At 60.6% G+C, this 111,612-nt stretch carries 122 protein-coding genes and 1 tRNA gene (2 of these 123 running past the window's edge); 42 read left to right on the top strand and 81 right to left on the bottom strand.

Annotated elements, in window-relative coordinates; all coding sequences use genetic code 11:
- On the bottom strand, positions 1-925 hold the 5' portion of the coding sequence (locus AAFM31_RS03800) for an ATP-binding protein (protein WP_341706577.1). Its footprint begins 512 nt before the window's first position; the window shows 925 of its 1,437 coding nt (coding positions 1-925); its start codon is at positions 923-925; its stop codon lies off the left edge, out of view.
- Between the two features lie 177 nt (positions 926-1,102).
- On the opposite strand from AAFM31_RS03800, the gene AAFM31_RS03795 reads away from it, so the two are divergent.
- The 6 genes from AAFM31_RS03795 (at position 1,103) to AAFM31_RS03770 (ending at position 7,849) form a co-directional block, all read left to right on the top strand.
- A complete protein-coding gene (locus AAFM31_RS03795) occupies positions 1,103-2,722 on the top strand; it encodes an acyl-CoA synthetase (protein WP_341706576.1) in 1,620 nt (539 codons plus the stop codon).
- A gap of 157 nt (positions 2,723-2,879) precedes the next feature.
- Positions 2,880-4,256 (top strand): xanthine/uracil/vitamin C permease, encoded by a 1,377-nt coding sequence (locus AAFM31_RS03790; protein WP_341706575.1) that lies wholly within the window; start codon positions 2,880-2,882, stop codon positions 4,254-4,256.
- Between the two features lie 25 nt (positions 4,257-4,281).
- Entirely contained in the window at positions 4,282-5,520 is a 1,239-nt protein-coding gene (locus AAFM31_RS03785; RefSeq protein ID WP_341706574.1) for an OprD family porin, read from the top strand.
- Between the two features lie 63 nt (positions 5,521-5,583).
- Entirely contained in the window at positions 5,584-6,453 is an 870-nt protein-coding gene (locus AAFM31_RS03780; protein ID WP_341706573.1) for an MBL fold metallo-hydrolase, read from the top strand.
- Between the two features lie 77 nt (positions 6,454-6,530).
- A tRNA-Met gene (locus tag AAFM31_RS03775) sits at positions 6,531-6,607 on the top strand.
- A 183-nt stretch (positions 6,608-6,790) separates the two neighbouring features.
- The gene (locus AAFM31_RS03770; protein WP_341706572.1) at positions 6,791-7,849 is read left to right on the top strand and encodes an enoyl-CoA hydratase/isomerase family protein; all 1,059 of its coding nucleotides are present in this window, start codon (positions 6,791-6,793) and stop codon (positions 7,847-7,849) included.
- Here AAFM31_RS03770 and AAFM31_RS03765 read toward each other — a convergent pair.
- From AAFM31_RS03765 to rpsB, 26 genes are all read right to left on the bottom strand, one after another.
- Positions 7,840-10,944 (bottom strand): error-prone DNA polymerase, encoded by a 3,105-nt coding sequence (locus tag AAFM31_RS03765; protein WP_341706656.1) that lies wholly within the window; start codon positions 10,942-10,944, stop codon positions 7,840-7,842. The two genes, AAFM31_RS03770 and AAFM31_RS03765, sit on opposite strands and share 10 nt — an antisense overlap.
- Positions 10,920-12,329 (bottom strand): DNA polymerase Y family protein, encoded by a 1,410-nt coding sequence (locus tag AAFM31_RS03760; RefSeq protein WP_341706571.1) that lies wholly within the window; start codon positions 12,327-12,329, stop codon positions 10,920-10,922. Before AAFM31_RS03760 ends, AAFM31_RS03765 begins: the two co-directional genes overlap by 25 nt.
- 7 nt (positions 12,330-12,336) lie before the next feature.
- Complete coding sequence (imuA, locus tag AAFM31_RS03755; RefSeq protein WP_341706570.1) at positions 12,337-12,948, bottom strand: translesion DNA synthesis-associated protein ImuA; 612 nt, start codon at positions 12,946-12,948, stop codon at positions 12,337-12,339.
- Positions 12,949-13,349: 401 nt separating this feature from the next.
- The gene (ispD, locus tag AAFM31_RS03750; protein ID WP_341706569.1) at positions 13,350-14,048 is read right to left on the bottom strand and encodes a 2-C-methyl-D-erythritol 4-phosphate cytidylyltransferase; all 699 of its coding nucleotides are present in this window, start codon (positions 14,046-14,048) and stop codon (positions 13,350-13,352) included.
- Positions 14,045-14,275: a septum formation initiator family protein gene (locus AAFM31_RS03745; protein WP_088273905.1), complete on the bottom strand. Its 231-nt coding sequence runs from the start codon at positions 14,273-14,275 to the stop codon at positions 14,045-14,047. Before AAFM31_RS03745 ends, ispD begins: the two co-directional genes overlap by 4 nt.
- A 98-nt stretch (positions 14,276-14,373) precedes the next feature.
- A complete protein-coding gene (gene eno / locus AAFM31_RS03740) occupies positions 14,374-15,663 on the bottom strand; it encodes a phosphopyruvate hydratase (protein WP_341706568.1) in 1,290 nt (429 codons plus the stop codon).
- A gap of 52 nt (positions 15,664-15,715) precedes the next feature.
- Positions 15,716-16,561 carry a 3-deoxy-8-phosphooctulonate synthase gene (gene kdsA / locus AAFM31_RS03735; RefSeq protein ID WP_341706567.1) on the bottom strand — a complete coding sequence of 282 codons (846 nt, stop codon included), beginning with the start codon at positions 16,559-16,561 and terminating at the stop codon, positions 15,716-15,718.
- 21 nt (positions 16,562-16,582) lie between these two features.
- The gene (locus tag AAFM31_RS03730) at positions 16,583-18,211 is read right to left on the bottom strand and encodes a CTP synthase (protein WP_341706566.1); all 1,629 of its coding nucleotides are present in this window, start codon (positions 18,209-18,211) and stop codon (positions 16,583-16,585) included.
- Positions 18,212-18,342: 131 nt separating this feature from the next.
- On the bottom strand, positions 18,343-19,674 hold the full coding sequence (gene tilS, locus AAFM31_RS03725; RefSeq protein ID WP_341706565.1) for a tRNA lysidine(34) synthetase TilS: 1,332 nt from the start codon (positions 19,672-19,674) through the stop codon (positions 18,343-18,345).
- Positions 19,675-20,631, bottom strand: coding sequence for an acetyl-CoA carboxylase carboxyl transferase subunit alpha (gene accA / locus AAFM31_RS03720; protein WP_341706564.1), 957 nt, complete (start codon positions 20,629-20,631; stop codon positions 19,675-19,677). It abuts the gene before it with no gap.
- A gap of 98 nt (positions 20,632-20,729) precedes the next feature.
- Entirely contained in the window at positions 20,730-24,263 is a 3,534-nt protein-coding gene (gene dnaE / locus AAFM31_RS03715; RefSeq protein ID WP_341706563.1) for a DNA polymerase III subunit alpha, read from the bottom strand.
- A gap of 104 nt (positions 24,264-24,367) precedes the next feature.
- Positions 24,368-24,958 (bottom strand): ribonuclease HII, encoded by a 591-nt coding sequence (rnhB, locus tag AAFM31_RS03710; RefSeq protein ID WP_341706562.1) that lies wholly within the window; start codon positions 24,956-24,958, stop codon positions 24,368-24,370.
- A gap of 11 nt (positions 24,959-24,969) precedes the next feature.
- Entirely contained in the window at positions 24,970-26,151 is a 1,182-nt protein-coding gene (lpxB, locus tag AAFM31_RS03705; RefSeq protein ID WP_341706561.1) for a lipid-A-disaccharide synthase, read from the bottom strand.
- Between the two features lies 1 nt (position 26,152).
- Positions 26,153-26,929 (bottom strand): acyl-ACP--UDP-N-acetylglucosamine O-acyltransferase, encoded by a 777-nt coding sequence (gene lpxA / locus AAFM31_RS03700; protein WP_341706560.1) that lies wholly within the window; start codon positions 26,927-26,929, stop codon positions 26,153-26,155.
- Positions 26,926-27,363: a 3-hydroxyacyl-ACP dehydratase FabZ gene (gene fabZ, locus AAFM31_RS03695; RefSeq protein ID WP_088273402.1), complete on the bottom strand. Its 438-nt coding sequence runs from the start codon at positions 27,361-27,363 to the stop codon at positions 26,926-26,928. The genes lpxA and fabZ overlap by 4 nt, the downstream gene beginning before the upstream one ends.
- 48 nt (positions 27,364-27,411) lie before the next feature.
- Positions 27,412-28,473 (bottom strand): UDP-3-O-(3-hydroxymyristoyl)glucosamine N-acyltransferase, encoded by a 1,062-nt coding sequence (lpxD, locus tag AAFM31_RS03690; RefSeq protein ID WP_341706559.1) that lies wholly within the window; start codon positions 28,471-28,473, stop codon positions 27,412-27,414.
- Positions 28,473-28,979: an OmpH family outer membrane protein gene (locus AAFM31_RS03685; RefSeq protein WP_341706558.1), complete on the bottom strand. Its 507-nt coding sequence runs from the start codon at positions 28,977-28,979 to the stop codon at positions 28,473-28,475. The genes lpxD and AAFM31_RS03685 overlap by 1 nt, the downstream gene beginning before the upstream one ends.
- A 44-nt stretch (positions 28,980-29,023) precedes the next feature.
- The gene (bamA, locus tag AAFM31_RS03680; protein WP_341706557.1) at positions 29,024-31,375 is read right to left on the bottom strand and encodes an outer membrane protein assembly factor BamA; all 2,352 of its coding nucleotides are present in this window, start codon (positions 31,373-31,375) and stop codon (positions 29,024-29,026) included.
- 75 nt (positions 31,376-31,450) lie between these two features.
- Positions 31,451-32,812 carry an RIP metalloprotease RseP gene (gene rseP, locus AAFM31_RS03675; RefSeq protein ID WP_341706556.1) on the bottom strand — a complete coding sequence of 454 codons (1,362 nt, stop codon included), beginning with the start codon at positions 32,810-32,812 and terminating at the stop codon, positions 31,451-31,453.
- A gap of 36 nt (positions 32,813-32,848) precedes the next feature.
- Positions 32,849-34,036 (bottom strand): 1-deoxy-D-xylulose-5-phosphate reductoisomerase, encoded by a 1,188-nt coding sequence (gene ispC, locus AAFM31_RS03670; protein ID WP_341706555.1) that lies wholly within the window; start codon positions 34,034-34,036, stop codon positions 32,849-32,851.
- Positions 34,033-34,848, bottom strand: coding sequence for a phosphatidate cytidylyltransferase (locus tag AAFM31_RS03665; RefSeq protein WP_341706554.1), 816 nt, complete (start codon positions 34,846-34,848; stop codon positions 34,033-34,035). Before AAFM31_RS03665 ends, ispC begins: the two co-directional genes overlap by 4 nt.
- Positions 34,848-35,600, bottom strand: a complete 753-nt coding sequence (gene uppS, locus AAFM31_RS03660; protein WP_341706553.1) for a polyprenyl diphosphate synthase — start codon at positions 35,598-35,600, stop codon at positions 34,848-34,850. The genes AAFM31_RS03665 and uppS overlap by 1 nt, the downstream gene beginning before the upstream one ends.
- Positions 35,601-35,623: 23 nt before the next feature.
- Positions 35,624-36,181 carry a ribosome recycling factor gene (gene frr, locus AAFM31_RS03655; protein ID WP_104736967.1) on the bottom strand — a complete coding sequence of 186 codons (558 nt, stop codon included), beginning with the start codon at positions 36,179-36,181 and terminating at the stop codon, positions 35,624-35,626.
- 3 nt (positions 36,182-36,184) lie between these two features.
- The gene (gene pyrH / locus AAFM31_RS03650) at positions 36,185-36,919 is read right to left on the bottom strand and encodes a UMP kinase (protein ID WP_341706552.1); all 735 of its coding nucleotides are present in this window, start codon (positions 36,917-36,919) and stop codon (positions 36,185-36,187) included.
- Positions 36,920-37,105: 186 nt separating this feature from the next.
- On the bottom strand, positions 37,106-37,975 hold the full coding sequence (gene tsf, locus AAFM31_RS03645; protein WP_341706551.1) for a translation elongation factor Ts: 870 nt from the start codon (positions 37,973-37,975) through the stop codon (positions 37,106-37,108).
- Between the two features lie 138 nt (positions 37,976-38,113).
- The gene (rpsB, locus tag AAFM31_RS03640; protein ID WP_341706550.1) at positions 38,114-38,851 is read right to left on the bottom strand and encodes a 30S ribosomal protein S2; all 738 of its coding nucleotides are present in this window, start codon (positions 38,849-38,851) and stop codon (positions 38,114-38,116) included.
- A 282-nt stretch (positions 38,852-39,133) separates the two neighbouring features.
- Here rpsB and map point away from each other — a divergent pair, with 282 nt between their 5' ends.
- From map to dapC, 3 genes are read left to right on the top strand one after another with little or no spacing between them, the layout of a single operon-like run.
- Positions 39,134-39,922, top strand: a complete 789-nt coding sequence (gene map / locus AAFM31_RS03635; protein ID WP_341706549.1) for a type I methionyl aminopeptidase — start codon at positions 39,134-39,136, stop codon at positions 39,920-39,922.
- A gap of 52 nt (positions 39,923-39,974) precedes the next feature.
- Positions 39,975-42,674: a [protein-PII] uridylyltransferase gene (locus AAFM31_RS03630; RefSeq protein WP_341706548.1), complete on the top strand. Its 2,700-nt coding sequence runs from the start codon at positions 39,975-39,977 to the stop codon at positions 42,672-42,674.
- Between the two features lie 9 nt (positions 42,675-42,683).
- On the top strand, positions 42,684-43,880 hold the full coding sequence (gene dapC, locus AAFM31_RS03625) for a succinyldiaminopimelate transaminase (RefSeq protein WP_341706547.1): 1,197 nt from the start codon (positions 42,684-42,686) through the stop codon (positions 43,878-43,880).
- Positions 43,881-44,407: 527 nt separating this feature from the next.
- Here the strand turns inward: dapC and AAFM31_RS03620 are convergent.
- A complete protein-coding gene (locus AAFM31_RS03620; protein WP_341706546.1) occupies positions 44,408-44,713 on the bottom strand; it encodes a hypothetical protein in 306 nt (101 codons plus the stop codon).
- On the bottom strand, positions 44,703-45,239 hold the full coding sequence (locus AAFM31_RS03615) for an N-acetylmuramoyl-L-alanine amidase (RefSeq protein WP_341706545.1): 537 nt from the start codon (positions 45,237-45,239) through the stop codon (positions 44,703-44,705). Before AAFM31_RS03615 ends, AAFM31_RS03620 begins: the two co-directional genes overlap by 11 nt.
- Positions 45,240-45,463: 224 nt before the next feature.
- Between AAFM31_RS03615 and AAFM31_RS03610 the strand changes: the two genes are divergently transcribed.
- Positions 45,464-46,405, top strand: coding sequence for an acyltransferase (locus AAFM31_RS03610; protein WP_341706544.1), 942 nt, complete (start codon positions 45,464-45,466; stop codon positions 46,403-46,405).
- Here the strand turns inward: AAFM31_RS03610 and AAFM31_RS03605 are convergent.
- The 37 genes from AAFM31_RS03605 to AAFM31_RS03425 all read right to left on the bottom strand — a co-directional run bounded on the left by AAFM31_RS03605 (position 46,395) and on the right by AAFM31_RS03425 (position 74,632).
- Entirely contained in the window at positions 46,395-47,237 is an 843-nt protein-coding gene (locus tag AAFM31_RS03605; RefSeq protein WP_341706543.1) for a hypothetical protein, read from the bottom strand. The genes AAFM31_RS03610 and AAFM31_RS03605 overlap by 11 nt on opposite strands.
- Position 47,238: 1 nt before the next feature.
- Entirely contained in the window at positions 47,239-47,904 is a 666-nt protein-coding gene (locus AAFM31_RS03600; RefSeq protein WP_341706542.1) for a DUF2793 domain-containing protein, read from the bottom strand.
- Complete coding sequence (locus AAFM31_RS03595; RefSeq protein WP_341706541.1) at positions 47,901-51,044, bottom strand: phage tail protein; 3,144 nt, start codon at positions 51,042-51,044, stop codon at positions 47,901-47,903. The genes AAFM31_RS03600 and AAFM31_RS03595 overlap by 4 nt, the downstream gene beginning before the upstream one ends.
- Positions 51,041-51,466 (bottom strand): NlpC/P60 family protein, encoded by a 426-nt coding sequence (locus AAFM31_RS03590; RefSeq protein ID WP_341706540.1) that lies wholly within the window; start codon positions 51,464-51,466, stop codon positions 51,041-51,043. Before AAFM31_RS03590 ends, AAFM31_RS03595 begins: the two co-directional genes overlap by 4 nt.
- Positions 51,463-52,350 carry a DUF2163 domain-containing protein gene (locus AAFM31_RS03585; RefSeq protein WP_341706539.1) on the bottom strand — a complete coding sequence of 296 codons (888 nt, stop codon included), beginning with the start codon at positions 52,348-52,350 and terminating at the stop codon, positions 51,463-51,465. Before AAFM31_RS03585 ends, AAFM31_RS03590 begins: the two co-directional genes overlap by 4 nt.
- A gap of 12 nt (positions 52,351-52,362) precedes the next feature.
- Positions 52,363-53,241: a DUF2460 domain-containing protein gene (locus AAFM31_RS03580; protein WP_341706538.1), complete on the bottom strand. Its 879-nt coding sequence runs from the start codon at positions 53,239-53,241 to the stop codon at positions 52,363-52,365.
- Positions 53,241-55,310, bottom strand: coding sequence for a hypothetical protein (locus AAFM31_RS03575; protein ID WP_341706537.1), 2,070 nt, complete (start codon positions 55,308-55,310; stop codon positions 53,241-53,243). The genes AAFM31_RS03580 and AAFM31_RS03575 overlap by 1 nt, the downstream gene beginning before the upstream one ends.
- A gap of 318 nt (positions 55,311-55,628) precedes the next feature.
- On the bottom strand, positions 55,629-56,216 hold the full coding sequence (locus tag AAFM31_RS03570) for a hypothetical protein (protein WP_341706536.1): 588 nt from the start codon (positions 56,214-56,216) through the stop codon (positions 55,629-55,631).
- A 359-nt stretch (positions 56,217-56,575) separates the two neighbouring features.
- Positions 56,576-56,926, bottom strand: coding sequence for a phage tail assembly chaperone family protein, TAC (locus AAFM31_RS03565; RefSeq protein WP_341706535.1), 351 nt, complete (start codon positions 56,924-56,926; stop codon positions 56,576-56,578).
- Positions 56,923-57,393 (bottom strand): phage tail tube protein, encoded by a 471-nt coding sequence (locus tag AAFM31_RS03560; protein ID WP_341706534.1) that lies wholly within the window; start codon positions 57,391-57,393, stop codon positions 56,923-56,925. Before AAFM31_RS03560 ends, AAFM31_RS03565 begins: the two co-directional genes overlap by 4 nt.
- Positions 57,394-57,466: 73 nt before the next feature.
- The gene (locus AAFM31_RS03555; RefSeq protein ID WP_341706533.1) at positions 57,467-57,832 is read right to left on the bottom strand and encodes a DUF3168 domain-containing protein; all 366 of its coding nucleotides are present in this window, start codon (positions 57,830-57,832) and stop codon (positions 57,467-57,469) included.
- A gap of 2 nt (positions 57,833-57,834) precedes the next feature.
- On the bottom strand, positions 57,835-58,329 hold the full coding sequence (locus AAFM31_RS03550; protein WP_341706532.1) for an HK97-gp10 family putative phage morphogenesis protein: 495 nt from the start codon (positions 58,327-58,329) through the stop codon (positions 57,835-57,837).
- The gene (locus tag AAFM31_RS03545; protein WP_341706531.1) at positions 58,322-59,116 is read right to left on the bottom strand and encodes a hypothetical protein; all 795 of its coding nucleotides are present in this window, start codon (positions 59,114-59,116) and stop codon (positions 58,322-58,324) included. Before AAFM31_RS03545 ends, AAFM31_RS03550 begins: the two co-directional genes overlap by 8 nt.
- The gene (locus AAFM31_RS03540; protein WP_341706530.1) at positions 59,101-59,679 is read right to left on the bottom strand and encodes a hypothetical protein; all 579 of its coding nucleotides are present in this window, start codon (positions 59,677-59,679) and stop codon (positions 59,101-59,103) included. Before AAFM31_RS03540 ends, AAFM31_RS03545 begins: the two co-directional genes overlap by 16 nt.
- Positions 59,673-60,212, bottom strand: a complete 540-nt coding sequence (locus AAFM31_RS03535) for a hypothetical protein (RefSeq protein ID WP_341706529.1) — start codon at positions 60,210-60,212, stop codon at positions 59,673-59,675. Before AAFM31_RS03535 ends, AAFM31_RS03540 begins: the two co-directional genes overlap by 7 nt.
- Positions 60,212-60,553, bottom strand: coding sequence for a phage head closure protein (locus tag AAFM31_RS03530; protein ID WP_341706528.1), 342 nt, complete (start codon positions 60,551-60,553; stop codon positions 60,212-60,214). The genes AAFM31_RS03535 and AAFM31_RS03530 overlap by 1 nt, the downstream gene beginning before the upstream one ends.
- An 8-nt stretch (positions 60,554-60,561) precedes the next feature.
- Positions 60,562-60,936 carry a head-tail connector protein gene (locus AAFM31_RS03525; RefSeq protein WP_341706527.1) on the bottom strand — a complete coding sequence of 125 codons (375 nt, stop codon included), beginning with the start codon at positions 60,934-60,936 and terminating at the stop codon, positions 60,562-60,564.
- Positions 60,933-61,799 carry a phage portal protein gene (locus AAFM31_RS03520; RefSeq protein ID WP_341706526.1) on the bottom strand — a complete coding sequence of 289 codons (867 nt, stop codon included), beginning with the start codon at positions 61,797-61,799 and terminating at the stop codon, positions 60,933-60,935. Before AAFM31_RS03520 ends, AAFM31_RS03525 begins: the two co-directional genes overlap by 4 nt.
- A complete protein-coding gene (locus AAFM31_RS03515) occupies positions 61,796-63,190 on the bottom strand; it encodes a phage portal protein (protein ID WP_341706525.1) in 1,395 nt (464 codons plus the stop codon). The genes AAFM31_RS03520 and AAFM31_RS03515 overlap by 4 nt, the downstream gene beginning before the upstream one ends.
- Positions 63,183-63,416 carry a hypothetical protein gene (locus AAFM31_RS03510; RefSeq protein WP_341706524.1) on the bottom strand — a complete coding sequence of 78 codons (234 nt, stop codon included), beginning with the start codon at positions 63,414-63,416 and terminating at the stop codon, positions 63,183-63,185. Before AAFM31_RS03510 ends, AAFM31_RS03515 begins: the two co-directional genes overlap by 8 nt.
- Before the next feature lie 2 nt (positions 63,417-63,418).
- On the bottom strand, positions 63,419-63,721 hold the full coding sequence (locus AAFM31_RS03505) for an E3 binding domain-containing protein (RefSeq protein WP_341706523.1): 303 nt from the start codon (positions 63,719-63,721) through the stop codon (positions 63,419-63,421).
- Between the two features lie 58 nt (positions 63,722-63,779).
- Positions 63,780-65,756: a phage major capsid protein gene (locus AAFM31_RS03500; protein ID WP_341706522.1), complete on the bottom strand. Its 1,977-nt coding sequence runs from the start codon at positions 65,754-65,756 to the stop codon at positions 63,780-63,782.
- A gap of 59 nt (positions 65,757-65,815) precedes the next feature.
- A complete protein-coding gene (locus tag AAFM31_RS03495) occupies positions 65,816-67,474 on the bottom strand; it encodes a terminase TerL endonuclease subunit (protein ID WP_341706521.1) in 1,659 nt (552 codons plus the stop codon).
- Positions 67,475-67,912 carry a terminase small subunit gene (locus AAFM31_RS03490; protein ID WP_341706520.1) on the bottom strand — a complete coding sequence of 146 codons (438 nt, stop codon included), beginning with the start codon at positions 67,910-67,912 and terminating at the stop codon, positions 67,475-67,477. It lies immediately after the preceding gene.
- A 99-nt stretch (positions 67,913-68,011) separates the two neighbouring features.
- The gene (locus AAFM31_RS03485; RefSeq protein WP_341706519.1) at positions 68,012-68,272 is read right to left on the bottom strand and encodes an HNH endonuclease; all 261 of its coding nucleotides are present in this window, start codon (positions 68,270-68,272) and stop codon (positions 68,012-68,014) included.
- Positions 68,273-68,327: 55 nt separating this feature from the next.
- On the bottom strand, positions 68,328-68,513 hold the full coding sequence (locus AAFM31_RS03480) for a hypothetical protein (RefSeq protein ID WP_341706518.1): 186 nt from the start codon (positions 68,511-68,513) through the stop codon (positions 68,328-68,330).
- A 72-nt stretch (positions 68,514-68,585) separates the two neighbouring features.
- Positions 68,586-68,969, bottom strand: a complete 384-nt coding sequence (locus AAFM31_RS03475; protein WP_341706517.1) for a hypothetical protein — start codon at positions 68,967-68,969, stop codon at positions 68,586-68,588.
- A gap of 188 nt (positions 68,970-69,157) precedes the next feature.
- Positions 69,158-69,520: an antiterminator Q family protein gene (locus AAFM31_RS03470; protein ID WP_341706516.1), complete on the bottom strand. Its 363-nt coding sequence runs from the start codon at positions 69,518-69,520 to the stop codon at positions 69,158-69,160.
- 2 nt (positions 69,521-69,522) lie between these two features.
- Positions 69,523-69,807, bottom strand: a complete 285-nt coding sequence (locus AAFM31_RS03465) for a hypothetical protein (protein WP_341706515.1) — start codon at positions 69,805-69,807, stop codon at positions 69,523-69,525.
- A complete protein-coding gene (locus AAFM31_RS03460) occupies positions 69,804-70,007 on the bottom strand; it encodes a hypothetical protein (protein ID WP_341706514.1) in 204 nt (67 codons plus the stop codon). The genes AAFM31_RS03465 and AAFM31_RS03460 overlap by 4 nt, the downstream gene beginning before the upstream one ends.
- Positions 70,004-70,369 carry an endodeoxyribonuclease RusA gene (locus AAFM31_RS03455; RefSeq protein WP_341706513.1) on the bottom strand — a complete coding sequence of 122 codons (366 nt, stop codon included), beginning with the start codon at positions 70,367-70,369 and terminating at the stop codon, positions 70,004-70,006. The genes AAFM31_RS03460 and AAFM31_RS03455 overlap by 4 nt, the downstream gene beginning before the upstream one ends.
- 200 nt (positions 70,370-70,569) lie before the next feature.
- Positions 70,570-71,583, bottom strand: a complete 1,014-nt coding sequence (locus AAFM31_RS03450) for a tyrosine-type recombinase/integrase (RefSeq protein WP_371833008.1) — start codon at positions 71,581-71,583, stop codon at positions 70,570-70,572.
- Complete coding sequence (locus AAFM31_RS03445; RefSeq protein ID WP_341706511.1) at positions 71,580-71,834, bottom strand: hypothetical protein; 255 nt, start codon at positions 71,832-71,834, stop codon at positions 71,580-71,582. Before AAFM31_RS03445 ends, AAFM31_RS03450 begins: the two co-directional genes overlap by 4 nt.
- 305 nt (positions 71,835-72,139) lie before the next feature.
- Positions 72,140-72,826, bottom strand: a complete 687-nt coding sequence (locus tag AAFM31_RS03440) for a replication protein P (protein ID WP_341706510.1) — start codon at positions 72,824-72,826, stop codon at positions 72,140-72,142.
- A gap of 1 nt (position 72,827) precedes the next feature.
- A complete protein-coding gene (locus AAFM31_RS03435) occupies positions 72,828-73,598 on the bottom strand; it encodes a DnaT-like ssDNA-binding domain-containing protein (protein ID WP_341706509.1) in 771 nt (256 codons plus the stop codon).
- The gene (locus AAFM31_RS03430; RefSeq protein WP_341706508.1) at positions 73,598-74,302 is read right to left on the bottom strand and encodes a phage antirepressor KilAC domain-containing protein; all 705 of its coding nucleotides are present in this window, start codon (positions 74,300-74,302) and stop codon (positions 73,598-73,600) included. Before AAFM31_RS03430 ends, AAFM31_RS03435 begins: the two co-directional genes overlap by 1 nt.
- Positions 74,303-74,434: 132 nt before the next feature.
- Entirely contained in the window at positions 74,435-74,632 is a 198-nt protein-coding gene (locus AAFM31_RS03425) for a Cro/CI family transcriptional regulator (protein WP_341706507.1), read from the bottom strand.
- A gap of 105 nt (positions 74,633-74,737) precedes the next feature.
- Between AAFM31_RS03425 and AAFM31_RS03420 the strand changes: the two genes are divergently transcribed.
- The 24 genes from AAFM31_RS03420 to dapD all read left to right on the top strand — a co-directional run bounded on the left by AAFM31_RS03420 (position 74,738) and on the right by dapD (position 87,417).
- Positions 74,738-75,298 carry a hypothetical protein gene (locus tag AAFM31_RS03420; protein ID WP_341706506.1) on the top strand — a complete coding sequence of 187 codons (561 nt, stop codon included), beginning with the start codon at positions 74,738-74,740 and terminating at the stop codon, positions 75,296-75,298.
- 13 nt (positions 75,299-75,311) lie between these two features.
- Positions 75,312-76,073 carry a HipA family kinase gene (locus tag AAFM31_RS03415; protein WP_341706505.1) on the top strand — a complete coding sequence of 254 codons (762 nt, stop codon included), beginning with the start codon at positions 75,312-75,314 and terminating at the stop codon, positions 76,071-76,073.
- The gene (locus tag AAFM31_RS03410; protein WP_341706504.1) at positions 76,070-76,909 is read left to right on the top strand and encodes a hypothetical protein; all 840 of its coding nucleotides are present in this window, start codon (positions 76,070-76,072) and stop codon (positions 76,907-76,909) included. The genes AAFM31_RS03415 and AAFM31_RS03410 overlap by 4 nt, the downstream gene beginning before the upstream one ends.
- 462 nt (positions 76,910-77,371) lie before the next feature.
- Positions 77,372-77,767, top strand: coding sequence for a Gp49 family protein (locus tag AAFM31_RS03405; protein WP_341706503.1), 396 nt, complete (start codon positions 77,372-77,374; stop codon positions 77,765-77,767).
- Between the two features lie 58 nt (positions 77,768-77,825).
- A complete protein-coding gene (locus tag AAFM31_RS03400) occupies positions 77,826-78,059 on the top strand; it encodes a hypothetical protein (protein ID WP_341706502.1) in 234 nt (77 codons plus the stop codon).
- Between the two features lie 13 nt (positions 78,060-78,072).
- The gene (locus AAFM31_RS03395; RefSeq protein ID WP_341706501.1) at positions 78,073-78,345 is read left to right on the top strand and encodes a hypothetical protein; all 273 of its coding nucleotides are present in this window, start codon (positions 78,073-78,075) and stop codon (positions 78,343-78,345) included.
- Positions 78,346-78,794: 449 nt separating this feature from the next.
- Entirely contained in the window at positions 78,795-79,181 is a 387-nt protein-coding gene (locus AAFM31_RS03390; protein ID WP_341706500.1) for a helix-turn-helix transcriptional regulator, read from the top strand.
- A gap of 14 nt (positions 79,182-79,195) precedes the next feature.
- On the top strand, positions 79,196-79,360 hold the full coding sequence (locus AAFM31_RS03385; protein WP_341706499.1) for a hypothetical protein: 165 nt from the start codon (positions 79,196-79,198) through the stop codon (positions 79,358-79,360).
- Between the two features lie 11 nt (positions 79,361-79,371).
- Positions 79,372-79,749: a DUF4406 domain-containing protein gene (locus AAFM31_RS03380; protein ID WP_341706498.1), complete on the top strand. Its 378-nt coding sequence runs from the start codon at positions 79,372-79,374 to the stop codon at positions 79,747-79,749.
- Between the two features lie 279 nt (positions 79,750-80,028).
- Complete coding sequence (locus AAFM31_RS03375; protein WP_341706497.1) at positions 80,029-80,532, top strand: hypothetical protein; 504 nt, start codon at positions 80,029-80,031, stop codon at positions 80,530-80,532.
- Positions 80,532-80,792 (top strand): hypothetical protein, encoded by a 261-nt coding sequence (locus AAFM31_RS03370; RefSeq protein WP_341706496.1) that lies wholly within the window; start codon positions 80,532-80,534, stop codon positions 80,790-80,792. The genes AAFM31_RS03375 and AAFM31_RS03370 overlap by 1 nt, the downstream gene beginning before the upstream one ends.
- A gap of 23 nt (positions 80,793-80,815) precedes the next feature.
- Positions 80,816-81,649 carry an N-6 DNA methylase gene (locus AAFM31_RS03365; RefSeq protein ID WP_341706495.1) on the top strand — a complete coding sequence of 278 codons (834 nt, stop codon included), beginning with the start codon at positions 80,816-80,818 and terminating at the stop codon, positions 81,647-81,649.
- A 14-nt stretch (positions 81,650-81,663) separates the two neighbouring features.
- The gene (locus AAFM31_RS03360) at positions 81,664-82,317 is read left to right on the top strand and encodes an HNH endonuclease signature motif containing protein (protein ID WP_341706494.1); all 654 of its coding nucleotides are present in this window, start codon (positions 81,664-81,666) and stop codon (positions 82,315-82,317) included.
- On the top strand, positions 82,298-82,531 hold the full coding sequence (locus AAFM31_RS03355; protein WP_341706493.1) for a hypothetical protein: 234 nt from the start codon (positions 82,298-82,300) through the stop codon (positions 82,529-82,531). Before AAFM31_RS03360 ends, AAFM31_RS03355 begins: the two co-directional genes overlap by 20 nt.
- Positions 82,531-82,743 carry a hypothetical protein gene (locus AAFM31_RS03350; protein ID WP_341706492.1) on the top strand — a complete coding sequence of 71 codons (213 nt, stop codon included), beginning with the start codon at positions 82,531-82,533 and terminating at the stop codon, positions 82,741-82,743. The genes AAFM31_RS03355 and AAFM31_RS03350 overlap by 1 nt, the downstream gene beginning before the upstream one ends.
- Entirely contained in the window at positions 82,733-82,957 is a 225-nt protein-coding gene (locus AAFM31_RS03345) for a hypothetical protein (RefSeq protein WP_341706491.1), read from the top strand. Before AAFM31_RS03350 ends, AAFM31_RS03345 begins: the two co-directional genes overlap by 11 nt.
- Entirely contained in the window at positions 82,954-83,733 is a 780-nt protein-coding gene (locus tag AAFM31_RS03340; RefSeq protein ID WP_341706490.1) for a hypothetical protein, read from the top strand. The genes AAFM31_RS03345 and AAFM31_RS03340 overlap by 4 nt, the downstream gene beginning before the upstream one ends.
- Entirely contained in the window at positions 83,730-84,158 is a 429-nt protein-coding gene (locus AAFM31_RS03335) for a hypothetical protein (protein ID WP_341706489.1), read from the top strand. The genes AAFM31_RS03340 and AAFM31_RS03335 overlap by 4 nt, the downstream gene beginning before the upstream one ends.
- Entirely contained in the window at positions 84,155-84,385 is a 231-nt protein-coding gene (locus AAFM31_RS03330) for a hypothetical protein (RefSeq protein WP_341706488.1), read from the top strand. Before AAFM31_RS03335 ends, AAFM31_RS03330 begins: the two co-directional genes overlap by 4 nt.
- Positions 84,382-84,588: a hypothetical protein gene (locus AAFM31_RS03325; protein ID WP_341706487.1), complete on the top strand. Its 207-nt coding sequence runs from the start codon at positions 84,382-84,384 to the stop codon at positions 84,586-84,588. The genes AAFM31_RS03330 and AAFM31_RS03325 overlap by 4 nt, the downstream gene beginning before the upstream one ends.
- Before the next feature lie 46 nt (positions 84,589-84,634).
- Positions 84,635-84,898, top strand: a complete 264-nt coding sequence (locus tag AAFM31_RS03320; protein WP_083728347.1) for an excisionase — start codon at positions 84,635-84,637, stop codon at positions 84,896-84,898.
- Positions 84,852-85,934 carry a phage integrase Arm DNA-binding domain-containing protein gene (locus AAFM31_RS03315; RefSeq protein ID WP_341706486.1) on the top strand — a complete coding sequence of 361 codons (1,083 nt, stop codon included), beginning with the start codon at positions 84,852-84,854 and terminating at the stop codon, positions 85,932-85,934. Before AAFM31_RS03320 ends, AAFM31_RS03315 begins: the two co-directional genes overlap by 47 nt.
- Before the next feature lie 67 nt (positions 85,935-86,001).
- Positions 86,002-86,358, top strand: coding sequence for an ArsC family reductase (locus AAFM31_RS03310; RefSeq protein ID WP_341706485.1), 357 nt, complete (start codon positions 86,002-86,004; stop codon positions 86,356-86,358).
- A 24-nt stretch (positions 86,359-86,382) separates the two neighbouring features.
- Positions 86,383-87,417, top strand: a complete 1,035-nt coding sequence (gene dapD / locus AAFM31_RS03305) for a 2,3,4,5-tetrahydropyridine-2,6-dicarboxylate N-succinyltransferase (protein WP_341706484.1) — start codon at positions 86,383-86,385, stop codon at positions 87,415-87,417.
- 80 nt (positions 87,418-87,497) lie between these two features.
- Here the strand turns inward: dapD and tcdA are convergent, their stop codons facing one another.
- Positions 87,498-88,280, bottom strand: coding sequence for a tRNA cyclic N6-threonylcarbamoyladenosine(37) synthase TcdA (gene tcdA, locus AAFM31_RS03300; RefSeq protein WP_341706483.1), 783 nt, complete (start codon positions 88,278-88,280; stop codon positions 87,498-87,500).
- A gap of 200 nt (positions 88,281-88,480) precedes the next feature.
- Between tcdA and rlmF the strand changes: the two genes are divergently transcribed.
- The 6 genes from rlmF (at position 88,481) to trxC (ending at position 92,803) form a co-directional block, all read left to right on the top strand.
- Complete coding sequence (rlmF, locus tag AAFM31_RS03295; protein WP_341706482.1) at positions 88,481-89,437, top strand: 23S rRNA (adenine(1618)-N(6))-methyltransferase RlmF; 957 nt, start codon at positions 88,481-88,483, stop codon at positions 89,435-89,437.
- Positions 89,438-89,496: 59 nt separating this feature from the next.
- Complete coding sequence (gene dapE, locus AAFM31_RS03290) at positions 89,497-90,633, top strand: succinyl-diaminopimelate desuccinylase (protein ID WP_341706481.1); 1,137 nt, start codon at positions 89,497-89,499, stop codon at positions 90,631-90,633.
- Positions 90,633-91,436: a putative RNA methyltransferase gene (locus tag AAFM31_RS03285; RefSeq protein ID WP_341706480.1), complete on the top strand. Its 804-nt coding sequence runs from the start codon at positions 90,633-90,635 to the stop codon at positions 91,434-91,436. The genes dapE and AAFM31_RS03285 overlap by 1 nt, the downstream gene beginning before the upstream one ends.
- A 26-nt stretch (positions 91,437-91,462) precedes the next feature.
- Complete coding sequence (locus AAFM31_RS03280; RefSeq protein WP_341706479.1) at positions 91,463-91,840, top strand: hypothetical protein; 378 nt, start codon at positions 91,463-91,465, stop codon at positions 91,838-91,840.
- Complete coding sequence (locus AAFM31_RS03275; RefSeq protein WP_341706478.1) at positions 91,841-92,302, top strand: ion channel; 462 nt, start codon at positions 91,841-91,843, stop codon at positions 92,300-92,302.
- Between the two features lie 69 nt (positions 92,303-92,371).
- The gene (trxC, locus tag AAFM31_RS03270) at positions 92,372-92,803 is read left to right on the top strand and encodes a thioredoxin TrxC (RefSeq protein ID WP_341706477.1); all 432 of its coding nucleotides are present in this window, start codon (positions 92,372-92,374) and stop codon (positions 92,801-92,803) included.
- Positions 92,804-92,895: 92 nt separating this feature from the next.
- Here trxC and AAFM31_RS03265 read toward each other — a convergent pair whose 3' ends face one another.
- The 5 genes from AAFM31_RS03265 to AAFM31_RS03245 form a co-directional block, all read right to left on the bottom strand.
- Positions 92,896-93,105: a cold-shock protein gene (locus AAFM31_RS03265; RefSeq protein ID WP_341706476.1), complete on the bottom strand. Its 210-nt coding sequence runs from the start codon at positions 93,103-93,105 to the stop codon at positions 92,896-92,898.
- A 175-nt stretch (positions 93,106-93,280) separates the two neighbouring features.
- Positions 93,281-94,273, bottom strand: a complete 993-nt coding sequence (locus AAFM31_RS03260) for a DUF4340 domain-containing protein (protein WP_341706475.1) — start codon at positions 94,271-94,273, stop codon at positions 93,281-93,283.
- Positions 94,274-94,282: 9 nt separating this feature from the next.
- On the bottom strand, positions 94,283-96,124 hold the full coding sequence (locus AAFM31_RS03255) for a Gldg family protein (RefSeq protein WP_341706474.1): 1,842 nt from the start codon (positions 96,122-96,124) through the stop codon (positions 94,283-94,285).
- 12 nt (positions 96,125-96,136) lie between these two features.
- The gene (locus AAFM31_RS03250; protein ID WP_341706473.1) at positions 96,137-96,871 is read right to left on the bottom strand and encodes an ABC transporter permease; all 735 of its coding nucleotides are present in this window, start codon (positions 96,869-96,871) and stop codon (positions 96,137-96,139) included.
- Positions 96,868-97,797 (bottom strand): ABC transporter ATP-binding protein, encoded by a 930-nt coding sequence (locus AAFM31_RS03245; RefSeq protein ID WP_341706472.1) that lies wholly within the window; start codon positions 97,795-97,797, stop codon positions 96,868-96,870. Before AAFM31_RS03245 ends, AAFM31_RS03250 begins: the two co-directional genes overlap by 4 nt.
- Positions 97,798-98,128: 331 nt before the next feature.
- Here AAFM31_RS03245 and plsB point away from each other — a divergent pair, with 331 nt between their 5' ends.
- On the top strand, positions 98,129-100,606 hold the full coding sequence (gene plsB, locus AAFM31_RS03240; RefSeq protein WP_341706471.1) for a glycerol-3-phosphate 1-O-acyltransferase PlsB: 2,478 nt from the start codon (positions 98,129-98,131) through the stop codon (positions 100,604-100,606).
- 6 nt (positions 100,607-100,612) lie between these two features.
- Here plsB and AAFM31_RS03235 read toward each other — a convergent pair whose 3' ends face one another.
- From AAFM31_RS03235 to ppc, 6 genes are all read right to left on the bottom strand, one after another.
- Positions 100,613-101,401 (bottom strand): class I SAM-dependent methyltransferase, encoded by a 789-nt coding sequence (locus AAFM31_RS03235; protein WP_341706470.1) that lies wholly within the window; start codon positions 101,399-101,401, stop codon positions 100,613-100,615.
- Positions 101,402-101,418: 17 nt separating this feature from the next.
- On the bottom strand, positions 101,419-102,291 hold the full coding sequence (locus AAFM31_RS03230; RefSeq protein WP_341706469.1) for a DUF72 domain-containing protein: 873 nt from the start codon (positions 102,289-102,291) through the stop codon (positions 101,419-101,421).
- A 19-nt stretch (positions 102,292-102,310) separates the two neighbouring features.
- The gene (locus tag AAFM31_RS03225) at positions 102,311-102,625 is read right to left on the bottom strand and encodes a hypothetical protein (RefSeq protein ID WP_341706468.1); all 315 of its coding nucleotides are present in this window, start codon (positions 102,623-102,625) and stop codon (positions 102,311-102,313) included.
- A 30-nt stretch (positions 102,626-102,655) separates the two neighbouring features.
- Positions 102,656-103,330 carry a tRNA (adenosine(37)-N6)-threonylcarbamoyltransferase complex dimerization subunit type 1 TsaB gene (gene tsaB / locus AAFM31_RS03220; RefSeq protein ID WP_341706467.1) on the bottom strand — a complete coding sequence of 225 codons (675 nt, stop codon included), beginning with the start codon at positions 103,328-103,330 and terminating at the stop codon, positions 102,656-102,658.
- A gap of 96 nt (positions 103,331-103,426) precedes the next feature.
- Complete coding sequence (adk, locus tag AAFM31_RS03215) at positions 103,427-104,074, bottom strand: adenylate kinase (RefSeq protein ID WP_341706466.1); 648 nt, start codon at positions 104,072-104,074, stop codon at positions 103,427-103,429.
- 240 nt (positions 104,075-104,314) lie between these two features.
- Positions 104,315-106,954, bottom strand: coding sequence for a phosphoenolpyruvate carboxylase (gene ppc / locus AAFM31_RS03210; RefSeq protein ID WP_341706465.1), 2,640 nt, complete (start codon positions 106,952-106,954; stop codon positions 104,315-104,317).
- Positions 106,955-107,098: 144 nt separating this feature from the next.
- On the opposite strand from ppc, the gene AAFM31_RS03205 reads away from it, so the two are divergent.
- The gene (locus AAFM31_RS03205) at positions 107,099-107,443 is read left to right on the top strand and encodes a pilin assembly protein (protein ID WP_341706464.1); all 345 of its coding nucleotides are present in this window, start codon (positions 107,099-107,101) and stop codon (positions 107,441-107,443) included.
- 46 nt (positions 107,444-107,489) lie between these two features.
- Here AAFM31_RS03205 and mazG read toward each other — a convergent pair whose 3' ends face one another.
- The 3 genes in view from mazG to rlmD are tightly spaced (at most 26 nt apart) and all read right to left on the bottom strand, a layout consistent with a single transcriptional unit that may run on beyond the window.
- Positions 107,490-108,308: a nucleoside triphosphate pyrophosphohydrolase gene (gene mazG / locus AAFM31_RS03200; protein ID WP_341706463.1), complete on the bottom strand. Its 819-nt coding sequence runs from the start codon at positions 108,306-108,308 to the stop codon at positions 107,490-107,492.
- Positions 108,305-110,557, bottom strand: coding sequence for a GTP diphosphokinase (relA, locus tag AAFM31_RS03195; protein ID WP_341706462.1), 2,253 nt, complete (start codon positions 110,555-110,557; stop codon positions 108,305-108,307). Before relA ends, mazG begins: the two co-directional genes overlap by 4 nt.
- A gap of 26 nt (positions 110,558-110,583) precedes the next feature.
- Positions 110,584-111,612, bottom strand: partial view of a 23S rRNA (uracil(1939)-C(5))-methyltransferase RlmD gene (rlmD, locus tag AAFM31_RS03190; protein ID WP_341706461.1) — the 3' portion only. It continues 315 nt past the right edge of the window; the window shows 1,029 of its 1,344 coding nt (coding positions 316-1,344); its start codon lies off the right edge, out of view; the stop codon is at positions 110,584-110,586.

Here is a 111,612-nt window from a genome sequence, read left to right as displayed (position 1 = left end):
CCGCGTGCTCGGCCTGTTCGCTGATCCGCGCTAACCCGTGTTCAACCCGCTCGGCTTCCGGCTCACTGCTGTTCAGCTGCGCAAGGTAGCGCTGACTGGCCCCGGCGTAATTGAGAATCGCCGCCAGCGGCTGATTCAACTCGTGGGCGATACCCGAGGCCAGCTCGCCCAGAGTGGCCAGGCGCGCGGCGTGGGCCAGCTCATCCTGCAGGCGGCGGTTATGCTCTTCGCTCTGTAATCGCTCGGTAATGTCACGCGAGACACTGATAACCTCTACCACCTCGCCGGTGTAGGTCTCGCGAATCGCCCGACTGGCCGTTTCAAACCAGCGGTACTCGCCGCTGGCATGGCGAATCCGATAGCTGTACGTCAGGTAGCCGTCCTGCTCGAGCGCGCTGCGAAAACGCATCAGCAACGCCTCACGCTCCTGAGGATGAAACAGACTATCGAGCCGCTCACCGCGCAGTTGCTCAGGCCACACACCCAGTAGCGTCCAGGACGCAGGCGACGCATCAATAAAACGGCCGTCAGGGCGGTGACGGGAAATCAGGTCGGTGGTGTTTTCGATGATCAGGTGATACAGCCGGCGGGCAACCGTGGCTTCCTGCTGATGCTGCAACCAGCGGGTGGCATCGCGACCGCGCACCCAGACCTGCGCCGTCTCCACCAGCGGAATGTAGCTCCACAGCAGATGGCGACTACCACAACGAGTGTGCACATCTTCGATCGCACGCTGCTGCTGAGCAGCAGCCACCACCAGTTCCGCGTGATTGTGCGGCAGCCAGGCGCTCAGATCAGCATTGTCGGCCTGCAGTTGCAGCAGAGCGGTGTTGCGGAACATGGGCTCGCCCGCAGCGCTGACCAGCATCATCGGCAACGGATCAGCCAGCAGCAGACCGTGCAACGTCGGCAGTGAATCACTCATCGCTCACCATATAGTAAAACACCCATAATACCTTGGTACACATTCCATAATTTTGAAAACATCTATATAAATCACCCTGATGAGAATACGCCGGTCCCACCCAGACCGGCCAGATGATTATTCCGAGACGTCTGCACTGCTCGCTGACGCCATCGATAACTACAAGAAGGTTCCGTCATGACGATCTATCAGGAAGGTCTGGCTCCCGCTGCCGTCAACCACATGGCCCTCTCGCCGCTGTCATTCATCGAACGCACCGCTGCGGTCTACCCCAACTACCCCGCTGTTATCCACGGCAGCCTGCGCCGCAACTGGCAGGAAACCTACCAGCGCTGCCGTCGTCTGGCCTCTGCGCTGCATGGTCGGGGTATTCGTCAGGGCGATACCGTTGCCGCCATGTTGCCGAATATCCCGGCCATGCTGGAATGCCACTTTGGTGTACCCATGATCGGCGCGGTGCTCAACACCCTGAACGTACGCCTCGACGCCGAAGCCATTGCCTTCATGCTCGACCACGGCGAAGCCCGTGTGCTGATCACCGACCGCGAGTTCCATGGGGTCATCCGTCAGGCCCTGGAGCTGATCAAACGACCCATTCTGGTGGTCGATGTCGACGATCCGGAGTACGGCGAAGGCGAAGCCCTGAGCGATCTCGATTACGAAGCCTTCCTTGCCGAAGGCGATCCCGAATTCGAATGGCACTGGCCCGACGATGAGTGGCAGGCCATTACCCTGAACTACACCTCCGGCACCACCGGCAACCCGAAGGGTGTGGTCTACCACCACCGCGGCGCCTACCTGAACTCGATCGGCAACCAGATGACCTGGGGCATGGGTATGCACCCGGTCTACCTGTGGACCCTGCCGATGTTCCACTGCAACGGCTGGTGCTATCCCTGGACCATCACCGCGATGGCCGGTGTGCATGTGTTCCTGCGCCGGGTCGATCCGCAGAAGATCCTGCACCTGATTCACGAACATCAGGTCACCCACCTGTGCGGCGCGCCGATCGTGCTTAACGCCCTGGCGAGCATGCCGGAATCGGCCAAGGCGGCTATTGATCATCCGGTCAAGGCGATGGTTGCCGGCGCTGCGCCGCCGGCCAAGGTCATCGGTGCGGTCGAAAACATGGGCATCCAGATCACCCATACCTACGGCCTGACCGAAGTCTATGGCCCGGTAACCGTGTGTGCCTGGCACAGCGAGTGGGATGAACTGACGCTGGACGAGCGCGCCGAACTCAAATCCCATCAGGGCGTGCGCTACACCACGCTGGAAGGGGTGATGGTCGCCAACCCCGATACCCTCAAACCGGTACCGAAAGACGGCAAAACCATCGGTGAGATCTTTATGCGCGGCAACACCGTGATGAAGGGCTACCTGAAGAATCCGGAAGCGACCGCCGAGGCGTTTGCCGGCGGCTGGTTCCACACGGGCGACCTCGCCGTCTGCCACCCCAACGGCTACGTGCAGATCAAGGATCGCCTGAAGGACATCATCATTTCCGGTGGCGAGAACATTTCGACCATCGAAGTCGAGGACACCCTCTACAAACACCCTGCGGTCATGGAAGCCGCGGTGGTCGCCCGTCCGGACGAGAAGTGGGGTGAAACGCCCTGCGCCTTTGTTACCCGGCGCCGCGACCACGATGTCAGCCACGAAGACATCATCGCCTTCTGCCGCCAGCACCTTGCCGGATTCAAGGTTCCCAAGACGGTAATCTTCACCGAATTGCCGAAAACCTCGACCGGCAAGATCCAGAAGTTCGTACTGCGTGACTGGGCTAAGGCGCTCTGAGCACCTGTACAAACCGGGGTTAACCGCTTGATCACTGCCACCTCCGCGCCTTACCCGCCCGGAGGTCGCTGGTGAACGCCCGGTCAAACCCGCTCGCCTGAAAACATTCGACAAAAACAACAAGCAGCCCGGTTCTACCCGGCTGGCGGAGCTACTCATGCAAATTTTCAAGCGCGCCGATGGCGCGGAGCAACCGTTCTGGGCCTGCGGCCCGTTCAAGATTCGTCTGCCGTTCGTCCACTATCGGTGGGAAACCGCCGAGATGCTGCAGGCGTTGATCATGTTCGTGGTCAGCCTCGGCATGATCCCCTTGCTGGAAAAATACCTCGGCCTGCCCTACGACGTAGCGCTGGCCTACGTGGTGGTCTGCGGCGTCGGTTTCATGCTGCCCGCGTTGCTCGGCGTGCCGATGGTGCCGGGCTGGATTACTCCGGCGATTCCTGTGGTACTGCTGTTTCTCGGCGACTTCGAACCGGGCCCGCAGGCGATTCAGGCGCTATTCGCGCTGCAGCTGCTGGTCTGCCTGATCTTCTTCGTGCTCGGCATCACCCGCCTCGGCAGCGCCATGGTGCGCATCGTGCCCAATTCGATGAAGGGCGGCATCATCATCGGCGCCGGTATTGCTGCGCTGATGGGTGAGATTTCCGCCGGCGGCCGCCTGGCCAACACCCCGATCTCGCTGACCCTCGGCACCCTGATCTGCCTGTATCTGATGTTCTCGGCCTCGTTCAAAGGCCTGACCGACCGGCTGCCGCTGATGCGCAAGATCGTCAACTACGGCATGGTGCCGGGCATGCTGATCGCCATTGTGGTCGGGATTGGCGTTGGCGAGTACAAAATGCCGGATGTGCGCTGGGGCATTACCGCACCGGCCTTCGGTGAGATGTGGAACTACCTGCCATTCACCGTCGGCATCCCCGATGCCAAGGTCTTCATGCTGGCCGTACCGACTGCCGTGATTGCCTACATCATCGCCTTTGGCGACATCATCGTCGGCCAGTCGCTGATGCAGCGCGCCGATGAACTGCGCCCGGACGAAGTGATCGAGAACAACGTCGACCGCGTGCATCTGGTCACCGCCATCCGCAACGCCCTGCACGCCTTCTTTGCTCCCTACCCCGGTCTGGCCGGCCCGATCTGGACTGCTGTCGCCGCGACCATGGCCGAGCGCTACAAGTACGGCCGCAAGGCGATGGACTCCATCTACAGCGGCGCAGGCACCTTCTGGATCACCGGTTTCATCGCGCTGTTCATGCTGCCGCTGGTGAGTTTCTTCCAGCCGGTGCTGCCGATTGCCCTGTCGCTGACCCTGGTACTGACCGGTTACATCTGCCTGATGGTCGGCTTTGAGCAGCTGGGTAACAACGCCGAGCGCGGCGTGGCCGGCACAATGGGCGTAGTACTGGCCGTCTACGGCGCGGGCTGGGGCCTGGCCACCGGCGCGGTGTTGTATCTGCTGATTGAGCGCACCCACCTCTTGAGCTTCCGCAGTGCCCATCCGGACCAGAAAACCGACGCCGAAACCGCTGACTGATCGATAAAAACAAGAGACACACGCAATGAAAAAGATCCCTGCTTTCCTGCTGACCGCCCTTTCCGCCGCACTTGCGACGCCGGCCAGCGCTGCCTTTATCGATGACGCCCAGAGCCGTGTCGAGCTGCGCAACTTTTACTTCAACCGCGACTTCCGCCAGAGCAACGCGGCCCAGAGCAAGGCCGACGAATGGGCGCAGGGCGTGCGCGCCTACTGGCAGTCCGGTTACACCGAAGGCCGCCTGGGCTTAGGCTTGGACGCCATCGGCCTGCTCGGCATCAAGCTGGACTCCAGTCCTGATCGCACCGGCACCGGCATCCTCAAGCGCGACACCAGTGAGAGCCGCGCGATGGACGAATACAGCGAACTCGGCCTGACCGCGAAACTCAAGCTGGATGAACACCTGCTGCGCGTCGGCACCCTGATCCCGACGCTGCCGGTGGCCATGCACAACGACAGCCGCCTGCTGCCGCAAAGCTTCCGCGGTGGCTGGCTGCAGGCACAGGGCAGCGACAGCCTGCAGCTGGAACTCGGCCGCTTTGATGCCATCAACCTGCGCGACTCATCCGACTATCAGGACATGCGCCCGGTACAGGGCGGCGCCCGCAACGTGGTGGTGACCGGCAGGCAGGACAGCGATGCCTTCGACTTTGCCGGCGCCAACTGGGCAGTCAGCGACGCGACCAAGCTCAGCTATCACTACGGCGAGCTGCAGTCAATCTACCGCCAGCACTATCTGGTGCTCAACCACAGTCAGCCGCTGGGCGCTGGCACACTGGCGCTGAACCTGCGTTATGCCGACAGCAACGACGCAGGCCGCAGCAACATCGACAACCGCATGAGCAGCGCCACCCTGTCGTGGCAAGCGGGCATGCACAAGTTCACCAGCAGCTATCAGCAGATGGAAGGCCACACCGGCTTTGCCTACCTGAGCGGCACCGACCCCTTCCTCACGCATTTGGTGCAGATCAACGACTTTGCCAACCGCGATGAGCGCAGCTGGCAACTGCGCCACGACTTCAGCTTTGCCGAGCTGGGCCTGCCCGGCCTCAAGCTGATGAATCGCTATACCCATGGCAGCAATATCGAGCTCGCGAATAGTCGTGGCCGCGAATGGGAACGCAACAGCGATCTGATGTATACCGTGCAGAGCGGCCCGCTGCAGAACCTCTCGCTGCACTGGCGCAACGCAACCTATCGCAGCACCTTCGCCAGCGACATCGACGAAAACCGCGTGATCATCGGCTACACCTTTAACCTTTGATGCCGGACGAGAGGCGACCCCAAAGTCGCCTCTTCCATACACCCAACACAGGATTGATCAGCCATGCGCACAATCACGACACTGGAAGGCAACAGTCAACGCCTGGATGGCGGCGCCATGTTCGGCAACGCGCCCAAGGCCCTCTGGTCCCGCTGGGTCGAAACCGATGATCAGAATCGGATCGCGCTAAGCTGCCGGGCCATGCTGGTGCAGGAAGACGACCGTAATATTCTGGTCGAAACAGGCATCGGCGCTTTCTTCCCACCAAACCTCAAGTCCCGCTACGGTGTTGTCGAAGACCGTCATGTACTGCTCGACAGCCTGGCCGAGATTGGCCTGACCGACGCCGACATCGACGTGGTGGTGCTCACCCACCTGCACTTCGACCATGCTGGCGGGTTGCTCAGCGCCTGGCAGGAAGGCCAGCCGGCGCAGCTGCTGTTCCCCAACGCCACCTTTGTCACCGGCCAGCGTCACTGGCAACGGGCGCGGCGGCCACACCCACGTGATCAGGCCTCGTTCATTCCTGAGCTGCTGACCCTGCTGGAAGACAGCGGTCGTCTGGAGCTGGTCGACGACGGCAAGAAATCGAAGACCCTCGGTCCAGACTGGCGCCTGCGTTTCAGTGACGGCCACACGCCGGGCCTGATGATCCCGATCATCGACATGCCCGACGGCCCGGTGGTGTTTCCGGGCGACCTGATCCCTGGCGCACCCTGGGTGCACCTGCCGATCACCATGGGCTACGACCGCTTCCCGGAAACCCTGATCGAGGAAAAGGAAGCCCTGCTCGACAGTCTGATTGCGGTTAACGGCAGGCTGGTTTTCACCCATGATCCGGACGTCGCCATGGCCTGTGTCAGCCGCGATGCGGACAACGGACGCTACACCGTCAGCAACCCGCAGCCGAGTGTGAAGGGCCTCGAAAACTGATTCCGCGAAAATAAAAAAATCTTTTTCGTTCAATTGCTTGACAGCCATCCGTGAATCCGTAGAATGGCGACCTCTGACGCGGGGTGGAGCAGTCTGGTAGCTCGTCGGGCTCATAACCCGAAGGTCGTAGGTTCAAATCCTGCCCCCGCAACCAGGTTCAAAACCGCTGATTGGTTAACCCCGATCAGCGGTTTTTTTATTGCCTGACATTCATGCTGTCAGGCCCTGCCTCTCGCGCATTTTTCTCCCCTACCCACTCCCCTATACTGCGGCTCGATATCTCGCTGCGCGGCCACGCCCTTCTGTCGCGCCACTGTTTCGCCTGATGGAGACTCGTATGTCGGAGACAACCGCCCCGCTGGTGCTGATTGAGCGCCGGGGCCGTATTGGCCAGCTCACCCTCAACCGTCCAGCCGGGCTGAACGCACTGAATCTGGAGATGGTGCGCCTGCTGCAGCGTCAGCTGGAAAGCTGGGCAAGCGACGCCCAGGTCGAGGCGGTGCTGCTGCGCGGCACCGGTGAACGCGCGTTCTGCGCCGGCGGCGACATCCGCTACATGTATGACAACTATCTGGCTGGCCGCCACCACGAGCCGGAAACCTTCTTCACCGAAGAATACGACCTCGATGCCTACATCCATGCCTACCCGAAACCAATCCTGGCGCTGATGGACGGCTTTGTACTGGGCGGCGGCATGGGGCTGGCGCAAGGCGCGAGCATCCGCCTGCTGACCGAGCGCTCACGGCTCGGCATGCCGGAAACCGCGATTGGCTATTTTCCCGACGTAGGCGGCAGCTACTTCCTGTCTCGCCTGCCGGGTCAGCTGGGTATGTATCTCGGTATTACCGGCAACCACGTTGGCAGCAGCGACGCCCTCTACGCGGGTCTTGGCGATCTGTGCATCAGCAGCGCCAGGCTGAGCGAACTGGAAGCCCTGATCGACAGCTTCAACCCGGCGGACGGCAGCCTGGGCGATCAGGTCGCTGCGCTGGCTGACTGCGCGCTGCCAGAGGCGGAACTGAAGGCGCTGCAACCAGCCATTGACCTGCACTTTGCGCAACCCGACATCGCTGCGATCCGCTCATCACTGGCCAGCGAACAGCGCGCCGAGTTCAGCACATGGGCCGAGCGCACCATCGAAATCATCGACAACCGCTCACCGCTGGCGATGGCCGTGACCCAGGCCATGCTGCTGCGCGGTCGCTCGCTGCCGCTGGCCGACTGCTTTGCCATGGAACTGCACATCGGCCGCCAATGGTTCGAGAAAGGCAACATTATGGAAGGCGTGCGCGCGCTGATCGTCGACAAGGACAAGCAGCCGCGCTGGCAACCGCCGCATATCGACCAGCTTGATACGGCAATGGTCGAGGCCTTCTTCGACGGCTTTCAGCGGTAATCCCGGCTGCGCACATCCAGCTTCTGCAACAGCCCGGTCAGGTCATGCAACTGCCGGGCGATCACATGACGCACACCATCACGCGCCTCGAACTGCCCGCGCACTTCCAGCAGTCGTGAGCCGCGCAGTACAGAGCGCTGCCGCTCGGCCAGGTCACTCCAGACGATCACATTGATCATGCCAAACTCGTCTTCCAAGGTGACAAAGGTCACCCCGGTGGCGGTCTGCGGACGCTGACGGCCAACCACTAATCCGGCCACCCGCACCGGCTGATCCGGCGCCAGCGCCAGCAGCTCACGCGAACTGCGGCAGTCCAGCTCGCGCAGCCGCTCACGCAGCAACCCCAATGGATGCGGGCCCATGCTGGTACCGAGGCTGGCGTAATCGGCTTCCATATCTTCCACTACCGATGGTTGCGGAATCACCGCCGGGCTTTCGGCCTGATCGTGTTGCGCCTGCAGCAACGGCAGCTGCGGTTCAACCCCAGCCACCGCCCAGCGCGCACGGAAACGATTGCCTGCCAGCCCACGCAGCGCACCGGCGTCGGCCAGCTGGGCCTGAGCACGGCTGCTCAATCCACCACGCTGGGCCAGATCAGCGACATCAGCAAAATCCTGCTGAGCCCGCGCTTGCAGCAATCGCTCAGCATCGCCTCGACTCAGGCCCTTTACCTGCCGCAGCCCGAGACGAATGGCCGGCTGCGCTGCCGCTGACTCAACCGCCTCCAGCGAGCAGTCCCAATCGCTGTAGCGCACATCCACCGGCCGAATCTCGATCTGGTGGCGACGAGCGTCCTGCAGCAACTGGTCTGGACTGTAGAAGCCCATCGGCCAGCTGTTGATCAGGGCACAGGTAAAGGCAGCCGGTTCATGACACTTCAACCAGCTGCTGGCATAGCTCAGCAGCGCGAAACTGGCCGCGTGGGACTCGGGGAAGCCGTAGCTGCCAAAGCCCTTGATCTGCTCGAAGATCCGCTCGGAAAATGCCTGACTGTAACCGCGCGCGAGCATGCCTGCGGTCAATCTTTGCCGATGATGCTCCAGCCCGCCGTGACGCTTCCAGGCAGCCATCGAGCGACGCAGCTCATCCGCCTCGCCCGGCGTATAGCCGGCAGCAACAATCGCCAGCGCCATCACCTGCTCCTGAAACAACGGCACTCCGAGGGTACGCTCGAATACCTTGCGCAACTCCGGCGACGGGTAGTCGACCGCCTCCTCGCCGTTTCGACGGCGCAAAAAGGGATGCACCATGTCGCCCTGAATCGGCCCGGGGCGCACGATGGAAACCTGAATGACCAGATCATAGAAACAACGCGGGCGCAGCCGCGGCAGCATCGCCATCTGCGCCCGCGACTCGATCTGGAACACGCCGACGGTATCGGCGCGGCTGATCATCTCGTAGGTCGGCGCGTCATCCGGCGGAATGCTCGCCAGCGTCAGATCGCGCCCACGGTGCTGGCGCAGCAGGTCAAAGCAGCGGCGCAGCGCACTGAGCATGCCCAGCGCCAGCACATCGACCTTGAGCATGCCGACCGCATCCAGATCATCCTTGTCCCACTGGATCACCGTACGCTCGGCCATGCTGGCGTTCTCGACCGGCACCAGGGTATCGAGCGGCGCATCTGACATGACAAAGCCGCCCGGATGCTGCGACAGGTGCCTCGGAAAGCCGATCAGCTCACCCGCCAACGTCAACACCCGATGCAGCCAGGGGTTGTTCACATCAAACCCGGCCTCGGCCAGCCGCTCGGCACTGGGCAGCTGTTTGCTCCAGCGACTGCAGCAACGCCCGAGCTGATCAATCTGCTCCTGCGGCAGCCCGAGCGCGCGCGCCACATCACGCACCGCACCCGCCGATAGATAGCGAGTGACTACCGCCGTCAGCGCCGCTCGCTCGCGGCCATAACGACGGAAGATGTACTGAATAACCTCCTCGCGCCGCTCGTGCTCAAAATCCACGTCGATATCCGGCGGCTCATCGCGCTCACGGGAGATAAAGCGCTCGAACAACAGGTTGCTGCGGTCCGGATCGATCTCGGTAATGCCGAGCGCAAAGCACACCGCCGAGTTGGCTGCCGAGCCACGCCCCTGACAAAGAATGCGTTGCCCACGGGCGAAGGCGACGATGTCCTGCACGGTGAGAAAGTAACTGTCGTACGCCTTCTCGGCGATCAGTGCCAGCTCATGCTCCAGCTGCGTTCGCACCTTGTCACTGACGCCGTTTGGCCAGCGCCAGGCGGCACCGCGCCAGGTCAGCTCGCGCAACCAGCTGGACGGGGTATGCCCTTGCGGCACCAGTTCTCGCGGATACTGATAGCGCAGCTCGCCCATGTCGAACTGGCAGCGGGCGGCAATGCGCCGGCTTTCCTCCAGCAGCGCAGGCGGGTAGATCGCCGCCAACGCCGACAGGCTGCGCAGATGGCGCTCGCCATTGGCAAACAGCCGACTGCCCGCCTCCATCACCGTGCAGTGGTGACGCAGCGCGGTCAGAGTGTCCTGCAGCGCCCGCCGCCCACGCACATGCATGTGCACGTCACCGCTGGCCACACAGGGCAGGCCAAGTCGCGCCGCCAGCCCCTGCAACTGGTCCAGCTTGCGCGCATCATCCGGCCCGCGGTGCAGCTCGACCGCCAGCCACAAACGGTTTGGCAACAGCGCCTGCAGTTGCCTGCCATGCTCTTCATCCTGGCCGTGGCGCGGCAACCAGAGCCCGAGCAAACCATCCAGTGCACCGCTCAGATCCTCAAGCCGCAGACAGTACTCACCCTTCCCAGCCCTCCGGCGAGCAACAGTCAGCAAACGGCAGAGGCGCTGATAGCCCGTCAGGCTCTCGACCAGCAAGACCAGTTTGGGGCCGTTCTCCAGCTGAATTTCGCTGCCAACAATCAGTTTCAGACCGCTGTCCTGCGCCGCCTGCCAGGCACGGACAATCCCGGCCAGGCTGGCTTCATCGGTGATCGCCAGAGCGTCATAGCCGTGTTGCCGCGCGCGGGCAAACAGCTCCTGCGCACTGGACGCCCCGCGCTGAAAGCTGAAGTTCGACAGGCAATGCAGTTCGGCGTAACCCAGGCTCATCCGAACCACCCATGCACCCAGAACGGACCCGGGCGCCCTGCGGTATGAAAGGCCCAGGCCCGACGCCCATCACGGGTTTCGATCAGGTAGTAGTCACGCCGCACGTCGTCGCCATCCCACCAGCCGGACTCGATCCGCTCAGGCCCAGCCAGTACCCGTGGGAACAGGTCATTGAGCAGTACCGGTTCGGGCAGCAGCCAGCCGGGGCGTGGCCCGGCTGGGCGCGCGGCGGCATCGCCCCGCTCCTGCGCCAGCCAGCTGCGCTCGGGGCGGTGTTCATCCACCGCCGCCAGCGGCTGTACCACCTTGTCACCCAGTCGAGCGCGCAGCCGCTCACAGACCTGCAGCCAGCTCTGCGACTGCTGCGGGCGGTTACTGAACAGTTCGGCTGCAGCAGGTACAAAGCGCGGCAGATCCTCAGCCAGCAGTGTCAGCGCCTGCACGGGCGCGGCGAGTTCCAGCGTCTCCAGTCGGCCGCGTGCCAATTCAAACAGCCGCTCGCCGTCGCGCTCAGCTCCCAACAAGCCAACCGGCAGCTCGGTGGCAGCCTGACGGCGGTGCTCCAGAATCAGCACAAAGCGCTGTACCCCACAGTCCCGCCCAGCCAGAAAGGTCGCAAGATCACCAATCAAACGCCGCAACGGAAACAACAGCGAGGAGTTCGACTCAACATCAAAGTTAAACTCAATGCGCTGACGAAACTGATCCGGCGGCTGATAGCAGCTCAGCGCCAGCGGGTGATGCCCCTGCAGTTGATCAAGATGCGCCAGCAACTGGGGCGGAAAGCGTTTGGCTAGGCCGTCACGGGGTAACTCCAGCACCTGCTGCAGACGACGCAAGCCCATGCGCTGCAGGCTCTCGATCAGCTCGCCCGGCAAACCGCTGCGCGCCACCGGCAGGCGCTGCAGCTCGGCGTGCAGTGCCTGCTCGTCCACCGCCAGGCCGTCCGCGACGTTGGCGAGCACCCTTGCTGCCAACGGGTTGGGCGCCAGCACCAGTCGATGCTGAAAGCCCAGCGCTTGCAGCTCGGCGCGCAGGCGTTGCTCCAGATCAGGCCAGGGACCGAACAGACGCAAGCTGGAGGCCACCTCCAGCAACAGGGTACGGGGGAAGTCGAGACTCACATGACCACTGAAACCATACGCCCAACTAGCCAGAAACTGCTGCCAGTGCTCGGTCTGCGCCGGGTCGTGTTCGACCGTATCAAAGCACTCCAGCAGCGTCCGAGCCTGGGTCAGGCTCTGACCCGAGCGCAACCCCTGTGCACGGGCCGACTCGTTAACCGCCTGCAGCACCCGCCGCTGCGGCGGCCCACTGAGCAGCGCCAACGGCACAGTCGGATCCTCACGGCTGCGTAGCACCGCATCCAGTGCCAGCTGGGGAAAAAGAATGCAAAGCCAGCGCATGACGGCCTCACTGCGAAATCGATACAGGCCGCGCAGGCGCCACCCCGCCACGGCACTTGAGCACCCGCCACCGCCGCGGCTCACGCTCCTGCAACAGCCGCAGCGCCGCCGGTGAGGGATTGTCCGCCGTACGCCGGTCGCGCAACACAAAGGCCAGCGTCTGGCCGCTGTCAGCCGCCACCTGCAGGCGGCGCAGGGCGCGGTCATCCGCGTGCTCGGGCCAGCACAGCACCGCGCCGCAGCTACCTGAACGCAGGCACTGCTCCGCCGCCCACAGCCGCTCGGCGCCACTGACCTGCAACAACGAGACCTGCGCCAGCACCACCCCTGCCGCCTGCCAGGCAGGCGCAAAGGGAATCGCCGGAGTACCGACCAGCACCACCCGTTCACCGGCTTGAGTCAACCGCGCCAGCAGCGGCCACAGCAGCTGCAACTCGCCACTACCGGGAGCGCCCAGCAGAATCTCGTTCAGCGCGGCCAGTTGCCAGCCACCACCGGGCAGCAGCGCATCCAGCACCGCATGCCCGGTCGGCTGCTCGGCAACCGGCTCACTTTGCTGACGCCCGCGCCAGACGCGACGCGTCTCCAGCAACCGATCAAGTGCAACGACCGCGCCCATGAAAACCTCTGAAAAATACTGTATATGCGTACAGCATATTTATTCGCATGGTATCGGTCAATTGCAAACAGACGGGCACGACAAACGGCGTTCAAGACTAGGGCGGACAGGAATCAAAACCATAGGAAACGGCATGCTGCTATCGCGGGATTCCGGGGTAGCACGAAAAGGCTTCACGCCAGGAAGGTTGACTAATACTTGTACGGTGGAGTGTGCACGACGGGTTCGTCCCGTTTACGCGGGCGAGTAGCGCAGGGCTGACGGGAAATAGGACGGCAGCATGTCTGAGGAGCGCAGCGACGAGTTCTGCCGGCCCCCGTCAGCCCGAGCAACGCAGCGAACCCGAAGGGCCACGTAGTCGGGTTCCCCGGGGGATTCAGGGATAAAACGGCAACGCGAGATCAATTACCCCGCTGACGCAACCACTCCAGATCCTCAGGACGAGTAATCTTCAAATTATCAGCACGCCCCTCAACCAACAGCGGCGCCTGCCCCACCCACTCCATGGCCGAGGCTTCATCAGTAATCAGCGCCCCGGCCGCCAGCGCATCACTGAGTGCCTGCTGCAGGGGCCCGAGGCGAAACATCTGTGGCGTGTAGGCCTGCCAGAACTGGCTGCGATCCGGCGTTGCAGTAACGCGGCCATCCGGGCCAATCTGCTTGAGGGTATCGCGTACCGGCACTGCCAGCAGTCCGCCAACCGGGTCACTCGCCAGCGTGCTCAGCAGCTTGTGCAGGTCGCCATCGGTGAGATTAGGACGAGCCGCGTCGTGCACCAGCACCCAGTCGTCATCAGCCGCGCCCAGCTCACGCAGCGCAATGAGCCCGTTGAGCACCGAGTCGGCCCGCTCGCGTCCGCCGACTGTGCGGGTAATCCGCGTGTCCCGGGCACAGGGCAGCGTCGGCCACCAGCCATCATCAGCAGACAGGGAAACCACCAGCCCACGCAGTCCCGGTTGATCCAGGAAGCAGGCCAGGGTGTGTTCGATCAGGGTACGTTCACCCCAGAGGAGATATTGCTTGGGACGATCTGCCTGCATGCGCGCGCCGACGCCGGCGGCGGGCAGAACAACCCAGAAATCAGGTGTAGCGACGCTCATTGGTCGCTCAGTTGGAACAGGGTTTCGCCCTGCTTGACCATGCCCAACTCACGGCGGGCACGCTCTTCGACGGTTTCCAGACCTTGCTTGAGTTCGATGACTTCAGCGGTCAGCACCCGATTGCGCTCCAGCAGCTGCTCGTTCTCGCGCTGCTGCTCGGCAATCTGCTGCTTGAGCTGGGAAACGTGGGCAAGACTACCCTCACCGACCCAGAGTCGGTACTGCATCGCCGCCAACAGCGACAGCGCAATGATCCAGAGCCATTTCAAGCCAGATGCTCCCGTCTAGGAACGGCGGGTACGCTCACACGTACCCGCCAGACCGATCAGCCGCGGAACTCGGCGCGACCCTTATAGGGCGCCTTGCCACCCAGTTGCTCTTCGATACGCAGCAGCTGGTTGTACTTGGAAACGCGGTCGGAGCGGCACAGCGAACCGGTCTTGATCTGACCGGCAGCAGTACCTACAGCCAGATCGGCGATGGTGCTGTCTTCGGTCTCGCCAGAGCGGTGCGAGATAACGGCGGTGAAGCCGGCAGCCTTGGCCATCTGGATCGCTTCCAGGGTCTCGGTCAGCGAACCGATCTGGTTGAACTTGATCAGGATGGAGTTGCCGATCTTCTCGTCGATGCCGCGCTTGAGGATCTTGGTGTTGGTGACGAACAGGTCGTCACCGACCAGCTGCACCTTCTCGCCAATCTTGTCGGTCAGGACTTTCCAGCCAGCCCAGTCGGACTCATCCATACCGTCTTCGATAGAGATGATCGGGTAGCGCTGGGTCAGGCCCGCCAAGTAGTCGGCAAAACCTTCCGCACTGAATACCTTGCCTTCGCCAGCCAGGTCGTAGTTGCCGTCCTTGTAGAACTCGCTGGAAGCGCAGTCCAGCGCCAGAGTAACGTCGTCACCCAGGGTGTAACCGGCGTTGGCAACAGCTTCGGCGATGGCCGCCAGAGCGTCTTCATTCGAAGCCAGGTTCGGCGCGAAACCGCCCTCGTCACCCACCGCAGTGTTCAGGCCGCGTGCCTTCAGAACCGCTTTCAGGTGGTGGAAAATTTCCGCACCCATGCGCAGCGCGTCAGCGAAGTTCTTGGCGCCAACCGGCTGAACCATGAACTCCTGAATGTCGACGTTGTTGTCGGCGTGCTCACCACCATTGATGATGTTCATCATCGGAACAGGCATGGAGTAGACGCCGGGAGTGCCATTCAGGTCGGCAATGTGCGCATACAGCGGCACGCCCTTGGCCTGAGCAGCCGCCTTGGCAGCGGCCAGGGAGACAGCCAGGATAGCGTTGGCGCCCAGAGTAGCCTTGTTTTCAGTACCGTCCAGCTCGATCATCGCGCGATCCAGCTCAGCCTGCGCGGTGGCATCACGGCCAACCAGCAGCTCGCGGATGGGGCCATTGATATTGGCGACGGCCTTGAGCACGCCCTTGCCGAGGTAACGGCTCTTGTCGCCATCACGCAGTTCCAGTGCTTCGCGCGAACCGGTAGACGCGCCGGAAGGAGCGCAGGCGCTGCCCATGATGCCGCCTTCCAGGATTACGTCAGCTTCAACGGTCGGGTTACCGCGCGAGTCCAGAACCTCACGGCCCTTGATATCAATGATTTTTGCCATCTTTACTTGCTAGCTCCGTATATCGGGTCAATCGGGTGAAAGCGGTCGCGGCTCAAGCCGTTTCCAGAACCGGGAAGCTCTTGACCAGCTCGTCAAGGGCCTTCAACTGGGCAAGGAACGGCTCCAGCTTGTCCAAACGCAGGGCGCAGGGGCCATCGCACTTGGCGTTATCAGGATCAGGGTGTGCTTCGAGGAACAGACCCGCCAGGCCCTGGCTCATGCCCGCCTTGGCCAGATCGGTAACCTGGGCACGACGACCGCCGGCCGAGTCACTGCGACCGCCTGGCATCTGCAGGGCGTGGGTCACGTCGAAGAACACCGGGTATTCGAACTGCTTCATGATGCCGAAGCCAAGCATGTCGACTACCAGGTTGTTATAACCGAAGGAAGAACCCCGCTCGCACAGCACCAGACGATCATTGCCCGCCTCTTCACACTTGGTGAGGATGTGCTTCATTTCCTGCGGCGCGAGGAACTGGGCCTTCTTGATGTTGATCACGGCATTGGTCTTGGCCATCGCCACAACCAGATCGGTCTGCCGGGACAGGAAGGCCGGCAGCTGAATGATGTCGCAGACCTCGGCAACCGGCGCAGCCTGGTAGGGCTCGTGCACGTCGGTGATGACCGGGACGTTGAAGGTGCGCTTGATCTCTTCGAAGATCTTCAGCCCCTCTTCCATGCCGGGGCCGCGGAACGAGTTGATCGACGAGCGGTTGGCCTTGTCGAAGCTGGCCTTGAACACATAGGGAATCCCCAGCTTGCTGGTGACTTCGACGTAACGCTCGCAGATCTGCATTGCCAGATCACGCGACTCCAGTACGTTCATGCCACCGAACAGAACGAAGGGTTTGTCGTTGGCCATCTCGATGTCACCAACGCGCACGATTTTCTGTGCCATAAGCCAGCTTCTTCCTTAATCTCAGCCGTTCTTGTGCTGACGCAGCGCGGCGCCAATGAAACCACTGAACAACGGGTGGCCGTAACGCGGTGTGGAGGTAAATTCCGGGTGGAACTGGCACGCTACGAACCACGGATGATCCTTGACCTCAACCACCTCAACCAGTGCGCCGTCACCGGAACGACCGGAGATGTTCAGGCCGCCAGCCTGCAGGTCGGGCAGCAGGTTGTTGTTGACCTCATAACGGTGGCGATGACGCTCGACGATCACGTCCTTGCCGTAGCAGTCGTAGGCCTTGGAGCCCTGCTCCAGCGTGCACTCCTGCGCGCCCAGGCGCATGGTGCCACCCAGATCGGAGGCTTCGGTACGCAGCTCGGTCTCACCGGAAGCGTCCTGCCACTCGGTGATCAGACCGACAACCGGATGACCGGAAGTCTTGTCGAATTCAGTGGAGTTGGCATCGCTCCAGCCCAACACGTTACGGGCGTACTCGATGACCGCGACCTGCATACCCAGGCAGATGCCCAGATACGGAATTTTGTTCTCGCGGGCGTAACGCACGGCAGTGATCTTGCCCTCGACACCACGGGAGCCAAAGCCACCCGGGACCAGAACGGCATCAACACCATCCAGCAGGCCGGTGCCTTGCTGCTCGATGTCTTCAGAGTCGATGTAACGCACGTTAACCTTGGTCCGTGCCTGAATGCCGGCGTGGCTGAGCGCTTCGATCAGCGACTTGTAGGCATCCAGCAGTTCCATGTACTTGCCGACCATGGCGATGGTGACTTCGTGCTCGGGGTTGAGCTTGGCGTCAACCACACGGTCCCACTCGGAAAGGTCTGCCTGACCGCACTCCAGACCGAAACGCTCGACGACGAAGTCGTCCAGGCCCTGGGCATGGAGTACGGACGGGATTTTGTAGATGGTGTCGACGTCTTCCAGACCGATGACCGCGCGCTCTTCCACGTTGGTGAACAGCGCAATCTTACGGCGCGAAGACAGATCGATCGGATGATCGGAGCGGCAGATCAGCACATCGGGCTGCAGGCCGATGGAGCGCAGTTCCTTCACCGAGTGTTGGGTCGGCTTGGTCTTGGTCTCGCCAGCGGTGGCAATGTAGGGCACCAGAGTCAGGTGCATCAGCATCGCGCGCTTGGCGCCGACTTCCACCCGCAGCTGGCGGATGGCTTCCAGGAACGGCTGGGACTCGATGTCGCCCACGGTACCGCCGATTTCGACCAGCGCCACGTCGGCATCGCCAGCACCCTTGATGATGCGGCTCTTGATCTCGTCGGTGATGTGCGGAATGACCTGAATGGTCGCACCCAGATAATCACCACGGCGCTCCTTGCGCAGCACGTCGGCGTAGACACGGCCAGTGGTGAAGTTGTTGTTCTGGGTCATGGTCGCGTTGACGAAACGCTCGTAGTGACCCAAATCGAGGTCGGTTTCCGCGCCATCATGGGTCACGAAGACTTCGCCATGCTGGAAGGGACTCATGGTGCCCGGATCCACGTTGATATAGGGATCCAGCTTGAGCATGGTGACCTTCAGACCACGCGCCTCGAGGATCGCCGCGAGGGACGCCGAGGCGATACCCTTGCCCAAAGAAGAAACAACACCACCCGTGACGAAGATGTAGCGCGTCATGAAAAACCCATAGATTGAACAGTTAAGCGGTTTGCACCGCGAGGAATTCGAAGGGAGTCAAAGGTGACCTGAAGGGTCAGCCAAAGTCTCGTCAAGATGGGAAGTCAGGATACCAGACAGGCCCCGCTTGCTCAATCCGAAACAGGCTTCCAACTGACCCTAAAACCACTCTGTGTCCCGTCCACCAGAGCCTGCTCGGCATTCCACCGCCCTGCCACCGAAACCAGCTCGCCGCCTGAGTATAGCAACGGCACTGAAGGACGCAGCCAGGCTGGAATCTGCGCCTGCTGGAGCAGCTGTTTGACCGACTGAGTAGGCCGCCCAGGCAGCTTTATCTGCTCCCCGCCCTGACGATAGGCTACCTGCCAGCCATCCGGCCCGGGAGGCCGCAAGCCGCCGTTTGATGGCGCAGAACAGAGCGCCCCATTGCCAGCCACCAGCAGCTGCTGAAGATCCGGCAGGCACGCCTGCATTTCTCCCCGCGCAGGCCAACCACTCTCAACCAGCCATAGACGATCTGACGAACGGTATAGTCGCCGACCGTCCAACTGCAATTGCGGCTGGGCATCGCTACTGGCTGCCAACTGCTGCAGCCATTGATCGAGGTGCCGCTGATCGGGCATCAATACACCCTGCTGCCGCAACCAGAAGCGCAGCAGGTTGCGCTGCCTGGCCAACGATAATTCGAGCACCGGCGCCAGCAACAGACTCGGCCACACCTGCAACCAAGGGTCTTCAAGCCGCACGGCGGCAGCCTGCAGATCATTCAGTGCCAGCTCGTCGAGCAACTCGCCTGCTTCTCGGGCATGATCCGCCAGGCGCAGCAGACTCTGATCGACCTGCGGCCAAGCATCCCGCAACTGCGGCAGCAACTGGTGGCGCAGCGCCGTGCGGGCAAAGCGCGCATCCTGATTGGCCGGATCGTCGATCCATTGCAGACCTTGCTGCCGCGCCCAGCTCGCCAGCTGCGCACGCGATGCGTCCAGCAGTGGCCGGGACAACCAGCCACGCCCCAGCTGGCGTCGCCGCGGCATGCCCGCCAGACCGCGCACACCGGTGCCGCGCAGCAGCCGAAACAGCATGGTTTCCAGTTGATCATCCGCGTGATGCGCCAGCAACAACTCGGCGCCGTTCGGCAAGATGTCAGAGAAAGCGGCGTAGCGCGCATCACGCGCAGCCTGCTCGATACTCGCACCCGGCTCCACACGCACTCGCACGATTTTCAGCGGCACGCCGCGCTCGTCACAGGCCCGCTGACAATGCGCCGCCCAGGTGTCAGCCTCGGGATGCAGCCCGTGATGAATATGAATAACGTGTAGCGGAGGAAGATCGCAGAGTTGGCGAGCCTGGACCAGCAGCTCAAGCAGAACCATGGAGTCCAGACCACCGGACAACCCCAGCCACCAGGCCGGGGCGCCCAAACAGGAGCCGAGCTGCTCGCGCAGCCCCTGCGGTGTCAGCATTTACTGGATACCGAAGGACATCAGCCGCTGGTAGCGGGTTTCCAGCAGTTGCTCGGGCGTGCGCTCGTCAAGCTTGGCTAGTTGTGCAACCAGCTGCTGCTTGATGCGCTCGGCGGTTTCCTGCGGTGAGCGCTGCGCGCCACCCAGCGGCTCGGGGATCAGGGTATCGACCAGTCCCAGCTCCTTCAGACGCTCGGCGGTAATACCCATGGCCGCTGCGGCGTCAGCCGCTTTCTCGGCGCTCTTCCAGAGAATGGAAGCACAACCTTCCGGCGAGATCACCGAGTAGGTGGAGTATTGCAGCATCATCAGGTGATCGCAGACCCCGATCGCCAGCGCACCGCCCGAACCACCCTCACCGATAACGGTAGCGATGATTGGGGTTTTCAGACGCGACATGACCTGCAGGTTCCAGGCGATGGCCTCACTCTGACCGCGCTCTTCGGCATCAATCCCCGGGTATGCACCGGGGGTGTCGATAAAAGTCACGATAGGCATCTTGAAGCGCTCGGCCATTTCCATCAAACGGCAGGCCTTGCGGTAGCCTTCAGGCTTGGGCATGCCGAAATTGCGGCGTACCTTTTCCTTAACATCGCGCCCCTTCTGGTGACCGATGACCATGACCGGACGGCCTTCCAGTCGCGCGATGCCGCCAACGATCGCCGCATCGTCGGCGAAGTGACGATCACCATGCAGTTCTTCGAAGTCGGTGAAGATGTTGCTGATGTAATCCAGCGTGTAGGGGCGCTGCGGGTGGCGCGACATCTGGGCCACCTGCCAGCTGCTCAGGTTGCCGAAAATGCTCTCGGTCAGGGACTTGCTCTTCTCCTGCAGCCGAGTGATTTCTTCGGTGATGTTCAGCGCGTTGTCACTGCCGACCAGACGCAGCTCTTCGATCTTGGCCTGCAGATCCGCAATTGGCTGTTCAAACTCCAAGTATTTCTGGCTGTTGCTCATAGGCATCCATCATCCGCTTGCGCCCGATCCGGGCATCCAAAAGTTTCGCAAATAACCTTACGGGATTGCCGGGCGCCCGTCGAGCACCCGGCTTTGCGCTATCTATAGTGCAGAGAGACGCTGTCTTTGCCCAACTGGTCACGCAGGCTTTGCAACAGATCGTCTGCCGGTTCAACCCGCCACTCGTCACCCAGACGCAGCAGCGCGGCCGCATCGGCTCGCTGGTACTCGATCGTCACCGGGCAGCCGCCGCGATACTGCTGCAGCAACCCTGCCATGCGGGTCAACGCACCGGCATCATGACGCGTCCCGTCCAGATTAACCCGCACGCTATCGAGCAATCCGGTACGCGCCTCTTCCAGGCTCATGACCCGCTTGGCACGGACCCGCATACCGCCGGAGAAGTCATCAACTGCAACCTCGCCTTCAACCACCAGCATCGCGTCTTTCTGCAGCAGGGCTTGGGCTGCGTTGTAGGCTTCTGCAAACAACGACACCTCGATCCGAGCAGAACGGTCATCGAGGGTGACAAAACCAACCTTATCGCCACGCTTGTTCTTCATCACGCGCAGATCAAACACCAGACCGGCAATGGTCTGACTATCACGTGACGGTTTCAGATCGAGAATCCGCTGGCGGGCAAAACGGCGAATTTCACGCTCATATTCGTCAATCGGGTGACCAGTGAGATACAGGCCCAGGGTTTCCTTCTCGCCGCGCAGGCGCTCCTTGAAGGTCCACTCGCGCACCTTGCGATAGGGCTCGTACACATCACGTTCGGTAGACGGCCCGAGCAGGTCGCCAAACAGATCATCGTGGCCGCTGTCGGCGCTGCGCGCGGTCTGCTCGGCCGAGGCAATCGCCTCTTCCATCGCACTCATCAGCGCGGCGCGGTTGCGGTCGATCTGCTTCTGGTAGGCCTGGACTTCCTCGGCGAAGAACGGCCCCAAGCGATCCAGTGCACCGCTGCGAATCAGGGCTTCCATCACCCGTTTGTTGATGCGCTTGAGGTCTACCCGGGCGCAGAAGTCGAACAAGTCGTTAAACGGACCACCGGCCTTGCGGGTTTCGACGATGGTCTCGACCGGGCCTTCACCCACGCCCTTGATCGCACCAAGGCCGTACACAACATCACCGGCGTCATCGACGGTGAACTTGAATTCCGAGACGTTGACGTCCGGGGTTTTGATCCGCAGCCGCATGCTGCGGCATTCCTCGATCAGCGTCACCACCTTGTCGGTGTTGTGCATATCCGCCGAGAGTACCGCGGCCATGAAGGGCGCCGGATAATGCGCCTTCAGCCAGGCAGTCTGATAGGACACCAGACCGTAGGCGGCCGAGTGCGACTTGTTGAAGCCGTAACCAGCGAACTTTTCCACCAGGTCGAAAATGTTACCGGCCAGGTCAGCGTCGATGCCATTGTTGGCGCAGCCTTCGATAAAACCGCCACGCTGCTTAGCCATCTCTTCGGGTTTTTTCTTACCCATCGCCCGGCGCAGCATATCCGCGCCACCCAGGGTGTAGCCGGCCATCACCTGAGCGATCTGCATTACCTGTTCCTGATACAGGATGATGCCGTAGGTGGGCTTGAGCACCGGTTCAAGACCGGGGTACTGGTAGTTCGGGTGCGGATAGGAAATCTCTTCCCGGCCGTGCTTACGGTTGATGAAGTCGTCCACCATGCCTGACTGCAGCGGGCCCGGACGGAACAGGGCCACCAGTGCGATCATGTCTTCCAGACAGTCAGGTTTGAGCTTTTTGATCAGCTCCTTCATGCCGCGCGATTCAAGCTGGAAAACGGCGGTGGTTTCCGCTTTTTGCAGCATGCTATAGGTCGGTGCATCATCCAGCGGAATCAGGTCGATATTGACCAGTTCCTCATCGCTGGCTCCCTGCGCGCGCTGCTGGCGATGGATGGTTTCCATCGCCCACTTGATGATGGTCAAGGTGCGTAGACCGAGGAAGTCAAACTTCACCAGACCGGCCGCTTCCACATCGTCCTTGTCGAACTGGGTTACCAAGCCACCACCGGACTCGTCGCAATACAGCGGTGCAAAGTCGGTCAATTTAGTCGGCGCGATTACCACACCCCCGGCGTGCTTGCCGACGTTACGGGTAATCCCCTCCAGCTTGAGCGCCATGTCCCAGATTTCCTGGGCTTCCTCGTCGTTGGCGAGGAAATCGCGCAGCATTTCTTCCTGTTCATAGGCCTTGGTCAGCGTCATGCCGACCTCAAACGGGATCATCTTCGACAGCTTGTCGGCCAGACCGTAGGACTTGCCCTGCACCCGCGCCACGTCGCGCACTACCGCCTTGGCCGCCATGGTACCGAAGGTGATGATCTGCGATACCGCATTACGGCCGTAGGCATCGGCGACGTAATCAATCACCCGGTCGCGACCCTCCATGCAGAAGTCGACGTCGAAGTCGGGCATGGAAATACGCTCCGGGTTGAGGAAGCGCTCGAACAGCAGGTCGTAGGCCAGCGGGTCGAGGTCGGTAATCAGCAGCGAATACGCCACCAGCGAGCCCGCCCCGGAACCACGGCCCGGGCCCACGGGCACGCCGTTGCCCTTGGCCCATTTGATGAAGTCCATCACGATCAGGAAGTAGCCGGGGAAGCCCATCTGATTGATGATGTCGAGTTCGAAGTTCAGACGGTCGATATAGACCTGACGCTTGGCCTCGTAGTCCGGCGTATCCGGCGGCAGGATCACCTTGAGGCGCTCCTCCAGCCCTTCGAAGGACACCTTCTTGAAGTACTCTTCAATCGTCAGGCCGTCCGGAATGGGGAAGTCCGGCAGGAAGTACGTGCCCAGCTGCACATCAATGTTGCAGCGCATGGCAATCTCGACGCTGTTCTCCAACGCCTCGGGGATATCGGAAAACAGCTCGGCCATCTCGGCCGGTGTCTTCAGGTACTGCTCCTCGCTGTACTGGCGCACCCGACGCGGATCATCCAGCGCCCTGCCCTCGCCGATGCAGACACGGGTTTCGTGGGCTTCAAAGTCACCACGTTTGAGGAAGCGTACGTCGTTGGTCGCGACTACCGGGCAGCCGGTGCGAGCCGCCAGCGCAACAGCCGCATGCACATGCTCTTCGTCATTGGCACGACTGGTGCGCTGCAACTCCAGATAGAAGCGATCCGGGAAGACACTCATCCAGTAGCCAAGTAACTCGTCAGCACGCTCGGGGGTAGATGACAGCAAAGCGATGCCAACCTCCCCTTCCTTGGCAGCCGACAACGCGATCACCCCTTCGCTGGCTTCGGCAATCCACTCCCGGCGCACGGTAACCAGACCGTTGCGCTGGCCTTCGGTATACCCACGAGACACCAGCTCAGTCAGATTGCGATAGCCCTTGGCATTCATGGCCAGCAGGCTGATGCGAGTCAGCACGGTATCGTCTTCGGCATCGGTCAACCACAGGTCCACGCCGGAAATTGGCTTGATACCGCCACCCATGGCCGCCCTGTAAAACTTGACCAAGCTACACATATTGCTCTGGTCAGTGATCGCCACCGCCGGCATGCCCGCCTCGGTAACAGCCTTGATCAGGGGTTTGACCTTGACCAGTCCGTCAACCAGAGAGTACTCACTGTGGACACGCAGGTGAACAAAGGAAAATGACATGGAAATCCTGTTTCAGATGGCGAAGCGTCAAGCAGAGAATTGTAGCGACGGGGAACTGCTGCGACCAGTCGCAGCGTGCAGAACTGTATGACCGCTGCCGCTGTTTACTGTTCCAGCGCCTTGCGTACCGGAGCGAACGAGCGTCGATGAATGGGCGTTGCCCCCAGCTCACGCAAGGCAGCCAAGTGGGTTGGCGTTGGGTAGCCCTTGTGACCGGCAATGCCGTATCCCGGGTACTGCTTGTCCAGTTCAAGCATCTCGCGATCCCGCGCGACCTTGGCCAGAATCGATGCCGCCGCGATCGCCGGCACCCGGCTGTCACCCTTGATCACCGGCTCGCTGCGCATCGGCAACACCGGACAGCGATTGCCATCCACCAGCACCAGGTCAGGACGAACCTGCAAACCCGCGACTGCGCGCTGCATCGCTAGCATGGTGGCATGCAGAATGTTCAACTGATCAATTTCTTCAACCTCAGCGCGGGCTATGCACCAAGCCAATGCCCGTTCCTGAATCAACGGAAACAGCACCTCACGGCGCGCCTCGGTGAGTTTCTTCGAGTCATTGAGGCCTTCGATCGGACGCGCAGGATCCAGAATGACTGCTGCGGTCACGACCGCCCCGCATAGCGGCCCTCTGCCTACCTCATCGACACCCGCAACCAGCTCTTCGCCATCGGGCAAAGCCCAATCCATGCTCAACTGACTCACAGGTGTCCGCGCTCACGCATCAGACCAGCAACGGCGTCGGCGGCGCACTGATCGGCATCACGGCGCAGTAGCTGATGCAACTGCATAAAGGTCTGCTCGGTCGCGACCCGCTCTTCGGTGGGCAACAGACGGGCTAACAGCGCCTGCCCCATCGCCTCGGGGGTGGCGGCATCCTGCAAAAACTCTGGTGCCACTTCACGCCCTGCCAGCAAGTTGGGCAGCGACACATGCCCGACCTTGATAAGACGCTTGAGAATACGGTGCGTGAGCCCCGCCATCCGGTAGGCCACCACCATAGGGCGCTTGAACAACATGGCTTCGAGCGTGGCGGTGCCCGACGCGATCAATACCGCATCGCAGGCAGCCAATACCTCGTGAGCCTGGCCGTCGAACAGGGTCAGCGGCAGCTCGAGCCCACTTTCGGCAAGGATGGCATCCATCTGCTGACGGCGCTCAGGATTGGCGCAGGGCATGATGAACTGCAGATCCGGCTGACGCTCCAGGCACCAGGCCGCAGTATCCAAAAACAGCCGGCCGAGCTTACGCAACTCACCGTTACGACTGCCGGGCAGCAGCGCAACCACTTTCGCCGCCTGCGAGACACCAAGCGCCTGACGCGCCGCGGAGCGATCAGGGGTCAGTGCAATACGGTCGGCCAGAGTATGGCCAACGCAGCGCACCGCCACACCATGCCGGCGATAGACCTCTTCCTCGAAGGGAAACAGCGTAAGCATCAGGTCGGTAGACTTGGCAATGCCCAGCACGCGCTTCTCGCGCCAGGCCCAAACCGAGGGACTGACGTAATGTACGGTCGGGATACCAACATCGCGCAGGCGTTGCTCAACTCCCAAAGTGAAGTCCGGCGCATCAATGCCAATGAAGACGTCCGGCTGTTCCTGCTTGAGGAACTCCACCAGCTCACGGCGAATGCGCAGTAGCTCGCGCAGGCGACCGAGCACCTCAACCAGCCCCATGACCGACAACCGCTCCATCGGCACCTGAGACTGCATACCTTCGGCCAGCATGCGCGGGCCACCGATGCCGATAAAGCGAGCATTGGGAAAGCGCTGTTTAAGCGCCGCAATCAGGCCTGCACCCAGCGTATCGCCGGACGCCTCACCGGCGACCAGCGCGATACACAGGGGCTTACTGGAAATAGATGCCTCGAGATCGGCCATGTCAGCGGGTAATGCCGCGGGTCGACTCGTTGATGGAGGCACAATACAGCGCGACTTCCGGGAACTGCTCAGCCGCCTCGGAGAGCTGAGCCATCGCCTCGCTGGTAGTCAGGCCCTGACGATAGACCACCTTGTAGGCACGGCGCAGCGCACTGATCAACTCTGGAGAATAGCCACGCCGACGCATGCCTTCGAAGTTCATGCCATGCGCGCTGGCGGGATTACCGCCGACCATGACAAACGCCGGAATGTCCTTGAACACCGCAGTGTTCGCCGCACTCATGGCGAAAGAACCGATGCGACAGAACTGATGTACGGTCGTGTACCCGCCGAGAATAGCGCCATCACCGACATGCACATGCCCGGCGATAGTGGCGTTGTTGGCCATAATGATGTTATCGCCGACCACACAGTCGTGGGCAACGTGAACATACGCCATCAGCAGGTTATTACTTCCGATGCGGGTGATGCCTTCGTCCTGCACTGTGCCGCGATGCAACGTGCAGCCTTCGCGAATGATGTTGTTATCACCAATAACTAGACGGGTTGGCTCACCCTTGTACTTCTTGTCCTGACACTCTTCGCCCACCGAGGAGAACTGGAAGATCCGGTTCCCGCGTCCGATGGTAGTTGGCCCCTTGATAACCACATGGGAGGCTACCTGAGTGCCGGCGCCGATTTCGACGTCCGCACCGATATAGCTCCAGGGGCCGACCTCGACGTCATCAGCCAGCCGTGCGGCCGGGTCAACAATCGCCAGAGGGTGAATACGACTCATATTTTGCGTTCCGCACAAATGATTTCAGCTGAACAGGCTTCCTTGCCATCAACGGTAGCACGACAGGCAAATTTCCAGATGCCGCGCTTATCACTCAGATAGCTGGCTTCCAGCTGCAGTTGGTCACCGGGTACGACCGGCTGACGGAAGCGCAGCTTGTCAGAGCCAACGAAGTAATACAGCGTGCCGTCAGCCGGCTTGACGCCCATCATCTTGAAGCCTAGCAGGCCAGCTGCCTGAGCCATGGCCTCGATGATCAGTACGCCAGGCATGATCGGATGCTGAGGGAAGTGTCCATTGAAGAACGGCTCGTTTACCGAGACATTCTTGTAAGCACGAATGCGCTTGTTTTCAAGATCCAGCTCCTGAACCCGATCCACCAACAGGAAAGGGTAACGGTGGGGCAGGTATTCTTTGATTTCGTTGATATCCATGTGTAGCTGGCCTTGCTGAAAAGGATAAAAGCGCCTGCGTGACGCTGCTCAGGCGTTTGATGAGTCTGACGACTGCTGAGTCACCTGCTCGAGTTGTTTCTCGAGCTGCTGGAGGCGCTTGGCCATACCGTCGAGCTGGCGGATACGCGCCGCGCTCTTCTTCCATTCGCCCGCAGGCTGCATCGCAGTACCGGACGAGTAGGCACCCGGCTCAGTGATGGAGCGCGTAACCATGGTCATGCCGCTGACAAAGACATTATCACAGACCTCGATATGACCGACCATGCCGACACCGCCAGCGATCATGCAATGACGACCAATCTTGGTGCTGCCGGAAATACCGACGCAAGCGGCCATCGCCGTGTGATCTCCGATCTGGACGTTGTGGGCAATCTGGATCTGATTATCGAGCTTGACCCCATTGCCGATGACGGTGTCCGCCAATGCGCCACGATCAATGGTTGTGTTGGCGCCAATCTCAACATCATCGCCGATGCTGACACCACCAATCTGGGCAATCTTTTGCCATTGCCCGGCCTGGTTGGCAAAGCCAAACCCTTCCGAACCTATGACCGCCCCAGACTGAATTACCACACGCTCGCCCACACTCACATCGTGATAGAGCGTGACCCGAGGCGCTAACCAGCCGCCTGCACCGATCTTCGAGCGCGCTCCAACGAAACACTGTGGACTCACGGTCACACCGGCACCGATAACGGCTTCAGCCTCAATCACGGCACCAGCGCCGATACTGGCACTGGGATCAACCTGCGCGCTCTCGGCAACCACCGCTGTCGGGTGAATACCGGCCGCAGACTTGGGCTTGCGATCAAAACGATGAGACAACCGCGCGTACGTGAGATACGGGTCAGCCACTACCAACGCGTTACCAGCGAAGCCTTCGGCATCGCGCTCGGTCAGCAGCACCGCACTGGCGCGCGACTCGGCCAGATACTTGCGATATTGCGCATTGGCAAGAAAAGCAAGCTGCCCGGGAGCAGCGTCCTGCAAGGTTGCAAGGCCGCTGATTTCGATTTGCGGGTCCCCAATGAGCTGCGCGCCGAGCTCTTCAGCCAGGCGCGCAAGGGACAGAGACAGATTGTGGTTCATCAGCGCGTGCTGTTCAGGCGCTCAATGACCTGACGGGTAATGTCAAACTGAGGCTTGACCTCAATCACACCACCACGGTCCAGAACCAGGTCGTAGCCACCGGCGGACAGTACACCTTCAACGGCTGCATCAAGACGCGGACGCAGGGCTTCCAGCATCTGACGATCGGACTGAGCCTTGGCTTCATTCAGCTCACGGGACTGCAGCTGGTACTCACGCGCCTTCTGGCGGAATTCCAGTTCCAGCTTCTCGCGTTCGGTCTGGTTCATCTGCTCGCCGTCACGCTGCATACGTTCCTGCAGGCGCTTGGCTTCAGCTTCCAGATTCTTCACACGCTGCAGTTGCGCGCCGAACTGCTTCTCGGCGTCAACCGAGTATTTCTTGGCTGCATCGGATTCGAGCAGCGCCATCTGATAGTCCAGTACGGCAATCTTCATCTCGGCGGATGCCTGGAAGCTGGCCAGGGCCAACAGCGACATCACCGCTACACGCGTAAACTTACCCACTCTAAAACTCCTGATTTCGATACCACGTTGTTATTGGTCTGACGTCAGAACGTCTGGCCGAGAGTGAACTGGAAGACCTGGGTGTCATCAGCCGAATCGGCATTCAACGGCATTGCCAGACTGAAGCCCAGAGGACCGAGCGCTGTCAGCCAGGACAGGCCAACACCGACACTGTAACGCAGCTCACCTAGGTCGACATCACCACAACCCGGGTTCTTGTCGCCTTCGGCCGTAACGGTCCGCGTGCACTGGGTATCGTATATGTTACCCACATCGAAAAACAGGGCAGTACGCAGTGAACGCTGATCCTTGACGAACGGTGCAGGGAAGATGACCTCGGCGCCACCGGTCAGCTTGATGTTGCCACCAAAGGGCAAGGAGTCCTGATCGGGATCATTGGCATTCGGCGTACTCTTCGGCCCCAGGGTGCCGTCTTCGAAGCCGCGTACCGAGCCGATACCACCAGCGTAGTAATGCTCGTAGAACGGCATGCGATCAGTCCCGCCAAAGCCACGACCAAAGCCCAGATCGGTATGCAGGCGCAGCGTCAGGTCCTCGGTCATCGGGAAGAAGCGCTGACCACGGTAATCCATGGTGTAGAACTGCAGGTCACTGCCCGGTACGGTCACGTGCCAGCTCAGGTTCTGCGAATGACCACGATCGGGGAATACGCCGCGGTTGAGGGTGCTTTGCGACCAGGAAGCGTCGAAGAACAGGTTGGTGAAGTTATCACCCTCGCTGTCCAGGAAGCTGAGAATCTCCTGCACCGTGTAGACGCCGCTTTTGATCTTGTCGTGCTGGGCACTCATACCAAAAGAAATGCGTGAGCTGTCGCTGATCGGATAACCGAAGTTGAAACCAGCGCCGTAGGAATCGACTGCGTAACTGGTTACATCAACATCCAGCTCGTCGTAATCGGTGGTCCGATAAAACGCGTTGTAGCCAAAGCTCATACCGTCGACGGTGAAGTACGGGTCCATAAAGCCGAAGGACAACGAAGTCTGGTAGTCGGAGCGGTTAGCGCCGATGCTGACGCGGTTACCGGTACCAAAGAAGTTGTTCTGACTGATAGAGCCACCCAGAATGATACCGGAGCTCTGGGAGAAACCGAGACTGGCAGTCACCGAGCCGGAGGGCTGCTCCTCAACGCTGTAGTTGACGTCGATAAGGTCGTCAGTGCCGGGCACCGGAACCGTCTCAACGTTCACTTCCTTGAAGAAGCCGAGGCGCTCAAGACGCGTCTTGGACTGATCAATCAGGTACGTAGAAGCCCAGCCACCTTCCATCTGACGCATCTCGCGACGCAGCACCTGATCTTCGGTCTTGGTGTTGCCGCGGAAGTTGATGCGATTGACGTAGGCACGCTTGCCCGGGTCAACATAGAAGGTCACTGCGACCGTCTTGTCTTCCTCGTTGATCTCCGGAATGCCGTTAACGCTGGCGAAGGTGTACCCCTCGTTACCCAGACGACGACTGATCAGATCCGAGGTCGAGGTCATGACCTGACGGGAAAAAATCTGACCCGGCTCGATCAGCATCAGGCGCTTGATCTCATCCTCACTGACCACCAGATCGCCCGACAGGCGAACGTCGCTGATGCTGTAGCGCTCACCCTCGGTGATGTTGACGGTGATATAGACGTTCTTCTTGTCCGGAGTGATGGACACCTGGGTTGAAGCAACATTCATGTTGATGTAGCCACGATCCAGGTAATAAGAGCGCAGACGCTCCAGGTCACCGGACAGCTTTTCGCGGGAGTACTTGTCGTCGTTCCGCAGGAAGGAGAACCAGCCGGAGGTCTTCAGCTCGAACAGGTCGACCAGATCCTCGGTCTCAAAAACCGTGTTGCCAACAACGTTAATGTGGGAAATGGCTGCAACAGAGCCTTCGTCAATGACGATCTTCAGCGCTACGCGGTTGCGCGGCTCGGCAATGACCTGGGTTTCGATATCCGCAGAGTAGCGCCCCTGAGACACATATTGACGGAGCAGCTCGTTGCGCACCCCTTCCAGCGTTGCACGCTGAAAGATTTCCCCTTCGGCCAGCCCGGCAGCGCTAAGACCCTTGAGCAGATCTTCGCTCTTGATCGCCTTGTTGCCTTCCAGCTCGATAGAGGAAATCGACGGCCGTTCGACCAGATTGATCACCAGCACGTCGCCATCACGACCAAGTTGAATGTCCTGGAAGAAACCGGTGCGGAACAGGGAGCGTGTCGCCTCAACCAGTTCCGGGTCATCCACTTCATCACCAATGTTCAGCGGCAAGGCGCTGAAAACGCTGCCAGCGGAAACCCGCTGCAATCCATTGACGCGGATATCGGAAATCTGGAAGGCAGCGGCGTGAGCCCCCGGCGCCAATAACATCGAAAAAAGCGCGGGCAATAGGTAACGTTTCATGAAATCCGTTCTGATCTAGCTGATTGAATTCTTATCTGCCATCAATGGCAGGTCGTGTTCAGGCAGTGCACTTGTTCAGCCGCCCAAGCGGCTTATATCGTTATAAATGGCAAACAGCATGACTCCGACGATCAGGCTCAAGCCGATCTGCAGTCCCCATGTCTGAATTCGCTCGGAGAGAGGCTTACCCCTGATCCACTCGGCCACGTAGTAAACCAGGTGGCCACCGTCCAGAACTGGTATCGGGAGAAGGTTCAAAACCCCCAGACTGATACTCAAGTACGCGATAAAACTGAGAAAACTCTCTAGCCCCGACTTGGCAGAGGCGCCCGCCACTTTAGCAATGGTTATCGGACCACTCAAGTTTTTTGCCGAGACCAGCCCTGTGAGCATTTTCCAAAGCGAATCCAGCGTCAGCGCCGTCATCTCCCAGGTTTTCTGCATCGCTACCGGTACAGCAACCACCGGGTTGTAACTGATCTGCCGCTGCATGTGCGGTGGCAACTCGACCGGCTCCCCCCCCGCCCCCACATATCCGACAACCACATCGCCAGAGGCCTTGGGCCGAGGCGTCAAGCTGACCTCAACCACACGACCGTCGCGTTCAACCTGCAGCTGCAACTGCTGCTGCGCGCTGGCTTGAATCCTTGGAACAACGTCGAGGAGCCAGTCAGTGACTACCTCACCATCGATAGAGAGAATCAGATCGCCCGCCTGCAAACCTGCCTCGGCCGCCGCCCCGTCAGGGGCCACCTGCCCGATACGTGGCGGAATCTGCGGCTGCCAGCCAGTCAGACCAAGGGCCTCCATCGGATCCGGAGCCTCTTCCCCCTTCAACCAATTGTCCAGACGCAACCGATACGACTGCTCTGACCCACCGGCAAACGGCTTGGCGACCAGTTCGATGCTGCCACTTTCACCCAGGCGACGAATCAACTGCAGATTGATGTCATGCCAGCTGCGAACGTTATTGCCATCCACTGCGGTGATCTCCAACCCTTGATGCAGACCGGCCTGCGCTGCAGGGGTACCGGCGGAAACCGGGCCGAGCACCGGCGCAACAGTGCTGATACCAACAACAGCAACCAGCCAAAAGGCCAGAATGGCGAGCAGGAAGTTGGCGGCCGGGCCAGCCGCGACCACGGCGATGCGTTGCTTCACAGTCTTGCGATTGAATGCCTGATCCAACTCGTGCTCGGCCACCGGCGCCTCGCGCTCATCGAGCATCTTGACGTAGCCGCCCAGCGGGATGGCGGCAATGGCGTATTCAGTGCCCTTGCGATCATGCCAACGCAGCAGAGCGGGGCCGAAGCCGATGGAGAAACGCAAGACCTTGATGCCACAGCGGCGTGCCACCCAGAAGTGGCCATATTCGTGAATGGTGACCAGCAAACCGAGCGCAACCACGGTAGCCAACAACGTAGACAGCAGTTCCATTCAGAACCTCACAGGGCTGCAAAGCCGCCCGTAAACTTACTTTCCGTTTGCCTCAACCCACTTCAAGGCGTGTTCACGCGCGCTCTGATCAGCGTGGAGAATATGCTCGAGATCGCGCACCGACTCACTGGGCAAGCGGCTCAATGTGTTTTCGATGATAACAGGGATATCCACAAAGCCAACGCGTCCGGCCAGAAATGCGTCAACCGCGACCTCGTTGGCAGCATTAAGCAGCGCACAACTGGTGCCGCCCGCCTCCGCAGCCTCGCGCGCCAGACGCAGGCAGGGAAAGCGCTCAGGATCGGGCGCCTGAAAGTCCAGTCGCGCGGTAAGCAGAAGATCCAGCGCACTTACACCCGAGTCAATGCGCTCCGGCCAGGCCAATGCGTGCGCAATCGGCGTGCGCATATCAGGATTACCGAGCTGGGCCAGAACCGAGCCGTCGATATAGTCCACCAGAGAATGGACCACGCTCTGCGGATGCACTACCACCTCAACTTGATCCGGTCGCGCATCGAACAGCCAGCAGGCCTCAATCAACTCAAGCCCCTTGTTCATCATGCTCGCCGAATCAACCGAGATCTTCTGCCCCATCGACCAGTTCGGATGCGCGCAAGCCTGAGCCGGCGTAACCTGCAACAACTGTTCAGAGGAGAAATTACGGAACGGCCCACCAGAGGCAGTCAGGAGAATACGGCGCACGCCAACCTTACCCAATCCGGAGGAAAAGTGACCGGGCATGCACTGGAAGATAGCGTTGTGCTCACTGTCAATCGGTAGTAACTGAGCACCTGATGCCTGCACTGCAGACATGAACAGGGCGCCGGACATTACCAGCGCCTCCTTATTGGCCAGCAGCACGCGCTTGCCAGCCTCAACCGCAGCCAGAGTAGGACGCAGCCCTGCTGCTCCCACGATTGCAGCCATAACTACGTCAACACCCGCGTCGGACGCGACCTGCGCCAACGCTGCCTCGCCAAACAGCACCTCGGTGTCGACGCCCTCGGCAGACAGCTCTGCCTGCAGCACATCGGCCTGCACCTCGTCAGCGACAACCGCGTAGCGCGGACGATGCTGGCGACACTGAGCCGCCAGTACGCTCATGCGACTGTAACCGGTCAGCGCGAATACCTGGTACCGCTCCGGGTGGCGCGCGATGACATCCAGCGTACTGACACCAATGGAACCGGTCGCACCCAGAACGGTGACTTGCTGTCGGGTCACGCCAAACGGCTCCCAAGCAACAACCAGACGCCAACGTAAAGCGGAATCGCAGCCGTCAGGCTATCGATACGATCAAGCACGCCGCCATGACCAGGCAGCAGATTACTACTGTCCTTGAGCCCCGCCTCGCGCTTGAACAGACTTTCCGTCAGATCTCCAACGACAGAGATCAACACGACCAGCGCAGAACCAACCAGTCCCAGAACAACAGACTGCAGCCCCCAGCCCAGGTACAGCATCGCCGCCAGTGCCAGTGACAGACTCACCAGAAGCCCACCAAATAGCCCCTCCCGGGTCTTGCCCGGACTTACATTGGGCAGTAGCTTGTTGCGGCCGAACGCCTTGCCTGCGAAATAGGCGCCAATATCAGCGCCGAATACCAGAACGGCCAAGCCGAGCAGCATCCAAAGACCGTGCTCCTGCGCCCGCAACCAGACCACCCCGGCCCAGGCCGGCAGCAGAATCAGCAAACCGAACAGCTGACGTAGAAAGCTACCACGCCAGAGCCCGCTGCCGTTGGGGTAGCGCAGGATCATCATCGTTGCCATGACCCACCAGACCAGGGCCGGGGCAACAAAAAAGATGATAGCCGGCGCATCGCGGTACAGGCCGACCATAAACAGGCCGAGCGTGACGGCATACACGATGCGACCGCCTTGACGCGTTTCGCCACACAGTCGCATCCACTCCCAGGCCGCCAGCATCACCACTGCACCGATAAATGCAGCAAACCAGACACCCTGCAAACCAACAAACCCGGACACTGCGATCAGCGCCAGAATGACGCCCGTTATTACCCGTTGCTTGAGCATCAGGACTCCGCTGCAATCTGCTCGCTGGTTTTGCCGAAACGGCGTTGACGACCCGCAAAATCATGCATCGCCTCTCGCAAGGCGGCCTGTTTGAAGTCGGGCCAATAAAGATCAGAAAAGTACAGCTCGGCGTAGGCCAGCTGCCATAACAGGAAGTTGCTAATACGCTTTTCGCCACCGGTCCGAATACACAGATCCGGTAACGGCAGTCCGGCAGTGCTGAGACGCTGTTCAATTACCTGCTCGGTGATCGATGCCGGCACGCGTTCGCCACGAGCCACCTCTTCGGCAAGCCCTCTGGTCGCCTGCGCCATATCCCACTGGCCACCGTAGTTGGCGGCAACGACCAGCGTCAGGCGATCGCAATGCGCAGTCTGCTGTTCAGCATCTGCCATCGCCTGCTGAATTTCGTGAGAGAAGCGGCTGCGATCACCGATAATGCGCAAACGCACACCATTCTCTCCAAGCTTGCGCACTTCTCGGCGCAACGCTGTGAGGAACAATTCCATCAGCGCGCCAACCTCGTCAGCCGGTCGCTGCCAGTTTTCACTGGAAAACGCGAACAGGGTCAATACCTCGACCCCGTCCTCGACGCAGACCTCGATCATCGCCTTGACGGCATCAACACCGGCCTTGTGCCCGGCGACTCCGGGCATCAGGCGTTTGCGAGCCCAACGGTTATTGCCATCCATAATGATGGCAATATGACGAGGGACGACGAACGGCTTGCCAGCCTGCTTTTTGTTATCCATTTGAAGGCGGATCACTGACAGCCTCAGATGGCCATCAGGTCCTTTTCTTTCACTTCCAGCGCCTTGTCGATCTCAGCGATGAACTTGTCGGTCAGCTTCTGGACATCGTCCGCGGCACGACGTTCTTCGTCTTCGCTGATTTCTTTCTCTTTTTGCAGATCCTTCAGCTGGCTCAGCGCATCGCGACGGATGTTGCGCACTGCAACGCGACCGCCTTCTGCTTCTGCGCGAGCCTGCTTGGTGTAACCCTTGCGGGTTTCTTCTGTCAGAGCAGGCATCGGGACACGAATGGTGGTACCGGAGGTAGCCGGATTAAGCCCCAGATCCGAGGTCATAATGGCCTTCTCGACAGCCTGGATCATGCCCTTGTCGAACACACTCAGTGCCAGAGTGCGCGAGTCTTCGACGATAACGTTGGCAACCTGACGCAGCGGAGTGTCAGAGCCGTAGTAAGACACCATGACGCTATCCAGCAGAGCCGGGTGAGCGCGACCAGTACGAATCTTGGCGAACGCATGTTCCAGCGCTTCGACGGATTTCTTCATGCGCTCCTGCGCGTCTTGCTTGATTTCGTTGATCATTACTCAACCCTCGATCAGTGTTCCTTCGGCGCTTCCAACAACCGCGTTGAGCAGCGCGCCAGGCTTGTTCATGTTAAACACCCGCAGGGGCATATTGTGGTCACGGATCAGGCAGATCGCCGTCAAGTCCATGACTTCAAGCTTGAGATCCAGCACCTGGTCGTAGCTGAGCTTCTCGAAGCGCTCAGCATTCGGGTCCTTCATCGGGTCAGCGTTGTAGACGCCATCCACCTTGGTTGCCTTGAGCACCAGATCGGCGTCGACCTCGATACCGCGCAGACAGGCAGCGGTATCAGTAGTGAAGAAGGGGTTGCCCGTGCCGGCGGAGAATATTACCACGTCACCACCAGCGAGGTAGCGCATTGCCTTGCGACGATCGTAATGCTCGGTCACGCCTTCCATGGTAATAGCCGACATCACCCGCGTCTGGATGTTGGAGCGCTCAAGGGAATCACGCATAGCCAGCGCGTTCATAACTGTGGCCAGCATGCCCATGTGGTCACCGGTAACACGATCCATGCCGGCAGCGCTGAGCGCCGAGCCACGGAACAAATTACCACCACCAATCACCAGACCAACCTGAACGCCAATACCGATCAGCTGGCCAATCTCCAGCGCCATCCGATCCAGCACCTTGGGATCAATACCGAAATCCTGGGTCCCCATCAGCGCTTCACCGCTGAGCTTGAGAAGAATGCGCTTGTACTTGGGTTGGCGGCTACTGGGCACCTGGGCCATGTCTGAATCTCCTGGACTGGAAGGGAGAAATACTCAACGAGTTTCACCCAGACCACGCGGGCGCAAACTTGTTCAGTATTTCTTGAAAAAGAGGCTTCACGCCTGCGCGGGAAGCCTCTCGGATCAACCTTGTCGCCCCCACCGAACAGCAGGGGCGGTGCACCGGTCAGCGTGCACTATAGCGTATTACTGCTTGGCGGCAGCCAGCTGAGCGGCAACTTCGGCAGCAAAGTCGGTTTCGGCACGCTCGATGCCCTCACCCACTTCAAAACGCACGAAGGAAACAACTTCAGCACCGGCCTTCTTGGCCAGCTCACCAACCTTGACGTCCGGATCCTTGACGAAGGGCTGCTCGATCAGGCTGCCTTCGGATACGAACTTGTTGATGCGGCCCTTGACCATGTTCTCAACAATGTTTTCCGGCTTGCCGGCGATCTTGTCTGCGTTCAGAGCCAGGAAGATCTCCTTCTCTTTAGCGATCGCTTCCTCAGAAACCTGAGAGGCATCCAGGAACTGCGGGTTGCTCGCAGCAACGTGCATAGCAATGTCACGAGCCAGCTCTTCGTTACCGCCATTCAGGGTAACAACAACACCGATACGGTGACCGTGCAGGTAAGCACCAACCACATCACCTTCAACGCGAGTCAGGCGACGGATGTTGACGTTCTCACCAGTCTTGGCAACCAGCGCTTCACGGGCCGCTTCCTGATCAGCGATCAGCGGAGCAGCGTCGGAGTAACCAGCTTCAACAGCCTTGTCCAGGCTGGCAGCAACGAATGCTTTGAAGTCATCCTGCAGAGCCAGGAAGTCGGTCTGGGAGTTAACTTCGATGATGACTGCGGACTTGTTGTCGGCAGCAACCTTGACAGCGATGGAGCCTTCAGCGGCGATGTTGCCGGCCTTCTTGGCTGCCTTGATGGCGCCGGAAGCGCGCATGTCGTCAATTGCTTTTTCGATATCACCTTCAGCGGCAACCAGTGCCTTCTTGCACTCCATCATGCCCTGACCGGTGCGCTCGCGCAGTTCTTTGACCAGTGCTGCAGTAACTTCTGCCATGGATTCTTCCTCACATAACTGGATTAGTTCCTGCTTCCGATAATCAGCAGGAAGCAACGAATCATCTTGCGATAAACACATTGCAAAAAGGGGGCATCGCCCCCTTTTTGCTACGGCAACAAATCAGCCGTAAGCACCTTAGCCTTCAGAGGCTTCCGGAGCAGCTTCTTCAACGAACTCATCAGCAGCGCCAGAGTTGCTCTTGCCACGCAGTACGGCGTCAGCCATAGCAGCGGCATACAGCTTGATGGCACGGATGGCGTCGTCGTTACCAGGGATAACGAAGTCAACACCTTCCGGACTGCTGTTGGTATCAACGATGCCGATAACCGGAATACCCAGCTTGTTGGCTTCGGTGATAGCAATGCGCTCGTGCTCGACGTCGATGACGAACAGTGCGTCAGGCAGGCCACCCATGTCCTTGATACCGCCCAGGCTGCGATCCAGTTTTTCCAGATCACGGGAGCGCATCAGAGCTTCTTTCTTGGTCAGCTTGGCGAAAGTACCGTCCTGAGACTGAACTTCCAGGTCGCGCAGACGCTTGATGGACTGACGAATGGTCTTGTAGTTGGTCAGCATGCCGCCGAGCCAACGGTGATCAACATACGGCTGACCGGCGCGAGTCGCTTCATCAGCAATGATCTTGCTGGCAGCGCGCTTGGTGCCGACGAACAGGATCTTGTTCTTGCCAGCAGCCAGCTTCTCCACAAAGCTCAGAGCTTCGTGGAACATCGGCATGGTCTTTTCGAGGTTGATGATGTGAATCTTGTTACGAGCGCCGAAAATGAACTTGCCCATTTTCGGGTTCCAGTAACGGGTCTGGTGGCCGAAGTGCGCACCGGCCTTCAGCATGTCACGCATAGAAACTTGAGTCATGATAGCTCCAGTAAATCGGGTTGGGCCTCCACGCATCCCAGCATCCAACCCCGAAGGGCACCCAGGACACCGTGTCGATACGTGTGCGGTTTTAAGGTAAATGCCGAGCGAATCTGACGACTCTTTTCTCAGCGGGGCGCTTTATACCATATCGCCAGATGCGAATAAAGCATCGCCGAGCAACAGGCGACACACGGCCCGCTCAACAGCGCCGCACAGGTCTGTTAGAATCCCGTGTTTGTCCACTGTCGCCAGCCGGCGCCCAATTGAGAGAGTCCAGCCATGACCGTAACCATCAAGACCGCTGAAGACATTGCCGGCATGCGGATTGCTGGCCGCCTGGCGGCCGAAGTTCTGGAGATGATCGGTGAACATGTCAAACCGGGCGTCACCACCGACGAACTCAACACCATCTGCCACGACTATATTGTCAACGTCCAGAAAGCCATTCCCGCACCGCTCAACTACGGCGGCGCTCCGGGCCGCATGCCCTTCCCCAAGTCCATCTGTACCTCCATCAACCACGTGGTCTGCCACGGCATCCCGAACGACAAGCCGCTAAAGAATGGCGACGCGCTGAATATCGACGTCACCGTTATCAAGGATGGTTACCACGGCGACACCAGCAAGATGTTCATGGTTGGCGAAGTACCCGAATGGGTCGAGCGCCTCAGCCGCGTCACCCAGGAGTGCATGTATAAAGGTATTGAAGTGGTACGCCCCGGCGCCCGCCTTGGTGATATTGGTGCAGTGATTCAGGAACATGCCCACGCCAACCGCTACAGTGTGGTGCGCGAATACTGCGGCCACGGCATCGGTAAAGTGTTCCATGAAGAGCCGCAGATTCTGCACTACGGCCGCGCCGGTACCGGCATGGAGCTACAGGAAGGCATGACTTTCACCATCGAACCAATGATCAACCAGGGCCGCGCAGAAACGCGTCTGCTGGGCGATAACTGGACCGCTATCACCAAGGATCGCAAGCTGTCCGCGCAGTGGGAGCACACCATCCTGGTCACTGCCGACGGTTACGAAGTACTGACCCTGCGCAACGACGAAACCTTCCGCTAACAGGCGACTGATTCGCTGTCCGGCCAAACCGACCTGCCGAGGAACTGAAATGATGGATGACGCGCTTTTCGATCCGGGCCAGTTCCAGGCAGAGCTGGCCCTCAAGAGCAGCCCGATAGCGGCGTTCAAGAAGGCCATTCGCCAGGCTGACACACTCATTGCCCAACGCTTTGAAGAAGGGCGCGACATTCATCAGTTGATCCACGAGCGCGCCTGGTTCACCGACCAGATCCTACAGCAGGCCTGGGCTCGGCTGCCCTGCGCCGGCGACCCTGGCATCGCCCTGCTGGCCGTCGGTGGCTACGGCCGCGGTGAACTGCACCCGCATTCGGACATCGACCTGCTGATCCTGCTGCGCGGCGACGCCGAGCCGTTTCGCGAGTCGATCGAAGCCTTTCTCATGCTGCTCTGGGATATCGGCCTAGAGGTCGGCCAGAGCGTACGCAGCATCGACGAATGTCAGCACGAAGCCCGCGCCGACCTGACGGTGATTACCAACCTGATGGAGTCACGCACCCTGGCTGGCGACGAAGCGCTGCGCCAGGACATGATGCAGGCAATCGACACCAGCCAGATGTGGACCGATGCCGAGTTCTTCCGTGCCAAACGCGCCGAGCAGCACGCCCGCCACGCCAAGTTCAACGATACCGAGTACAACCTCGAGCCCAACGTCAAGAGCTCACCCGGCGGCCTGCGCGACATCCAGACTATCGCCTGGGTTGCCCTGCGCCACTTCGGCACCAACGACCTGAGCGAACTGGTTCAGCAGGGCTTTCTGAATGAGCCCGAGTACCGCATCCTCGACTCGGGCCGCGCCTTCCTATGGAAGGTAAGGTTTGCCCTGCACACCCTGGCCGGGCGTGCCGAGGACCGCCTGCTGTTTGACCATCAGCGCGCCCTGGCCAAACTGCTCGGTTACGAAGGCAACGACAGCAAGCTGGCCGTCGAGCGCTTCATGCAGAAGTACTACCGGGTGGTGATGTCGCTGTCGGAGCTGAACGACCTGCTGATGCAGCACTTCGAGGAAATACTGCTGCGCAATGCCGAGGCGGCGGATATTCGCCCGCTCAACAGTCGCTTCCAGGTCCGCAACCACTACATCGAAGTCACCAACCCCAATGTCTTCAAGCGGACTCCGTTCGCCATCCTGGAAATCTTCCTGTTGATGGCTCAGCACCCGGAAATTCGCGGAGTGCGTGCCGACACCATCCGCCTGCTGCGTGATCACCGCCACCTGATCGATGACGAGTTCCGCAGCGACATTCGCAACACCAGCCTGTTCATCGAGTTGTTCCGCTGCAAGGAAGGTATCCACCGCAACCTGCGGAGGATGAACCGCTACGGCATTCTCGGCCGCTACTTGCCCGAGTTCGGCAAGATCGTTGGCCAGATGCAGCACGACCTGTTCCACATCTACACCGTGGATGCCCACACGCTGAACCTGATCAAGCACCTGCGCAAGCTGAACCGCCCGGAGTACCAGGACAAATACCCGCTGGCCTGGCGCATCTTCTGCCGCCTGCCCAAACCGGATCTGCTGTACATGGCCGGGTTGTATCACGATATCGCCAAGGGCCGCGGCGGCGATCACTCGGAACTTGGTGCGGTCGACGCCGAACTGTTCTGCACCCGCCATCACCTGCCTGCGTGGGACACCCATCTGGTCAGCTGGCTGGTAGAGAACCACCTGCTGATGTCGACCACGGCGCAGCGCAAGGACATCTCCGACCCGCTCGAGATCCACGACTTCGCCACCAAGGTCGGCAATCAGGTACGCCTCGATTATCTCTACGTGCTGACCATTGCCGACATCAACGCAACCAACCCGACGCTGTGGAACTCCTGGCGCGCCTCCCTGCTGCGCCAGCTGTACACCGAGACCAAACGCGCGCTGCGCCGTGGCTTGGACAATCCGCCGGATCGCGAAGAACACATCCATCAGACCCAGCAGGCGGCGCTGGACATTCTGGTACGCAACGGCATCGAGGAAGAAGACGCCGAAGCGCTCTGGGCAGAGCTGGGCGACGACTACTTCCTGCGCCATACCGCCAGCGATGTGGCCTGGCATACCGAGGCCATCGTCCAGCACAGCGATCGTCTGGGCCCACTGGTACTGATCAAGGAAACCGCCCAGCGCGAGTTTGAAGGCGCCACCCAGATCTTCATCTATACCCCGGAGCAGAACGACCTGTTCGCAGCGACGGTATCGGCAATGGACCAGCTCAACCTGAGCATTCAGGATGCGCGCATCATCACCTCGACCAGCCAGTTCAGCCTCGACACCTATATCGTGCTCGATTCGGATGGCGGATCCATTGGCGAAAACCCGGAGCGCATCCGCCAGATCAAGCAGGGGCTGGTCGACGCTCTGTCCGACCCGGACGCGTATCCGAGCATCATCCAGCGCCGGGTGCCGCGTCAGCTCAAGCACTTTGCCTTCGCCCCCGAGGTCACCATTTTCAACGACCCGAACGGCCTGCATACCATTCTTGAACTGAGCGCACCCGACCGCCCCGGCCTGCTGGCCCGCATGGGCCGCATCTTCCTGGACTTCGACATCAGTGTGCAGAACGCCAAGATCGTTACCCTCGGCGAGCGCGTGGACGACGTCTTCGTCATCACTGACGCCGAAAACCAGGCGCTGTCAGACCCGCAGCTGTGCGAGCGCCTGCAGCAGACCATTATCGACACACTCAGCAGTACCCAGCCGACCGGCCAGGAGTACAGCAGCCCCATCGCCATCGGCCCCTGAGGATACAGAATGAACCACGACCTGCAGCGCCTGCAGCCCTACCCCTTTGAGAAGCTGCGCGCCCTGATCGCCGACGTCACTCCAAACCCGGCGCTGCGCCCGATCTCGCTGTCGATCGGCGAGCCCAAGCATCCGTCTCCGCCGTTCGTACTGCAGGCATTGACCGACAACCTCAATCAGGCAGCGGTCTACCCGACTACCCAAGGCAAACCAGAGCTGCGCCAGAGCATCGCCAACTGGCTGACCAAGCGCTTTGCGCTGACCGCCGGCAGCCTGGATATCAACAGCAACATCATTCCGGTCAACGGCACCCGCGAAGCGCTGTTTTCCTTTACCCAGGCGCTGATCGCCCGCGACCCGCAGGGTCTGGTGGTCAGCCCCAACCCGTTCTATCAGATCTATGAAGGGGCAGCGTTTCTGGCTGGCGTCGAGCCGCACTACCTGGCCTGCGACGGCACTAATGGCTTTATCCCGGATTTCAGCGCCGTACCGACCGAGATCTGGCAGCGCTGCCAGCTGCTGTTTATCTGCACACCGGGCAACCCGACCGGCGCCGTGATTCCGCTGGAGACCCTGCAGCAGTTGATCAAGCTGGCAGACCAGTACGACTTCGTCATCGCCTCCGACGAGTGCTACAGCGAAATCTATTCGCCGCAGGGCCCCGCTCCCGTTGGCCTGCTGCAAGCCTGCGCCGCCATGGGTCGCGACGACTACGCCCGCTGTGTGGTGTTCCACAGCCTGTCCAAGCGCTCCAACCTTCCCGGACTGCGCTCCGGCTTCGTCGCCGGTGACGCCAGCCTGCTCAAGCCGTACCTGACCTACCGCACCTACCACGGCTGCGCCATGCCGATCCACAGCCAGATCGCCAGCATCGCGGCCTGGAATGACGAGGCCCATGTGGCCGACAATCGCGCCCAATATCAGGCCAAGTTCGACGCCGTTCTCGCCATTCTTGGCGAGGTCATGCAGGTCGAACGCCCGGACGCCGGTTTCTATCTGTGGCCACAGACACCGATCGACGATGAGACCTTCACCACTCGCCTGCTGGCCGAGCAGAATGTCGCCGTGGTGCCCGGACGTTACCTGTCTCGGGAAATTGATGGTTATAATCCCGGCGCCGGACGGGTCCGCATGGCGCTGGTCGCCCCGCTGGACGAGTGCATTGAAGCTGCCGAACGCATCCGCGACTTCATCAGGAGCCTGTAAGCCATGATCACTCTGTACGGCATCAAGGCCTGAGACGCACAAGAGAACGCCAATTCCCCTTTTGAATCATCAGGTTAGGCGCAAATCGACTGTAAAAATAAACAGCGGTTTGCGCGCTAACTCACTCCTTTAAAATCAAAGACTTGCGTTCTGTTTTGGGGAAGATTTACCCCGGAATGCGACGCCATGCCCCATCCTCTGGGACGGATTTCGAATCCGTTTTCAGCCCGTATTTAACGGACTGCCAGCCCGCCAACTTCCTGATTTTACTGATCATCCCAAAGAGCCCTATAGGATGCTGAGGGGATTATTTGGGGGAATATTCCCCCAAAATTGCACCACGGCAGATATTAGCCCCTCGTCTGACGCTTGCGGATCACTGACTAAGCGCTTCAATCAAGCCAGCCTTGCCGGCAGCGCACTCGCGGTACATACCTGCCAGCTCAATATCCATCAGCAGCAGCTCACCCATGTCGACCGTCTCTGGTACTGCAGGAAACGGCGGGCACTCTTGCAGCAGCCCGGCGTCAATTCTTGCGGGCTGACTCCAGGAGCAGGCGACCAGAATCAGGCAGCACGCAGTCACGATAAATAGTTTCACGCAGCACCTCCGTGCGGCCTTGCTGATAGATGGTTTTGTTCTCAATGCGGATGCCGGCTATCTGCTCCAGCGTCCTTCCGGATATCTCGCGCACCAGCTCGGCTGCGGCTTCCTGTGCGACGCGGTCCCGCTCAAGGTCATAGGCGACCTTCCAGGCATGGATCTGCCATCCGGTCGCCAGCGCGATTGCGGCCACAACCGCATAAGCGGTTACCCTGACTTTATCGATCATGCCGCACCTCCTCTGCCAGTAAGTCCGCAAGCACCTCGGCCAGCTGCAGCTTCCAGCGCTGATATGCAGCCAAGTCATCAGGATTGCTGATGAAGAACAGCTCGACGATGATGCCACCGCCCCGACTGACGAACGCGAGGCGGCTGTGCTGGCCGCTGGCTTCACCCTTGGCGCCGCGATTGTTGATGCCCAGCGTGGTGCTGATGGCTTTGCACAGGCGCAGCCCCAGCTCCATATCACCCGGCCAGCTCAGAGTCTCCACCCCGGTGGCCGTGGGTTTGCGAAAGGCGTTGCAGTGGAACTCCAGAGCAATGTCATGATCTGCCGCCAGCTTCCATGCTCTCGACAGCGGCAGGTTCTGGCGCTGCTGGCCGTCTCTGCCGAACACAACGCCGCGCGCCTCCAGCGCATCCGCCAGCGCATCCCGAAACTCCAGAACAATATCGGCCTCGGTATGGCCGTTACCCACGGCGCCAGGGTCAGCGTCGGAATGCCCGGCGCTGATGAATAGCGTTCTCGCTTGCATGCGTTGCTCCTGAAGGGCAGACACAAAAAAGCCGCCTCATTGGGCGGCCTGTTGTGATGGGGTTATCGTTTGCCGGAGTTCACCGGCGACAGCAGCGGCCGAGATCGGCATGCTGCTCTGGCTCTACAAGGATGTGGGCTGACGCATAGCCGGGTTTTGCAGTACCGGCACTTTGCTGACCTCAGTGCCGAGCTTGGTGCTACCATCATCAGCAAGGAGGCCAGATGACATACCAACCCCACCTCGATGGATTGAGAGCACTTGCAGTTTTGGCGGTCGTCGCTTTCCACGCGCGCGCGCCTGGCTTCCTTGGTGGCTACGTCGGCGTCGATCTGTTCTTTGTGCTCTCTGGGTACCTGATAACCAATGTCCTCAGAGAGAACTCGGACCTAAAGCAGTTCTATATTCGCAGAGCCCGCAGGCTGATACCGCCACTTGCGCTGATGCTCATCGCATACATCACTATTTTCCCAATAATCCGACCTGGCCTCCCGCACTTCCGCGACGCTGCGATAGCGTTCACCTACCTCTCAGACTATGCGGTCGCTTTCTGGAACGAACCAGACTACCTACGCCACACTTGGAGCCTCGCCGTCGAGGAGCACTTCTACTTGCTCTGGCCTCTCGTCTTTCTGAGGTTCCGGCCGTCCATCAAAGCGCTGTTGATTGCCTATATCGTCGCAACGGCTTGGCGCTGGGGATGGCCCGGATGGCACGAAGCATACTCACGGTTTGATACCCGACTTTCGGGACTCATTCTTGGATGTCTGCTCGCCGGCATCACCATTCAGCAACGCTTCCCAGCGTGGCCAGGCCTGCTCGTAATCGGGGCGGCGACCGCCACCTATGGTTGGGGCGAGCCATGGGTACAAGGCTGGGGGTTCTTCATCGTTGAGATTGCAGCGGCCGTTGCAATTCTCGGAACTCCGCCCGCATGGCTATCGCACCCGCAGCTTGTTTACCTCGGGAAGCTGTCATACGGCGTTTACCTTTGGCATTACCCGATAACAAAGCTGCTGCGTGATGGCGGAGCTACGTGGGAGGTGATACTACCAGTAAGCCTTTCCGCATCCGTATTGCTTGCGGCAGCATCTTTCCAATGGCTTGAAGTCTATTTCCGGTCGGCACCGTCTCCTATACGCAGCGCTGACCAAGCTAGGCCATAGGCGGCGCGTCTTTGTATGGGTGGCCGACCGGGAGATTTTCTACCACTGCCGTATATCCGTCTCTATGAAGATCCCACGCCACCCAACCCTCTAACTCTTGCCTTTCTGCAGCCGTTGGAAGCGATACTCCAGCAAGAATCTCGCGAACAGAGCTGTCGTAAAACTGTGTTGGCGGGGTTACTAGGTTTGATCCTATGCGAACAACCGACGACGCCGTATTACTGGTGCTCCCTCCCCCTGAGAACGCTCCTGTTTTTGAGGCCACCAGAGTGCCGTCAATCCAAAGCTCGATCGTTCGTGTTGCATAGTTAATATAGCCAACAGCCACATGGAACTCTCCGTACGGTGTCGGATAAGTAACTCCATCGTACCCATCACTATCAAGGCGACGGCCTCCCCAGTAGACAACATTACTACCACTGAGGTTATTCATGGCGAGGCCGACTCTATAAGAGGCCGCACTGTTTGACCAAACAGCAATCGGTCGCTCGAGGTTGGTACCATCATCGTCTCGACGAAAAACAGCCATCATCCATGCGCTCTGGACGCTACGATAAAGATTGTTCGCCGCCGCGTTAACAGTGAGATAGTCGTTTGCATCAAGGTCTACGTGCCAAGGAGATGCAGCGATAACAGGTCGATTTGATGCCAAAGCCTGCGCCGCATGCCAGCCATTAACGGACATATCCTGCCACTCGGAAAGCGCCCCAGAAACAACCGTTACACCGCTCGATCTTCCGACCCAGAATTGCGCCTGGGCAGAAAGACTTTCAGGCGTCCAGAGTCTCGAGCTGCTAAACGAACCCAAAAACCCAAATTTCCCGCTACGCATGTCAGGCCACCGGAGTTTGAGCTTGGTAGATGGTTGTGCCCCCATCCCAAGTAATGAACGACATCACGCTTACATTACCGGCGGATGGCTCTGGCTGGTCCGGAGATCCCTGAACAGCAGCAGGCCAGGTAACCTCCCACCCGCCGGTACCGTCCTGCACAAAAGTGATAGTGAAGGTCACGACCTTCCCGCTCGGCACATTGCTGAATGTGAGAGTTGTCACGTCCTGATCGAGATCGACAACGAAGCCTGCCGGATCGGCCAGGTCGATATCCAACGCACCGGAACTAATGGCCGGCTCGATCAGATCGTCCCACCCTCCAGCACCGCCTGCCGACCACTCCAGCCAGTCCGCACCGTCATATCGGTATGTGATCTCGTCTGCAGCGCACTCGAACTTCCAGCCCTCCTTGGGGGTTATTACGATCCAGCCGCTGCCGGTGCGATACAGCGCGAGCTTGCCCGCAGCAGCGCCGGTTACTCCTGCCCACGCTGACGCCATGATGTACAGGGCCCCGTTCGCGGGGCTGCCTGGTGCAGCGGTCAGCGTCTTGCTGATGACCGGCGTCTGCAGCAAAGCGTCAATGATCGCAAACGTCTCGTTGGCATTCAGGAAGTTGGCCTGCCCGTTTGCCAGTTCGGTGAGCCCAATATTGGGTGTTGTCACAGTGTTACCTCGCGAACATAACCACGCCCTACCACCTCACTGAGTTGGTAGATGCGGAACGTGATGGATGATTGAGGGGAGCCAAAATCAGTTGTCTGGTCGGCGGCGGAATAGCTGAACCCGGCCGCGCTGCTGCTTAGCGTGTTGACGACCGTCGAGCCGTTCATGACGTCGATTGAGTAGGACTCTGCGTTTTCCCCGACCGGAGCGACAACGCCTGTTGACCACCAGCTGCTGGACAGCCTGCTGCGGCGTACAAATGTCGCCGTCAGATCGCCGCTGCCATCTCGCGTTGCGCGGGCATGCACAGGACTGAGCGGCTCCAGATTGACGCCCTGGTACGCGAAACTCACGTTGTCGCCGGTATCGAGCGCCGCTCGATTGGTGATGCCGCGATAGATCCGTTCCAACGTCAGCGACTCGGATGCCATGCTGATGAACACGTTGTCAGGGTCGGTCAGAAGAATGAAGTAGTCGCCCACCTCATGCAGGCCGGTCGCCCACTCGGTGCCGCGGTCACCGCGCACGAAGTGCGACAACGTGTAGCTACCGTCTGCCTGCAGCACTGCTTTCTGGAACCGCAGAATCTCCCAGCGCCCATCCTTGCCATAAGCCGCGAAGTTCGCGCCAGTCAGCATCTGGTCGCGAGTGATGCTTTCCAGTTCGCCACTGATAACCAGAACCGGCAGTTCCGACTGATCGATCAGATACCCGTCGTGCGCACCCAACACATCCGGTGCCGAGCCGATGGTGCACTTGGTATTCCATGCCTCGATATCAAGCCACGTCTGGCCGTTATCGCCAGAGCGGTACAGCACACCACCCGGCCAGCCATCGGTGTAGCCCGTCATCACGCCGACGAAGCCGAGCTGGTTCTGGTACGTCTCGTCGACCACGGGAATGTCCAGAGGCACAAACACCGTCGGGCCTGCCACGCCGATGGTGCCGTCCGGCAGCGTGCCTTCACCGCCGGATGCGTTCGGGGTGAACACCGACGCAGCATTGGGCGTGCCCTTGATCTCCACCCGGCCGTCCTGCGTGTACTCAATCTCATTGATGTAGATCTCGTAGTCAGCATCCGGCGTCTGCTGGGTGAACACATCACCCGGCTGCAGGGCCAGGTATGTCGGCGGCAGGCTTTCTTCGTAGCTATCGCGATCCAGCCACGCACGGCCACGCAGTACCTCGGCGATGCCTGCGCCTTCGTCGGCAGTGAGAACCATCGCCAGCTCGACTTCTTCCTCGTTGACCGCCTCGGTGTTAATGCGGGTCGACGACTGCTCGCCGATGTCGTACTCCCGCGCGGCGTCCAGGTACTTGACCGTGATCTTGGCCGGCAGTTGGCTATCCATCTCGCGGGAACGCTTGAACACATCCTTTGGCTGATCGCCGTTGGTTGCCCCCATATCCTCATACGGAATAGTCAGCACACTGCCCTGCCCGCGCGGCACGACCTTGAGCTTGTAACCATCTTGAACGATTGCGAACTGGTGAGCGGTGGCCAGCGGCTCCAATGCTGAGCGGATCGAGCCACCGCTGATTCGATAGCCACGGGTCTGACCGGTGAGCAGGGAAACATCAACATCATCCGCTGTCAGCAGCGCTGAACGCTCGACTTCGCGAACGACCACCTCATCCAGATCCTCATAGCCCGCGCCACCGCGGTCGGTCATCTGGTAGACCCTGCCAGAGGCGGTTACGCCGAAGCCCGGCGCGTAGTCATAAACAGACGAACCGCCTGTCAGGCTGATGGAAGCGTTTAGGGTAATTGATGCATCACCAATATCGTAAAGACGCAGAGTATCGATCTGATGCATCAAAACCCGACCTTCGGATATTGCGAAGCTCCGGCGCCCCCATCCGGCGGGCATCGTACCCATATACTGAGCCCAGAGAACGGTGCCGTCCCGGTCGATTTCACCGAAATAGATATTATTGAAACCGATGAAATTGTTTGCCCAGAAGACCCTGCCGTCGTCACTCTCCGCCAGATACATGCCGTCGGTTTGGTAGGCAAGGCTGGAGTAGGTTACTACCCCTGTCGGGCTTATAACGGCGAAGTCCCCATTTAGATTCGGGAACATGGTGTAGCCGTCAGACAGACGCAGCACCCAAGCCCCGGTGTTGACTGCCGACATAGTGAACGAGGTCGGAAGTTGCGCGTCCAGCGCGCCGCCCGCTTTTTTGAACGGGTTTACGACAAAGACGCCATACTTCACGCCGCGCAAAAACAACACCTCATGCGAGGACAGCGTGTTTAGCCCTGCCCGCTCAACCCGGGCGCTGCGCCTTTCCTCGCGGATCAGCGCGCCACTATGGGCGTAGGTCCGAAAGGTCACGGTACCCACGAACCACTCGGTTTCCCCGTCGTCCTCGAAAAACTTGGTGTAATACTCTGCAGTCTGCAGCGTGGCCTCGTCGGAATACACCGGTATGCCGACGAAGGGACGGTCATGCATATACACCGGCGCTTCCTTGACCTCCGGCACCACCAACTCGACGCGGAACTGAGCGCCTTCCAAGGTATTGCCGAAGTCGGTCAGCTCCAGATTGCGGTACTCGATGTAGGACATGCCGCGATGGGCCGTGGCGTTATCAACGCCAACGTCCGCCTGATACCGGGCGCTGGGCTGCTGGTCGTCGGTGCCCTTGTAGAAGGTGAATTTTTTGGTGCGAAAGACATCGCTTGCGATGATGGTGCTTGTGTCAGACGCGCTACCGTCATACAGCAGCTTGTCCGAACACCAGATCCGGCGGATGCCCTGAATCGGAATGTCCGGGCAATCTGCCAACCCGAGATGAAAGGTCGCGTAGTAGGTGTATTCGTCCGCAGCACTAGCACCACCACCCTTGCCACCGCCGTCACTCTTGCGTTCACGGAGCTTGTTGTTCTCCAGCCAGAGCACGTTTCCGCTGACCACGATGGTGCCGTAGACACGCGGAATGTCGGCACCGTAGGTGCTGGTCTGGATGCTGAGGTCGGAGAGGCGCGGGCCTTCGATTTTTGGCCCACCGCCAAGGACAGCACCAACGCCAGCACCAAGGGCTGCGCCGTACAGCGCGCCAGCCGGGTTGAAGCCGGATACCACAAATCCAATGGCACCGCCGACTACCGCCCCAACAGCGCTTTCAGTGCTCATGCTTTAACCATCCGATAAGCCCCGGTCACCCGGGCGCGATGCAGTGCGTCCAGGCGGTGGCGAACCACCTTGCCCGACTCTGATGTGGCGTGAATGATGAAAGCCCTGCCACGCTCGAAGCCCGCGTGCAGGGCGATGTGCTGCGGGTCACGAGACATTCGCATGATCAGCCAGTCCCCTGCCCCTGCTTCCGCAATAGGGATTGGCTGTAGCGATGGCTGCGCGTTGAGGATCTTCTGCAGCTGGCCGTCGTACGGCTGCCGTGGGTAGCCATATTCGTCCCGGTACTCCAACCCCAAGCGCTTGAAGCAGTGAACCAGCAGGCCGGCGCAGTCCATGCCGCGACCAGGCTGACGCCCCTGATGTAGAAAAGGTGTGTCCATGCACTCCAGCGCGGCAGCAATGATGTCGTCTGGAGTCATGCTCCGCGCCCTCGCTGGCTGTATACCGTCTTGCTGGGCACGTGGGGTTGCCCGCCGAAGTTGATGGCGTTGCCGAACTTGTCGCGGCAGTCTTGCAGCCGCTTGCGGCAACCAGGAATGGCTTGGTACGCATCGCCAACCTGCGGCGGGTACGGCAGCGCTTCATGCAGAGTGAATGCACCGCTGGCGAAAACCTTGATCTGGAACGGCTTCAAGCCTGCGTTGGCGCCGGTGGTGAACTGGATCTCGCCATAGCCGAACCAGTCGTCCGCCTCCAGCCTGGTGCTGTCGCTGAACTGGTACTGATCGGTTACCGCCGTGAGCGTACCGGTGACCAGGTAGTCCGCCATCTGCGGGCCGTCCGGATTAGCGCGCGGCCCTGTGCAGCGGCTGCGGCTGGTGGCGATCAGGTTGCCGCCCAAATGCTGATCGAACAGCGTCCAGGGGCAGGATGGCGAATAGTTGCGCCCCACTTTCTGGCTCAGCACATCAATCGCGCTCATCAACTGCACACGGTACTTGTGGTCGGTAATGTCGACCTTGCCGAAGAACAGCAGCGAAAGCGGCTCTTCATCCTCAACCGGTGCGGCCCAGCTGGTGGCAAAGATGTAGACCCGGGCGTTGTCGTACGCGCCCACCTGCAGGTCATCCAGCGAGATTCCGCCGGCCTGCAGAATGCCGTCCAGGTCAACACCGCTTCCAGACATATCCGCTGTGGCGCTCAGCCCGGAGAACTCATACCCGCTGGTGGAGTGGTAGACCGCGTCGTTACTCATCTTCAGCGCCGTGGGGTAGCTGGTCAGCCTGACAATCGGCTGGCTGCCCACGGGCTCAATCCGGGCGCAGTAAACCCGCGTCCGGTAATCGGCGACGTGTGATTTCATTGGGGTGCCTTATCAGGGGTCGAGCAACTCGATCAGGCGCAGGCCTGAGACTTCACGGTGACGCGGGTCCAGCGCTGTAACGTCGAAGGTTGAATCGAACGCACAAGGGATATCGAACTCACAGCCACCCGAGACAACCTCGCCATCCAGCGGCCACGTTTGCACAGTGCCGCCGCTGACGTACGTCGAGAACGCAGTCGAGTCGATAGCCACGGTGATGGTGGTACTGCTTGGCTTGGCGGTTACCAGGGCGCGAAGGTTGTTAATCTGCGTCATGCCGACCACGGCGCTGATGGCGACCGACTCGCCGACCACGAAGGTATTGGTTCCGACGGTCAGCACCGCCTGCGCAGCCTGTGTAATCGCAGTGATAGCGCGCGACTTAAGCGCCGCAAGCGCTACCCGGCCGGTTGTCGCATCGACTGACCACTGACTTTCCGGCAGCTGCTGGCCAGCAACCGAGACAGCGACCTCGCCATCCACCGGCTTAAACAGCGTGCGGCGTGGGCGACCGATATCCGGCAGCGCGGGCTTGTCTCGCCCGTACTCCTTCACCAGCTGATACACGCCATCGCTCACAACATCCAGCGTGCAGTCAGTCGCACTGTAGGCGCTGCGGCCATCCAGCGCGGTGGTGAAGTCGTCCCAGCTCTTGACCCGGAACCCAGCAAAACCACCGTAGGAGCGGTGATACAGGCTAGCCACGGAGTCAGCCAGCTCGCTGTTGCGCTTGATGTACCCGACATCAAACTCACGGTACGGCTTGCCGTTGATCAGCCACACATACCGCGCGCCGCCCTGGGTGATGCTGGGCTGCAGCATGTAGCTGTCGGACGCCTCTGCACCGATGCGCATGCACACGTCCAACCGCTCTTCAAGGAACGCACCCATCAAATGTATCTCCGCGATTGTGCAGCACCTTGAGCAACAGCTCGGCGAACGCTGGCCCCTGCCTTGCGGGCTTCCCGTGCATCACGAATGCCCGGCAGGCTGATCGAGTAGCTGTCGCCTCCACTCCGGCCACCGCCAGCGCGATCGCTGCGAATGTCTTCAAGCACCCGGTCCAGCTTGGCGCTGGTCTCGGCGGTGGTGACGCGCTCGCCCTTTTCCAGCAGCCAGGTGCCGGTCTGGGGCACGCTGTCGATGCCGTCGTGGGCCATGCCAATTGCGCTGATGTTGCCAACTATGCTCGCCGTAGCAGCGGCAACGGAGGCCATGGCGGCAAGGTTGGCGGGGAACGGATTAGCTGCAGCCATCGCAATGCCTGTCTGAATGGAAACCAACGACTGCGCAATTGCTGCGGCCTTTTGCACCGCAAACATCGCTCGGTATAGGGAAGACTGCTCGCCGGCGTATACCTTGGCCATTTCAGACAGATCGCCAAAGATGCTCTCTGTGGCAGACAAAGACGCCAGTTGACGCGCTTGCTCGATTTGCGCAAGCCGGTCTTCGTGCTCTTGCTTCAGCGCCAGCTCCTGCTCATCCCACTGGGCTGTCAGATCGGATCGATCAGAGCGGTACTGGTCGAGCATATCCAGCTGCGCTTGATACCATTTCTCCAGCTCTTTTTCTGCGTCATTAATCTTGCTGAGCTCGCCAAAGGCGCCGCCAACTTCTGGCGCCAGCCCCGAGAATGATGGCGCATCTGGAAAAGCTTGATCAGCTATCCTCGAAACCATCTTCTGATACTCGTCGCTGCTGATGCGATACGCATCAGACATGGCATCTAGAACAGCTATTCGATCGTGGAATGTGTCCGTAAGCCGCTCTTCATCAGTGCGCAGCTCTTTAACTAGCGCAAGGTATTCCTTCTGCTGCTCTTCTGCTCGCTCAAACCCAGAGACAAGCCCGATCAAAGACCGAGCGTAGTCAATCTGCGACTCCGTCGCCCCCTTCACCTGAAGGTCGTAAACCTTTATCTCGTCGGCGCCCATGCCCCACGTAATTGCCGCCCGCTCCAGAGCACTGAGGTCAGACAATATTGACTCTGCAGCCTTTGCGGCAGCCTTCGCCGCCTCTTCACTATCATCAGCAATGTCATCGAAAACACCGCCGGTTGAATGAGCAAGCTCGCGCCCTTGGACTACCGCTTTCGCCGCTTCGTCGCCAGCCTCCATGGCGTTCTGGATAAACCGCTCGAACTTCTCGCCCGCCAGCGGCTCAAGCAACGACTGTTGGATGCTGGCCATCGCCTCGGCAGCAACGCCTTTCGCCACCCTGGCAGATGCCCTCATCGACTCCACATTCACCGACAGATCAATGCCGGGAATACTATCGATGATGTCCATGATCTCAGCACCAATGGTGTTGACCCAGAACTCAGCAGTCGCGAAGGTGCCAACAATCGTATCGGCGGCAATGCTGAATCCGCGCGATACACCGTCGGCAGCACTTATCACAAAGCCAATGGCTGGCACTGCTGAATCCACAACGTCATCGACTACTTGCCCGAGCCCGCCTGCCTCTTCAGCGCTACGCAGGAACTCGTCACCAATAGCCTTGAGGATTGGCGCCAGCTTGACGGTAAGCTGCTTACCAACGCCATCAGTCAGCAACCCCATAGTGCTCATGGCGTCGTTCGCCATCTCAACCTTGGCGGCATCTACATCGGAGAGATTCAGCCCGAAAATCTCAACCTGCCTTGCGGCTTCTGCGATGGTGCCTGGGTCTAGCTGCTGCATCGCGGCGGCGTTGCGGGAACCGAAAATATCAGCAGCCACTGCGCCACGCTCGGACGCTTGCACGTTGTCGATCAGAGCCTGATTGATAACCGCAATGCGCTCGTCCAGCGGGAGGTCGTAAATCTCTTGGGCGCTAACTCCAAGCCGGTCGAACGCCTTTGCTTGAGCATCAACACCCTGAATAGCCTTGCCAATGTTGGTGTTGAGCGTACGGCCAGCCGTTTCGATCTTCTCAAAACCGACACCGCCAAGTTCGCCGGCGCGGCGCAGGTTCGCCATGCTCTCGTAGGTGGTATCGAGCTGCTGCGCCGTTTTGGCCTGCTGATCAATCAGCTCGCGCTCACGCTGTATCATCAGCAATAGGCCAGCGGCTGCGGCAGTAGCGCCAGCAGCAATACCGATACCCACCGCCTTGCCGGCCTTTGCCATCTGCTCTGTGTTCTTCTTGGTCTGGCGAGCGGCCTTGTCCATTGGGCCGGTAAAGCCGCCTGTCTTGGCAATAAGGTCGAGCGTCAAAGTACCCAGGCTTTTACTGGCCATACTTTTCTCCTGACGTAAAAAAACCCGCCTCAGCGGGTTTTGATAAAATCTGCGGCGCTACGGCGCAGAAAGGCAACTCTCGATCTCGTCCGTCACGCGAACGAGTGCCTGGACGGCGAGATCTGGATTGGCGCCAGCCCACGAACCAATTGGCCCATAACCTGTATTGGCCGCGGCTCCACTATCCAGTTGAGCTTGAGCCAGATCAGAAAAACGGTACTGTCTCAGACTTCCAGCTTGCTTTGCGCTCAACTTGAAACGAACTGACCGAGTGACGAGAGAGGATGCTTGGTAGCGCTCCGATCCGCTAGCAACCACGGCATTATTGTCAGGCGACACATACTCCAGCACCTGTCCGCCGCCTGTCTGCACCGACTTTTCGACACGGTAGTAATTCCCCGTGTAAGCACCGAAGAAGCTGTTGCTGGAGTCGGTCAGCGTCTCGCCACTGTTGCCAACCACAGCGGCAACGCACATAGCAAGGTTTCCCGACCCACCGCTCCTCTCAAACGAAACGGCATTCACCGACTCTGCCGAAGCCCAAGGCAAATAATCGACCTCATATTGATTGAGAACCGGCATGCGCGAAGATGCACACCCGGCAATCATTGAGGCCATTGACACCACGATCATGAATTTTCGCACACCCATTCCTCCCTGATAGACAGGGAGGAATGTAGCACCGGGTCAGTGGAGTGCCAAATCAGCCCCGCCCTATTTCCAAGCCTCCTGGGCCTGCTCCAACGTCAACGGAGGCTCTTCCATGTTCGGCATAAAGTCGAAAATGGAGTATCCACCATGCTTGCTGTTCGCATTCGCATACATCATTGCGAGCAGTGCCGACCCGCGCTCCACTCGCAAGCCAAGATTAAAGCCGCCGCGCAACCTGCGATACCGCATCCACTGCAGCGCCTCCTGATAGCCGAGTCGCTGCTTGGCCTCAGCGATGGTCGTGCCCCCAACCCCGCACAGGACGAGTTCATGCCAGAACTCATCCAGCTCGCTCAGCTCTTCGTCTTTCCCGCGCCGTTCACCTCGCCCATGACGCGCATCAACTCCATCACGAGCCCGTGACTCAATGGCCCGCGCTCCGGATCTGCTTCGCCAGTGATATCGTCCGGTGAAAAGATCTCCCTGCCCTCTGCATCACAAATGCTTGATGCAATTCGGCCTGCGAGCGGGTCAGACTCACAGCGTTTTGATGCAATATCAGAGACGACTGACTCGTACCCAGCCCTGCGAACGTACACGGTCGAGGTGAACTCCTCATCACCGATCTTCCATGTAATGTCCTTGGCCACAGGGGCGCCGGTGAAGGCGCCCGCTGCTTTCAGACTCTCAATGGTCAGATTCATACTTTCTTGATCCAAGCGGAGCCGCCAGAGCGCTGAATGGTCACGGTGGAGGTGACGACAGCGTTCTGCTGGAAATCAAACGGGAAGTCGCTGATGTAGCCCTGATACGTGAACCAGGTGCGAGTTTCTGGCAGAACGAAATCGCCAGCGCTGTCGACAGTCGGCACAGCAGTGCCGTCGGACCAACCAACCACCCACTTGAGCTCGGGCGGCGGATTGGTTTCGCTCAGTTCGTGCATGCGCATGTGAGAGGCGTTTTCAGGGTCAGCATTGAGCCCGATAGTTGCTTGGCCTGGCGTGCGCAGGCCCGCCTTGTAGGTCCGGTCGAATGACTCCAAGCAGGTGTCTTCGATCTGATCAGACGGCGCGCCGCCCGGGTTAAAGCTGGTTGCGCACTGAACGGCTACGACAGAGTCGTCATCTGGATCGATGAAGAAAATCTGCGTGCCCTGGGTGAGCTTGCTCATGTGTGTCACTCCTGTTGCGGGTTTTCAGGCAATAAAAAACCCGCACATGGCGGGTTGTTTGGGGTTGCTCGTTTTAGCGACTGACGAACCAGTCCACGCTGAATGTGAAGCGGTAGCGCCTTGTCGTCGGTTCACGGCTTTCGCCGCCCCAGCTGACGATGTGGGCGTGCGGCTCGATAGCGTCGCGCAGGGCTTCAGCTGCAGCGCGAACGCTATCGGCAGTGCTGCCGTATACGTCGACCTGCAGGGTGAAGCCGTCCATGTCTGGAACTTCGTTGATGAAGTTTTCAGGGGAGCCAGATACCGTTTGCCACACGGCGTATGGCAAGCCCACACCCTCCGGCGACTCACCAAACGGGAACAGCCGTACCGGGGCTGTGCCAAGCGCGGCAGTAACTCCTGCGCTGGCCGCGCAGACTGCAAAGATTGGGGCGAACATGCTCACTTGATACCTGCCTTCTTCTTCGCGGCCTTGATGGCTCTGGTCATCTTCTTGTCGTACTGGGTTGCGAACTCACTGATAGCCGCACTGATGTTGTCGGCCAAGGCTCGGCGCAGGAACGGCGTTGCCGGTACCGTCTCGGTGCCGAACTCTTTGTAGCGCCAGTGGCGAGTATCTTTGCCCGGCAGGCCATCGAGGGATGCAGACGAAGCGTTGCCGCCAGCTCCACCCATAACCCCCACGCGAAACATCAGATCGCCGCGCTGTTTGAATGCGCGCCCCGACCACCGCTCAACGATGTTCCGTTCAATGTTCGCGGCCGTCTCTGGGTCATCCAGTGACGCAGCATTCTGCCGGGCGCGATCGCGCACCAACTGAGCAGCCTTGCGCAAAGCGAAGCGACCGCCCTTCAGCTTGAGGTCTGTTTCGATGGCCTCGAACTTGCCAAGCACCTCGGCCAGGCCATCGACATTCACCGAAACAGACTCACTCATAGCCGACCAGCCCCTTGAGCGCCGCGCCGCTTTCGATCTCAGACAGCGTCCACTGCTTCCACGCCAGTTCAGCCGCCCAGCGCTCTCGCTCCGGCTTCAGCAGCTCGCCAACCTTATGGCCTGTCACATCCCAGGCCATGGCGCCCTGGTCCATCGTCACGGCTGGCACGCCTGCGAGTACGGCGTCTACGGCAGAGTTGCTATTGAAAGTGATTGCAGCAGCAGCACCGGCCAAGTCTTCCTCGAGGGTGCAGCGGGAATTGACCGCATTGCGCAACTGCTGCTTGATGCCCTTGCGTTCGGTTTGCGGATGCGGACGAAAGCGCACAGGCAGGCCGTATGCGGCCGCGGCGCGCTCGGCTGTCTGCTCATACCAAGGCATGAGGTCACGACCCTGCAGGCTGGCATCGCCAGGCACCTGCCCCAGCAAAAGCACATACTCGCCGCCGTCTTTCCACGGCTGCATGGTGAAGTGCTCCCGGAACCGCTCTCCGCCGTCTACCGGTGCCGCGGCAAACTCACCACGGCCATTCAGTCCGTTCCAGGCAAGCGAAGACCAGGCGAAGCGATCGCCAAGATAACCACGCTCTACAACCAGTACGTCATGGCCAGCAGCGCGCAGTTTCTGGCCAATGCGCCAGCCCCAGCACGCCACGTGCTGCGTGCGTGATACCTGGCCGTGAGTCATGGTCACGTCGAAGCCAAGCGCCTCAAACCCTGCGGCCAGGGCTAACTGGTGGGCGACTTGATATTGAGCGCCGGGGCTGGCAATCAGTGTGATGTGCATACGCCGATCCCCATCTTCGAATCACTGTCGACGAACTCAACGCAACCGTCATGTTCGGCGGAGATTTCTGCCCACAGGCGAGGAACCTCAACGGGATTGCCGTGCACCTTCTCGGCCATGCCCTGCCCCACGATGTCGTGGAATGCGACCAGGTCAGCCAATGGTGCATAGTTCAGCCAATCCGCCTTGGCGCCGCGGTAGGTATGGTCACCGTCGATCAGCGCCGCATCAAACCTTCCCAGCCCCCTGATCTTTTCGATGATGCCCTGCGAAGTGCTGTCACCCAGCACCACGTCGATCACATAGCCTTTGGCGCGCAGATCGTCAGCCACCGCCAGCAGCGTCTGCTCTGTGCGGCGTTTACCCCAGAGCCCGCCGGGAAGATCGACCGCGCAGCCATAGCTGCCTGCAGGCAGGCTGGTCATCACTTCGTGGAAAGTGTCGCCATGCCGGCTGCCCACCTCGAGGTAGCGCGTTACACCGCGCTCATTCAGCAGCGCGATAAAGCTGCGCAGCTCGTATTCGTTCTGCGATGGGGCGCGACCGGAAAAGGTTTTCAGCACAGTGCTTGCTCCAAAGTCTGCCGAGGGAAGCAGCTCAGCGCTGTTTCCCTGCTGCAGTTGATGATTTCTGTTTGCTTGCGGTCGAGCGCCGCAAATTGCTGAAGCCACAGCTGACACCGGCGCTCATCCGGGTTGGCCGTGGCTTGATGGTCGCCGTGCCAGTGTGTGCCACGCTTTACAGAGCAGTCGTAGCCAAGCAGCAGAATCCTCGACGCCCCACGCGCAATGGCAAACTCAATTGCTCGGAGCCCGCTGTTGTGTGGCGCGTTCGGCGCACGATGGCGATTGATACCGTACTTTGTGTCCGCGCCCTGGTAGCTGGACCAGCACTCTGCCGGCACATCAATGAGGTGCTGATTGTTATCCCACCACCCCGGGTCGGCGGCGTAGATCACCGAGGCGAACCGCGCGAGCTGCCACGAGCTGTTGACCGCAATTGTCGGCAGACCTGCGGACTCGACCCTCGCGCAATCAGCGGCATGAAGCGACGGGCCGCTGGCGATGCAGCAGACCGTCATTCCCTGCCACATCATCAGCCCTCATTAACCCCAAGGCTGCAGGGAGCGGTTACATAGTTCAGCCCGCTGTCCGGATCCGGCAGAAAGCCTTCCGGATTGTAGATTTGGCCGTTGTGCACGATCCGCATGGTGGCCACCAACCCCGCGCGATGCCGCAGGGTAATGCGAGCCACAATCTCTGACTGATGGGCGCTCGCGGCGATAAAGTCCCTGACGCTGAGGGGGTCGACAGCTGCGGGCACTTTGCTCCACACCGTTACCCAGCCATCAACCATGGCGCCCGAATCGGGGTCTTGAAGTTGACCGCGCTGCTGAATGTCGACCCGGTGACGCAGCCGGCCTGCCTTGATACCCATAGGTCACCTCAAGCCAGCGCAGGGTCGCGCAGCGGATACAGCAGTGCAGTTACCGGCTTCGGCAGCATCCCTTGCTCAAACAGCGCGCCGTCGTCGTTGTCCCGGTCTTTGTAGAACATCCCTACGAGCAGCAGCACGGCCTGCTGAACCTGAGCGCGAACGATCATCTCGCCTTGGCTGTCCAGCAGATATACGGGGTCGCCATTGGTATCAAGCACAGGGTTGTCGTGCTCGTCACGCTCGACTTCGTAAGGCGATGCCGACTTCAAGTAGCCCTTCACTGCGCTGGATGCCGAAGCAACGTAGCCGGCGATCAGGATGTCGTCTTCGTCATGATCCATTTCGACCTGACGCTTGGCCTGTTCGGTTGTGACGTAGTTCATCTGAGTTTCACCGGCGCTGTTTTGTCGATCCCGTCGCGTCCATCCTTGCCGTCACGCCCGCGCTTAGCAGTCAATGTCCAAGCTTTGCATCCCGGCTCACCGGGTTTCTTGTCGGTTGGCTCATTGCAATGCCATAGACTCCCACCGAAGGTAACCATGTCGCCGGGATGATGCATGCCGGGCGTGAAGACGCCGCGATAGATCATGGCTGGCAGCTCAAGCTGTTTGGTAGTTTTGTTACCCGTGGCGTCAGTAACAGAAACCTCGAAACCACGCTCACTGAACGTGATGATCTCCGTTGAAGCCCAGCCATTGACGATGCACTCCCAGCCGTCCATGCCGTGCGTTTTGCGGCGTGCGATCCAGATCCCGCCGTTATGGCTAGCGAAAGTTCCTTTGCAATAGCTGCGCTCTTCGTTGATTGCCGGCAGAACGTCGATCTCCAGTGCGTCACGCCCGTCTACGCCGTCCTTGCCGTCTTTGCCATCAACCCCGTCCTTCGGCTCGCGAACGGACTGCATTGCGCGCGTAACCGCCTCGGCTACCATGCGTTCCACCTCTTCCAGTGGGACGCTGGTACCGTCCTTTCCGTTCTCGCCGTCCTTACCATCCCTGCCGTCTTTGGCCGCAGGAAGGGCTGCAACAGCATCAGCCAGCATCTGTTTGATGACGTCAGAGTCGGTATCCTTGCCCTGTTCCGGCGCGGGGATCAGAGCCGCGGCCTGCTGTGCAATGGCTTCGAGATCAGGGCGTTCGGCAAGGGCTCGTTCCAGTGACGCCATGCGCGACTCAATTTTCGCCGCGATTTCTTTCACTCGGCGGCCAACGGCTTCGGCAAATGCATCCGGGTCGAAATCCGTCATTCCAAAGCCCTCTCAAATCGGTTGATGGCTCTCAATGTGTTTATCTCGCCCCTCATTGACTTCATTTCTTCGTCACGAGCGGTATCGTCAGCGCCGCCGCTTGAACCCTCTTCAGATGGCTCCACTGAAGGTGAGCTAGGCGGCTTGAACGGATCTTCCTGTGCATCACGGCGGGCCAGAGCAGCCAAGCTATAGTTCTGCTGCTGAAGGTATGGCGTTTCCCCGCCTGCAACTGGCGGCTGGTTAAGTCGCTTTCGGGCTTCGTTTGGCGCGGTAATACCCGCAGCGACCCCCTCTTTCAGCGTATTAATCAAGGTTGAGCTATCCATTCGGAACAAGACATCAAGGTCTAGCGCAACCCCGGCGCCCTGCTCAAACTCCAACCCCTCGTCAAGGCAGAGCTCCATGCTCTCAATCAGCGACTGCAGGCACTGGCTGTAGTAGTCCTTGTTCTGCGCGTCGATGTTGTTATAGGTCGGCATTGTGCCCACGCCGATCTTGTAGGCCGGGACGTGGAAAGTTGAACAAACCACCTCTGCCGTCCAGCGCAGTTGCTCGATAAGCTGGGCATCAACGGCAGTCATTCGCATGGGTTCAAACTTCAGGCCATCACCCAGCACGGCAACCTTGCCGGCGTTGCTGCCGGTGTAGTTCGCGTCCCAGTGCTCCTTCAGGCGCTTGGCAGTGTCATCACTGATGCCCCCAGGAGCAGTAAGTACGCCGCCAGGATTTGCGCCGTTGGCGAAGAATTTGTCTGAGTCATTCTGGATCTTCATACCTTGACTTGCAGCAAGGCCTGAAGCGTACAGGGGGCTCACGCCAACCAGCGGGTGAAACAGGCAGTTCATGCGGTCGTGGATGATCTCGCTAGCAGGAACCGTGACGCTGGTCTGCTCCTGCCCGTTTAGTTCGTCCTGACCGAGCTGGTAGTAGACAGAGCCATCGCTGGAGACGAGCACCTGAACGCGCGTAGGGTCAAGCACGTAGATGGCTTTGACCACACCGTTTGATGCGCGCTCTTTCAAGCCGTATGTGTTACCCCTGAACAGCTTCGAGGTGATCCACCACTCTTTGAACTGGATGTGGTTCTGGTAGCGGTTCGGCTTGCGGAGTACAGAGTATTTTGTGTCGCTGAATTGATTCCAAATGCCATTCTTATCCTCGCGCACGGTGAGGAAGGGCATTTTTCCAATGTCTGCCGAGATCAATGTGATACAGGCATATACCGCGTGATATGCCGCAACGGTATCGGCGCACCACTCTTCGCCCTTCTGCCATGCGCCGGCGGAGGGCTCGCGAATCCACGGCCACCACCCGCCTCGGTTATCGACCGGCGCAATGTAGCTTTTCTGCTGGGCCGCGTTGCGCAACGCCGAAAATACGTTAGCCATTCGCTATGCCCCGGAAGATGACGGTCGAAAACAGCATGGAGAATGCGCCAGCAGCAATAAGCGACCAGCCATCGCCATACAGCATGTAGATCCCGCCCGATACTCCAGCTGCGCCGCTCAGTGCGAAGAGAATCAACCAAGTGAACTGCGACGAAAGGATTGATGCCACAGCCGACAGCAACGCAAGTGCAGCCCGCTTGACGCTGCGAATCAGACCCTTTCTCATGGTTATTCCTTATCGTTACCGGGTGGCGCCTGAATCAGCGCTTCGACATCCTTTTTGAGGATGCGACCGCCTTGGCCGGTAGGGGTAACGCGCGCCAAGTCGATTTTCATTTCTTCTGCGAAGCTGCGAACAGCGTCGGAGACGATGTACTCAGGCGCGCTGACTGACTGGGCCATGTCGCTCGTCAGATACTGAGCGTGACCAATAGCAACCAGCGCTTTTGCCTCTACGCTGTTTGCCATGAATTTTTTGCCGGGCAATGCTTTGCCACAGCGCTTGACCGCTTTTAGTTCAATGTTCCGCATGGATAGCTCCAGGGAAGAAAAACGGCCCGGCGAACCGGGCCGCTTTCATCGGGTGCTGTTACGCGCCCCAGTTGACGCCGCTGATCACAGCAACCGCCGACGCGCGGCGCTTCTGCCAGTTGACCCAGCGCTCCGCTCGAATGGCGACGCTGTTGGTCTGGAACATCGAGACCATGCTTGTCGCGGTACCGGAGGAGCTGTTGTTGGTGGGGTTGTCCAGCATCTGCAGAGATGCTTCGCGCGAAGCATCCACAACCACGTTACCGTCATCAGCCAGCCAGATGTCGGAGGCATTCGCCAGCACCACATAGTGGCCGGAGGTATCAGACGGAACGTACTCAGACACAATGACCGGCAGGCCTTCGAAAGAGCCGCCCAGCATGGTGAGGTCCGGGAACTCTTTCTGACCGAGCGCGTTACGCATGAGAGACAGCGAAAGCGCAGTGGTAGACGACATGATCCAAACGCCACCGGTCGGGGTGATATTGGCCGCAATGAAGGTCTGCATGGCGGCCTTCACGTCGACGCGGATCGCGTCAGCGTCCGTACCGCTGGAGACTACCGGAGTGACGCCATTGGTGATGGACGCCGGCGAGACGTTGGCCGCGGCGGTCTTGGCCGGATCAACGAAGTCAGTATCCATTCGAGCGATCAGCGCGCCGGCCAGGGAGTCGCGGACAAGGGCCTCTGCGCTCGGGTTGCTGAAGCGCATCAGCTCCTCGGTCAGCACGGCGATGTTGGCCACCTTCGCGTAGCCAAGGTAGGCATCGCTGTAGTCGAACTTGGTGAGCGGCTTTGGCGCACCCTGGCCCACCCAGTAACCCTCACCGCCGGAGGTCTGGCCGCGCACATGCACGTTGAACGGAATCGCGCGCAGCGCCGGGATGCCGTTCATGCCGAACTTTCCGAGAATCGTCTGCGGTCGCAGGAACTCGACGAAGTCGCCGGCGAACTGGTTGTACTCAACCAGCGGGAGCGCCCAGGTAGCATCGGTGGTGGTGCCAGCCGCAACGGCTGCCTTCAGCGTGGCGTGGATACGCTCAGACTGAGGGAAGCGGGTTTCGGCAATGGACTTCGCTGTGTGCAGGTCGCCCTTGGCAGCACCGAGACACATGACGTAACGGGCAAACTCGATACCCTTGGCCAGGTTCTCGTGCTTCTTGGCGGTCGCCGGAACGCGGTCGCGCATGCCGCTGCGGTCCTCAACCGGCTTAGCCTTTTCAACGCTGGTCTTGGCCAACGCCTCGAGGCGCGCCAGATGCTTGTCGATGGCCGCCACCTCATCCTGCAGGGTGTCGTACTGCTCTTCCTGCTCAGCGTCCAAGGTTTCACCAGCCTCAGCTGACTTTTCCATGATGGCAACCATTTCGGCGGCCTTGGCTTCGCGGGCTTCCTTGTAGCCCTTGATCTGCTCTTCGATATTCATAGCATTGCCCTCCCGGGGCTTCGGTGCGGTTTTGGTTTTCAATGGTGTTGCCGAAGCGCCGGCAGGTTTACCAATGCGCACAACCGGTGCCGCTTTGAGGCCTGACGCGGCCAGCAGCTCACGGTCGAACGATTTGATAGAGGTGATGGTGGCCTCGGCGTTTGCCGGGATGGTCACCAGAGATAACTCCAGCCATTCCCACTTGGTGAAGTGGATGCCGCCGTTATCCATGAAGCTGTATTCGAGCGGGCGGAAGCCGATAGAAAGGCCTCGCACCAGCTGGTGCTTGAGTGATTGCCAGGCTTCCTCAAGCCGGGCGGCAAGGCCTTGCGGCGCGTCCACCTTCGGGATGCTGCCGCGGACCTCGATGCCTGCTTTGGTAGCCTTCGCGGTCAGGATGGTCCCCACCGGTAGCATGCGGTCATGCTGCCACAGCAACGCCAGCGGCAGTTTGTACTCTGCACCGGACGGCTCGACGATGTCGTCCATCCGGTCGGTGGCTGGAGTCGATGCAATGCCGACGAACTCGCGCGCCTCGTCGTCGATCGCCTTGATAGTTACGACGCTGTGCACGCGAGTTGTGCTGGCCGCCATCTTTTCCAGATCCATTTCGGACCTCCAGAAACGAGAAAACCCGCCGTAGCGGGTTTGTTGGTTACTGCCAGGCGTCAGCCGAGCACGAACATTTGGTACTTCTTGGTTGCGGCAGGCGGATTCAGCGCCATCAAGGTCACCGCGTTAAGCATTGCCATAAGCGGGTCAATCTTTGCCGTGCCACTCGCCTGCTTGGTGATCAGGATCGAGTTGGCGCGTTGCTCTACCCGTGCGTTACCAACACACCACGCCATCAGCGGCTGATCTGATGGGCTGAAGGATCCGTCTGCCAACCACCGCTCTGCCGTCTTGATCGCGCCGCCCAGCTTCCAGCCCTGGCTAACTCCGATGATTTTTTCGCTTGGTATGCCGCGCTCTTCGAGCTTGTCGAGAATGGTTCCAAGACCCACGGGGTCACACCCGATCTTGTCGAGAAGCCCGACGTCGTGAACGCGCTCACAGATGTCAGCCAGCTCCTCCACGTCATCACCTACATGCTCGACCAGTGTCAGGTGACCGTCATTCGAGAAGTCCCTTAGTGCCGGGGCGATCTCTTGGCGCCGCTGCAGGACTGATGGGTGCGCCCACGCGTATCCCCACCCCAGCTTGACGCCTGTTTCCTTCTCTCTACCGATCGCGTAAAGCCCCAACAGGTCATCGAGCCCGCCTCCATCGACTCCAAGGCAAACAACCTCACTCCGCTCGAGCAGTTCGTCCAGAGAGCATGCCTGCACCTGGTCCTGCCAGAACTCAGCACCAGCCCAGCGATCAGAGCGCAGCGCCAAGCCGATCTCGACATTAAGGTGCTTGGCCAGGAACTGCTGCAACGTGCCGTCTGTTTTGTCCTTTTTCTTGCGGAGCTGGTCTTCCAGCCACTCCCTGCTGACAGAGCGCCCGAGATTCGGGTTGGTAATGTGGAAGTTGGCGGAGTCCATGTACGCCTTGGACTTGACCATCGCTTCCGGAAACTCATACAGCACGCCGAGCGACTTGCGGTCGACAATGACGCCATCCCGCACGTCGCGGTAATACTGCAGTTTTTCCTTGAACACCCCGGCCGGAGGCTTGTCACTCTGGGTGGTGAGGAAGATCACCCACCCCTCATTGCGTGATACCTGCCCGCCGGTGGCCTCCATGAACATGGACTCTGCGTTCGGCTTCGAGCCGAATACCCAGTGCTCATCGATCATCACCCGACCAGACTTCTTACCGGATACGGTGTCTGTGTCGGCAGCCACAACCTTCAGGCTATTGCGATTCACTCTGTGGGTGATGGTCCGAATATGGTCCTGAATGTGGAACATGTCGGACAGCTCTTCGTCTGCCCGCACCATGCCTGCCGCAGGCTTGTAGCTGTTGTCAGCCACTTCCTTGGTTGGCGCAAGGATGAGGTGCTCTTCCTCTTCACGCCAGCACAGAATCAGCGCGGTGAGCATGATGCCCGCGGCAATCGTGGACTTGGTGTTCTTCTTGCTGATCAGGAGGTAAAACTCCCTGATCAACTGGTTGCCGGTCTCGGCGTCATAGGCACCGAAGATCGCACCGACAAAATCGAACACCCACTGATCTGAACACTCGCCGAACGTCGGCTTGCCTGGAAGGTCGACAACTCGCAGCTGCTTGAAAATATCGAGCGCTCGCTCGGCCTCCGCCTTGAAAATCGGCGCAGGAATGATCGTCTGTCCGTTCTTGAGCCTTTCAGCCCAGTCCGGACAGGCTGTAGACCAGTCCATTTACTTGACCGCATGTAGCGGCGGCGGCGCGGCCCCGAACTTGCCCCGGGTCGCCTTCTTTGCAGCATCCGCCTTGTCTTCTTTCTTCCCTTTGTCCCCTGGCTTAGCAACGGTGTAAGCGGCTAATGATTTCGCCGCATCAAGGCGAAGCTTAGGATCTTCGGCAGGGTCGTTCATCATGCTCTTGAAGAACTCGAGCGGATCGTCGGCTGCCGCTGGGATATGCGCATCCACCCCAGACCCAGGCTTTTCTTGCCTCGACTCTTCCACCGCAACCGTTCTGGCCATCAACGCCAGCACATCAGGGTCTTTTTCGTATCTTGAAGCCGCTTGAGACGCAGTTTTTTCAGGGCATCCAGCTTCAAGTGCCGAAGCCTTCTTGCCCAAACCGGACAGCCGCGCTGCGGCGTACCGGCGCTTCTGTTCAGTTAACGCCATGTTAACGACTCCGATTAACGGGAAAAAATCTGCAAATGAGTTTGGGCGCGGTGTCCGCTGCCTTCTCTCCGGGACAATCCGACCACCCCCCCCTACCCATCAGGAGCGGGCTTGCTGGCTCTCCAGCACGGTCTTCTGCTTGTGGCAAGGGATGCACAATGACTGAAGGTTCTCGTCGTCATCTGTGCCGCCTTGCGCGGCGTTGACGATGTGGTCGAGCTCCAGTTCGTGGGTAACCTTGTGGCAGTGCTGACAGGTATAGCCGTCACGCAGGAAGATCTGGTCACGCTTGCGACGCCACGGGCGACCACCTCGGCCAGAGCCCCAGCGATCGACCTGTACGTCGTCTGCTCGCGCCATCTGACGACCCTCTGCCATCTGGACCCGCGGCTTAACAGTGCTGAGCCTGCCCATATCAGCGGTGCCCAGTGCTGCCGTCGAGATAAGAGTCGAGACTGACCGTCTCGATGGTGTTAGCGCGGCCATCACCAGCATCATCCATCACAATCTCAATGATTGTCTGGTTGGTCTTGACTAGTTCGTTGATGGCCGCTGTCTGCGCCTGCAGCGCTTCGATCAGTTCTTCCAGTAATTGCTGCACGTGCTCTCTCCCGGGCGATGCGTGCCCACTTAGCCATCCATGCACGCCTGCGCTCGCATGCGGGGCAGGCCATCAGCGCCCAAACGCCTCACGAATCTCTTTGATCATGTCCGTCAACGTGGAGCCCTTGTTCTGGTCGGCATAAGCGAACCAGCCGCGGACAAACACCCAGGCAGGCAGGCCGCATACGAAGTGAATGCCAGCGATTGCCACAGAGCCCTGCCAAACCTCACCCCAGGCATGCAGGTCGAAGTACTGCACGATGAATGCGCCACCGCAGATCGAAGCAACCACCGTTGAGATCAAAGCGGTAATCCACTCGCGAGTGCTCTTGGGCTGGGTCATTGCCATGACCACGATAGCGACCAAGATCACCGCAAAGACGATGATGAGCAGCAAGGCAAACAACTTGGACAGGACGTAGCCGCCAACCCCGATAGATGTCGGCTCGCTCATTTGGTGGTTCCTCATGGTGGGTCGCATCCCGGGCTAAGCCCCTTTGGCCGTCCGTGGTGGTGAATTACGGGCATAAAAAAACCCGGCTCGGTGGCCGGGTTCTATGTTCGGAGCGGTAAAACCGCAATGTAGGCACAAATTAACGATTCCATGGCGCCACGTCAACACCAGAACACAACATCTTGTGTTTAGGCTGCCTGCTCCACTCGGTCGATGCTCCCTTCAACGTATGCCCTGCCAGCCAACAGCAGCTCGGCAACCTTCTTGCGGTGAATGCCGAGAACAACACCAACGCCGTGCATCGTCCGGCTGGTGCAGTAGTAAATCCGCAGGCAGTCGGCCATCTGCTCATCGCGCCGCCACATTCTGGCGACGATTGCATCGATCATCAGCGCCTCATCGTCAGTGATCACTGGCGCCGGTACCGAGTCCTGCGCCACGTTATCCCGCATCAGGGCGAACATCGGGCTGGTGTACCTCGGCACCCCGGCCTGATGCCAGACCCAGCGCCCCCAATTGGTCAGCAGCTCTTCCGCGTCACGCTTCGCCATGGTCAATCCCCCGTGTAGTGGCCGCGCACGCCATCGCGCCGGCTGTCCTGATAATCACGCTCTGCCCCCTGCCCGCTTGCGGCCAGAGCCTTCATCACGTTCGCCTTCGCTATCTGGCGGGTCAGGTAGCGCCCGAGCTGCTGGGTAAGATCCTGCCCTGCCATCGGCAGCCAGCCGACGCCATCGCAGGGCACGCAGTCCAGCTCATGGAACACGCCAAGCGTCGTACCCTTACCGTTGCACGCCTTGCACACTTCCGGCTTCTCGCTGTCACGCTGCCCTGTCACGCTTGCTCCTTACGGTGGATCGCCACGCACTTGTCCAGCTGATCAGGGTCCGGGCTGGTGAACAGCAGGCAGCCACCTGGGCCACTCACCGCAAATACCTGCTCGCCCCGCATTACCTCAACCGTGCGACGGTAACCGTCGCTGGTCTCCCATAGATCGAGCCCCGGCTCTACCCGCTCCCACTCCACCTCGACGCTCAAGCCGACACCTCCCCACCAATCCACACCAGCACAGCTCCACCCTCACGCGGCTCGCCCATACGCGCGCGGACCATAAACCTGCTGTCATCGATACCGAGCGCATCAGCGATGCCGTCACGACCGCTCTTCATGCTGGCAATGCAGTTGTCATCATCACGGCGGCGGCGATCTGGCGGGCAGAACGTCATGACCAACTGCACCTTCCCCTCCGGGGCAACAATGCGGGCCTGCTTGGTCATGATGTGGCAGGTGGCGCGGTACGACTTGGCGGCCTTGGCCTTCTTGCGCCAGTGCGCACGAGAGTTCGGGTTCAGATCTTTCGGCGGCCATGGCAGCGTCATCAGGTGCTCAGTGGCTTGCATTTGCGCCCCCTTCTGTCGGTCTGATCGCAGATGCCAGCGCAGTTAGGCGCGGCCTGGCTACGTAGAGGCTCGGCTCACCGCGGCGATTTAGGCTCCCCAAAAGATCGACCCTATCCACCAGACCAACTGCTACGAACGTGCCGCCCTCGTCCATTACGAAGAGCTTGACGGGGCCTTGGAAAACCCTTTTTTGCATATCTTCATCCTCTCCGTGTAGAAACGCAGGAATCAGCGCAATCGCCCGCCTGCTCTACGGTTGCGCCATTTGGCAGAAATGCAGGAACAGCCACTTTTGCGCCGTGCGCTTCGGCAAATCCCAACTCATCCAGCCGGTTGTGCCACCGCTCCAGCGCCTCCCGCCGACGCTCCATCGCATCGCGGGTCAGGTAGGTTTCAGCGGTCACGCCCAAGGTGTGGTTGATCAGCAGCTCGCCCACCATGAAGTCAACGCCGATATCAGCCAGGCTGGAGCGCATCAGCTTGCGCAGGTCGTGGCTTGTCCAATCACGAGCACTAACGTGACGCATCAGAGAGTGCGCGCTAGTCTCGGCCATTCGCTCGCCACCACGTACAGCAAAAACCCATGGCGACCTCAGCCGCAGATCGGGCAGCGCGCGTCGGTACTGCTGAAGTAGCGCCAGAACCTGCGGGGTAAGTGGCAACACGTGCTCTCGCTTGCTCTTCGTGTTCGCAGCGGGTATCACCCAAACCCGCTCGGACAGCGACACATGCGACCACCTGGCCTGCAGCGTCTCGGAGATTCGGGTGCCGTGCGCCAGCATCATCAGCGGCAAAAAGCCCTTGACTGGATCCGCCTGAAACACCGCCACCAGGTGCTCAACCAAGTCGGGCAGGTCAGCGCGAGAAAGGCTGGCCGGCTTAGGTCGAAGCTTGCCCCTGTAGAAGTCACGGAACGTCGTGCCCGCCAATGGATTGGAATCTATGCGGCCCTGCGCCTCAGCCATCCGGAACGCTTGACTGAGGGCCTGCAGCGCCTTTTGGACTGAGCGAGGCGCCAGCACCTGATGCATCGGGTAAAGCAGTTTCTCTTCCAGTCGCCATCTATCCAGCTTGCGCAACGGCAGTTTTCCTGCGTGCGGAAGAACATGCTTGAGCATTAGGCTCCGCATACTTCGCCGGTATGAATCGGATCGCGTCTTGTCGACCTCAACTCGCGAGAGCCACCACCGGACGACCTCTCCTAGTTTCTTCACCGTTTGCGCCTCTCGATCAACCGGTTCAACTCATCACGCACCGCAGGCGCCAAATCACCCAGCCCGTGCAACTCCCGCTCGACCTTCATCCGCTGATTGCGAATCTCGAACAGCTCAGCCGCCTTGCGCTTCACCTCGGTCGCGCGGGCCATGGCCATGATTCGCTCACCAGCAATCTCGTTGCGCACCTCGTCCGGCAAGGTCGCCAGATTCACGCCTTGGCGGATGGCTGCACGATGCTCTGGCGTCACTGGAACACACTCCCCTTCTGCCCCGACGCATTGCTGCCGGTGCATAGCAGGTCATGGTCGCTGGCCTTCGGGCACCGCTTGTTGCCGCACTCAGGGCACTGCAGCATCCGGTCTAGCGTCATTGGCGCCCTGCGATCGGCAAACATCCGCTTGACGCACTTGTGGCACCCACCACAGAACCCTGGCGTGTTGCTCATGCGAACACCGCCCAGGCAACGAGGCCGACAGCGCACGGAATCGCCACAGCGATCAGGCAGGCCCGGAAAAACGTCAGCTCATCCCCTGCAGGCTGACTCGCGCGCTTCTCAGGCATTCGCACCTCCCATCGCAGCCCGCAGCCCAGCAAGAGCGGCACGCCCCACAGCAGGGTCAGCAATGCGCGGAATGGCCTTCTGCTCGTTCGGCGGCGTCGGCGCCAGCACCTCACCCCGCAACAGCCGGTTCTGGATATCGCGGTAGGCGCGCTCAAACTTCGACCGCGACCGGTCAGTAGGCAGACTCAGCAGCGCCGTGCGCGTGCAGGCCAGCGTTGCGTGGTACACCGCCGGGTGATCCCAGCGCTCGGAGCCAATCGATGCCGGGTGCGAGTTGCGCAGTGCCTGCTGGTAGGCCGCGTCCATGCTCGGCAGGCCCATTCGCTCCGGTTCTGGCGTGCATAGCTCAATAAACCGGCCCGCGCTCGGCACGAAATCGCTGCCATCCAGACGGCACGCTTCCAGACCAAAACGCAGATGCTCGAGAGTATCGATACCCGCCGCCATGAACGCCCGAGCCCACTCCTTCTTGGCACGACCGAGCGCCTTGTTATCCGGCCATGCCTGGCGATAGGCGGGCTTAATGGCGCAGAGACTGGCAAACAGCCGGTTCACCACATCGACCGTTGCGTCGTCCAGGTGGCCGCCGGCATCCGGGGGAAGCAGCTCGCCAGATAAACCCTGCCCCGCCATCAGCGCCCCTGCCGCCTTCTCGGTCAAATCGTCGATTTTGTCCACGTCACACCCCCTCGCCATCGATTGCCCAGCTCTTGTCTTCGTGATTCAGCTCCTGCTTGCCGGGCGATGCTCGAGCACGGCTCAGCGGGACAACGCGATTCGCGTTCACTCGATCACGCTGCACCCAGCGCACAAGGTCAGCAGTCCACTCCCTGAGCGTCCGCACCTGCCCTCGCGGCTCGTGGTGCAGCACGAATGGGGAAACGGCTTCCGGGGTGAATGCGTCCAGCGGTACTCCCGCTCTGGCGGCATAGGCCTTCAAGGCTTTCTGGTCTGGCTGCCACTCGAGGGTCATTTCCACTGGGGCATCTGGGTTGTCAGCGCCAGCAGGATCAGAATCGTCCGCGGGCGGTGTGTGTGAGGGTTTTAACTCTTCTCTTTCTCTAGCTCCGGCAGGCTTCCGCTTTTTGTCCGCATCGGATGCGGACTCTTTGCGGACACCGGCTTTACGCTTTGCGTCCTGACAGCGCCGTTTTGCAGACGCCCCGTTATGCTCATCGAAGCGCGGCACCATTACCCCGCCCTCAACCACCTGCAGCCAGTCGATATCCGCCAGGGCAGCACCCAGCCCAGGCACTCCGGTCTTGCGGTCAATCGCTTTGAGAGTCAGGCCGGGCAGCGTGCCGTCCTCGGTGTGCTGGTCCGCCATCGCCCACAGCCAGTACAGGCCGCCGATGATCATCGCCTCTGGCTGATCAGTCGCATCGCACAGGGAGGCAATACGCGGGTCGTCCCAGAGGTTGCCGCGCATCTTGATCCAATCGCCCGCCATCAGACCGCCCTCCCCAGCTTCTGCGCCAGCACGGTCAAACCCTTCGGCGTGACGCGCACCTGTGACGCAAGGCGCTGCTCCCCGTCTTCCTCGGTACCCAGCACCGTCACCTTGTGCTCCAGCAGGCCAGCCGACAGCCGCGGCTGATAACCAAGCCAGTGCGCCGAGCCTTCCCGCCGGTAGATCCACCGGTTGTCGCGCATCCAGGCCAGCAGCCACTTGCGCTGCACGCCAAGGTGCTTGGCAGCATCGGTAAGGCACATCGTCCCGCTGCTGTCGGCGATGCGCTCCAGCGCCTCAATCTTGGGTTTCTGCTCGGTCACCACGGCACGCAGCGCACCGCACTGCTCAGCCAAGTCAGCAGCCAGGCGCAGCGCTTCGGGGAGTGTTTGAGGGATTGCAGGCCGGGCGGTCTGCTGGTCTTCCAGCTCCTGCCAGCGGTCGACCAAGCGCGCGGTGAACTCCGGCGACATCTGCGCCACCACCACATAGCTGTCTCGCTTGCTCACGTGGTACACCAAGCCAGGGCGGCCACCGGTGGCGGGCTTTTCCTCCGCTGGAGGTAAAGGGAAAACGTGCCGATTCGCCAGCCTCTGGATGGTCCTGCGCACATTGTCGTGCCGCGCACCCAGCAGCTCGGCAATCTCTTCGCTGCTCATCGTCAGCTCGGAGCGGGTATTGCTCAACATCACGTCTGTAGCCATAATGTCCTCTCTCTCGAAGCCCCGGCAGGGTCCCCACCCATCAATGCCGGGGTTTTTTATTGCCTGTATGAATAACCAGCCCTTTCAGTGCGCTTAACGCACCCGGCTAACTGGGTCACCATGTGATCGTGGTCAGGCGGCTGTTTCGCGCCGAGTAGTGGGAAATGGCCGGACTTCCTCAGCCTCATACCCATCGTCGGTCTTAGTCACGTAGACCTCTCGGCCAACCTTGAGCGCCTTGTTGAGCGATCCTTGGGACATTCCAAGCAACCGGGCTGCCTCGGTCTGGCCGTGCTTTTTAGAAAACTCAGTGAGGGTTGTGCGTTGCATGTTGGTTTCTCCAATTGCGCATGCACATAAGTATTGCCTCTGGAAATGTATAAATCAATTCCTTAGGCGATAGATAGTTATTGCTTACGGAAATATGCTCGCGACATGAGTGAAAAGAGACGGCCCCTGACGGCCGAAGAGAAAGCAGAGTGTGCGGCGCTGAAAGAGGCCTTTTTGGCGTGGAATCAGCCCCTCCCTCGCAAAGACCGAATCTCGCAAGAGATGATGGCTGCGCACCTGAAAATGAACCAAGGGTCATTCAGCAATTATCTGAACGGCCACCGCCCTCTTCACATGGGGATTGCTATCGGTGTGTACGAGCTGATGGGCATCCCGGTCGAGACTTATAGCAAGCGTTTGGCAAAAGAGATCAGGCGCTTAGGAGAGTACGCTGCCCATCGCTCGGAAGACGATGAGCACCAATCCCACGACCCATCGTATCGGGCTGCTAGCCCTGAGACAGGTGAGCGCGTTGACGAGAAATCTCGTCAATATATGAATAATCCGAGCCTGATTAGCGCCGGCGCGGCCCTTATGGGGCAAGTGACACCCCGCTCTCAGGCCGTGATAGAGCGCATTGTTGCGCTTGAAGCCGACGGCAAGCTAACACCAGACGACCTGGAGGCGCTCGAGAAAATCATCGAGCGATTCGGCGCCAGCAGGTAAACATAGGTATTTCATGGACGAACTACTCATCGGCTCCCTTCTCCCTGGGGCAACGTCAATTCATAGGCAAAACATCAATCCCGTCTGGCGTGGCAACGTTCAGCTCGAGGGTATCCGGCGCAATATGTACGTAAAGCGCGTAGAGCCACGCACCTTAGCTGTTGAGGTGATCTGCGCAGTGGTTGGTCGCGCGATCGGCCTGCCTATTCCACGCCCCGCACTGGTCATGGTTACCAAGCGCGCAATGCCCGACCTGGCTCATGACACCGTTTTTTTCGGGTCGGAGTCCGTTGCAAACCCGGACCTAAAGCACTGGATGGAGCAGGATGTTGAGCGCGCTATTTACAGTCTTTCCAATTGGTCTAAGCTGCTCGACGCAGGTTGCTTCGATGAGTGGATCGCGAACGCAGACAGGCACGGCGGCAACCTGCTATACGGCGGCGGTAATGACTTCGCGCTGGTAGATCACAGTGAGGCGCTGCCGCTTGGTCTTGGTCATCCAGACCCGGCCACCCGCAACAACCTGCTTCTGCTCGCGTCTGAGCAAAAGACGGCGAAACAGCTGTACGCACTCTTCCATAAAGCGAAAAAGTCCACACAACACTACAGCGGCGTTAAGGTGCACGACAGCATTACGGATATATTGACAGGCGTTTGTGATCACACAACAGTGCATTCGTTGCTGGCCTTCTTACACCAGAGAATCGAGAGCCTGTTGATGCTAATATCTAACCGCATAGGTTATGCTCAAAACAGCTTGGTGTTCGCCAAATGATCAGCTTCCCTGCCCTCCCCGAATACTCAGCCGACGCCGCTCACATCATGTGGGAACCGGTCATGGGATCTGGTGAACGGATCACCGCGGCGGTGGCCCTGCAAAGCGACAAAGACGTGCGCGTGGTCAGCTTACTAAGTCCTGAGATACTTGCTGTTCTGTATCGCGACAAGGGCGCCAACGCAGCCAGCCTGATCGGCATGATTACCGACAGCATCAAGTCACACTTGAAGCGCGGCGGCACCATATCCGATTGGGTGTCTCCGTTGTCCGGTTTTTTCGCAGTAAACGTGCGCGAGTATCTCGGGCAAAGCCCAGAGGACGTCATTGACCAGGTCGCCGGCCTGCACTCCAGCCTATACAAAGCGCGTGTCCCTCAGAAGGAAGAACGCCTGCCCACCCACAACGATGCTGAGATCAGAGAAAAGGTAAAAACCGCCGCCAAGAATATCGCCGGCATCAAGGCTGACCGCATTTTCACGCCCGATGGGATCATTGAGGTCAAAGATTCCGGCCGGGTGCACCACCTCAATATCCCGGTAAAAACAGAGTCAAAGGTTGGCAGCATCATGTCTGCTTGGTATCAGACACCAACCACCATCGAAACTCACTTCCTCCGCGCGATGAGTGACTTGAACGTAGCCGCTGAACGGGACAAGTACGAGCGCGGCCTCTTCATCTCTTTGCCGTCGATGCTAGGCACCCAGAAAAATCGGATTCAAGTCGAGAATCTGATCGACGATATCTACTGGCGCCTTAGTAAGGTCGGTTGCTATCTGGAGGTCCGCGAGACGCCAGAGGCGCTCGCAGAAGAAATACTGGCCTGGGCCTCATAACTCGCCAAGCCACAAGGCCTTCGAACAGCCCGCTACAAGCGGGCTTTTTTGTGCCCGACGAAAACTTATTTCCAGAATTATTTCCTGCGGCATTGACTTATGTATTTCCTGCGGCAATACTCAATTCCAAGCCAGAACCAACGGCCAGGGCCAGCCCCGACAGCTCTTTAACAATCCAAGGGATGAATCGAAGCGATCAGCGCTTCCTGCTCCCGGCCTGCGCGGCAGAACGTAAAAGCGCAGAAACAGACCGCGCAGCCTCTGACGGCGACCGGCGATCCGACAGGCCCGAACGCCTGCCCATGCTGGGAACACCCAGCAGCGGACGAGGTTGGAATGACCGAACCGAGCGAATGACCCGGCACGCTGCGCGCCCCGCCACCCCGGCGGTTTGGTAGGGGAAAGATTTCCTCGATGGCCTTGGCAACAGGGCCATCCGGGAAACACCAACAGGAGAACCACATGAGCGACAAAGAAATCGAGCAAGAGATTCAGGACAAGGGCCTCAGCGCTCCGCGCATTACGCCTGCCGACATCGAGGCGAACATCATCGCCGAGGCTTGTTTCACGGCGTATGACGGGATGCTTGGGGCGTACAAAACCCACAATGACGTTCATCAGGGCAAAGGCGAGATTCACCACCAATCTCTCGGGCTACTGACCATCTGCGTACTTGTTCTGCGCAACGGATTCACAGTGACCGGCGAATCAGCTTGCGCCAGCCCCGAGAACTTCGACGAAGAACTCGGCCGCAAGATCGCCCGCCAGAACGCAGTTCAAAAGATCTGGCCACTGATGGGTTACGAGCTGCGTAGCAAACTGGCAGTGCAATCAACACTCGGCTGCTCTAACGGCTGATTTCCTCATGCCGGTTCATTGAGCCGGCATCGGGAAGTCAACCAGGGAGAGAAACCCCATGTTTGAAGGTATCCGCCACATCTCAAGCCAAGACGATTTCACCTGCGCCATCTACGACGCCGAAGTCGTTTCCGGCTCGCTCAGCTTTCACAACAGCGAACACCGCTCTGCGGTTTCCAGCAACATTGGCCCGGCTGACGCGGTACGCGAGTGCTCGGCCAGCCATTTCCTCGGCGAGTACTCAGGACGATTCATGGCGAGGGTTGCTGAAGAGGTCAACGACTACTCATAACAGGAGAGCAGCAATGTGGAAATTCCCACTCTTTGAAGCGCTCGCAGCATTCGGACAGTCGCCTGTGACGACGCGAGCTGCACGCCGCCGACCGCTTTCACGGCACTACCGGAACCCGAAAGACCCGCACCAGGCTGCGCGGATCAAAGCGGCGAAGATGAAGCGCTCCCGCAAAGAGGCTTACCGCTGCTGGGCTGCAGCAAAGAGCTACGTCAACAACCGGGCGTTCCAGGGCGGCAGGCCTTCGCTTTACCCATTCCTGCCCATCCCGCCCGTACTGAATTGATTGAGCACGACTACCCCAGCCGGCGAAGGGGCATATATCACCGGCAGTCAGGGCGCGGAGTCCTACGCTTGAAACACCGCCCGCGTGACCTGGTACCGGCCCCAGCAGCGGTATATCTGCTGGGCATCGATTAGCACCCTGGGCAGGGCTGGGAGAGCACGGCAGAGCGCCGGCCCGGCCGCAACGCCACCCGGGCAGGGTGCTATTCGATGAGAAAGTTCGGCCCGCCCTTCAACTCATCTAAAAAAAAACAGCGAGCGGCGCTTGTCCAGCGATACAGGGCACAGCTGACCCACCATGCGTGGGCACAGTAACGGCAACGCCTCCGGGCGCGGCCAGCAGCCCGTGCGACGGGCTCGCGCTGCGACATATTCGCGTCATAAAAAGGCAGCGCATCTCTTCCTGTGTCCGCGCAATCGCGCGGGCATTCATCGCACGGAGCGCCAACCATGCACACACTTGCCACCGAACACTGGCAGGGCTGCACAGGCCTGCTGAGTAAGCGAGAACTTGAGTTCACCCTTCGCGTAGCCGAAGGCCAAACCGACAAAGAGATTGCCCGTGATGCCGGCCTGGCACCGGACAGCGTGCGCAAGCGGATCATGTCCGCGATGTTCAAGCTCGGCGCCCACCGCCGGGCCCAGCTGGTGGCCGAAGCCATGCGCCGCGCCATCATCGCCCCGCTCGCCATCTTCCTTGCTGTCTGCTGCGTAGTGGTCAACAGCACGCCAGACAACCACCAGGAACGCGCACCGCGAAACCCGCGTGGCGGTCTTGTGCGCATCAAAGGCGCCCGCCGCGACGACCCTTTCTTTAACCCGTTCGACTACGTGTGACAGAGGACGTGACCATGCAACAACAAATCCAAATCGAATCCACCGGCCGCGGATCATTCTGGCGCCTCACCTTGGGCGGAACCGTAGTCGGCTGGGCAAACGGCTACCCGAACGCCGTTGCAAAGCGTGATCGCTATGAGCGTGCCCGCGCATCATCCAGCCTGCAGGGTGCAGCATGAGCCCCGCCCGTATGCCAGTAGCATACATCGCAGGCCCGTACCGCGGGCCAACACGCGAGGCGGTCACCCTCAACATTCAGTCCGCTCGCCAAGTCGGCCTGCTGGTGTCCCGCAAGCACTGGTCCGCGATCATCCCGCACGCCAACACCGGCGACCTCGACCAGATCGACCCGAACATCGGCGACGAGTTCTGGCTCGCGGCAACGATGGAGCTGCTGCGCCGCGCTGACGTGGTGGTGCTCTGCCCCGGCTGGGAGGCCTCCAGCGGCACCCTGGCCGAGATCGCGGAAGCCAAGCGCCTCGGGCTGATGGTGTACGAAAACCACCACGTCCTGCCCTTCGCTGATGCCTGGCGCCAGCAAGAGCAGAAGCCCGCAGCGCTGGTGTAGCTATGGCCAAGTCAGCCACAGAGCGCCAACGAGATAAGCGGGCGCGGGACAAGCTCAAGGCAGAAGAGCGCCGCGCCCGCCTGCTGGCCTACGGCCTCAAGGTCGACGTGTACCAGGCACCGCCGACCACATCGAGCGCATCCAGCAGGTCACCGGCATCGACGAGGTGCACGACCTGCTGACCCGTTTAATCCATAACGTCGACCGCCTGGATGACGCTGCCCTGCGCAAGTTTGTTGCGGAGCCGTAGCGTCACGGCGGCATGCCACGGAGACTGAAATGCTACTCCAACAAAACATCCCGGCCAGTCGCTTGGCGGCCCAGGCCATGATCGATGCCGCCCGCGAAGCCTTTGAGCGCGGCGAGAAGCCAGAGCCGGCGCCAGCACAGAATCCAGCCAAGCCGGAGTTCATCAAGACCGGTGAAGGTCTGGGGATCAGCATGGCAGCAGCCGTTGCGGAAAAGACCGCAAAAAACCGGGCGGCCAGGGCAAAGCTAGCCGAGAAGATCCGGCCATTCGCTGGTGAGCTGTCCGCCAACCAGATGGCCGAGAAGTTCGGGTGCTCCAGGGGCATGATTGTCAAGGCTGCCAGTGAGCACAAAATCGATATCAAGGTCGGCAGCGGGCGACGTGCTGGCCCTTCTTCTGAGCAGCTGTCGGAACTGCGCCGCTGTGCTGCTGAGGGTGGGACAACGGCTGACGCAGCCAAGTGGCTTGGCGTACCGCACGGCACCGCCAAGCATTGGGCGCTGAAGCATGAGATTAGGTTCGGGGTGCGCTGATGGCCTGCACCGTCATCTACATCCTGAATGCAGCCGGAGGTGGCAGGCCGGTTGAGCGCGGGAGCGCCCCGAAGCGCCCTACATGGTGGCGAGCGCAAGCGTGGCTTGTCCTGCCCAGCGGTGAAAAGTTCATTCACAGCACGCGCGTGCGCGAAACCGCCAGAACCCTGATCCCCGTAATGGACGCTCTTTTCCAGAACATGATTGCCACCCACGGCAACGTGGTCACCAGCGCTGGCTGGAGCGCCAGCACGCATTAACGGCCGTCCGGCCAGAGGTAACCATGAATGCTCGCATCAAGCCTCCAGCAACAGCCACCGCCGAAGCTCACCGCAAGGCATTGATCAAACTCCTGAACCAAGCCAGTCACAGGCATCACCTGTGGGAGGTGTTTGGCGACTTCATCGAAATGTCCGCCATTGCCCTGGCTAACGCCACCGACCTCACCCAGCGCGATAGCCGTGAGCAGCGATACATGCAGCTGATCGGGCGCTACGAGTCAGCAGAGCAAAAGCTGTTCCCCATGATGTTCGGCGAATTGACCATGGCGATGGAGTGCGGGCCGGACGATGTTCTGGGCAGAGTGTTCAGCGAGCTCGAGCTAGGTAACTCAGCACGCGGGCAGTTCTTCACGCCGTATCACCTCTGCGCGCTGATGGCTCAAGCCAATATCGGGGACGGCAAAAGCTGCCGATACCTGATCGAGCAGCGCGGCTTTGTCAGGGTAAACGAGCCAGCCGCAGGTGCCGGGGCCATGGTGATCGCCATGGCCGAGGCCATGAGCAAAGTGGGGATCAACTACCAGCAGCACATGCACGTCGTTGCCCAGGACGTAGACAGCCGCGCCGTGCACATGTGCTTCCTGCAGCTGTCGCTACTGCATATCCCTGCCATTGTCGTGCTGGGCAACACCCTGGCCCTTGAAGCACGCGAGCAGTGGTTCACGCCTGCTCACATCATGGGCTTGTGGGGCGTAAAGCTGGAGCGCGGCTATGCGCTCGGAAGCGATATGGACTCATCTAAAGCGCCAGCAGAAGAACCGGAAAAAGACACGCTTAGACAAGATCTTGTCTTGCCGCGCCGGGAAATCCGCGAGGAGCAGTTGGCGCTCTTCTAACCGAGGAACCTCACATGACTCGCCGATACTGGAGCGCTGACGAAGAGCAGCACCTGCGTGAGCTGTACCCAGACACGCCGATGCCTGAGCTGAAGGCCGCCCTCAACCGAACAGATCGCCAGATCTATGCTAAGGCCGGAGTCATGGGCCTGAAACGCAGTGATGCATATCTCGCCAGCCCGCACGCCTGCAGGCTGCGCAAGGGCGATCGGGTAGGCAACAAGACGCGGTTCAAGCAGGGTCATCAGACCTGGAACAAAGGCATGAACTACACCGCAGGCGGGCGCAGTGCCGAAACCCGTTTCAAGGCTGGGCATAAGCCAAGCAACTGGCAACCAATCGGCACCGAGCGCGTCACCCAGGACGGCTACCTCGAGCGCAAGATCACCGACACCGGCTGCACCAGGCGAGACTACCAAGCCGTTCACCGGCTGGTCTGGATAGAGCATAACGGCGAGATCCCGGCAGGGCATGTTGTGGTGTTCAAAGACACGCTGCCCAAGCACGAAAACATCAGCATCGACCGGCTTGAGCTAATCAGTCGCGCCGAGCTTGCCCGCCGCAACACCATCCACCGCTACCCGCCAGAGCTAAAGGCAGCCATCAAGCTGGTCAAAAGGCTCGAGCGCAAGATCAAGGATCGCAACGATGAAGAACTCAATGACTGACCTGCGTAACCATCTATTCATGGCCCTAGAGGACCTGTCAGACAGCGACAAAGAGGTCGACCTCGAGCGCATGAAACGCATCACCGAGGTAGGCAAGGTGCTGGTAGAGACCGCCAAGGTTGAGGTCCAGTACCTCGCCCTGGTCGGAGACCCTGAAAAGAGCAGCACCGGCTTCATGAATCAGCCCAAGGCACTGCCGGGAGCTCAACAGTAATGACCACCCAACTCACAGCCCTGCACATAGCCGGGCGCAACGGCCAGCCCGTTGCCGTAGTAAACGGCCTGCCAGGGCTTGATGCCCATATGACACCCGCGCAGCTGCGCCAGCTGGCACGGCAGGCAAATCAGATCGCTATCGACAGCGAGTCAGGCGTTCGCGGCATGCGGCGCTATCCAGAAGATGAGGAGCAGAACAATGAATACTGAGCAGCAGCGCATCGAGTGCGCGATTGATACCGCCCTGCTGAATGCGGACCTTTTGCGCGAACAGGTGGCAGAACTGGAATCAGCACTGCTGGCAGAGACTCAGGCCAAGCATGAGGCGGTGGAGTGTCTGCGCCGGGTGCTGGATGGCGAGCGCTCCGATGCACTGGAACGCCTGATCGCGGGCATTGTTGGCAAGCACCCGGAGGCGGCATGAAACAAGAACACGAAATGACGCCGGGCGTCTTGGTGCCGGATGATATGTCAGCCGGTGACTACAAGGCACGGTGTGCGGTGCTGGAGGCAGAGTTGGCAGAGCTGCGTAAGCGGGTATCTGTGACGAGTGACAGAGACGCGCTGCTTTACCTCATGGAGCGCTTTGATTCCGAGGTATCGAACTGCCCCGTTTGCGGGCACAGCGAGGCCACTTCGGATATGGATAGCGCCTACTACTTACGGGACTACTTGTCCGCCGCCCCTGCGCCTGTTGAGCGGGTGGAGCAGGAGGCTGTAGCGCCGCCGGTCGCATGGCAGCACCGCAAGCCGATCATTTCAGATATTCACGGCAATGCAAAAGAATGGTCAGACTGGATTGACGGTCAAGGACTTGCTATCTGGCCTCATAGACCGCTCTACACCACCCCACAACCGGCACCCACTGCCGCTCCATCACGCGACGTGATACGGGCCACGCTTATGGATCACGGGTTCACAATCAAGACCGGGCATGATGACCTCAAGCCCTATGTGTATGAGGCTGTCGAGGCGCTGTTCGCAAGGCCAGCGCCTGCCGCGCAGGATGTGGCGGGTCTTGAACTGGCCGCGAAGTACGTCGAGCAGCGAGCCGAAGACTATGACCGCGATCACGGCTTGACGGAGCCAGATACCGGGTATCGAACTTACCCCGGCGACGGTGCCGAATACATGGAAGAGCTGGACAACATCGCTGCAGGCATCCGTGCCTTAGTCCACCAGAGCGGAGGTGCGAAGTGAGCGACACAATGCTAAATGCGGTAATTCGAATGCCTTATGACATGGCTATGGCCAGCGAGTTATCCAGGCTTCAATTCTATGACCGAGCGCAATCGTTGCTTGACGCCCGCGCAGCAGACAAGGCGCGGATTGCGGAGTTGGAGATCAAGATCAACAGGTTGAAGCGCGAACTGACAAACCAAAACCATGCGCTTCGTCAGAGGAATATCGCATTAGATGCGCTGCATTATGTCTGGTGCAGTGGTGGATGTCAGACCGGGATGCACAGGTTCGACGGCGGGAGCCTTACAGAAGGCGTCCTATTGCAAGCAGAAAGCGCAGTTAAGCGCATGCGTACTTGGTTTGACAATAAGCGATGTCGCGATAGCAATCATGAGCAGCGCATGGCAGCCCTAGCCCAGCAGGGCAAGGAGAACGAATCATGATGGCGACATTAGCCGAACAACTGGCAAGACGAGTAAGGCTCGCTGCAGGACCGCGCGACAACCCGGATATGTCTGTTCAGCAGGTTGTGTCCGCGATGGCTGCGCGGATTGCGGAGCTGGAGGCGGAACGCAAAGAGGTGCGCGAAATACTCAAGGCCATGTTCCCGAAACACGTAGCCGACGAACTGGCAAAGATGACCCAGCAGGGCAAGGAGGGCGAGGCGTGACCACCCTCCCCTTCGACATAGCCCGCTGCGCCGGACGATTTGACCTGCTACCGGACGGCCAGTGGTGCCAGGAGCGCGACACCTGCAAGCGCTATCTGGCGTTCACGCAGTGGGATCGCGGCGTTGTCGATGACTACCAGGGCATGCGCGTAAACATGGGCGTACCGGACTGCCGGCACAAGATCGAAGTCGAGCAGCGATAACACCAACCAACTTTGGCATCACCCTACACGCCGGGAGGCATGACCGATGAAACTCATAACGCTTGAGGCGTGGGCCGAACGGCTCGACCCGCCGCCAACCATCAATACGCTGCGGGCATGGGCCCGTAGCGGCAAGTTTGACCCACCAGCCCAGAAGATGGGCCGCACCTACTACGTTGACGAGAATGCCGAGTATTGCGACTCTGACCCGCTACCCGATATTCCAGACGCCCCATTGATTAACCGAATCGAGCGCGCACGCCATGGCACCCAGACCCCGCACGGCAGGCTCCAAGGATCTGCCGCCTAACTTGTACCGCAAGACCGACAAGCGCAACGGCGTGACGTACTACACCTACCGCGACCCGATGACAGGGCGGTCGTTCGGCCTTGGTACCGACAAGGCCGCCGCCATCCGAGAGGCTCATGCGGCCAACGCGCATTTCAGCCCGGCCAGTCTGGCTCAACGCATGCAGGGCGGGCAGCCGTTCCGGGCATGGTGCGACGAATACCGTCGCATCATTGATGAGCGAGATATTGCCGTTTCGACCCGGCGCAACCTGGGCATGCGAATCAACCGGCTGACAGAGCTGTTCGGGGATAGGGATATTCGAGACATCAGCACCAGGGAGGTGGCCGAGTATCTGGGCGGGCTGGCGAAGGAAGGCAAGGCGCAGATGAGCCGGGCCATGCGGTCGCTGCTGAGCGATATGTTTGCCGAGGCGATAGCGGCGGGCTGGACCGATGCCAACCCGGTGCAGGTTACCAAGGCCGCCAGAGTGAAGATCCAGCGCTCGCGCCTTTCGCTTGAGCTGTGGCAGGCCATCTATGACCGGGCAAAACAGCCGTGGCTTAAGCGCGCTATGGAGATAGCACTGCTGACCGGGCAGCGCCGCGACGACATTGCAGGAATGCTGTTCAAGGATGTTGTTGATGACCACCTGCAGGTCATCCAGTCAAAGACCGGCCAACGCCTGCGCATCAGCACCGCCGTGCGGCTGGACTGCATTGGTCTGGACTTGGGCACGGTGATCCAGCGGTGCCGCGACAACGTGCTGAGCAAGCACCTGGTCCACCACGCGCGCCGCGTTAGCCGGGCAATGCCGGGCCAGCCGATCATGCTGGATACGCTGAGCAAAGCGTTTGCCGATGCGCGTGACTCAGCAATGGCAGACCTTGGGCTGTCGTACCCAATGCCGCCGAGCTTCCATGAAATGCGCTCTCTGGCTGCCCGCTTGCACTCTGCCGAGGGGCGGGACGCACAGGCCCTGCTGGGCCATAAGTCCAGCAAGATGACCGACCTCTACCGCGACTCCCGTGGTACAGAGTGGATCGAGGTGGCATAATTCCGCATCGAGTTTTGACGACATTTTGGGGAGAATTGGGGAGACTGTTTTACCCCTTTATAAATCAATGACTTGCACTCTCTACGGCATCAAGGCCTGCGACACCATGAAAAAGGCCCGCACCTGGCTGGATGAGCATGGCGTCGACTACCAGTTTCACGACTACAAGACCCAAGGCATTGACGCCGAACGGTTGCATGCCTGGTGCACCGAGCACGGCTGGGAAGTAATCCTCAACCGCAAGGGCACCACCTTCCGCAAGCTCGATGATGCGGACAAGGAAAACATCGATACAGACAAGGCGGTTGCGCTGATGCAAGCCAACCCCTCAATGATAAAAAGACCGGTACTGGATATCGGCTCGCAGCGCTTGGTCGGCTTCAAGCCGGAGTGGTACGCCAGCGCGTTTGAATCCAATGCATAGCACTAGCATCAAAGGAACCGCCCCATGAGTGAATGTTTCAGTCTGGCCTTTGGCATCGGCACCCAGAACAGCGCAGGTGATTGGCTGGAGGTGTTCTATCCTCAGCCCCTGCTCAACCCCGGCAACGCCCTGATCGACGTCGTCAAGGCCGAGCTTGGTTACGCCGAAGGCAACCAGGCAATCGGTTTCGCCGCCAGCCAATGCGGCGCACTGAGCCAGGCACTGAATGCGGCCGGTTTCAGCGAGCAGGCGGCTCTGGTCGCACAAATGGCCGACAGTAGCCGCCCGCTGGTCGCTACCATCCTGGCCAGCGACGAGGCACCCAGCTCCACTCCTGAGGCCTACCTCAAGCTGCACCTGCTCTCGCACCGCCTGGTCAAGCCGCACGGTGTCGTACTGGCCGGCATCTTCCCGCTGCTGCCGAACGTCGCCTGGACCACCCAGGGCGCGATCGACATCAGCGAACTGCCGCAGCGCCAGATGGCTGCCCGCATGAAGGGGGAGTCGCTGGTTGTGCACAGCATCGACAAGTTCCCGTCCATGACCGACTACGTCGTCCCGGCCGGCATCCGCATCGCCGACACCGCGCGCGTGCGCCTGGGCGCCTACGTTGGCGAAGGCACCACGGTCATGCACGAAGGCTTTATCAACTTCAACGCCGGTACCGCAGGCACCAGCATGGTTGAAGGCCGCATCTCTGCTGGCGTCTTCGTTGGCAAGGGTTCCGACCTTGGTGGCGGCTGCTCGACCATGGGCACCCTGTCCGGTGGCGGCAACATCGTCATCTCCGTTGGCGAAGGCTGCCTGATTGGCGCCAACGCCGGTATCGGTATCCCGCTGGGTGACCGCTGTACCGTTGAAGCCGGCCTGTACATCACCGCCGGCATCAAGGTGGCACTGCTGGACGACGCCGACAATCTGGTCGAAATCGTCAAGGCGCGCGACCTGGCCAACCAGTCCGACCTGCTGTTCCGCCGTAACTCGCAGACTGGCGCCATCGAGTGCAAGACCAACAAGAGCGCGATTCAGCTGAACGACATGCTGCACGCCCACAACTGAGCCCGCGCTCGGTTGGTTGGTTGGATAAGAAAGCCCCGCGCCGGAGACGACGCGGGGCTTTTTGCATTCACACCCTGAGTTCAGCGCAGCAGCCGCTGCACCGCCTGCGCCGCTGCCACCATGCCGAAGGTAGCGGTGACCATGGTGACCGCGCCGAAGCCGCCAGAGCAGTCCAGACGCACGCCCTCACCGACAAATGACTTCTGCGTGCAGACACTACCATCGGGCTTGGGATAGCGCAGTTGCTCTTTGGAGTAGACACAGGGCACCCCGAAACTGCGTTTGCTGTCGGCACGGGGGAAGTTGTGATCGCGGCGCAGCAGCGAGCGCGCCTTGGCGGCCAGCGGGTCGTTGACCGTCTTCGAGAGGTCCGCCACGGTAATTTGCGTCGGGTCGATCTGCCCACCCGCCCCACCGGTAGTGATGACCGGAATCTTCCGGCGCCGGCACCAGGCGATCAGCGCTACCTTGGCGTTAACGCTGTCGATGCAATCCACCACGCAATTGATGTCGTCGGTAATCAGCTCGGCCAGGTTATTTGGCGTGACAAAATCCATCACCGCGCGCACCTCGCAGCTCGGACTGATCGCCCGCAGACGCTCGGCCATTACTTCAACCTTGGGTTTGCCGACCTGACCGTCCAGCGCGTGCAGCTGGCGGTTGACGTTGCTGACGCAGACCTCGTCCATATCGATCAGACTGATCCGACCGATCCCGGTGCGAGCCAGCGCTTCAGCTACCCAGCTACCGACGCCGCCAATCCCGACAACCACCGCATGGCTGGCCGCCAGACGCGCAAGCGCATCCGTACCATACAAACGGCCAATTCCAGCAAAACGGGGGTCTTCGGTAATCATGGGCATCCTCCTGCGGCGGCACAGTATACCAGCGCCATTCGCCGCTGCATTGCGCAGAAAACAACCAGCCTTGTGCAGACACCGGTCTATATGGGATTGCCCCGGATATCCTGAAGTTATCCACAGCATCATCCCCAGCTTCTGTGCACAACGGGTGACAATCCGGCATCAGCGTGGGATGCTCCACATCCAGTTCAGGAGTCAACATGTCGCGCCGCCCGTCCAAGCCAACAGCACTGCATCCACGCAACCGGTATCAGGGCCGCTACGACTTCCCCCTTCTTGCCCGTAAGTGCCCGCCATTAAAGGCTTTTATCCGCCAGGGCAAGGATGGACAGACAACCATCGACTTTGCTGATCCGGCCGCCCTGCGCTGCCTCAACGGTGCTCTGCTGACGCACTGGTACGGCATTGATGGCTGGCAGATCCCGGAAGAAGCGTTGTGCCCGCCCATCCCCGGCCGCGCCGATCTTATCCACCACCTGGCCGACCTGCTTGCCAGCAGCCACGACGGGGTTATCCCCAGCGGAGAGCGGCTGCGTGGCCTGGATGTCGGTACCGGTGCCAACCTGATCTATCCACTGATCGGTAACGCCGAATACGGCTGGCAGTTTGTCGGCAGCGACATTGACGCCGATGCGCTGACAAACGCCGAACACATACTCAAGGCCAACCCGGCGCGGCAAAAACAGATTGCGCTGCGACTGCAAACCGACCCCAACAACATTTTCGACGGCATCATCGGCGCCGACGAGCAGTTCGACTTCACCCTCTGCAACCCGCCGTTCTACGCCAGTGCCGCCGAGGCCCGGCAGGCCAATGAGCGAAAGTGGCAAGGACTCGGCAAGCAGCCCGGCGGGCGCAATTTCGGCGGCCGCGCCAACGAGCTGTACTGCAGCGACGGCGAGGCAGGATTCCTTCGCCGTATGGCCGAGCAGAGCAAGACCTGCGCCTCGCAGGTGTTCTGGTTCACGACGCTGGTTGCCAGCACCAATAGCCTGAAGACGCTGCCCGAGCAATTGCACAATCTTGGCGCCACCGACGTACGCATCATCGACATGGGCCAGGGCAGCAAGCGCAGCCGCCTGCTGGCCTGGACCTTCCTCGACAAGAAACAGCGCCGCGCATGGCGTCGGGCGCGCTGGCCCGGCACCCGGATCTGAGCTGTGCCCCGGTGACTCTGGTATGATGGCGCCTTCCTCTGCCCAGACGAACCGGAACCATGACCGAGCTATCTCCTACCCTGCAGCTGGCCTGCGACCTTATCTCCCGCAACTCCACTACCCCCGAAGACGCTGGCTGTCAGCAACTGATGGGCGAGCGACTGGCGGCGGTCGGTTTCGAGCTGGAGCCGCTGCGCTTCGGCGAGGTCGACAACCTGTGGGCGCGGCGCGGTAGCGAAGGTCCGGTGCTGTGCTTTGCCGGTCACACCGATGTGGTGCCAACCGGCCCGGTAGACCAATGGCAGACCAATCCCTTCATTCCGCAAATCCGCGACGGCATGCTGCACGGCCGCGGCGCCGCCGATATGAAGGGCAGCCTCGCCGCCATGGTCGTGGCCGTCGAGCGCTTCGTGACCGCGCATCCCGATCACAAGGGCTCCATCGCCTTTCTGATCACCAGTGACGAGGAAGGCCCCGCCACCGACGGCACCGTGAAGGTGGTCGAAACGCTGGTGGAGCGCGGCGAGAAGGTCGACTGGTGCATCGTCGGCGAACCCTCCAGCACCGAACTGGTCGGCGATATCGTCAAGAACGGCCGCCGCGGCTCACTCAACGCCCGTCTGGTCATTCGCGGCAAGCAGGGTCATGTGGCCTATCCGCACCTGGCGCGCAATCCGATTCATCTGGCTGCTCCGGCCTTGGCCGCGTTGGCCGCCGAGGTGTGGGATGAAGGCAACGCCTTCTTCCCGCCGACCAGTTTCCAGATTTCCAATATTCACTCAGGTACCGGCGCCACCAACGTAGTGCCGGGCGAACTGGAAGCCCTGATCAACTTCCGCTTTTCTACCGAATCCACCGTCGAAGGTCTGCAGCAACGTGTATGCAACCTGCTGGACGCCCACGGTTTGGAGTACGAGCTGCACTGGACGGTTTCCGGCCTGCCGTTCCTGACCGAACCCGGCGCCTTGCTCGACGGGGTCTCGGCAGCGATCAAGCAGGTCACCGGCCGTGACACCCAGCCGTCCACCTCCGGCGGAACCTCGGATGGCCGCTTTATCGCCACCATGGGCACCCAGGTGGTTGAACTCGGTCCGGTCAACGCGACCATTCATCAGGTCAACGAGTGCATCAAGGCCGATGACCTGAACCTGCTGACCGACATCTATCAGGTCACCCTGGAACGGTTGCTGACCTGATGCTGCAACTGATCTGCCCCCATTGCCACGCGCCGCTGAGCAACCTTGAGCGCCAGTGGAGCTGCCCGGCTGGCCACAGCTACGACCAGGCCCGTCAGGGCTACCTGAATCTGCTGCTGGTGCAGTTCAAGAACAGCAAGCAGCCGGGCGATACCCCGCAGATGCTGGCCTGTCGTCAGGCGTTCCTGGACGCCGGCCACTACCAGCCGGTCAGTGACGCGATCAATCAGCTGTTCGCCGAGACCAGTCCGCAGACCCTGCTCGACATGGGCTGTGGTGAGGGCTATTACACCGAACGCCTAGCCCGCGCCCTGCCCGACACCGCCATCGGCGGCTTCGACATCAGCAAGGACGCCATCATCAAGGCTTGCCGACGCAGCCGCAGCATCCGCTGGATGGTCGCCTCGAGCGCCCGTCTGCCGGTGGCTGACCAGAGCCTGGACGCTGCCCTGAGCGTATTCAGCCCGTGGTCTGCCGACGAATGCCTGCGCACGGTCAAGCCGGGCGGACGCATTCTGATCGTCGGCCCACACAGCGACCACCTGTTGGCCCTGCGCGAACGGCTGTACGACCAGATCCACCCGACACCAGCGCTGATCAAGGCATTACCGGACGGCCTGCGCATCGCCTCCGAGCAGACCCTGCGCTATCCTCTGCAGCTGACAAGTGAAGATCTGGGCAATCTGATTGGCATGACGCCGCACGGCGTGCGCAGCCGCCCCGAACGCCAGCAGGCCATCGCCGAGCAAGGCATTGAGGGGCTCGAAGTGGCCATGCAGATGATCATGCTGGAACGTTGCTGATACCAAGAACACGCCAAGGAGTAGCCGTGCGCCAACCCGATATCGAGATCTACCTGCGCGACGACCACGTCACCGACCTGTTGGACTGGCTGCACAAGGTCATGGGGCCGCTGACGCTGGACGCCCCCAAGGGGCTGACCCAGCACGGCACCCTGCACGCCGATCAGGCCATCCCGCTGATGGTTGTGCGCAAGGCTGCCGGCAAGTGGGCCAGCATCTGGTTTGACAGCGATGCGACGCCCTGGGAAAGCGACCGCGATTGCGCCCGCGCCGTCCACGCAGCCATCGGCCACGAAGTGCGCTGCTCGGTCGGAGGCTGGGAAGAGGCCGATGGCGAGGCCGATGCTGACCGCTGGCTGAAGGTCAATGACGACGGCGAAAATGAATTTCTCTGGGCCCAATAAGTGACACTGATTCCCGACATCGATCGATTTCACCTGATCATGGTCGGCGGCAGCTGCCTGATCGCCGCCTTGGCAGTGGTAGTGCACTACGAAGTACTGTCACGGCTGCATCGGTTCCTCGGCGTCACCACGATGGGCGAGCGGCCGCGCATCCTGAGCATGATCTTCGTGCTGCTGTTTACCCACATAGCCGAGATCTGGCTGTTCGGCATGGGCGCTTTCATCCTGCTGCAGATGCCCGAGCAAGGTGGCATAGCAGGGCTGGATACGATCACCCTGTTCGAGACTGTTTACCTGTCGGCAACCACCTATACCACGCTGGGGTACGGCGACCTGACGCCAACCGGGCATATTCGTTTTCTGTACGGTACCGAATCACTCACCGGCCTGGTGCTGGTGACCTGGTCCGCGTCGCTGACCTTTATCGAGCTGCAGCGTCAATGGCAGGATCGACGCAGCTGACCTTGCGGCTCCGACCTTGAAATTCCGCCGGCGTTGCCCAACCAAGGGAGTAACGCCGGAGGAAATACCATGCTGATCTGCTGTCCCCATTGCCACCGCAAGAACCGACTGGATGCCAGTCGCCTGTCTGCCGCACCCACCTGTGGCGCATGCAAGAAGCCCCTGTTCACCGGACAACCAAGCGCGGTTGACGCTGTCAGCTTTGCCCGACATGCCAGTGCCGACCTGCCATTGGTTGTCGACTTCTGGGCGGCCTGGTGCGGGCCGTGCCGCCAGTTCGCCCCGACCTTTGTTCAAAGCTGCAGCCAACACGAGCCCCGCGCGCGGTTTCTCAAGGTCGATACCGAGGCAGCCCCTGATCTGGCTGCACGCTTTGGCATCCGCAGCATCCCGACCCTACTTGTTTTCCATCAGGGCAAGGAAGTAGCGCGGGTAAACGGGGCATTACCCGCCGGCGAATTTGATCGCTGGCTACGCGCTCAGTTGCGCGCTGTCGAATAACAGACAGCAAAAAGCAGACGCGGCGCAGGAAAACCTCCGCCGGAAGGAAACGCGGCCACCTGCAAGCAGCCGCTCAATCGAGGTAAAGCCGGTTACAGCTTGGTGACGTCCTCTGCCTGCAGGCCCTTTTGGCCCTGCGAGACGGTGAACTCAACCTTCTGCCCTTCTACCAACGTGCGGTGACCGTCACCGCGAATCGCACGGAAGTGCACAAACACATCCGGGCCAGACTCGCGCTGAATGAAACCAAAACCCTTGGCATCGTTGAACCACTTCACGGTCCCCTGCTCACGCTCTGCCATTACCACAATCCTCGTCATACCTGATCTGTTCCGCTGTCCGCCCGCGGACAACGCGTGCGCGACCGCCGGATACGCGCACCCGGTGGTCGTTTTTCGAGTCTAGTTCAAGGGTTCGGCGCTGCAAGTAGCGCCAAGAGGTGGCAGCCGCTCAAGCGAACGGCTGCCTTGAGGAAGGTCAGTTCTGCGCGGGTTGCTCGGCAGCCTGCTCAGCGGCTTTCAGATCAGCATGGCGCAACACCATGCGATCGTGCTGAGCGACACCCAGCTGGAATGCCCAACGTGCGTCACTGTTGACCTTGAGCGGGCTCTCTTCGCTCTGGCCGAGCTGATCAATGGTCAGCCAGTAGGCGCCGTCAACATCGTACAGCGACGCGGCGAGCGTCGCGCCAGACCAACTGCTCAACTGCATGCCAAGCACCGGCTCGCCGAGCTGCTTGGCACTGCGCAGCGCGACGTTCTGCGCCCGCAGGTCCGCCAGCGCCAGCACCATGGAGTTCAACTCGCGCTCGTGGCCGGCACCCTCACCGTCGGCAAGCTTGAAGTTGTAATCACCCTCGCTGGCCTTGTCGAGCTGCAGCTCCTCGCCATCGGCATAACGCCAATGCGCGGTAGCGACCTGCTCCAACGGGATCTGACTGACCTGCAAGTCAAGCCAGTCTTGCGGGTTAGCCGACATGCTTAACGCTCGGTTGACCAGCCAGACCTGATCCTGGCCGGTAAAACGCACCAGTTGATCACTACCGACCTTGTTGCCGAACAGCACGCCAAAGCCACCATCACCTGCCTTCACGCTGACGCGCAGGGCGCTGTCGCTGCTTTCACCCTCGGTCAGGCCAAGACGCGCATGGTAATCGGCGTTGGAGGTCTTTGCCTCGATTACCCGCGCTTCACGCAGTGCCAGCAGCAGGGCTGCCAGGCGCTCACGCTGCAACGGAAAATGGTCGCGACTCGCAACCGTCCAGGCTTCGCCGTCACGCTGCAGCACAACCTGCTGCCCAGCGTGGGCGAGTTCAATCTGCTCAACGACAGCCAGCTCGGCCAGCTGCGGATCATCCAGCAGCGGGTGGCTCTGCAGATCGCTCACCCGGTCGCTGTTGCGAACCTGCAGGGCGACGGCCACCAGCGCTGCCGCGATCACGGCCAATGCGATAAGAATAATCCTGCGCATATCGTCTCCTCAGCGTTTACGGCGGACGCGACCCAGCAGCCACCAGAACAGCACGCCTAGCGTCAGCAGCGCCGGCACCGCCGCAGTATTAATCCACTTAAGCTGCGTACCCAGCTCGTCAATGTCGGCATTGAGCTGATAACGCACGTCACGCAGCTGCTTGCGAATCGCCAGTTTCTCGTCGAGGAACGACTGGATGGCGTCACGCTGCTCGGTAGTCAGCTCGGTCAGTTGACCCGGATCCTGGCTTTGCTGCAGCTGAGCGAGCTTCTGATCGGTTTCTGCCAAGCGCTGCTGCAAACGCTCCTCACTGGCGCGGAAGCGGCTTTCGGCCTTGCGCTGCAGCTCTTCAACCACCGTGAACGGACGGCTGAAGTCACCGCGCGAGCGAACACTGATCAGCGCCTCCGAGCCAGACAGGTTGTCCAATGCATTGACCAGCAGACCGGCGTTCTCCGCCCAAGGCTGGGCAATACGCTGACCAAACAGATCGCGCACCTGCGTCCACATGCGGTCAGTCAACATATCGGTGTCGGCGATGACCACCACGTTGATGTTGTCCGCCTGCGTCAGACCCGGCTCATGCCCTTCCATGCCTTCTGGGTAGGCGCTCTTGGCCGGCCCCTGCAGGCGGGCAGCAAGGGTGTAGACGTTATCGTCCGGCGCAAATCCCTTGAGCAGGTCTTCCGGATCACGCAAGGTCGAGAAGGCATCGCTGGGCATCAGCGCGCTGAGCGCCGTGCTCTGCATCAGCGGAGTGAATTCGGTCTCGCTCCCTTCAACCGGCACCAGTGCGCCACCGGTGGCGTAGGTCAGCAGTTGCAGGGGGGCGGTGATGGTATCGTCGGAGTCGATCTGCGCCGCTTCCACTTCCAGCCAGCCGATATGACGTGCCGGGCGCTGACCGGGGCCACGCCCTACGGCCATGCCCAGCTGCGCATCAACGACCACCTTGGTCGGGTCGTAGGCTACGCCCCAGGCCGCTAGCAGCGGCCCAAGATCGGATGCCTTGCCGTCCGCCATGCCGTCGATCATCGCCTCCATACCCTGGTCAGCTTCCGCGAAGGGGTCGACGTAGGCCAGCAGCTTGCCGCCACGCAGCACAAACTGATCGATGGCATACAGCGCCGACTCGCTCAGCGCCTTGGGATGAATCAGCAGCAACACACCGATGTCCTCGGGAATGCTGTCGATATCCGCCGCCAGCGGCTTCACGTCGAACACCTGGCGTACCTGCTCCAGCGACATCCAGGGCGCATCAGGCTGCTGGGTGTAGGGATTCATGCCACCATCTACCGGCAGGCCGGTGATCAGACCGATCTGCGGCTTGTCCGGCTTGGCCAGCGTGCTGACCAGACGGCTGAGCTCATACTCGAGCATGCCTTCCTGTTCCAGCGCAAAGAACGGAATCACCTCGCGCTGGGCCAGCTCGTTGGTACCGGCCAGACCGAAGTACAGCGACTCGCCGCTGTCACTCAGCGGAATCGCCTGCAAGCCAAACTCGGCAGCGCGATCCTCAGCCTCGGAGAACGGCTCCGGATCAATGATGTGCAGACGAATCTGGCCATCAGCGCGACGCTCATACTCCTTGAGCATTTCTTCCACCCGGCGCTGGTAGTTGCGCAGGACGGTCAGGTCCTTGCTCGCCGAGTCGGAGAAAAAGAAATACAGATCAATCGGCGCATCCAGCTCGTCGAGAATCTGCTTGGTGCCATCAGACAGGGTGTAGAGCTTCTGCTCGGTCAGATCCAGACGTGCGCCCGGGAGCAGCACGTTAGTCGCCATGTTGAAGGCAAAAAAGGCCAGCAGCAGTACCAGCAGGCCGGCACCGGAATACATTAGACGTTTCATAGAGTCAGCTCCTCAGTCGGCCTTTTTCAGGTCGATGACAACCGCCGTCGCGAGCAGCCAGGCGCCCATCAGCGAGAAGAAATACAGCAGATCGCGCACATCCAGCACACCCTTGCTGATCGCTTCAAAGCGGGTCAGGAAGCTGAACGAGGCGAGCGTATCGAGTACCCACTGCGGTGCCCAGCCACTGAAGGCGTTCTGCACCATGGAAACCCCGCTGACGACGAACAGGAAGCACACCACCACACTGAGGATAAAAGCGATGACCTGGTTCTTGGTCAGCGCCGACATGCAGGAACCGATGGCCAGGTAGCCGCCGGCCATCAGCCAGCTGCCGATGTAACCGGTCAGGATCGCCCCGTTATCCGGCGCACCCAGGTAGTTAACGGTCAACACCATCGGGAAGGTCAGCACCAGCGCGATACCGACAAACACCCACGCCGCGAGGAACTTGCCCAGCACCATGGCGCTGCGCGATACCGGCAGAGTCATCAGCAATTCGATGGTGCCCGACTTGCGCTCCTCGGCCCACAGCCGCATGGCGACCGCCGGGATCAGGAACAGGTACAGGCCCGCGTGGAAGTTGAAAAAGGCAATCAGGTCAGCCTGGCCCGCTTCGTAGAAGCCGCCCACATCGAAGGTAAACAGCGATGCCATGACCAGAAAGATGACGATAAAGATATACGCCAGCGGCGTGGCGAAGTAGCTGCCCAGCTCGCGGCGGAAAATTACACCCAGGTTGTTCATGCCGATTCCCCCGACGTCAGACTGCGGAACACGTCGTCCAGACGACCGCGCTCTACCGACAGCTCATTGACCTGCCATTGCTGCTCACGCGCCAGCTGACCGACCGCCGGGAAGATCACCTCGCCCGGCTTGGCCAATACGGTCAGCGCCAGACCATCCGCGGCGCGTTCAACCGCAGCTACGCCGGGCAGCAGCTCGAGCGCACCACTGTCTGCAGGCTGGGCCAGCGACAGGGTGACCGCCTGGTGATAGCGCGAACGCGCTTCCAGCTCATCCGGCGTACCGTCAGCCAGCAGACGACCCTTCCCGATGATCACAGCACGGGAACAGACCGCACTGACTTCTTCGAGGATATGGGTGGAAATCACCACGATCTTGTTGCTGCCTTCGGCCAACTGCTGAATCAGCCGGCGTACCTGATGCTTCTGGTTGGGGTCCAGACCATCCGTGGGTTCGTCGAGGATCAGCACCTGCGGATCGTGCAAAATCGCTTGGGCGAGGCCAACACGGCGCTTGAAACCCTTGGACAGCGTCTCGATACGCTGGCCGAGTACGTCCTGCAGTTCGACCTGTTCAACGGCGCGCTGCACCTGACGTTGGCGCTCAGCGCCACTCAGGCCGCGAACATTGGCGATAAATTCGAGGAAACCCTGGACGCGCATGTCACCGTAACAGGGCGCCCCTTCCGGCAGGTAACCCATTTTCTGTTGGGCCTGCAGGGTCTGACTCTGAATGTCGAAGCCGCAGACCGAAGCCGAACCGCCATCAGGCGTCAGAAAACCGGTCAGCATCTTCATGGTGGTGGACTTGCCGGCCCCGTTGGGTCCGAGAAAACCGAGCACTTCACCCGGCTTGACGTCAAACGACAGATTGTCGACGGCGACGTGGTCACCGAAACGTTTGGTCAGGCTGTTTATGCTTATCATGCCTTTTATTATTCCCCCAGAATGGTCTTTCGCGCGGTCTGCGGCTGGCTTCTACGGCCAGCGGTCGCCCCTGATATCCACGTCGGTTTACGACAATGCGACTGTGCAGTGGTTCACAATCGCGAGAGGCAAAATGCCCCACCTCCGGCAGGATACGGATGCGCACGAGGCAGTGACTATATGAATCCCCCCGGTGCATTTCAAGCGAACCTTTTGCCCAAGAGGCCTGCCGCCATCACGACGGGCTGCGAGCCGCCGGCAAACCAGCTAAAATTCGCAGCAATTCGCAATGCGCCACCCGGCCATTGCCAACGCTGCCTCAGAGATGTCCATGCCTGCCTCCTACTCTTCCCTGTTCGGTCGTCTGCGTTTCGGTCTGGCTCGCCGCCTGCTGTATCTGTGGGCGCGTTCCCGCCGCATCGGCGAAGGCGATGACATCGGCATTGATCCGCAGCGCCCGGTAATCTATGTGCTGCCCTACCGCTCGCTGAGTGACCTGATCGTTGCTGACCGCGAGTGCGTCCGCGCTGGTCTGCCGCGGCCGGTCCGCGCCCCGCTGCCACCGCTGGACGAGCGCGACTCCTACGTTTTTCTCAGCCGGGAACGTTCCTGGGTCGGTCGCCCAGACCCGCGCGGGCAGTCACCGCGTCTGGGCAAGGTGCTGGACTGTGCACTGACCGGTGCCGCCGAGATGCAACTGGTGCCCATCACCGTGTTCTGGGGCCAGTCCCCGGACAGTGAATCATCCGCCCTGAAGCTGCTGTTTGCCTGGAACTGGATGGGTGGCCGACTGCGCAAGTTCCTCGCGATCCTGCTGCAGGGCCGCATGGTACGCGTGCACTTTGGCCCGCAGGTGCCGCTGCAAACCCTGCTTGAGCCCGGTATGGACCAGCAGCGCGCGGTGCGCCGGGTCAACCGGGTGCTGCGCGTGCATTTCCGCCAGCAACGCGCCGCGGTTGTCGGCCCGGAGCTGGTCCACCGCCGCACCCTGCTCAAGGGCCTGCTGCACGCCCCGCAGGTGCGGGCCGCGATCGCCCGCGAGGCCAGTGAAAAGGGTATCGACGAGAGCAAGGCGCAGGCCATGGCCGCGCGTTACGCCAACGAGATCGCCTCGGACTTTACCTACACCATCATCCGTTTTCTGGAGGTGGTGCTCAGCTGGTTCTGGAACAAGCTGTACGATGGCATCCGAGTCAACAACATCAAGCCAATTCAGGACATCGCCCGCGGCAACGAAATCATCTATGTGCCCTGCCATCGCAGCCACATCGACTACCTGCTGCTGTCCTACCTGCTGTTCCGCAACAGCATGACACCGCCGCACATTGCCGCCGGCATCAACCTCAACATGCCGGTGATCGGCGGCATTCTGCGCCGCGGCGGCGCTTTCTTCATGCGCCGCAGCTTCAAAGGCAATCAACTCTACACCGCGGTGTTCAACGAATATCTCCACGCTCTGTTCGGCCGTGGCTTCCCGGTCGAGTACTTCATCGAAGGGGGCCGCTCGCGCACTGGCCGCATGCTCAGCCCGAAAACCGGTATGCTGGCAATCACCCTGCGCAGTTTCCTGCGCTCCTCGCGCCGCCCCATCGTTTTCGTACCGGTCTATATCGGCTATGAGCGCGTGCTGGAGGGCCGCACCTACCTCGGCGAGCTGCGCGGCCAGGCCAAGAAGAAGGAGTCGGTGTTCGATATCTTCCGCGTGCTGTCAGCACTCAAGCTGCGTTTCGGTCAGGTGGCAGTCAATTTTGGCGAACCGGTGGCGCTGGCCGACTTCCTTGACCGCGAACAGCCAGACTGGCGCAACCAGTCGATGGGGCCGGACTATCGCCCGGCCTGGCTGAACGACACCACCAACACCCTGGCCCGCGAGCTGACCAGCGGCATCAGCGCTGCCGCCGACGTCAACCCGGTCAACATGGTTGCTCTGGTAATGCTGTCCACCGCACGCCTGGCGCTGGATGAAACCTCGCTGGCCCGAGCACTGGACCGCTACAAGGCACTGCTGCAGGCGGTGCCTTACAGCAGCGGCGTGACCCTGCCGAGCATCGATGGGCAGGCGATGATTGAGCACGTCGAAGCCATGCAGATGATCGACCGCCAGTCCGACGCACTCGGTGAGATCATGCGACTCGATGAGCCGCAGGCAGTGCTGATGACCTATTACCGCAACAACGTGCTGCATCTGGTTGCCCTGCCCGCACTGATCGCCTGCCTGTTCCAGAATAATCCGCGCATGACCCGCGAACAGATCGAACGCCTGGTCATGGGTATTTACCCGTATCTGCAGGGTGAGCTGTTCCTGCGCTGGAAAGAGCACGAGCTGCCAGAGGTGATCCAGCAGTGGATCAACAGCCTGATCGCGCAACAACTGTTGCGCGAAGCCGATGGCCAGATTCAACGCCCGGACCTGAGTTCGGCCGAGTTCGTCATGCTCAGTCTGCTGTCGCGCAGCATTATCCAGATACTGGAACGCTTCTATATGGTCTCCGCGCTGCTGCTGAACTTCCCGAACGGCAGCCAGACCGCCGAACAACTGGAGGCCCGCTGCACGGTGATGGCCCAGCGCCTCTCCATCCTGCATGGGTTGAACGCCCCGGAGTTCTTCGACAAGACCCTGTTCCGCCAATTCATCCAGCGCCTGACCGACGAGCAGGTTCTCAGTGCCGACGACGAGGGCCGCCTGAGTTACGTGTCAGGGCTGGAAGACATCGCCGAGAACACCGCCAAGCGCGTGCTCAGCGCCGAGGTGCGACTGTCGATCCGGCAGGTGGCGCGCAGTGCAGAAAACTCGGAAAGCCAAGCCTGAGCGGGCTCACTCGAGTTTTTTCTTTCCGTAGATATCGTAGCGGCTGGACTGCCCGGCCAACTCGGCGGTGGGCCGCTGACCGGCAATCGCCGGCGCCTTGCGCGGCCGCTTGACCACTACCCGGTGGCTGGCCAGCTGCAGCGCGGCAGCCAACAGCTCGGGGGCATCATCGTCATCACCGGCGAGCGGGCGGAACAGCCGCATTTCTTTCTTTACCAGCGCTGACTTGTCACGGTGCGGGAACATCGGGTCCAGATGAATGACCTGCGGCGTCTCCAGCTGCCAATCACCCATCGCCGCGATCGCGTCGCAATGCATCAGTTGCATGCGCCCAGCGATCTCCGCCACCTCACCACCTGCCGCTCTGGCCCGCTGCAGACCATCCTCCAACAGCGCAGCAATGACCGGCTGACGCTCAAGCAGCGTTACGCGGCAACCCAGCGAGGCAATGACAAAGCCGTCGCGACCGAGCCCCGCAGTGGCATCCAGTACGGTCGGCCGAATACTGCCGCGGATTCCCACCGCGCGCGCCACCATTTGCCCCGCGCCGCCGCCAAACTGACGGCGGTGCGCCATCGCCCCATTCACGAAGTCGACCCGCACCGCGCCCGGTGCGCCATCTTCAGTGCTGCGCAGCGACAACCCGTCGCCACCCTGCTCCAGAAGCAGTCCGGCGCCGTCCGGCAGATCCGCCAGGAGAGGCAACCCCAACCGCTCAGCCAATCCCTCTGCGGCAGACTGGAACCGGTTGTCCAGCCAGTTGACGGCCAAGGTTAAGGGCATGTCGTCACTCATGAAGTTTCCTGTCGTTTTCAAAACAAGCCGCCCTGTTGCGGCGTTTCAGCAGCCTCTCGCTCACCGGGCCAGCGCGGCATCGGTGGCAGATCCGGCAGTCGCTCACAGAGCGCGGCATGAAAATCCCGGGCCAGCTGCGGCGCCAGCAGGTTGTCCGGGGTATGCATAAACAGCATCGGCTGGCGCCCATCCTGCAACCACTGCACACACTTGTCGAACCAGGGCGCCAGCACCTCCCAGTTCGCCGCCTGATCCATACCGCCGATAAAACGCACACTTGGCCGCACAGTCAGCGCGATGGCGTGCACGGGAAGGCGTGGCTTGCGCTGTTTGGCTTCCAGCGTCGAGGGGTCGGTCGCCTCACTGGCGAACAAGGCGCGGCTATCAAAGCTGATGCGCTCGACACCACGCTGATGCAGTAGGCGATTGAGCTGCCGTTCGGCGTCATCCTTGCGGAAGAAACCGGGATTACGCACCTCCACCGCATAGCGGTAATCACTCGGCAGGCCGTCGAGAAAATCGGCCAACGTACCCAGCTCTTGTGGCGCAAAGCGTTCCGGCAGCTGCAGCCAGATAGGTCCTAGCCTCTGCTCCAGCGGTGCCATACGACCGAGAAAAGTCTGCAACGCCGGGTGCGTCGGATCCAGCCGACCGCCATGACTGACCTCACGCGGAAACTTGGCGCAGAAATGAAAGTCATCCGCCAGCAGTTCAGCCCAGCGCGCAACCCGCGCCTCGCTCGGCAAGGAATAAAACGTGGTATTGCCCTCAACCGCGCCAAACACACGGCTGTACTGCGCGAGCCGCTCATCAGCATCGCTGCTACGAGTATAGAGGTGCCCAGCCCAAGCAGGCTCCGCCCAGAGTGGGCAACCGGTGATGAAACGCATAGGTAACGCTGTCACGACATCAAGCGTAGATGTCGATGCCGGCGATGGTGTCGGCCGCGCTGTCGACCGGCATGTTGGCGGTGCTTTGGTAGCTGGCCAATGCCTGATTGGCACGACCATAGACCGGCTCGTAGGACTCGCGCCGGGCAGGGATATACTCAGCGGCGGGACTGGAGGTGCTGACCACCTGAGCAGGTGGCAGACGCGTTGCGCTTACCCCGGCCTGCTCGTTGCCGGGCACGGACGCAGCCGGGCTGCTGCCGTTAGTATTGGCAACTGCGCGACTGCTGCGATCAGGCAGCGATGTGTAGGGATTGAAACCGTCCAGACGCACCAGAGTAGCTCCAGAGATATTGGCGCCAGCTTACGCCTGGCCCTTGGGCGTGGCAACCTTGTCGCGCAGATAGACCGGCTGGGCATCGGCCGCATCCAGCACCTCACCGGCCAGCCAGCGCGGCAGCGCCAGAGTGATCAGGTCGGTCGCATCCGGCAGCATCTGCGGCCAGCTGCGTTCGGCCGCTACCGCCAGTCGCTCAGCGTACTGCCAACCGGTGCCAGCGCCGGCCACGCCGACTACTCCGTCAGGCAGGCTGACGGCTTCCGGCGGGCAGACCCGTTCCTCATCCAGCGCCTGCATGACACCATCCTGCAGGCCATACAGCCCCCAGTAGACTTCATCCATGCGCGCGTCGATGGCTGCGGCGACCGTTTCGGCGCCGTGCTCGCGCCAGGCACGCTGGGCCAGCGCCGCCAAATTGGAGACGGCGATTACCGGCTTGTCAGCGGCAAAGGCCAGCCCCTGCACCATTCCGGTCGCGATGCGCACACCAGTGAAAGCACCGGGGCCGCGACCGAAAACCAGCGCGTCGACATCCTGCAGCCGCAACTGGCGCTCGTTCAGCAACTCCTCGATCATCGGCAGCAGGCGCTGAGCGTGCTGACGCGGAATGACTTCGCTGCGCGCGGTGACGCGGCCCTCATGCAGCAGCGCGGCGGAACAGCATTCTGTGGCGGTATCCAGAGCAAGCAGTGTAGTCATGGTCGGATTCTGAATTCAGGGCCGGGCATTGTACAAAAATGCAAAGGCCCGTGCGACGGGTAGTCGGCACGGGCCTCGGGGTCATGCGGGCAGGACTCAGTCCAGCGCAGTGATGACCTTGGCAGTGATCTGCTCGACGCTGCCGATGCCTTCAACCTTGGCACACTTCGGAGTGCCCTTGGCAGCAGACAGCTTCTGGTAGAAGTCGACCAGCGGCTTGGTCTGGGTGTGATACACCTCCAGACGCTTGCGTACGGTCTCTTCCTTGTCGTCGTCACGCTGGATCAGGTCTTCGCCAGTCACGTCGTCTTTACCCACAACCTTCGGCGGATTGTGCTCGACGTGGTAAACGCGACCGGAACCCGGGTGTACACGGCGACCGGACAGGCGGGCAACGATTTCCTCGTCAGCGACGGCAATTTCCAGCACGCGGTCGATGTCGATACCAGCTTCAACCAGCGCTTCAGCCTGCGGAATGGTGCGCGGGAAACCGTCGAACAGGAAGCCCTTGGCGCAATCGTCCTGGGTGATGCGCTCCTTGATCAGGCCGATGATCAGGTCATCGGAGACCAGACCGCCGTTGTCCATGACTTCTTTCACCTGCTTACCAAGCTCGGTGCCGGCTTTGACCGCTGCGCGCAGCATGTCCCCGGTGGAGATCTGCGGAATGCCAAAACGCTCGCAGATGAACTGGGCCTGTGTGCCCTTGCCCGCCCCGGGGGCGCCCAACAGGATAACTCGCATGATGTACTCCTCGTCTAACTGAATCCGAGCTGTCAGCGGCCCTAAACCAGCGACCTGCCTGGCACCCGCGCGGCGCGCAGATGCGGAAAAATTCGCGCTTTCCAGGCGGTGCTGGATCGCAAAGGGGGATCAACATACACGCCCGCGCCGCCATGCACAAGACGGACCATTGTCGCAGGCAAACAAGCCCTTGAAATACTTGACGATCAGCGCAGCCCATCAAGGCTGCGCTCTCGCCCGTCAGCCGGTATTGCGCATCCCGGCGGCAATACCCGCCATGGTGACCATCAGCGCGCGCTCCAGATCCGGGTCGATCTTGTCGCCCTGCGCGCGGGTCCGCGCCATCAACTCGGCCTGCAGCACATGCAGCGGGTCGGTGTAGGGGTTGCGGATCGCCACCGACTCACCCAACGCCGGGTTATGCGCCAGCAAAACCTCCGTACCACGCAGCTGCAGCACGACTTCCGTCGCCTGCTCCAGCGCCGCGCGCAAGCGCTCACCCAATGGCCAGAGCTCCGGACTGGCCAAGCGCTGCTCATAAAAGCGGGCAATGTCGACATCGGCCTTGGACAGCACCATTTCCAGCATCTCGACCCGTGCGAGGAAGAACGGCCATCCGGCCATCATGTCCCGTAACTGCTGCTGCTTGCCCGCATCGAGTGCCTCGCGAAGCGCCTGACCGGCACCCAGCCAAGCTGGCAGCATCAGCCGGGTCTGGGTCCAGGCAAAGATCCAGGGAATCGCCCGCAGGGTTTCAATCCCGCCCTGGCTACGGCGCTTGGCCGGCCGACTGCCCAGTGGCAATCGGCCCAGTTCCTGTTCTGGCGTGGCCTGGCGGAAGTACTCGACGAACTGCGGCTCACCACGGACCACGCCGCGATAGACCTCAACCGAGCGGTCGGCCATTTGCTGCATCAGTTCTCGCCACGCCGGTTGCGGCGCAGGCGGCGGCAGCAGGCTGGCTTCCAGCACCGCGCTGGCGTAAAGCTGCATGCTTTGCACGGCAATGCCGGGCAAACCGAACTTGAAGCGGATCATCTCGCCCTGCTCGGTTACGCGCAGCTGACCACGCACCGAGCCCGGCGGCTGCGACAGGATCGCCATGTGGGCCGGTGCGCCACCGCGCCCAACCGTGCCGCCGCGCCCATGGAACAGACGCAGGTGCACGCCGTGGCGCTGACATACCGCCACCAGTGCCTCCTGGGCCCGATACTGTGCCCAGCCGGCCGCCAGGGTGCCGGCATCCTTGGCCGAGTCGGAATAGCCAATCATGACTTCCTGCTCATCACCGACCAGCGCGCGGTACTGCTCCAACGCCAGCAGTCGGTCGATGGCGTCTGCCGCGTGGTCCAGATCGTCGAGCGTTTCAAACAACGGTGCGACCCGCATCGGCCAGTTGACCCCGGTTTCCTTAAGCAGCAGCTTGACCGCCAGCACATCGGATGGATGCGAAGCCATGGAGATAACGTAGGAACCAAGCAGCTCGCGAGGCTGCTGGGCAACCACCCGGCAGGTCGCCAGCACTTCGGCAACGTCGGCAGACGGCTGCCAGTTGGGCGGCAGCAGCGGCCGCCGGCTGTGCAGCTCATCCAGCAGGAAGCGGCAGCGGGCGTCCTCGTCCCAATCGGCGTAGTCGCCCAGCTGCAGGTATTGGGTCAGCTCGCTGAACACCTCGGCGTGACGTGCGGCGTCCTGTCGGATATCCAGCCGCACAAGCCCCAGACCGAAGGCGTTCACCCGGCGCAGCGTATCGAGCAACGGGCCGTTGGCGATACGCTTCAGACCAAACTGCATCAGCGAGCGGTAGCATAGCTCCAGCGGCCCGCGCAGGTCGTCAAGATCGTGCAGCACCTCATCCGGCATTGGCACATCTGCGGTCAGCGACTGCTCCGCCCAACGGCGGCTTGCCTGCAGGCGGGTGCGCAACTGCTTGAGCACCGAGCGATAGGGTTCGTCGACCGACTCGGCCTGCGCCAGCAACTCGTCACTGGCGGCGTGCATCGACAGCTGGTTGGTCAGCTCTTCGATATCGCGCAGATACAGATCCGCCGCCATCCAGCGCCCGAGCAGCAACACCTCACGGGTAATCGGCGCGGTGACGTTGGGGTTGCCGTCGCGGTCGCCGCCCATCCAGGAGGCAATCCGCACCGGTGCGGCTCGCAGGTCAAGGTGTTGGCCGGTCGCCTCGTGTACGTCAGCGTCAAAACGGCGCAGAAACTGCGGCAACGCTTGCCACAGTGAATGCTCGATAACCGCAAAGCCCCACTTGGCTTCATCGACCGGCGTGGGCCGAGTACGACGGATCTCGTCGGTGTGCCAGGCCTCACTGATCAGCCGCGCCAGATCCTGACGTACTTCGTCCTGTTCAGTCGCCGTCAGGTCATCGTGATCGCCGCGGGCCAGGGCGGCGGCGATGGCATCGTATTTTTGAATCAGGGTACGGCGGGTGACTTCGGTCGGGTGCGCAGTCAATACCAGCTCGATATCCAGGTCGTTGACCTGTTTGACGATGGCATCGGCGCTGAAATTCTCGCTCTTCAAGCGCTGCAGCAACTCGCTGACGCAGCGCAGCTCGAAGGCCTGTGGCTCATCGGCGCGCCGGCGACGGATACGGTGGTGCTGCTCGGCGATGTTGGCCAGATTGAGGAACTGGTTAAAGGCACGACACACCGGCAATAGCTGGTTGTCCGGCAGATCCTGCAATGCACTGAGCAATGCTTCGTTGGCGGCCTGATCAGCCTTGCGTCCCTCCTTGGCTCCCAGCCGAATGCGCTCGATGCGTTGCAGAAAATCCTCCCCCAAGTGCGCCTGGATGGTCTTTCCGAGCAGGGCTCCCAGGTTGTGGACGTCTTCACGCAAGCGGGCATCGATATCGGTCATGGACATACCTCCGGACGTTTGGGGGTACCCAGCATGCGATGCCTACCGGCGCCTGACAAGGGGCCAATGGCACTGAACAGCTGCGTAGATGGTCTATGCTCAAGGTGTCGCCACAAGCGACAGTCAGTCAATGAGGGGGAAAACATGAAGATCCGTGAACTCACCCAAACCTGGGAAAAAACCGCCAAGGGCCGGGTGACCCGCAACACCTACGCCGTGCGCTTGCCACTGGAAGACGCCGCGCGACTGGAAGCGCTGCACGAGATGTATCCCAAGCGCCAGATCGAAGATCTGATCACCGACCTGCTCAGCGCCGCGCTTGAGGAGCTTGAAGCGAGTCTGCCTTACCAGGCAGGCACCAAGGTGATTTCAGTCGATGAGCTGGGCGATCCGCTCTACAACGACGTAGGCCCGACGCCGCGCTATCTGGAGCTAAGTCGCAAACACCTGCGCGAACTGATCGAGCATCAGCAGGAAACCCAGCACTAGCTGTCGCGACTGGGGTGGCTATAGACGGTCACGGCATGCCGTGACCCTAGAGCCCTTGCTGTTTCGCCAGATCCCACAGGGCGTCGAGTTCGTCCAACGCGCACTCGGCCACAGCAGCGCCCTGCGCCCGCAACCGGTCCTCGATAAAGCGGAAGCGCCGCTCGAACTTGGCATTACCCTGGCGCAATGCACTTTCCGCATCAACGCCCAGATGACGAGCCAGATTCACCACACAGAACAGCAAGTCGCCCATTTCTTCGGCGACCGCTTCCTGCTGGCCGGCCGCCAGCGCCTCGCGCACCTCATCAAGTTCTTCGCTGATCTTGTCGATGACCGGCGCCGCCTCGGGCCAGTCAAACCCGGCCGAAGCAGCCCGTTTCTGCAGTTTCTGCGCCCGACTCAGCGCCGGCAGCGCCGCCGGCACATCATCCAACAGTGACAGCTGGCGCGGCTGATCGGCCTTTTCGGCGCGTTCCTCCGCCTTGATCTGCTCCCAACGCTGTTTTACCTGATCCGGTGCCAGCGTGAGCGTACCGGGCGGGGTGCGCAGGTTGCCGTCGGGAAAAACATGCGGATGGCGCCGTACCAGCTTGCGGGTGATACCGTCGACCACCTCGTTCCAGCCAAAGCGCTGCTCTTCGCCCGCCAGCTGCGCGTAATAGACCACTTGGAACAGCAGATCACCCAGCTCGCCGCGCAGTTGTTCGAAGTCGCCTTGCTCGATGGCATCCGCCACTTCGTAGGCCTCTTCCAGCGTGTGCGGCACGATAGTCGCGTAGTTCTGCTCCAGATCCCAAGGGCACCCGTGCTGCGGGTCGCGCAGCCGCTGCATCAGATACACCAGATCGTCCAGCTGATAACTCATCCGCGATGTTCCTGACGGTTACGCCGCGCCTCGATGATATTCGGCAGCTGACTAATCCGGGTTAGCAAGCGGCTGAGCAGACCGAGACTCGGGATCTCGATGGTCAGCAGCATAGCCGCGTAGTTATCGTCCTTGTTGGTGCGCGTATTAACTTCCAGTACGTTGATCTTCTCGTTGGCCAGCAACTGGGAGACATCTCGCAGCAAACCAGAGCGGTCGTAGGCCTTGATGTAGATCTCGACCGGGTAGGTCTGCACCGGCGCCCCACCCCAGCTAACCTCAATCAAACGCTCTGAATCACGATCCTGCAATTGCATGGCGTTGGCGCAGTCGGCACGATGCACTGTCACACCGCGGCCAAGGGTTATATAACCAATGATCGGGTCGCCCGGCACCGGCTGGCAGCAGCCCGCCAGTTGAGTCATCAGGTTACCAACGCCTTGGATAAAGACGTCGCCACGACGACCGACAGAAGAGCGGCTCGGCTTCTTCGGGATCAGCTCCAGTTGCTCGCTCTGGCGATCCGGCTCGACCAGTTGCTGGGCTACTGTCACCACATGAGCCAACCGCATGTCGCCCGCACCGACTGCAACAAACAGGTCTTCCTGGCTCTTCAAGCCCAGACGATCTATTAGCTGCGCATAGTCGGCGCCGTTGAGCGCCATCCGGGTCAGTTCGCGCTCGACCATCAGCTTGCCGGCCTGCGCATTTTGCTCGCGCGCCTGCTCCTTGAACCAGTGCTGCACCTTGGCCCGCGCCCGCGAGGTGTTCAGGTAGCCGAGGTTGGGGTTCAGCCAGTCACGGCTCGGCCCGCTCTGCTTGCCGGTGATGATCTCGACCTGTTCGCCGGTCTGCAGCAGGTAATTGAGCGGCACGATACGGCCATTGACCTTGGCGCCGCGGCAACTGTGCCCGATCTCGGTATGCACCCGATAGGCGAAGTCCAGCGGCGTCGCCCCCTTGGGCATATCCAGCACGTGGCCGTCGGGCGTGAACAGGTAGATCCGATCCGGCTCGAAATCGACCCGCAGCTGTTCAGCCAACCCACCGATATCGCCCATCTCCTCGTGCCATTCCAGCACTTGTCGCAGCCAGGCGATCTTGTCTTCGTAGGCGTTGGAGCTGCTGTCGAGGTCGGTACCCTTGTAGCGCCAGTGTGCGCAGACGCCGAGTTCGGCCTCTTCGTGCATACCCTGAGTACGAATCTGAACCTCAAGCACCTTGCCCTCAGGGCCGATCACCGCCGTGTGCAGTGAGCGGTAGCCATTCTCCTTGGGGTTGGCGATATAGTCGTCGAATTCGTTGGGAATGTGCCGCCACAGGCTGTGAACCACCCCGAGCGCGGTATAACAGTCACGTACCTGCGGCACCAGAATCCGCACCGCACGCACGTCGTAGACCTGGCTGAAATCGATGCCCTTGCGCTGCATCTTCCGCCAGATCGAATAGATATGCTTGGCTCGGCCGGTGATGTCGGCATGAATCGACGCCTCTTCCAGCGCCTCACGCAACTGGCCCATCACCGCATCGATATATTCCTGCCGATCAAGCCGACGCTCGTCCAGCAGCTTGGCGATCTGCTTGTACTGGGTCGGCTCCAGGTAACGGAAGGACAGATCCTCCAGTTCCCATTTGATGTGACCAATCCCAAGGCGATGTGCCAGCGGCGCGTAGATATCGAACACCTCACGCGCAACCCGGTAGCGCTTCTCTTCCGGCGCGTCCTTGACCGCTCGAATAGCACAGGTACGCTCCGCCAGCTTGATCAGCGCGACGCGCACATCGTCAACCATGGTCACCAGCATCTTGCGCAGGTTCTCGACCTGCGACTGGGTGTTGAACATGGCGTTGCTGCCGGGGTTTTGCGACACGCTGATCGCTGCCATGCGCTGCACACCGTCGACCAGATGGGCGACGGTGGAGCCAAAGCGGTGCTCTACCTCGGTGAGATCGGTCTTGCGCTCGCGCACGGCGCGATAGACTACCGCCGCAACCAGCGAATCCTGGTCGAGCTTGAGGTCGGCGAGAATTTCCGCCATTTCCAGGCCGGTGCGGTAACTGCTCGCACCATCGGCCCAGATGTTTTCCGCAGCGATGGCTTGCTGCTCAAGATCACGCGCCCACTCGCACGCCTCGTGCAGGACCTGGGGGTCGCTGAGCTGGGTGCGCTCCCCGATTCTGCTGATCCATGCGTCGATATTGACGCTTCCATCCTGATTGATCGGGTGTGCTGCTCTGACCTGTACCATCTTTATTATCCTCGCCCAGAGGCGATCTATTGTCTCCGGAACAATGCCATGGCCTCGACATGGGCGGTTTGGGGGAACATGTCCATGATGCCCGCCCGAACCAGGGTGTAGCCCTTGCCTGCCAGAATGCCTGCATCCCGCGCCAACGTGGCCGGATTGCAGGAAATGTAAAGTATGCGTTCAACATCCATCGCAGCCAGATCCGCAACCACCTGCTCGGCGCCGTCACGCGGCGGATCAAGCAGCGCAGCTGTATATCTCTGCGCCCCTGCCGGCATTTCAACTGGCTTCGACAGGTCTGCTGCTAAAAAGTGCACCGCCTCCAGCTGGTTTTTCCGCGCGTTGTCCTGTGCTCGCGCGACCATCGCCTCGCTACCCTCAACACCAACGACCTCAGCACCGGCCCTGGCCAGCGCCAGGGCGAAATTGCCGACCCCGCAAAATAGATCAAGCACCGCCTCGCCGGGCTGCACCGCCAGCCAGTCCAACGCCTGATTGACCATCGCCTGGTTGATCTGCGGATTGACCTGAGTGAAATCACCCGGTGCAAAACTCAATACCAGCTGTTGCTGCTCCAGCCGATAGGCCGGCTCTGCGGCTGTTCCCAGCGGCACAGCCTGCCCGTCGTCACCCTGCAGCCAGCAGCTCAAGCCATGCTGAGCAGTAAACGCTGAGAGCTGATGCTGGTCATCAGCGGACAGCGGCTGGAGGTGGCGCAATACCAGTGCCGGGTGCTCTCCGCCGATCAGCTCGACATGCCCCAACGCCTCAACAGACTGCAAACCACGCAGCATGTCCGGCAAGGCCTTGAGCGCGACCTCAAGCTCCGGCACCAGAACGGGGCATTGTTCGACATTCACCAACTCGCTGCTGGCCCGCTGGCGGAACCCCACATCCAGCGCGCGCCGCTGGCGATCCCAGCGCAGAGCAATGCGGGTGCGCTGGCGATAGCCATAGGCCGGACCGACCAGAGGAGGTGCCCATTGCTGCGGCTCAACCTGGGCGAAATGCTGCAATTGCTGGGCCAGCGCCTGCTGCTTGATTTCCAACTGCTG

It is taken from the genome of Halopseudomonas sp. (genome assembly GCF_038130085.1).
Lineage (GTDB): Bacteria > Pseudomonadota > Gammaproteobacteria > Pseudomonadales > Pseudomonadaceae > Halopseudomonas.
Note: the sequence above shows the minus strand (reverse complement) of the source record. Positions and strands in the feature narration are given on the sequence as shown.

What these genes read in the sequence shown, in the direction of transcription:
- AAFM31_RS03795 (WP_341706576.1), top strand. Translation starts at nt 1,103, where the DNA reads ATGACGATCTATCAGGAAGGTCTGGCTCCCGCTGCCGTCAACCACATG.
- AAFM31_RS03790 (WP_341706575.1), top strand. Translation starts at nt 2,880, where the DNA reads ATGCAAATTTTCAAGCGCGCCGATGGCGCGGAGCAACCGTTCTGGGCC.
- AAFM31_RS03785 (WP_341706574.1), top strand. Translation starts at nt 4,282, where the DNA reads ATGAAAAAGATCCCTGCTTTCCTGCTGACCGCCCTTTCCGCCGCACTT.
- AAFM31_RS03780 (WP_341706573.1), top strand. Translation starts at nt 5,584, where the DNA reads ATGCGCACAATCACGACACTGGAAGGCAACAGTCAACGCCTGGATGGC.
- AAFM31_RS03770 (WP_341706572.1), top strand. Translation starts at nt 6,791, where the DNA reads ATGTCGGAGACAACCGCCCCGCTGGTGCTGATTGAGCGCCGGGGCCGT.
- AAFM31_RS03760 (WP_341706571.1), bottom strand. Translation starts at nt 12,329, where the DNA reads ATGCGCTGGCTTTGCATTCTTTTTCCCCAGCTGGCACTGGATGCGGTG.
- imuA (WP_341706570.1), bottom strand. Translation starts at nt 12,948, where the DNA reads ATGGGCGCGGTCGTTGCACTTGATCGGTTGCTGGAGACGCGTCGCGTC.
- ispD (WP_341706569.1), bottom strand. Translation starts at nt 14,048, where the DNA reads ATGAGCGTCGCTACACCTGATTTCTGGGTTGTTCTGCCCGCCGCCGGC.
- AAFM31_RS03745 (WP_088273905.1), bottom strand. Translation starts at nt 14,275, where the DNA reads ATGCAGTACCGACTCTGGGTCGGTGAGGGTAGTCTTGCCCACGTTTCC.
- eno (WP_341706568.1), bottom strand. Translation starts at nt 15,663, where the DNA reads ATGGCAAAAATCATTGATATCAAGGGCCGTGAGGTTCTGGACTCGCGC.
- kdsA (WP_341706567.1), bottom strand. Translation starts at nt 16,561, where the DNA reads ATGGCACAGAAAATCGTGCGCGTTGGTGACATCGAGATGGCCAACGAC.
- AAFM31_RS03730 (WP_341706566.1), bottom strand. Translation starts at nt 18,211, where the DNA reads ATGACGCGCTACATCTTCGTCACGGGTGGTGTTGTTTCTTCTTTGGGC.
- tilS (WP_341706565.1), bottom strand. Translation starts at nt 19,674, where the DNA reads ATGCTGACACCGCAGGGGCTGCGCGAGCAGCTCGGCTCCTGTTTGGGC.
- accA (WP_341706564.1), bottom strand. Translation starts at nt 20,631, where the DNA reads ATGAGCAACAGCCAGAAATACTTGGAGTTTGAACAGCCAATTGCGGAT.
- dnaE (WP_341706563.1), bottom strand. Translation starts at nt 24,263, where the DNA reads ATGTCATTTTCCTTTGTTCACCTGCGTGTCCACAGTGAGTACTCTCTG.
- rnhB (WP_341706562.1), bottom strand. Translation starts at nt 24,958, where the DNA reads ATGGATTGGGCTTTGCCCGATGGCGAAGAGCTGGTTGCGGGTGTCGAT.
- lpxB (WP_341706561.1), bottom strand. Translation starts at nt 26,151, where the DNA reads ATGGCCGATCTCGAGGCATCTATTTCCAGTAAGCCCCTGTGTATCGCG.
- lpxA (WP_341706560.1), bottom strand. Translation starts at nt 26,929, where the DNA reads ATGAGTCGTATTCACCCTCTGGCGATTGTTGACCCGGCCGCACGGCTG.
- fabZ (WP_088273402.1), bottom strand. Translation starts at nt 27,363, where the DNA reads ATGGATATCAACGAAATCAAAGAATACCTGCCCCACCGTTACCCTTTC.
- lpxD (WP_341706559.1), bottom strand. Translation starts at nt 28,473, where the DNA reads ATGAACCACAATCTGTCTCTGTCCCTTGCGCGCCTGGCTGAAGAGCTC.
- bamA (WP_341706557.1), bottom strand. Translation starts at nt 31,375, where the DNA reads ATGAAACGTTACCTATTGCCCGCGCTTTTTTCGATGTTATTGGCGCCG.
- rseP (WP_341706556.1), bottom strand. Translation starts at nt 32,812, where the DNA reads ATGGAACTGCTGTCTACGTTGTTGGCTACCGTGGTTGCGCTCGGTTTG.
- AAFM31_RS03665 (WP_341706554.1), bottom strand. Translation starts at nt 34,848, where the DNA reads ATGCTCAAGCAACGGGTAATAACGGGCGTCATTCTGGCGCTGATCGCA.
- uppS (WP_341706553.1), bottom strand. Translation starts at nt 35,600, where the DNA reads ATGGATAACAAAAAGCAGGCTGGCAAGCCGTTCGTCGTCCCTCGTCAT.
- frr (WP_104736967.1), bottom strand. Translation starts at nt 36,181, where the DNA reads ATGATCAACGAAATCAAGCAAGACGCGCAGGAGCGCATGAAGAAATCC.
- pyrH (WP_341706552.1), bottom strand. Translation starts at nt 36,919, where the DNA reads ATGGCCCAGGTGCCCAGTAGCCGCCAACCCAAGTACAAGCGCATTCTT.
- tsf (WP_341706551.1), bottom strand. Translation starts at nt 37,975, where the DNA reads ATGGCAGAAGTTACTGCAGCACTGGTCAAAGAACTGCGCGAGCGCACC.
- rpsB (WP_341706550.1), bottom strand. Translation starts at nt 38,851, where the DNA reads ATGACTCAAGTTTCTATGCGTGACATGCTGAAGGCCGGTGCGCACTTC.
- map (WP_341706549.1), top strand. Translation starts at nt 39,134, where the DNA reads ATGACCGTAACCATCAAGACCGCTGAAGACATTGCCGGCATGCGGATT.
- AAFM31_RS03630 (WP_341706548.1), top strand. Translation starts at nt 39,975, where the DNA reads ATGGATGACGCGCTTTTCGATCCGGGCCAGTTCCAGGCAGAGCTGGCC.
- dapC (WP_341706547.1), top strand. Translation starts at nt 42,684, where the DNA reads ATGAACCACGACCTGCAGCGCCTGCAGCCCTACCCCTTTGAGAAGCTG.
- AAFM31_RS03620 (WP_341706546.1), bottom strand. Translation starts at nt 44,713, where the DNA reads ATGATCGATAAAGTCAGGGTAACCGCTTATGCGGTTGTGGCCGCAATC.
- AAFM31_RS03615 (WP_341706545.1), bottom strand. Translation starts at nt 45,239, where the DNA reads ATGCAAGCGAGAACGCTATTCATCAGCGCCGGGCATTCCGACGCTGAC.
- AAFM31_RS03610 (WP_341706544.1), top strand. Translation starts at nt 45,464, where the DNA reads ATGACATACCAACCCCACCTCGATGGATTGAGAGCACTTGCAGTTTTG.
- AAFM31_RS03605 (WP_341706543.1), bottom strand. Translation starts at nt 47,237, where the DNA reads ATGCGTAGCGGGAAATTTGGGTTTTTGGGTTCGTTTAGCAGCTCGAGA.
- AAFM31_RS03595 (WP_341706541.1), bottom strand. Translation starts at nt 51,044, where the DNA reads ATGAGCACTGAAAGCGCTGTTGGGGCGGTAGTCGGCGGTGCCATTGGA.
- AAFM31_RS03590 (WP_341706540.1), bottom strand. Translation starts at nt 51,466, where the DNA reads ATGACTCCAGACGACATCATTGCTGCCGCGCTGGAGTGCATGGACACA.
- AAFM31_RS03585 (WP_341706539.1), bottom strand. Translation starts at nt 52,350, where the DNA reads ATGAAATCACACGTCGCCGATTACCGGACGCGGGTTTACTGCGCCCGG.
- AAFM31_RS03580 (WP_341706538.1), bottom strand. Translation starts at nt 53,241, where the DNA reads ATGGGTGCGTTCCTTGAAGAGCGGTTGGACGTGTGCATGCGCATCGGT.
- AAFM31_RS03575 (WP_341706537.1), bottom strand. Translation starts at nt 55,310, where the DNA reads ATGGCGAACCTGCGCCGCGCCGGCGAACTTGGCGGTGTCGGTTTTGAG.
- AAFM31_RS03565 (WP_341706535.1), bottom strand. Translation starts at nt 56,926, where the DNA reads ATGAATCTGACCATTGAGAGTCTGAAAGCAGCGGGCGCCTTCACCGGC.
- AAFM31_RS03560 (WP_341706534.1), bottom strand. Translation starts at nt 57,393, where the DNA reads ATGAGCAAGCTCACCCAGGGCACGCAGATTTTCTTCATCGATCCAGAT.
- AAFM31_RS03555 (WP_341706533.1), bottom strand. Translation starts at nt 57,832, where the DNA reads ATGTTCGCCCCAATCTTTGCAGTCTGCGCGGCCAGCGCAGGAGTTACT.
- AAFM31_RS03550 (WP_341706532.1), bottom strand. Translation starts at nt 58,329, where the DNA reads ATGAGTGAGTCTGTTTCGGTGAATGTCGATGGCCTGGCCGAGGTGCTT.
- AAFM31_RS03545 (WP_341706531.1), bottom strand. Translation starts at nt 59,116, where the DNA reads ATGCACATCACACTGATTGCCAGCCCCGGCGCTCAATATCAAGTCGCC.
- AAFM31_RS03535 (WP_341706529.1), bottom strand. Translation starts at nt 60,212, where the DNA reads ATGATGTGGCAGGGAATGACGGTCTGCTGCATCGCCAGCGGCCCGTCG.
- AAFM31_RS03530 (WP_341706528.1), bottom strand. Translation starts at nt 60,553, where the DNA reads ATGGGTATCAAGGCAGGCCGGCTGCGTCACCGGGTCGACATTCAGCAG.
- AAFM31_RS03525 (WP_341706527.1), bottom strand. Translation starts at nt 60,936, where the DNA reads ATGAACTACGTCACAACCGAACAGGCCAAGCGTCAGGTCGAAATGGAT.
- AAFM31_RS03520 (WP_341706526.1), bottom strand. Translation starts at nt 61,799, where the DNA reads ATGACGGATTTCGACCCGGATGCATTTGCCGAAGCCGTTGGCCGCCGA.
- AAFM31_RS03515 (WP_341706525.1), bottom strand. Translation starts at nt 63,190, where the DNA reads ATGGCTAACGTATTTTCGGCGTTGCGCAACGCGGCCCAGCAGAAAAGC.
- AAFM31_RS03510 (WP_341706524.1), bottom strand. Translation starts at nt 63,416, where the DNA reads ATGAGAAAGGGTCTGATTCGCAGCGTCAAGCGGGCTGCACTTGCGTTG.
- AAFM31_RS03505 (WP_341706523.1), bottom strand. Translation starts at nt 63,721, where the DNA reads ATGCGGAACATTGAACTAAAAGCGGTCAAGCGCTGTGGCAAAGCATTG.
- AAFM31_RS03500 (WP_341706522.1), bottom strand. Translation starts at nt 65,756, where the DNA reads ATGGATCTGGAAAAGATGGCGGCCAGCACAACTCGCGTGCACAGCGTC.
- AAFM31_RS03495 (WP_341706521.1), bottom strand. Translation starts at nt 67,474, where the DNA reads ATGGACTGGTCTACAGCCTGTCCGGACTGGGCTGAAAGGCTCAAGAAC.
- AAFM31_RS03490 (WP_341706520.1), bottom strand. Translation starts at nt 67,912, where the DNA reads ATGGCGTTAACTGAACAGAAGCGCCGGTACGCCGCAGCGCGGCTGTCC.
- AAFM31_RS03485 (WP_341706519.1), bottom strand. Translation starts at nt 68,272, where the DNA reads ATGGCGCGAGCAGACGACGTACAGGTCGATCGCTGGGGCTCTGGCCGA.
- AAFM31_RS03475 (WP_341706517.1), bottom strand. Translation starts at nt 68,969, where the DNA reads ATGAGCGAGCCGACATCTATCGGGGTTGGCGGCTACGTCCTGTCCAAG.
- AAFM31_RS03470 (WP_341706516.1), bottom strand. Translation starts at nt 69,520, where the DNA reads ATGGCGAAGCGTGACGCGGAAGAGCTGCTGACCAATTGGGGGCGCTGG.
- AAFM31_RS03455 (WP_341706513.1), bottom strand. Translation starts at nt 70,369, where the DNA reads ATGCAAGCCACTGAGCACCTGATGACGCTGCCATGGCCGCCGAAAGAT.
- AAFM31_RS03435 (WP_341706509.1), bottom strand. Translation starts at nt 73,598, where the DNA reads ATGGCGGGCGATTGGATCAAGATGCGCGGCAACCTCTGGGACGACCCG.
- AAFM31_RS03430 (WP_341706508.1), bottom strand. Translation starts at nt 74,302, where the DNA reads ATGGCTACAGACGTGATGTTGAGCAATACCCGCTCCGAGCTGACGATG.
- AAFM31_RS03425 (WP_341706507.1), bottom strand. Translation starts at nt 74,632, where the DNA reads ATGCAACGCACAACCCTCACTGAGTTTTCTAAAAAGCACGGCCAGACC.
- AAFM31_RS03420 (WP_341706506.1), top strand. Translation starts at nt 74,738, where the DNA reads ATGAGTGAAAAGAGACGGCCCCTGACGGCCGAAGAGAAAGCAGAGTGT.
- AAFM31_RS03415 (WP_341706505.1), top strand. Translation starts at nt 75,312, where the DNA reads ATGGACGAACTACTCATCGGCTCCCTTCTCCCTGGGGCAACGTCAATT.
- AAFM31_RS03410 (WP_341706504.1), top strand. Translation starts at nt 76,070, where the DNA reads ATGATCAGCTTCCCTGCCCTCCCCGAATACTCAGCCGACGCCGCTCAC.
- AAFM31_RS03405 (WP_341706503.1), top strand. Translation starts at nt 77,372, where the DNA reads ATGAGCGACAAAGAAATCGAGCAAGAGATTCAGGACAAGGGCCTCAGC.
- AAFM31_RS03400 (WP_341706502.1), top strand. Translation starts at nt 77,826, where the DNA reads ATGTTTGAAGGTATCCGCCACATCTCAAGCCAAGACGATTTCACCTGC.
- AAFM31_RS03395 (WP_341706501.1), top strand. Translation starts at nt 78,073, where the DNA reads ATGTGGAAATTCCCACTCTTTGAAGCGCTCGCAGCATTCGGACAGTCG.
- AAFM31_RS03390 (WP_341706500.1), top strand. Translation starts at nt 78,795, where the DNA reads ATGCACACACTTGCCACCGAACACTGGCAGGGCTGCACAGGCCTGCTG.
- AAFM31_RS03385 (WP_341706499.1), top strand. Translation starts at nt 79,196, where the DNA reads ATGCAACAACAAATCCAAATCGAATCCACCGGCCGCGGATCATTCTGG.
- AAFM31_RS03380 (WP_341706498.1), top strand. Translation starts at nt 79,372, where the DNA reads ATGCCAGTAGCATACATCGCAGGCCCGTACCGCGGGCCAACACGCGAG.
- AAFM31_RS03375 (WP_341706497.1), top strand. Translation starts at nt 80,029, where the DNA reads ATGCTACTCCAACAAAACATCCCGGCCAGTCGCTTGGCGGCCCAGGCC.
- AAFM31_RS03370 (WP_341706496.1), top strand. Translation starts at nt 80,532, where the DNA reads ATGGCCTGCACCGTCATCTACATCCTGAATGCAGCCGGAGGTGGCAGG.
- AAFM31_RS03365 (WP_341706495.1), top strand. Translation starts at nt 80,816, where the DNA reads ATGAATGCTCGCATCAAGCCTCCAGCAACAGCCACCGCCGAAGCTCAC.
- AAFM31_RS03360 (WP_341706494.1), top strand. Translation starts at nt 81,664, where the DNA reads ATGACTCGCCGATACTGGAGCGCTGACGAAGAGCAGCACCTGCGTGAG.
- AAFM31_RS03355 (WP_341706493.1), top strand. Translation starts at nt 82,298, where the DNA reads ATGAAGAACTCAATGACTGACCTGCGTAACCATCTATTCATGGCCCTA.
- AAFM31_RS03350 (WP_341706492.1), top strand. Translation starts at nt 82,531, where the DNA reads ATGACCACCCAACTCACAGCCCTGCACATAGCCGGGCGCAACGGCCAG.
- AAFM31_RS03345 (WP_341706491.1), top strand. Translation starts at nt 82,733, where the DNA reads ATGAATACTGAGCAGCAGCGCATCGAGTGCGCGATTGATACCGCCCTG.
- AAFM31_RS03340 (WP_341706490.1), top strand. Translation starts at nt 82,954, where the DNA reads ATGAAACAAGAACACGAAATGACGCCGGGCGTCTTGGTGCCGGATGAT.
- AAFM31_RS03330 (WP_341706488.1), top strand. Translation starts at nt 84,155, where the DNA reads ATGATGGCGACATTAGCCGAACAACTGGCAAGACGAGTAAGGCTCGCT.
- AAFM31_RS03320 (WP_083728347.1), top strand. Translation starts at nt 84,635, where the DNA reads ATGAAACTCATAACGCTTGAGGCGTGGGCCGAACGGCTCGACCCGCCG.
- AAFM31_RS03315 (WP_341706486.1), top strand. Translation starts at nt 84,852, where the DNA reads ATGGCACCCAGACCCCGCACGGCAGGCTCCAAGGATCTGCCGCCTAAC.
- AAFM31_RS03310 (WP_341706485.1), top strand. Translation starts at nt 86,002, where the DNA reads ATGACTTGCACTCTCTACGGCATCAAGGCCTGCGACACCATGAAAAAG.
- dapD (WP_341706484.1), top strand. Translation starts at nt 86,383, where the DNA reads ATGAGTGAATGTTTCAGTCTGGCCTTTGGCATCGGCACCCAGAACAGC.
- tcdA (WP_341706483.1), bottom strand. Translation starts at nt 88,280, where the DNA reads ATGCCCATGATTACCGAAGACCCCCGTTTTGCTGGAATTGGCCGTTTG.
- rlmF (WP_341706482.1), top strand. Translation starts at nt 88,481, where the DNA reads ATGTCGCGCCGCCCGTCCAAGCCAACAGCACTGCATCCACGCAACCGG.
- dapE (WP_341706481.1), top strand. Translation starts at nt 89,497, where the DNA reads ATGACCGAGCTATCTCCTACCCTGCAGCTGGCCTGCGACCTTATCTCC.
- AAFM31_RS03285 (WP_341706480.1), top strand. Translation starts at nt 90,633, where the DNA reads ATGCTGCAACTGATCTGCCCCCATTGCCACGCGCCGCTGAGCAACCTT.
- trxC (WP_341706477.1), top strand. Translation starts at nt 92,372, where the DNA reads ATGCTGATCTGCTGTCCCCATTGCCACCGCAAGAACCGACTGGATGCC.
- AAFM31_RS03265 (WP_341706476.1), bottom strand. Translation starts at nt 93,105, where the DNA reads ATGGCAGAGCGTGAGCAGGGGACCGTGAAGTGGTTCAACGATGCCAAG.
- AAFM31_RS03260 (WP_341706475.1), bottom strand. Translation starts at nt 94,273, where the DNA reads ATGCGCAGGATTATTCTTATCGCATTGGCCGTGATCGCGGCAGCGCTG.
- AAFM31_RS03255 (WP_341706474.1), bottom strand. Translation starts at nt 96,124, where the DNA reads ATGAAACGTCTAATGTATTCCGGTGCCGGCCTGCTGGTACTGCTGCTG.
- AAFM31_RS03250 (WP_341706473.1), bottom strand. Translation starts at nt 96,871, where the DNA reads ATGAACAACCTGGGTGTAATTTTCCGCCGCGAGCTGGGCAGCTACTTC.
- AAFM31_RS03245 (WP_341706472.1), bottom strand. Translation starts at nt 97,797, where the DNA reads ATGATAAGCATAAACAGCCTGACCAAACGTTTCGGTGACCACGTCGCC.
- plsB (WP_341706471.1), top strand. Translation starts at nt 98,129, where the DNA reads ATGCCTGCCTCCTACTCTTCCCTGTTCGGTCGTCTGCGTTTCGGTCTG.
- AAFM31_RS03235 (WP_341706470.1), bottom strand. Translation starts at nt 101,401, where the DNA reads ATGAGTGACGACATGCCCTTAACCTTGGCCGTCAACTGGCTGGACAAC.
- AAFM31_RS03230 (WP_341706469.1), bottom strand. Translation starts at nt 102,291, where the DNA reads ATGCGTTTCATCACCGGTTGCCCACTCTGGGCGGAGCCTGCTTGGGCT.
- tsaB (WP_341706467.1), bottom strand. Translation starts at nt 103,330, where the DNA reads ATGACTACACTGCTTGCTCTGGATACCGCCACAGAATGCTGTTCCGCC.
- adk (WP_341706466.1), bottom strand. Translation starts at nt 104,074, where the DNA reads ATGCGAGTTATCCTGTTGGGCGCCCCCGGGGCGGGCAAGGGCACACAG.
- ppc (WP_341706465.1), bottom strand. Translation starts at nt 106,954, where the DNA reads ATGACCGATATCGATGCCCGCTTGCGTGAAGACGTCCACAACCTGGGA.
- AAFM31_RS03205 (WP_341706464.1), top strand. Translation starts at nt 107,099, where the DNA reads ATGAAGATCCGTGAACTCACCCAAACCTGGGAAAAAACCGCCAAGGGC.
- mazG (WP_341706463.1), bottom strand. Translation starts at nt 108,308, where the DNA reads ATGAGTTATCAGCTGGACGATCTGGTGTATCTGATGCAGCGGCTGCGC.
- relA (WP_341706462.1), bottom strand. Translation starts at nt 110,557, where the DNA reads ATGGTACAGGTCAGAGCAGCACACCCGATCAATCAGGATGGAAGCGTC.